Source organism: Streptomyces sp. NPDC050423, from assembly GCF_040655445.1.
In the GTDB taxonomy this organism is placed as follows: domain Bacteria; phylum Actinomycetota; class Actinomycetes; order Streptomycetales; family Streptomycetaceae; genus Streptomyces.
In genome coordinates this window covers 57,672-165,816 of sequence record NZ_JBFAJY010000010.1, presented here as the reverse complement: position 1 = coordinate 165,816, position 108,145 = coordinate 57,672, and the positions used below count along the sequence as shown (strand labels likewise).

Here is a 108,145-nt window from a genome sequence, read left to right as displayed (position 1 = left end):
GGGGCTGGGAGCTCTGGGTGCGTGGGTCCTGCGGCGGGCGTGAGGGCTGGTCTCCTGCTGCGCCGCACTCCGCGTCGGTGGCCCTGCCGCGCACCGAGCCGTAAGGTTCTCTGACGTGTTCAGACGACGTCCGCAGTTGTTGTGGTTGCTGGTTCCCTACGTGCTCTACCTGGGGGCGCTGCCGCTGGTGAACCGGGTCCGTCCCGTGGTTCTCGGGCTGCCGTTCCTCTTCCTCTGGCTGCTCGGGGCGACGGTGCTGACCCCCGTCGCCGTGTGGCTGACCCGGCGGGGGGACCGCCGGTGAACGCCGCCGTCGCGACCTCCGTCTTCGGGGTCTTCATGGTCGCCACCGTGGCCCTCGGACTGTTCGCCGTGCGCGGGCGGCGCGGCAGGGGCGGGGGAGAGGGCGGCGGACTCGCCGAATGGTCGGTGGGCGGGCGCAGTCTGGGGACCGTCTTCATCTGGGTGCTGATGGCCGGCGAGGGCTACACCAGCTTCAGCTATCTCGGCGCCGCCGGTTGGGGCTACAACTACGGGGCACCGGTGCTCTACGTGGTGGCGTACATGTCCTGCGGCTACGCCGTCGGCTATGTCGTCGGGCCCATGCTCTGGGCGTACGCGCGCAAGCACGGCCTCGTCGGGATCACCGACATGGTGGCCCACCGCTTCGCACGGCCCTGGCTCGGGGCGCTCGTCGCCGTCCTCGCGACCGTCTTCCTCCTCCCGTACATCCAGCTCCAGATCACCGGCATGGGCGTGGTCGTCTCGACGATCTCCTACGGCGCGATCAGTCTGAACTGGGCCTACTTCATCGCCTTCGCCGTCACCACCGGCTTCGTCGTCGTGAGCGGGCTGCGTGGCAGCGCGTGGGTGTCCGTGCTGAAGGACGTGATGGTGATCGCCACGCTGGGCTTCCTAGCCGTCTACGTACCGACGCACTACTTCGACGGTTACGGGCCCTTCCTCGACCGGCTCGTCACCGAGAAGAGCGAGTGGCTGACCTTCCCCGGGCACGGGGACAGCGGGCTCGGGCAGGCCTGGTTCATCACCACCTCGTTCCTCAACTCCCTCACCGTCGTGATCTTCCCGACGACCGTCGCCGGCTACCTCGGCGCGAGGAACGCGGACGTGCTGCGGCGCAACGCGATGTGGCTGCCCGCCTACAACGTCCTGCTGTTCGTGCCGATGCTGCTCGGCATGGCGGCCCTGTTCGTCGTGCCGGGGCTGGTCGGGGCCGAGTCCAACCTGGCCCTCTTCAAGCTGGTCGTGGACTCGCTGCCGGCTTGGTCGGTCGGGGTCATCGGCGTCGCGGCCGCCCTCTCCTCGATCGTGCCGATGGCCGTCTTCATGCTGGTCATCGGCACGATGTGGGGACGCAGCGTGCTCTCGCTCGTGCCGCGCTGGGAGCGGCGGCAGAAGGGCGCGGCCCAGGTGGTCGTCGTGATCGCGGGGGGCCTGGCCCTGCTGCTCACCTACACCGCCCCGAACACCCTCGTGCGGCTCTCGCTGATCTCGTACGAGGGGATGGCGCAGCTGCTCCCCATGGTGCTGCTCGGGCTGATGTGGCGGCGGTTGACGCTGCTCGGGGCGATGAGCGGGCTGGTCGTCGGGGTGGGTGTGGTGTGCGGGTTCGTCTTCACGGAGAACGATCCGGTGTGGGGCGTGAACGCGGGCATCGTCGCGCTCGGCGCGAATCTGGCCGTCGCGCTGGCGGTGACGTACGCGGGGCCGCGCGAGCACGACGAGCGGCCGGACGAGGAGGTGCTCGCCCGGGACGAGATCGATGGGGCCGGGGACGAGGAGCGCGCGGTGGCGGCGGGATGAGGGGGGCTGTGCGAGTGCCCGGTCCGCGCCGTGCCCGTACCGCCCGAGGACGTCGAGATGCGGCCCGGTGACGGGCAGGACCTGGATCCGGACAATCCGGTCTGCCGCGCGCCGCTCCGGCCCCGTCGGCTCCTGCTGCCCATCGGGGCCGATCGGGACTGATCGCGCATGAAGCCGGTTGACGGCGATCGTGTATAACGGTTAAAGGCTGAAGTGCCGCTTCACAGCGCGGCCGAGGGAGCGCGAGAGGGGGAGGATCCGTGGACGCAGGTGCCATGAACCGCCTGCGCGGCGTCCTCGCCCGGCTGCTCCGTCCCGCCGGACTCCTGCTCTTCTTCCTCACCGAGGTCCTGCTCGCCGAGGGCGGCAGCCTCTCCGCCGCGGTCGCGCTCGCCGCCACCGCGGCCGCCGGTACCGCACTCGTCGCCTGCTCGGTCATCAGCGCACGCTGCGCCGTCCCGGTGCCCCGCACCCGGGTCCGTACCGCCATGCGCGACCGGGAGAAACGCACCGCGTTCCTGCCGCAACGAGACCCCGACGCCAAGGGGCGCAGGCGCCCCCGAGCCCCCGGCCGTGTCCTCCTGACGGCCGCGTAGGGCTCCCCTCTCCTTTTCTTCCCTCCTTCGTCCAGGTGCGTACGCCGTGTGCGCGTACGCGTGGGCGCCCCGCGCGGATCGTCATGCCGAAGCTGATCCACTTCCCGGCACGACGAGACCCCCGGAGGGCTCATCCATGTCCGCCTTCATGTCCGCTTTCGCCAGCCTGGTCGGCGCCTTCGCCGATCTGCTCCACCCGTTCTTCCAGACCGCGTCCACCGCTGCCGCGATCGTGCTCTTCACCGCGCTCGTACGGCTCGCCGTGCACCCCCTGTCGCGGGCCGCGGCACGCGGGCAGAAGGCGCAGCGCCGGCTCCAGCCGCAGATCGCCGAACTGCGCAAGAAGCACCGCAAGAACCCCGAGCGGATGCAGAAGGCGCTCATGGAGCTGCACAAGGAGGAGAAGGTCTCGCCGCTCTCCGGCTGCCTGCCCAGCCTGCTCCAGATGCCGGCCTTCTTCCTGCTCTACCACCTCTTCTCCAGCCAGAAGATCGGCAACGACCCCAACGAACTCCTCGGCCACCAGCTCTTCGGCGCCCCGCTGGGCGAGCGCTGGCACGACGCGCTGGCGCACGGTGGGATGTTCGGGGCGCAGGGCCTCGTGTACGTGGGGCTGTTCGTGATCGTCGCCGCGGTCGCCACCTTCAACTACGGGCGTACGAAGCGACAGATGGCCGTCAATCCCGTCACCCCGACCGCCGGGCCCGACGGACAGCCGGTCCCGGGCATGGGGGCGATGACGAAGGTGATGCCGCTGATGTCCTTCTTCACCCTGTTCACCGTGGCCTTCGTGCCGCTGGCCGCCGCCCTGTACGTCGTCACCAGCACCACCTGGACCGCGGTCGAACGGGCCTGCCTCTACCGCGACATGCCGGCCGCGGGCGCCGCCCTGGCCACCGCCGCCTAGGGGCACGCCGGTCCAGTGTGTGAACAGGGTCTTGCGGAGTGATCGGATGTCTTGGACGATCGGACAAGCCTGCGATGGCCGCAACCCATCCGACGGGCCCGATCTCGACCAAGGGGAGACAGACCGTTGAAGCTGCTTCGTGTGGGTACGGCAGGCGCGGAACGACCGGCACTGCTGGATGAGGACGGAACCCTGCGTGACCTGTCGGGAGTCGTCCCCGACATCGACAGCGCGCTGCTCGCCGACGAGGGTGCGCTGGCCCGGGTCCGGGCCGCCGCGGCCGCGCCCGGCGAGCTGCCGGTGCTCGACGCCGGGGGGTTGCGGGTGGGTCCGCCGCTCGCCCGGATCGGCAAGATCGTGTGCATCGGGCTGAACTACCACGACCACGCCACGGAGACCGGTGCGCAGATCCCGGGCGAGCCGATCCTGTTCTTCAAGGCGCCGGACACCGTCGTCGGGCCCGAGGACACGGTGCTCGTGCCGCGCGGCAGCGAGAAGACCGACTGGGAGGTCGAGCTCGCGGTCGTCATCGGGCGCACCGCCCGCTACCTGGACTCCGCCGAGGACGGGCTCGCGCACGTCGCCGGATACGCGGTCGCGCACGATGTCTCCGAGCGCGAGTTCCAGATCGAGCGCGGCGGCACCTGGGACAAGGGCAAGAACTGCGAGACGTTCAACCCGCTGGGGCCGTGGCTGGTGACGGCCGACGAGGTGGCCGACCCGCAGGCGCTGTCGCTGAAGCTCTGGGTCAACGGTGAGCTGAAGCAGGACGGCACGACGGCCGAGCAGATCTTCCCGGTCGGCGAGGTGGTGCGCTACCTGAGCCACTTCATGACGCTTTACCCGGGCGACGTGATCAACACCGGTACGCCGGCGGGGGTGGCGATGGGGCAGCCCGAGCCGAAGCCGTATCTGCGGGCCGGGGATGTCGTGGAGCTGGAGATCGCGGGGCTGGGGCGGCAGCGGCAGGAGCTGAAGGGGGCGTAGGGGGCCAGTTCTGCCCGGGTGCGCCCGGGGGTCGCTCTGTCCTCAATCGCCGGACGGGCTTGAGGGGGCTGGGCTCAGGCTTGATGTGCCGGGCTCGGGTTTGATTCGTTGAAACATCGGAGGGGTGGGCGCTGTCGGTGACAGTGGGCCCGCCCCTTCGGTGCGTCAGCCGGTGATCGTCGTCGCGAACTGCTCCAGGGCCTCGACCACCAGCGCGTGGTCCTCCGCCTGGGGCAGGCCCGAGACCGTGACCGAGCCGATGACGCCCGCGCCCTCGACCGAGATCGGGAACGAGCCGCCGTGCGCGGCGTACGTGCCCGGGTTCAGGCGGGAGGCGTCGTCGAACGTCGTCCCCTTGGCCCGGAACCGGGTTCCGACCAGGTAGGAGCTCTCTCCGTACCGTTCGACGACCCTGCGCTTGCGGTCGATCCAGGCGTCGTTGTCCGCACTCGAACCCGGCAGCGCGGCGTGGAACAGCTGCTGCGCCCCGCGCCGGATGTCGATCGCGACCGGTGCGTGCCGTTCCCGGGCCAGGGAGACGAGCAGGCCGCCGAGCGCGTACGCGTCGTCGTAGCCGAAGTGCGGCAGTGTCAGCCGGCGCTCCTGCGCGATCAGCTCGGAGATGGTCGGAGCGGTGGGGTTCATGCGGACTGCTCCTCGGTGAGGGATCCGGGGGTCGCGGGCAGGGTGACGGTGACGCCCTCGCGGGCCGAGCGGCGGGCGGCCTCCAGGACGTCCAGGGCCGCGGCCGCCTGGAGGGCGGTCACCGGATTCTCGCCCTTTCCGCGCAGCGCGTCGGTGACCGCCGCGTAGTACGCGGGGTAGTCGCCCGGCAGCGTACGGACCGGGGTGCCGCCGCCCGTGAGCGGGGACTCGCCCGAGCCGAGCCGGCCCCACAGCTCCTCGGCCTCCTCGCCCCACGGCCCGTCCGCCGACGGGCGTGCGCCCTCGCGCAGGGCGGCCTCCTGAGGGTCGAGGCCGTACTTCACATAGCCGGCGGTGGAGCCGAGCACCCGGAAACGCGGGCCGAGCTGGGCCGTCGTCGCGCTGACGTACAGGTGCGAGCGGACCCCGCTCGCGTGGGTGATCGCCAGGAACGTGTCGTCGTCGGCCGCCGCGCCCGGCCGGCGTACGTCCGACTCCGCGTACACCCGCACCGCCGGACCGAACAGGACCAGCGCCTGGTCGACGACATGGCTGCCCAGGTCGAACAGCAGCCCGCCGATCTCCTGCGGGTCGCCCGACTCGCGCCAGCCGCCCTTCGGCTGCGGGCGCCACCGCTCGAAGCGGGACTCGAAGCGCTGCACCTCGCCCAGCTCACCGTCCGCGATCAGCGCGCGCAGGGTCAGGAAGTCGTTGTCCCAGCGGCGGTTCTGGAAGACCGAGAGCAGCACCCCGTGCTCCTCGGCCAGGCCCGCCAGCTCCCGCGCCTCCGCGGCCGTACCGGCGATCGGCTTGTCCACGACCACCGGCAGGCCGGCCCTGATCGCGGCGGCGGCGATCGGGACATGGGTCCTGTTCGGCGACGCGATCACGATCAGGTCGAGTTCGTCCGCCCGCTGCCACAGCTCGTCCGGCGAGGCGGCGAACCGTACGCCGGGGAACTCGGCGCGGGCCTGCTCCCGCCGGTCCTCGTTCGACGTGACGACCGTGTCCAGGACGAGACCGTCGGTCGCGGCGATCAGCGGGGCGTGGAACACGGAACCCGCCAGGCCGTAGCCGACGAGTCCGACGCGCAGGGGGGCCGGGGCCGTTCCGGAGGGCTCGTGAGTCGCGTGGGCAGTCATGCGTCCCACTTTCGCAACGCTGTTGCCAAAGTGCAAGCGGCAGCGACAATGGGTCGGTGAACAGGAGTAATAGCGGCGCCAACCTGCCGACGCTGCGCAGCCACAACGGGGCGCTCGTGCTGGACCTGCTGCGGGTCGCGGGCGAGCGCGGGATCAGCCGGCTCGAACTCGCCGAGCGGACGGGGCTCACCCCGCAGGCCGTCAGCAAGATCACCGCCCGGCTGCGGGCCGAGGGGCTGGCGGCCGGGGCGGGCCACCGCGCCTCCACGGGCGGCAAGCCCAGGACCGTGCTGCGGCTGGTGCCGGACGCCGGGCACGCGGTGGGGCTGCATCTGGACCGCGACGGGCTGACCGTGGTGCTCGTCGACCTCGCGGGCACGGTGGTCGCGAGCCGTACGGCCCCACTGGACTTCGGCGCCCCGGCCGACGAGGTGGTCGCGGCGGCGGCCGGCGCGGTCGCCGCCGTGCGCGGCGACGGCACGCGGCCGGTGCTCGGCGTGGGGGCCGCGGTACCGGGGCCGCTCGACCACCGGGGCGGGGTTCTGCACCGCGTCACCGGATTCCCGCAGTGGGACGGCTACCGGCTCGGGGACGCCCTCGCCGCGCGGACCGGGCTGCCCGTCGTCATCGACAAGGACACCAACGCCGCGGCCCTCGGGCTCGCCCTCCAGGCGGCGGGTCCGGGCGACTTCGCCTACCTCCACCTCGGGACCGGGCTCGGCGCGGGGCTGGTGCTCGGCGGGGCGCTGCACCGCGGGGCCCGTACCGGGGCCGGTGAGTTCGGCCACCAGACGGTTCAGCTGGACGGGGTGCGGTGCGGCTGCGGCGGACGTGGCTGCATCGAGGCGCTCTGCCTGGCCGCCGTCGCCCGCGGCGATGTCGCCGAGGCCGCGCGGGTGCTCGGCACCGGCGCCGCCAACCTGGTCGGGCTGCTCGGCATCGACCGGGTGGTGCTGGGCGGACGCACGGTCGCCGCCGACCCCGACGCGTACGTCCGGGGAGTGCGCGCCGTGCTCGACGAGCGGGCCCGGCGCGAGGGCGTCGGCGGGGTGCCGGTTCCGGACGTCACCGCCGGGGGAGGCGACCGGCCGGTCGCGGAAGGGGCGGCGCAACTGGTCCTCGCCCCGCTGTTCGGCCGCGTCGGCGGCAGCGACGACCCGGAGCGGGACGGCCACCCGCAGGGGGACGGGGAGGGTGATCCCGAGCCGCCCCGGCTCGGCTGATCGAGGGGTTCGCCGCCGCCGGCCGGGCGGCCTCGCGGCATGTCTGCGCGGGGGCGGCCCCCTGGGCGTGGCAGCGTCGCGGGTCCATACCGGTGAACTCCGGGTCCGGGGCGAGCCGACCGTTTCCGCGAGCAGCGAAGGCCGCCCCTCATGCCCTCCGTGCCCCCCACCCCGCCCCCGCCCGCCACACCCCCGGAACACCCCGCGCCGGCGTACCCGCCCGCATCCGCCGGGCGGCCCCGGCACGGGCTCGCGCTCGGGCTGGCCGCCGCCAGTGTCGTTCCCGCCGTCGTGCTCGGCGGGGCGGGGAACGCGTCCGCCGCCCCGCCGAGCAATCCGGCCTCCACCCCGGCAACCCCGCTGACCTCGGCACCGGCGGCTGCCGCGGCTGCGGCGGCGGGCGCAGTCACCGCCGACCAGCAGCCCGCCTGCGGTGATCCGGAGGCGGCCGAGTTCCCCATCGACACCCGGATCCACGGCGGCCCCGACACCTACGCCTCCGGCGGCGGCTACGGCACCTGGTTCCTGGACCTGACCAACACCACTACGCGGGCCTGCCGCTCCATCCACCCGGTCCTGGTCCTCACCGACGCCGACCGCAAGCTGACCTCGGACCAGATCCAGCTGAAGTTCTCCGAGCGCGCGCATCCGGACGTGGAACACCGCGTCACCTGGGAGACGACCGACCGGGACGAACACATCGGCGTCTTCGGCGGCGTCGGCGACGACGCCTTCGGGGGCTTCACCGTGCCCGCCGGCCACACCGTCACCGTCCAGGTCAGGCTCGCGTTCACCTCCGACACCAGCGCCGGCCGGATCACCGCCAACGCCGCGATCGTCCAGCGCAGGCACCCGGCGAGCGGCACGAGCGACAGCGGCGGGACCGACAGCGGCACAGCGCCGACGGGCGGTGACGGGGAGTGGGTCGGAGAGTCGGGGGACTATCCGTTCACCGTGGTCGAGGACGGCGGGGGAGAGAGCGTGGACAGCAACGGGACCGGCAACGAGCAGGACGGCACCGGCGAGGTCGGCAAGGGCCACGAGACCGGTGGCACCGGCAGGGAGAGCGACGGTACGGGCGAGGAGCCCGGCCGCCTCCCCGACGGCGCCCGGCCCAGCGGAACCACCACCGGCACCCCGCGCCCCGTCGCACCGGGCCGGGACCCCGCCGGGGTCCCGGAGCTGGCCAGGACCGGTATCCCCGTGCCGTTGCCGCGGCCCGGTCTCACCGTCTCCGGTTTTCTGATCGGCGGCGGAGCCATGGTGGTCTGGTCCCGCCGGACGCGCCGCGCCCGCCGCTGACTTCGAGCCGATCCAGCCTGATCCAAACGAAAGACCCTGGACGTCCACCGGTGTTCATGTCCGTCTGCCACCATCGGGGCGTGGACTACCCGCACGACCAGGCACCTGGCGCACCGATCCGCTCCGGCATCCCGGAGCACGGCCGTATTCCCAAGTACTACGCGGTGAAGGCCCACGTCTCCGTCCTCGTCGAGGAGCTGGGCGAGGGCGGCATGCTGCCGCCGGAACGGGACCTCGCCCTGCGCTACGGGGTGTCGCGCGAGACCGTGCGCCAGGCGCTGCGCGAACTGCTCCTGGAGGGGCGGCTCGCCCGGCAGGGCCGCGGCACGGTCGTCGCGGGCCCCAAGCTGGAGCAGCCGCTCTCCCTCGCGAGCTACACGGAGGGCGTACGCCGCCAGGGGCGCACCCCGGGCCGCCACCTCATCGGGCTGGAGCGGTTCCCCTGCCCCGAGGCGCTCGCCGCCGAGATCGGGGCGGAGCACGGGGAACCGGTCTGGCACCTGGAGCGGGTGCTGCTCGCCGACGACGACCGGGTCGGCCTGGAGAGCACGTACGTCAGCGTGGCCCGGGTACCGGACCTGGCGGAGAAGTTCGACCCCGACTCCTCGTTCTACGCCTACCTCCACGACCGGCTCGGGATCTCCTTCGGTGACGCGGACGAGCGGATCGAGACCGTGCTCGCCACCCCGCGTGAGGCGCTGCTCATCGGCACGCCGCCCGCGCTGCCCATGCTGCTGATCCACCGGGTCTCGCGCGACGCGGGCGGCCGGCCGCTGGAGCGGGTGCGGACCCTGTACCGCGGCGACCGGTTCTCCTTCACCGCCCACCTGAGCGGACGCGGCTGAGCCGTAACGCGGTTCGACGGCAGACCGACGCACGTGGATAACGTAAAGGTAACGGGTCTAGGCCAAGTTTGGGGCTCGGTTCACCCTCCCGTCGCCGTACCGATCCGTACGGGTCACCCGTCCCGAGGAGCGTTGCCGTCGTGAGAGTCATCGTCGTAGGAGCCGGCGTGGTGGGAACCATGCACGCCTGGCACGCAGTGAACCGCGGCCACGAGGTCGTACAGATCGAGCGCGAGAGCGAGGCACGCGGGGCATCGCTCCGCAATTTCGGACAGATATGGGTCAGCGGCCGGGCCGGCGGCGAGGAGCTGGAGACCGCGCTCCGTGCCCGTGAGCTGTGGGAGTCCATCGGTGAGCGGGTGCCGGACCTGGGCTTCAGGGCCTGCGGTTCGCTCACCCCGCTGCGGACCGAACGGGAGACCGCCGTCGCCGAGGCGGCCGTCGCCCGCCCCGACGCGGCGGCCCGCGGCTACAAGCTGCTCACCGCCGACGAGGCCCGCGCGGTCAACCCGGCGCTGCGCGGCGATTTCCGCGCCGCCCTGTGGTGCGAGCGGGACGCGGCCGTGGAGCCGCGCATCGCCCAGCTCGCGCTGAAGCGGGAGCTGCAGGCCTCCGGCCGGTACACCTACCTCGGGGGCCGCGAGGTGCGCGAGGTCGTCGGCGCCGCGTCCGTCCGCGACGACCACGGCGACGTGCACACCGGCGACGCGGTCGTCCTGGCCACCGGCGCCTGGCTCGGCGGCCTCGTCCGCGAACTGGCCGGTCCCGGCCTGCCGGTGCGGCGGGTCCGCCTCCAGATGATGCAGACCGACGCACTGGGCGAGAAGCTCACCACGTCCGTCGCCGACGCCGACAGCTTCCGCTACTACCCCGCCTACCGCGGCGAGGCGCTCGACGCCCTCAACGCCGGACAGCCCCAGACCGCCACCGCCGCCGAACACCGGATGCAACTCCTGATGGTGCAGCGCCGCGACGGCGGACTGACCATCGGGGACACCCACGAGTACGAGCACCCCTTCTCCTTCGACACCGTCGAGGAGCCGTACGAGCACCTCACCGGCGTCGTCGAGTCCTTCCTCGGCCGCCCGCTGCCGCGCATCCGCCACCGCTGGGCCGGGGTCTACGCCCAGTGCACCGACACCGGCCGCGTCGTCCACCGCCAGCAGGTACGGGACGGCGTCTGGCTGGTCACCGGACCGGGCGGACGCGGCATGACCTGCTCGCCCGCCATCGCGGAGACGACCGCCAACGAACTGGGCTGGTGACGAAGTTGACCACGAACGACCCCCGCGCCACGAACAACACCCACGCCACGAACAACACCACCCACAACTCCCGCACCACGGACGGCCCCCGCGACCTGGTCGTCCTCGACATGGCCGGCACCACCGTCTGTGACGGCGGCCTCGTCGAGCAGGCCTTCTCCGCCGCCGCCGAACGGCTCGGGGTACGCCCCGGCTCCGCCGACCACGCCGAGAAGCTCGACCACGTCCGCGCCACCATGGGCGAGTCCAAGATCACCGTCTTCCGTCACCTCTTCGGCGAGGAAACCCTGGCCCAGCGGGCCAACGCCGCCTTCGAGGAGGCGTACGGGGAACTGGTCGACGCCGGCCGCATCGCCCCGGTCCCCGGCGCCCGCGAGGCCGTCGAGCGGCTCCGGGCCGAGGGCCGGACCGTGGTCCTGTCCACCGGGTTCGCCCGCACCACCCAGGACGCGATCCTCGCCGCGCTCGGCTGGCAGGACCTCGTCGAGCTGACGCTCTGCCCCGCCGACGCGGGCGGCCGCGGCCGCCCCTACCCGGACATGGTCCTCGCCGCGCTCCTGCGCACCGGGGCGGTGGACGACGTCCGCCGGATCGTCGTCGCCGGGGACACCTCGTACGACATGCTCAGCGGCGTACGCTCCGGGGCCGGAATCGTCGCGGGCGTCCTCACCGGCGCCCACGACAAGGACCGGCTCACCCGCAGCGGCGCCACCCACGTGCTCGGCTCCGTCGCGGAACTGCCCGGCCTGATCGCGCGGGCCGAGGCATGACGGGCGGGGCCGCGGCCGTCCGCGGCGGCATCAGGTTCGACGGGGTCAGCGTCGCGTACGGCGGGAACATCGTCCTCGACCGGTTCGATCTCACCGTCGAACCGGGCGAGGTCATGGCCCTGCTCGGGCCCTCCGGATCCGGCAAGACGACCGCCCTGCGCGCCGTCGCCGGATTCGTCCGGCCCGCCTCCGGGCGGGTGTACATCGGCGACCGCGACGTCACCGCCCTGCCGCCGCACAAGCGCGGCATCGGCATGGTCGTCCAGAGTTACGCCCTCTTCCCGCACCTGCGGGTCCAGGACAACGTCGCCTTCGGCCTGAAGGCGCAGAAGGCCGACAGGTCCGAGATCCCGGGGCGGGTCACCGAGGCACTCGAACTCGTCGGCATGGCCGCGTACGCCCGGCGCTACCCGCGCGAACTCTCCGGCGGCCAGCAGCAGCGCGTCGCCATCGCCCGCGCCCTCGCCATCCGCCCCGGCGTCCTGCTGCTCGACGAACCGCTCTCCGCACTCGACGCCCAGCTGCGCTCCGGGATGCTCGCCGAACTGGCCCGGCTGCACCGGGAACTGCCCGACGTCTCCATCCTCTACGTCACCCACGACCAGATCGAGGCGCTGACCCTCGCCGACCGGATCGCCGTCATGGACAGGGCCCGGCTCCGGGACTGCGGCACCCCGCAGGAGCTGTACCGGCGCCCGCGTACGGAGTTCACCGCCTCGTTCGTCGGCAACGCCAACCTCCTCCCGGTCACCGTCGCGAAGTCCGCCGGCACCGTGGACTTCGCCGGGCACGCACTCGCCGTACCGACCGGCGAGGTGGCCGCGGGTGTCACCGCCACACTCTGCGTGCGACCGCACCTGGTCGGGCTCGGTGCCGGACCCAACGCGCTGACCGGCACGATCTGCGAGGTCCAGTGGCGCGGCTCCACCCACCGGCTGTACGTCGACGTCGACGGGCACCGGATCAAGGCCGACCTGCGCGAACTGCGCGAGACGCCCGCGCTGGGCGACGCGGCGACGGTGCACTTCGCGGCGGACGACGCGGTGCTGCTGCCCGCGGGGGCCGGTTCGGCCCGCCCGGCGCTCGAAGGCGAAACGGTGAGCGGAGGGGCCCGTGGCTAGCGTGGTGACCGCGGACGTGCGCCCGGCCGCGTCCGGCGGCGGGTCCGTCCTCAAACGCCGGACGGGCCGGAATCTCTGGGCCCTGCCCCCCGTGGCCGTGCTCGCGGTCGTCTTCCTCTACCCGCTGCTCCTCGTCGTCCAGCAGTCCTTCAGCCCCGACGAGGGCGGCACGTCCGTCGCCCCGTACACCGAGGTCTTCGCCTCCGCCTCGTTCCGCTCCGCGCTCACCACCACCGTCTGGCTCGCGGCCGGTGCGACGGCCGGATGTCTCGTCCTCGGCTTCGTCCTCGCCATGGTCATCGCCTTCGTACCGTTCCCCGGCGGCAGGGCCGTCGCCCGGTTCGTCGACGTCTTCCTCTCCTTCCCGTCCTTCCTGATCACGCTCGCCCTGCTGTTCATCTACGGCAACGCCGGTATGGCCAACGGGGTCTGGACCGGGGTCACCGGGGCGGCCGACGGGCCCTTCCACTTCCTCACCACGCCGTGGGGCGTCCTCCTCGCCGAGATCACCTACTTCACCCCGTTCGTGATGCGCCCGCTGCTCGCCGCCTTCTCCCAGCTCGACACCGCGCAACTGGAGGTGGCGTCCTCACTGGGCGCCGGACCGGCCCGGATCGTGCGGCAGGTGATCCTCCCCGAGGCGCTCCCGGCGCTCGCGGCGGGCGGCAGCCTCGTCCTGGTGATGTGCCTCAACGAGTTCGGCATCGTGCTGTTCACCGGCGCGAAAGGGGTCACCACCCTGCCGATGCTCGTCTACAGCAAGGCGATCCTGGAGTCCGACTACCCGGCCGCCTGTGTCGTGGCCGTCGTCAACATCGCGATCTCCGTCGGCCTCTACAGCCTGTACCGGACGGTGAGCCGCCGTGCTGGTGCATAGCCGAACCGGGAAGTGGGCCACCTGGGCCGTCTTCCTGCTGCTCTTCGTCCCGCTGTTCGCGGTGCCGCTGCTGGTCATCCTCGCCGCCTCGTTCACCACGAACTGGTCCGGCGCGTTCCCCTCCGGGCCGACCCTGAAGCACTATGACGCGGCCACCGCCGGCGACTCCCTCCAGGCACTCACCACCAGTCTGGTCACCGCCGGCACCGCCAGTGTGCTGGCCCTGGTCACCGGCTCCTGGGCGGCACTGGCCGCCGCCTCGCTGGGTCGTCGCGGCAAACGGATCCTCGACGCGCTGTTCATGCTGCCGGTCGCCGTGCCGTCCGTCGTCGTCGGGCTCGCCGTGCTCGTCGCGTTCAGCCGGCCGCCGGTGCTGCTCAACGGAACGCCCTGGATCGTGATCCTCGCGCACACCGTTCTTGTCACCGCGTTCGCCTACACGTCGGTTTCGGCCGCGACAGTACGTCTCGACCCGATGTACGAACAGGCCGCCGCCAGCCTCGGCGCCCGGCCCTCGTACATCCTGTGGCGCGTCAGGCTGCCGCTCCTGCTGCCGTCGCTCACCGCGGCCGCGGGGCTCTGCTTCGCCCTCTCCATGGGGGAGCTGAGCGCCACGATGATGCTCTACCCGCCGGACTGGACGCCCCTCCCGGTGCAGATCTTCGCGGCCACCGACCGCGGTTCGCTCTTCACCGGAGCGGCCGTCGCGGTGGTCCTGATGGCGGCGACGCTGCTCGTGCTGTTCGGGGTCTCCCGCATCCGCACCAGGGCCTCCTACCGCTGACCCGCCTCGCTCCACCTCCCGTTTCTACTCAGGCCGGCATCCGGCCGACTTCCAGGAGATACGAACCCCCATGCGCAAGAACCACCTCAGGCCCATGGCCGCCGTCACCGGCGCGCTCGCCCTCGCCGCGTCCCTCACCGCCTGCGGCGGCTCCTCGGCCGCCTCCGACGAGAAGGTCGTCACCGTCTACAGTGCCGACGGCCTCAAGGGCGAGAACGGCGACGGCTGGTACGACAAGGTCTTCGAGGACTTCGAGAAGAAGACCGGCATCAAGGTCGAGTACGTCGAGGGCGGCTCCGGCGAGATGGTGCAGCGCGCCGTCCGCGAGAAGACCAACACCCAGGCCGACGTACTGGTCACCCTCCCGCCGTTCATCCAGCAGGCCGACTCCAAGGGGCTCCTCCAGGCGTACGAGCCGGCCGGCTCCGACCAGGTGGAGAGCGCCGGCAAGGCGGCCGACGCCAAGTGGACCTCGGTCGTCAACAACTACTTCGGCTTCGTCCACAACACGAAGGAGCTGAAGACCCCGCCCGCCACCTGGGAGGAACTGCTCGACGGGAAGTACAAGGAGAAGATCCAGTACTCCACGCCCGGGGTCGCCGGTGACGGCACCGCCGTACTGATCAAGGCCATGCACGACTTCGGCGGCCAGGAGCCGGCGATGGCGTACCTGAAGAAGCTCCAGGCCAACAACGTCGGCCCGTCCGCCTCCACCGGCAAGCTCGCGCCCAAGGTCGACAAGGGCGAACTCCTCGCCGCCAACGGCGACGTCCAGATGAACCACGCCCAGTCCAAGGACATGCCGAACCTCGGCATCTGGTTCCCCGCGAAGGCCGGCGGAAAGCCCACCACCTTCGCCCTGCCGTACGCCGCCGGCCTGGTCACCGAGGCCCCGCACAGCGCCAACGGCAGGAAGCTGCTCGACTTCATGCTCGCCGAGCAGGCCCAGAAGGACGTCAGCGCGGTCGGCGGCGGCTTCCCGGCCCGCAGGGACATCGAGGCGACCGACGCCAACGCCGTCGCGCTGACGAAGCTGATGGACGGCGTCGAGGTCTTCGAGCCGGACTGGCCGGACATCGCGGCCAACCTCGACTCGTACGTGGACGCCTGGAAGACGGCCACCGGCAGCTGACCGTTGGGGTCTGGACCTCCGGTGGAGTGTCGCGAAAAGATAACGGGTCTGGTCCAGTGCTGGCGGCACGACGGTCGCGGTGAGGACGGTACTGGTGAGCAGGCAGTACCCGCCGGTCGAACGGGCAGCCTAAAATCGAGGACGTCGGCGCTGCACAGCGCGGTGCCGCCGGCGTCCCCGCACCCGGCGTACGGCAAATCAGGAGTCCCGCATGGCAGAGCGCAAGCCGATCTCGTCCTGGCTCACCGACATGGACGGAGTCCTCATCCACGAGGGGACCCCGATCCCCGGCGCGGACGCCTTCATCAAGCGGCTGCGGGAGTCCGGGATGCCCTTCCTGGTCCTCACGAACAACTCGATCTACACCGCCCGCGACCTGCACGCCCGGCTCAACCGGATGGGCCTCGACGTGCCCGTCGAGAACATCTGGACCTCCGCCCTCGCCACCGCCCAGTTCCTGGACGACCAGCGGCCCGGCGGCACGGCGTACGTCATCGGTGAGGCCGGGCTGACCACCGCACTGCACGACATCGGCTACGTCCTCACCGACCACGAGCCCGACTACGTCGTACTCGGGGAGACCCGTACGTACTCCTTCGAGGCGCTCACCAAGGCGATCCGGCTGATCAACGGCGGCGCCCGCTTCATCTGCACCAACCCGGACGAGACCGGCCCGTCCGCCGAGGGCCCGCTGCCCGCGACCGGGTCCGTCGCCGCCCTCATCACCAAGGCCACCGGCAAGGCCCCGTACTTCGCGGGCAAGCCCAACCCGCTGATGATGCGCACCGGGCTCAACGCGATCGGCGCCCACTCCGAGTCCAGCGCCATGATCGGCGACCGGATGGACACCGACGTGCTGGCCGGCCTGGAGGCGGGCATGCAGACGTTCCTGGTGCTCACCGGGCTCACCACGGTGGCGGACATCGACAAGTACCCGTTCCGGCCGTCCACGGTCGTCGACTCCATCGCCGACCTCGTGAACCTCGTCGACCTGGGCTGACGCCCGTCCGGGGGCGGGGGGTGCGGACGCACCCCCGCACTCCACCGGCCCAGTGCCGCGGCCCCTGCGGATGCGGAAAGTCGCCGCACGCGTGAACCTTCCATAAGGAGGTTCACGATGCGTTCAATACCCCTCACGTTCTGTGCCGCCGCGGTGGCCGCGGCGACCCTGATGCCCGCTTCCGTCGCACTGGCCAGTTCCGGTTCCGACCACGACCGGGACTCGCGGTCCCGGGCCACCCTCTCGGTCTCCCCGTCCTCCGTCGCCCCGGGCGGTGAGGTCGACCTTGAGGTCGACGGCTGCAAGGGCAAGGAGGCCAAGGGGAACTCCGACGCCTTCGTCTCCGAGGCGCGCTTCTCGCCCGGTGACGGCAAGACGCTCTTCGCCGAGGCCCGGATCCGCTCCGACGCCGAAGCCGGCGACTACGACGTCCAGGCGGTGTGCAAGGACGACAAGCACACCAAGGTGTCCGCCGTCGTCACCGTCGTCCACCGCAGCCGGCCCATGCCCGTCGCCCCGGTCCGCGCGGGCGGCGGCGGCACCGCCGTGCTCGCGGACCAGGCCGCCCAGCAGGAGGGCCCCGGCACCGCCCACGCGCTGATCGGACTCGCCCTGGCCGCCGTCGCCGCCGTCGCGGTCGCCTTCCGCAGCGTGCGCCGCCGCCGCCCGGCCACCGACTGACATGTCCTCCTCGGACCGCTCGACGGGGCACGGCAGGCTGCTCACCGGAGTGGCCTGGGCCGTGCTCCTGCTGGGCCTGTGGCTCTGGGGGCGCGGCATCACCGACGGCTCCGGCATCGGCTCCGCCCCGACCACCGGGGACGTCGCCGCGGTCGGACGCCCCCTCGGCGTACCGCTGCCCCCGGCACACGACCCGATCAAGGGCGTGGCGCCGCGGAGCGTGGAGATTCCGTCGATCGGCATCCGGGCCCCCGTCGTGTCCCGGGGCCTGGACGAGGAGGGGGCGATCACACCGCCGTCCTTCGACACGCCCCAGACGGTCGGCTGGTACGGCAGCGGCACCGAGCCCGGGGCCGAGGGGCCGGCGCTGTTCGTCGGCCACGTCGACACCGAGACCAAGCCGGCCGTCTTCTACGGGCTCAGCGCCGCCCGCCCCGGCGCCAAGGTCGAGGTGACCCGGACCGACGGCACGACCGCCGAGTTCACCATCGACGACGTCCAGGTCTTCACCCGCGAACGCTTCGACGCCCAGAAGGCGTACGGCCCCCGCAAGGACGGCCGGGCGGAGCTCCGGCTGATCACCTGCGGCGGTACGTACGACCGTGCCTCGCACGAGTACACCGCGAACGTGGTCGTCTCGGCGTACCTGACCGGCGAGAAATCGGCGGAGAGGACGAGCGGGAAGGCGGGCGCCGGGAGCGGCGGCTGATCCCGGCGGTACGCGGCCCGGCCGGCCGCCCGGTTTCTCCGGGCGGCGGCCGGGCCGGTCCTCGACCGCGGGGCGCGGGCCGCGGGAGTGGCCCGGCGCGGACACACGGGAGGTCGGTGGCGTCCGGGTCCGCCGCACGCCACTGTAGGACGCCGAACCGCCCACGCCCACCTGATGTCTGACGGTACGTCGATAACCAGTCACGCTCCGCACGCGGCCGGGCCGGGTAGAGCGTGGTGAACCCGTCGTAACGGCTCTTTCTGTGAACTCGTGAGGGCCGGGCCGCTCCCGGGCCCTGTGCCAGGATGGGCGGCGATGCGACAGCGCACCGCCGTCGCGTCCGAGGGGGAGTGGATGTACGGCAGCCACAACGGCCGGTTCGGCAAGCGGGGAGCGGGCGTGGCCGTGATCGGCGCCGCGCTCCTGCTCGCGGGATGTTCCTCTTCCGACGGCGACAAGGACTCCGGCGGTGCGGGGAAGAACCCCGCGGCCATCGGCCAGCAGCCCAAGGGCACCGATCCGTACTGGGTCAACCCCGACGGGAACGCCGCCCGGCAGGTCGCCCGGTACACCGAGGACGGCGACGCGGAGAACGCCGCCCTGGTCAGGAAGATCGCGCGGCAGCCGGTCGGTGAATGGATCGGCCCGGACAATCCGGAGGCCGAGGCGAAGGGCTTCACGGAGGCCGCCGCGAAGGCCGGCCGCGAGGCGCTGCTGGTCCTCTACAACATCCCGCACCGCGACTGCGGACAGTTCTCCAAGGGCGGCGCGGCCGACGGCGACGCGTACCGTGCCTGGCTGGACGGCGTGGCCAAGGGCATCGGTGACCGCGGCGCCACGGTGGTCCTGGAGCCGGACGCGGTGCTGCACCTGGTCGACGGATGCACCCCGCAGGAGTTCCACGAGGAGCGCTACGACCTGCTCAAGGGTGCGGTGGAGCGGCTCAAGCGGGTGCCGGGCACCCGGGTCTACCTGGACGCGGGCAACGCGGGCTGGCACACCCCGGACGCGCTCTTCCAGCCGCTGCGGCAGGCGGGCATCGACGCGGCCGACGGCTTCGCGGTGAACGTCTCCAACTTCCAGACCACCGAGGTCAGCGAGGACTTCGGCAAGCGGCTGTCGGCGAAGGTGGGCGGCAAGCCGTTCGTCATCGACACCAGCCGCAACGGCAACGGCCCGTACACCGGCGGCGACCCGGGCACGAGCTGGTGCAATCCGCCCGGACGGGCCCTCGGCGCGACACCGACGACGTCCACGGGCGACGAACTGGTCGACGCGTACCTCTGGATCAAGCGCCCGGGGGAGTCCGACGGCGACTGCCGGGGCGGACCGAAGGCCGGCGACTGGTGGCCCGATTACGCCCTCGGCCTGGCCCGCGGCACCGGATAGGACGGGTCCTGTCCGGTGCCGCGTGAGGCGGCTACGGCACCTCCACCCAGGTCCCCTCGGACGGTGTGCCCTTGTCGTCGGTGACGAAGAGCATGTACCAGCCCGACGGCACCAGCGCCCGGTTCTTCGGCACCGTCACCGAGATCCCGCCGTCCGTCTTCTTCAGGTCCAGCGCCACCGACCGCTGGTCCGTGTCCGTGACATGGGTGACCGCGCTCGGCCGCATCAGCTTCGCCGACTTGATCGCTGAGGCCTGGTTGGTCGTGAACATCGCGGTGCCGCCGCGCTTCACGCTCTTCGGCCCGGCGGTCAGCTCGGGCCGCGAGTCGCGGTACAGGTACGGCGGGGTGTAGATCTCGACACGCTGCTCGAAGACGCCCGGCCGGGTGTTCGCCTTGTCGGAGTAGAGCGAGTCCGAGCCGAAGATCATGACCCGGCCGTCGGGCAGGAGCACCGACCCCGAGTGGTAGTTGCGGCCCACCGCCGGGTCGGCGACCCGCTTGTACGTGTCCGAGGCGGCGTCGTACAGCCGGGCCTGGAGGACGTTGGAGCCGCCGCGGCCCCGGTAGTCCTCGGAGCCGCCGGTGACCAGCAGGGAGTCGTCGGGGAGCAGGGACGCGCTCGGGTAGCGGGTGCCCTCGTCCAGGGAAGCGCCGTCCTTGAACCTCGGATCGGCGTCCTTGAGGTCGACCAGCCGGGACTTCTCGCTGGACTTGTCGGACTCGCCGACCCCGCCGCCGCCGATCACCATGAACTTCTCGTCCTGCGCCGGGGGGAGCCGTACCGTCGCCGAGGTCTCCATCCGGTCCGGGTCGCTCAGGCCGGGGATCTTGGTGAACTTGTTCGTCGCCAGGTCCCAGACGCCGGGGGCGCGGCCGACGTCGGCGGGGCCGTAGCCCGCGTTCGAGCCGGAGTAGAAGAGCTTGCCGTCGTTGAGGAGGAAGACCGCCGGGTAGGTGGGGAACTTCCGGATGATGCCGGTGTACTCCCACTTCTTGGTCTTCGGGTCGTAGACCTCGTCCTTGCCGGGCACGATCTGCCCGATCTCGTCCAGGCCGGAGAGGGCGAGGACCTTGCCGTCCTTGAGCGTGGTCAGCGTCGGGTACCAGCGGGCCTCGTTCATCGGGTCGACGGTGATGTACTTCTCCGCCACCGGATCGAACTCGAAGGCCTCCCGGATGCCCTGGAAGTCCTTCTTGTCGAGGGCGAGCTTCTGCGCGATCCCGTACACGTTGCGGGTGTCGGAGCCGGAGAGGCCCGCTATGCGGTAGTTGTCCTCGGCGCCCGTCTCGTACTTCGTGCCGGACTTCTGCGCCTCGACGTAGATCCGGCCGAGTCCGGGGTCGTTGCGCAGGAACGCGCCGGTGTTCTTGTCGAAGACCTTCTTTGCCTTCTCCACCAGCACGGGGTCCTTGGTGACGAAGGTCTTGCCGTTGCCCTTGCCGGTGAACCTGGTGCCCGCCGGAAGCGTGATCGGCTTGTCCGGGTCCTCGTTGTGGACGATCATCAGGCCGCCCGCCTTGGTGACGTCGCCCTTGAGCTTCTCGTACTGCTTCGTACCGCCGGCTATGAGCAGCTTCCCGTCGGGCAGCTGGGTGTGACCGGCGCAGAACATGTCCTTGGGCGTGGGTATGTTCTTGAACCCGCTGGTCTTCGGATCCCACAGTACCGACCGGAAGCTCTTCGCGTCGAAGTTCTTCTGGTTGTTGCCCGAGCCCGCGACGAGCAGCACCTTGCCGGTGTGCAGCAGCGCCGCGTGGATCGTGTTGATCCTGAACTCGGACGGGATATCCAGGAAGTCCCAGTGACCGTTGGCGGCCTTGTAGTCGGACTTGTTGATCTCGTAGTCGTGGTAGCGCTCGGTGCTGAAGCGGTACAGCCACGGCCCGTTCGCTCCCGCGAGCGCGAGAACCACCGCCGTACTGATCGCCATGCGGCGGGTACGGCGGCTCGGACGGTACTTCATGGTTTACGTCCCCCAAGGGCGATCTGCATGGTCTGTTCGTTGCCGTCCCAGCCGGGGTTCTCCTGCCGGGCGTGGGCGGGCGGGCCGCTCGGCGGCGGTGGTCCCGCGCGCCGCTTCTTCTTCTCCGCCCGCACGGTGTACCGCCAGCCGAAGATCGGTGCCGCGGTGATCAGCAGCGCCAGCGCCGCCCAGGTGAGCATCGCCGGGTGGCTGTGGCCGAGAACGAACGAGGCCACGATCGAGCCGCCGAAGACCAGGATGAAGAAGAGATGGATGCGGAAGGTCCCGAAGAGGGTGTCCGGGCTGGAGGAGTCGCCCTTGGGCGTGACCACGAACGAGCTCTTGCGGCGCAGCACGGCGTCCATCAGCGAGCGCGCGTAGATCGGCGCGGAGAGCGCGGACATCATCATGCCGGCCAGACCGCCGGAGCCCTCGGGCTCGTGCGGCGAGACGTTGTGCCGGCGGTTCCAGACGTACAGGCCGATCTGGAGCGCGGACGCGTTGCCGTACAGCATCATCCAGACGACCGGGTCGATCTGCACACCCGAGGCGCCCATCCCCAGGAACAGCGCGCAACTGAGTGCCGCGAGGATCCAGTTCATGGCGGACATCGGGTAGAAGATGATCATCATGGTGTAGTTGAAGAGCTTGCCCACGGGCAGTGAGTAGACGCCCTTCCAGTACTGCTTGAGGATCGTCTCGTACGTCCCGCGCGACCAGCGCAGCTGCTGGGTGAAGAAGTCGGTCCACGCGGTAGGGCCCTCGCCCACGGCCAGTACGTCCGGGGTGTACACGGAGCGCCACTTGTTGCCGGTGCGCGGGTTGCGGGCGCGGTGCATCTCGAAACCGGTCGCCATGTCCTCGGTGATCGAGTCGTACAGGCCGCCGATCTGCTTGAGGGCCGAGATCCGTACCGCGTTGCTGGTGCCGACGAACATCGGGGCGCCGTAGCGGTTGCCCGCGCGCTGGATCAGCGCGTGGAAGAGGAACTGCTGCGACTCGGCGGCCTTGGTGACGAAGGTGTCGTAGTTGCCGTACACCTGCGGGCCGATGACGAAGCCGACGTCCGGGTCGCGGAAGTAGCCGAGCATCCGCTCCAGATAGTTGGGCATCGGGACGTGGTCGGTGTCGACCGATGCGAAGAAGTCGTACGTGTCGCCGTGCGCGTCGAGCCAGGCGTTGTAGTTGCCGTGCTTGGTCTTCGCGCGGTGCGGGCCCTTGGCCTGGTTCCAGTGCGCCACGCCCTTGCGGGAGAAGTGGTGCACCCCGAGCCGTTGGCAGACCTCCTTGACGGCGGGGTCGTCGCCCTCGTCGAGCAGCCAGACGTGCATCAGTCCGCGGTGGCGGATGCGGACGGCGGCCTCCAGGGTCTTCGTCACCATCTCCAGGGGCTCCTTGCCCGGGACGAAGGAGGTGAGGAAGGCGACCCTGGTGCCGTTCTCCGGCACGACCGGCACCGGATCACGTGCGACAAGTGTGGCGTGCGCGTTGGAGAGGACGTTCAGGGTACGGAAGAGCTCGATGAGACCGATCGACACCAGCATCACGATGTCGAGGATCAGCAGCGTGTCGTTCTTGAGGTTCGGGTCGCGCTGTGTCCAGTGCTCGGGCTGCATCAGCCAGGCGAACAGGCCGAGGGAGACGAGCGGCGCGGCGCCCAGCAGGAGTGCCGCGCGTATCCGGTGGGGCTCCTGGGAGAGGAGCGAGCGGTACCGCACGGTGTACGGCTTGGCCGGATCGGGCTGGGTCAGTGGCCCGGCGAGCCGGCTGTAGTGCTCGTAGTCGTAGCGCGGCAGCTCCTTCTTCGGGCGCCGCCGGTGGCCCCCGGGCCGGAGCTGCGGGGGTATCCGGAGCTGCGTGGTCCGGGAAGGGTCGTTGTTCTGCCGGGCGCCTGGCGGCGTCGACGTCATGGGTCATCCCCCTGCACACAGGCGGGCTGCGTGGTCGGTCGATCCTTTCGCCTGCCGCGTGCCCCCCTGGAACGCGACCGACGGCTCAGTGTCGGGCCACCGTTCCTGAGACACGGAACGACGCCCTTCCGGTTGCATGATGCCTGCTCGGCATTTGCTCATGCGCGAGGCCCCCACCTCATCACGCACACAACCGGAACATCTCCCTCACATGTCGCCAACTGCTCAGGTCAACACTCTGGTTGGCGCCGATGGTCTCCAGACAGATTGGCCGCCCCGGGCCGTGATCGCAAGGGCGAAACGGGCGGTTAACCGCTCATACGCACGATTTGCGGGGCCCTTGCGGCGAGGGGGTGCCGGGGCGTAGGGGGAGGCGATCGGGGTGACCGCGAAGCACTCTCGCACCGCGGGGTGACCGATTGGTGACTGTCCGTCGGGTTGAGTGAGCTGTGCGTGAGCAAAGTATTCACTGTGAGGCGTCTGAGCGAGATGTCGGAGAACGGACAAGGCCCCCTCGCGCGTGGTGAGGGGGCCTTGACTTTGCGTGCGCCGCCAGGGACTCGAACCCCGGACCCGCTGATTAAGAGTCAGCTGCTCTAACCAACTGAGCTAGCGGCGCCTGCTGGCCTGGAGAACTCTACCCGATCCGGGGCGATGGTCCCGACCATTTCCCCTCTGCCCCGGCCTGTCGGATGGTCGTTTTTTCTCTTCTATCCGTCAAAATGCGATATGTCAGGAGAGTTGAGACACTGGCGCCCGTACAGATGCGCCCAAAGATCTTGACGACTGCGGAGGGAATCGCATGACTGTGCCGGCCTTCGAGGAGTACGTACCCGCCATCGACTGCACCTGTGCGGGGTGCGCCGTACAACGGCGAACCGCAGCCGCGGCACTGCCGGCGCGGCAGGGAGGACATCCGGCCGCGCGCGGCGCGCGGCGCGCGCTGGTGCTGGTCACCGCTGCCGGAGTGGTGCTGAGCGCCGGTCTCGCGGAAGCGGCGACCGCGGCGGCCGATCCGGCCCCGGTGACCGATCCGGCCCCGGTGACCGATCCGGATCCGGTGACCGCTCCCGCTCCGGCCGCCGGGGCGGTGCCGGCGGACCTGGTCACGCCGGCCGAACCGGAGGACGCGGCCGATCCGGCCGACCCGGGACCGGAGAGCCCGCAGGGCGGACCGGGCCCGTTGCAGGGCGCGGGGGCGTCCGGCCCGCCGGCCTCGCAGGCGAGTACGCCCGCACTGCGCACGACCACCCGGGCCGACATCATCAACCGCGCGAAGAAGTGGGTCACCGCGCAGGTCCCGTACAGCATGAGCAAGTACTGGTCGGACGGGTACCGCCAGGACTGCTCCGGCTATGTGTCGATGGCCTGGAACCTGGCCGGCAACGAGTGGACCGGCAGCCTCGCCTCGTACGGCACGCGGATCGCCCGGGAGGATCTCCAGCCCGGCGACATCCTGCTCTTCCACAACCCGGCCGACCCCGCGAAGGGCTCGCACGTCACGATCTTCGGCGGCTGGACGGACTCCACGCACACCCACTACACGGCGTACGAGCAGACCACGCCGCACACCCGCAAGCAGACGACGCCCATGGCGTACTGGTCCAACTCGGGCAGCTACGTCGCCTACCGCTACAAGGGGCTGAGCACCGGAACCGGCGGCAGCGGCTCGACGACGACGTTCCCGGGGGCCGGGAAGTTCGGTCCGGGTGCGGACAACGCCCACGTCACCCAGCTCGGCAAGCTGCTCGTCGCGCGGGGCGGCAAGCGCTTCTACAAGGTCGGCCCCGGCCCCGCCTGGGGCAGCGCCGACCGGCAGGCGACCGAGGCGTTCCAGAAGGCCCAGGGCTGGAAGGGCAAGGAGGCCGACGGCATCCCCGGCCCCGACACCTGGCGCCTGCTGACCACCGGAACCGGCCACGACATCCCCGCAGCGGGCGGAACCGGCCAGGGCGGCTCGACCGCCGTGCCGGCCTTCCCGGGACGGGGCTATTTCCGGTCGGGTCAGTCCAACAGCCATGTCGACAGGCTCGGGAAACAGTTGGTGAAGAAGGGATACGGCAAGTACTACGCGTCGGGCCCCGGACCCCGGTGGACCGAGGCGGACCGGCGCAATGTCGAGGCCTTCCAGAAGGCCCAGGGCTGGCGGGGTGCGGAGGCCGACGGCTATCCGGGTCCGGAGACCTGGCGGCGACTCTTCGCGTGACACGACGCACATGACGGAGGCGGGAATGCGATCCACGGTGTCGGACAGCTCCGGGAACCCGGAGAACGGGGAGCCCTCGGAGAACGGGGCGAACCCGGAGTACGGCGAGGAGAGGTACGGGGCGCTCCCGGTGCGGGAGTGGGCCGTACCGGACCGGCCGGGGCGCGACGCGGAGGCGTCGGCCCGCGCGGACGCCCCGCCGGGTCCGGACGGGCCGGGGCGTCCGGGCGCGTTGACCGGGCGTCCTTACGACTGGTCGGCGTCGGGACCCGGTTCGGGGTCCGTGGTCGATCTGGTGCTCGACCTGATGCCGGGCGAGGGCGAGCGCGGGGGCTCCGCGTTCGGCGCGACCTCGGCATCGGTGTCGGTTCCGGGCGCGGTTCCGGCCCCGGCCGTTGATGCGGCCACCGATCCGGACGTGCGTGAGGACGTACATGAGGAGGTGCGCGGGGACGTGCGCGATCTGGAGCCACTGGAGCCACTGGAACCACTGGGGCATCCGGGGCAACCCGTCCTGGCGGGTCCTCCGTTCCTCCCCGGGCCGGAGCTCTCCCCGGCCCGCCGGGACGCCGCGCCCTCGCTCTCGCTGTCCTTCGGTGGCGCCGACACCGGCGAGCTCCGCACCGACGTGCGGGTGGACACCGGCCGGCACCACTCGGTCATCGCCAACGAGCGCACCGCTTCCATCCCGGTGCACCTGCTCTTCCGCGACGATCCCGAGGTCGCCGCGGACGCCGCCGCGCTGCCCGCCACCGTCGTGCGGAGGGCGGCCGGGATCGAGCAGACGGCCGGTGTCCGGCGGCCGCCGGTGCCGCGGTCGCCGCAGGTGCGGCCCTCCACCCGGCCCGCGCCGGCCGCCGACCCGCGGCTGCGCGAGCGGACCGGCCCCGCGCTGCCCGGCTGGGCCGCACTGCTCGCCGGTCTCGGCGGACTCGCCGCCGCGGGCGGGGTCCTGTGGTGGACGGGTGCGCTGCCGGGCGGGGTGCAGGCCCGGCTCGGGCTCGGCCCGCGGCCGTACGACGGCATCGGCCTCGGCGCCTGGGCGGCCCTCGCCCTGCTGCTGACCACGGTGCTGTTCGCGCTCGGCGGCCTGACCCGGGGCCGGGTCGGGTACGCCTGGGTGCTCACCCTCTTCGGCCAGTACCGCGGCAGCGTGCGGCGCACCGGTCTCATGTGGGTCAGCCCGCTGCTGCTGCGTCACCGGGTCGACGTACGGCTGCGGCACTGGCGCAGCGAACCCCTGCCCGCGGTGGACGCGAACGGCGCGGCGCTGCGGGTCGTCGTCCTCGTCGTGTGGCGGGTCGAGGACACCGTGCGGGCGACGCTGGGGATCGCGGACCACGAGGAGTATCTGCGGGAGCAGGTGGAGGCGGCGATGGCGCGGGTCCTCTCCCAGCTGCCCGCCGACGCCTTCCACGAGGACGCCCACACCCTGCGCAACGCCGAGGCCGTCGGCGACGCGCTGACCCGGATGCTGAAGGCGGACTGCGAGCCGGTCGGCATCGAGGTGTACTCCGCGCAGCCGACCGGAATCGAGTACGCGCCGGAGGTGGCCGCGGCGATGCAGCGGCGCCGGATCGCGGCCATCGACGCCAAACACCGGGACAGCGTGCTGACTTCGGTGGTGGACGCCGTGGACGACACGGTCAACCGGTTGACCGCCCGAGGGCTCGTGGCGCTCGACGACTACGAACGGAAGTCTCTGGTGAAGGACTTGACGGTGGCCTTCTACACCGGACGCGGAGGCGGGGACGGTGTCTGAGACGGCTCGGCGGGCTCTTCCGGTGGCGACCGGAATCCAACTCCCATTGGTCTGGACATGTTCATGATCCGTCAATAATCTAGGCCTTGGTCTAGACCGCACGGCACACGCGCAGCAGTGCTCATGGAACCTCCCCCACGAATCCGAGGAGCTTCAGCAATGCGTAAGAAGACAGGCGCGGCCCTGGTGGGCCTTGCGGTAGCGGGCGTCTCGATGTTCGCTACCAGCAGCGCCAGCAGCCACGGCTACACCGACAACCCCATCAGTCGCCAGAAGCTCTGTGCCAACGGCACGGTGACCGGCTGCGGCAACATCCAGTGGGAGCCGCAGAGCGTCGAGGGCCCCAAGGGCTTCCCGGCGGCCGGCCCCGCCGACGGCGCGATCTGTTCCGGCGGACACGGCGAGTTCGCGCAGCTCGACGACCCGCGTGGCGGCAACTGGCCCGCCACCCACGTCACCGCGGGTCAGGGCTTCGGCTTCCGCTGGCAGTTCACCGCCCGGCACGCCACGACGGACTTCCGCTACTACATCACCAAGAACGGCTGGGACCCCACCAAGCCGCTCAAGCGCTCCGACCTGGAATCGCAGCCGTTCATGACGGTGCCGTACGGCGGTCAGCAGCCCCCGGCCACGCTGACCCAGCAGGGCACCATCCCCACCCAGAAGACCGGGAAGCACATCATCCTGAGCGTCTGGAACATCGCGGACACGGCCAACGCGTTCTACTCGTGCTCCGATGTTCAGTTCTGACGCGTAGTCAGTTACCGTGCGGCGCCATGAGGAGCGCAGGCACCGTCGCGGAGCTCGTACAGCGCCAATGGGGCGACCACCGGCCCGGACTGAGGCACGAGGACCTCGTCCTCAGCCACCACCAGGTCGCCTCGGGCGCTGCCGCACGGGCCGCGCTCCTGGCGGATCTGCTGCCGGCGGGCGGCGAACCGCACCTCGGGGTGCTGCTCGACAACACCCCGGAATTTCCACTGTGGCTGAGCGCGGCGGCCCTGGCCGGGGCCGCCGTCGCCGGCATCAACCCCACCCGCCGCGGCGCCGAACTGGCCCGCGACATCCTGCACACCGAATGCCGGATGCTGATCACCGAGCGCGCTCATCTGCCGCTGCTCGACGGCCTGGAGCTGCCGGGTGTCCGGGTGCTGGTCACCGACACCGAGGCGTACGCCGCACTGCTCGCCCCCTACGCCGGGGCGGAGCCGGGCGACACCGTCCTTCGCCGCCCCGGGCCCGGAACGCGGATGCTCCTCTACTTCACCTCGGGCTCCACCGGCGCACCCAAGGCCGCCGTCTGTACCCAGGGGCGGCTCGCCGCGGCCGGACAGTCGCTCGTCGAACACTTCGGCACCGGGCGCGAGGACGTCCACTACATCTGCATGCCGATGTTCCACGGCAACGCGGTGATCGCCGACTGGGCGCCCGCACTGGCCGGCGGCGCCGCCGTCGCCCTGCGCCGCCGCTTCTCGGCCTCGGGCTTCCTGGACGACGTACGCGCCCACGGGGCCACCTACTTCACCTATGTCGGCCGCGCCGTGCAGTACCTGCTGGCCACCCCCGAGCGCCCCGACGACCGGGAGCACCCGCTGCGCATCGGTTTCGGCACCGAGGCGGGCGCCGTGGACGCGGCCCGCTTCCGCGAGCGGTTCGGGGTGCGGCTGGTCGAGGGCTACGGCTCGTCGGAGGGGGGTGCGGCGATCCAGCGGACCCCGGACACCCCGGCGGGCGCGATCGGCCGGGCCCCGGACCGTGACGACCTCGCCGTCGTCGACCCGGAGACGGGCCGCGAGCGGGTCGCCGCGGTCTTCGACGAGGGCGGAAGACTGCTCAACGGCGCGGCCGCGATAGGGGAGTTGGTCAACCGCGGCCGGACCCCGTTCGAGGGCTACTGGCGCAACGAGGAGGCGGACGCGGCCCGGGTGCGCGGCGGCTGGTACTGGACCGGTGACCTCTTCTTCCGCGACCCCGACGGCTTCCTCTACTTCGCGGGCCGTACGGAGGACCGGCTGCGGGTCGACAGCGAGAACCTGGCGGCCGCGATGATCGAGAACATCCTCGCCCGCTGGGCGGACGCGGCGGCCGTGGCGGTCTACGCGGTGCCCGACCCGGTCGCGGGGGACCAGGTGATGGCGGCGCTGGCGCTGCGCGACGGGGCCGGCTTCGACCCGGCCGCGTTCGCCGCGTTCCTGAGGGACCAGCCCGACCTGGGTACGAAGATGGCGCCCCGGTTCGTACGGATCGTGCGCGCGATGCCGGTGACGGCGACGAACAAGGTCCGCCGGGCCGGGCTGCGCCTGGAGGGATTCTGGTCCGGGTCCGCTGTGTGGTGCCGGGACCCGGAGGGCACGTACGTACCGTTCGGGGAGGAACACCTGGCCGCCCTCACCGAGGAGTTCGAGGAGCACGGGCGCACCGGGCTGCTCTCCTCAGACGCCGAACGGGCGTGAGAGGACCGCCCGCCGCAGCTGCGTCACCGCCAGGACGGCGCCCGCGAGCAGGAGCAGTGAACCCGCGACCGACGCGAACTGCATGCTGTGCACGAAGGCCTCCCTGCCGACCGAGATCAGCGAACCGTCGCCGGTGGACAGCGCGCCCGGCAGCGTCTTGCGGGCCACCTCCGGCGCGGAGTCCGGCATCTCGGCGGTGTAGACCGCGGTGGCCACCGCGCCCAGGAGCGCCATCCCCATCGCGCCGCCGAACTCCTGCCCCGTCTCCAGCAGCGAGGCGGCCGAACTCGCCTTCTCCGGCGGGCTGCTGGACAGCGCCAGGTCCGAGACGAGCGCCATCACGGTCACGATGCCACTGCTCATCACGGCCGATCCGACGAGCAGCAGCCACAGCGAGTCGGTGCCCGACAGGGCGAGGATCCCGAATCCGGCCGCCGCGATGACGAATCCGGCGCAGACGACATGGCCGCGTTCGGTCCGCTGGGCGACGGCGGTGGCCGCTGGCGCTGCCGCACCGACCGCCAGCGAGGGTGCCAGGCTCCACAGCGAGGCCTCCATCGTGCCCATGCCGAGCACCGACTGGAGGTACTGGGTGGTGAAGAAGGCGGAGCCCATCATCGCGAAGGAGGCCAGTGCGTTGAGGCCGATCCCGGCGGCGAAGCCGCGGCCGCGGAACAGCTCCCGGCTGATCATCGCGTCGCCGCGGCCGCGCTGCCGGCGGACGAAGACCCAGCCGACGGCGAGCCCGGCGAGGATGATCAGCCCGTTGCGCGCGTCCATGCCGTGGGCGGCGCTCTCCTTGACCCCGTAGACGACCGGCAGCACCGAACCCATCGACAGGGGCACGCTGAGGAAGTCGAACCGCCCGGGGTGCGGGTCCTTGAACTCCGGCACCAGCACCGGCACCAGGACCAGCAGCAGCACCATCGCCGGCACATTGATCAGGAAGACCGAACCCCACCAGAAGTGCTCCAGCATGACGCCGCTGAGCACCGAGCCGAGCGCGATCCCGCCCGCCATGGCACCGGACCAGATTCCGACCGCCCGGCTGCGCTGCCGCTCGTCGCGGAACATGTTGCGCACCAGGCCCATCGTCGACGGCATCAGCGTCGCACCGCCGATCCCCAGCAGGGCGCGGGCCGCGATGAGCATCTCGGGGCTGGAGGCGTAGGCGGCGCCGACCGAGGCCGCGCTGAAGGCGAGGGCACCGGCCATCAGCAGCTTGCGGCGGCCGATCCGGTCGCCGAGCGAGCCCATCGTGATGAGCAGGCCGGAGAGGGCGAAGCCGTACACGTCGAAGATCCAGAGCTGCTGGGTGGCGCTGGGTGCGAGGTCCCGGTCGATGGACGGGATCGCGAAGAAGAGGACGGACACGTCCATCGAGACCAGGAGGAGGGGGAGCAGCAGGACCACGAAGGCGGTCCACTCCCTGCGGCCGGCGCGCTCGCCGGGTGCGGTGGCGGTGCTCGTAGGTGTTGTCATGCCAGGGAATATACGAGCGTTTAAAACATGCGTCTAGTACACGTGTGTAAAACATCTGTATATCTTCGTCGTCGGTCCTCGGCTCCTGGTGAACGGTTCCTGCGGTTCCTGCGCCCGGAGGCCGCACAGGTGGGCCACCGCCTCGGGCACGGATGTGCCGCCGCGTGCGGGGGGAACGGATCACATGCCGGGAACGCACCGCGAGCACGCCGAGAACATGCCGAAAACGCACGAGGCGGCCCCGTGGAACGGAGACCGCCTCATGCGTTGTCTGTGCGCCGCCAGGGACTCGAACCCCGGACCCGCTGATTAAGAGTCAGCTGCTCTAACCAACTGAGCTAGCGGCGCCTGCTGACTCGAAAATAATACCTGGTCCTCAGGGGTGCCTCTGACACGTGTCCGGAACACGCCTTAGAGGGCCAGGGACAGCAGCACCGGTGCCGCGCGCCGGTTCAGGGTGTCCGCCGCCTCGCGCAGCCGGTGCGCGTCCTCGACCGGCAGCGAAAGTGCCAGGCATCCCGCCGACGCCCCGGCGGTCAGCGGCACCGCCGCGCACACCGTGCCGACCGCGTACTCCTGGAGGTCGAGCACCGGGACCGTCGCCGGCTGGCTGTCCAGCTTGGAGAAGAGGACCTTCTCGCTCGTGATGGTCCGCGACGTCAGCCGCGCGGTCTTGTGCCGCGAGATGTGGTCGCGGCGCCCGTTCTGGTCCAGCTGGGTCAGCAGGCACTTGCCGATCGCCGAGGCGTGCGCCGAGGACCGGAAGTCCACCCACTCGTTGACCGCCGGGGTGCCCGGACCGTCGGCGCACTGGGTGACGCGGATCTCGCCGTCCACGTACCGGCTGAGGTAGACCGCCGCACCGACCGAGTCGCGCAGCTGGGCCAGCGCCTGCTGGAGCCGGGCCTCCACGGCCTGTCTGCGCGCCGCGCCGGATCCGAGCAGCAAGAGCGAGGCGCCGGTCACGTACGCGCCGTCGGTGATCTGCTCGACGTACCCCTCGCGGCGCAGCATCAGCAGGAGGGAGGCGAGATGCCCGACGGGCAGTCCCGTCTCCCGGGCGATCTGGTCGTCCGCCACGCCGTTGCCGTGCTTGGAGACCGTTTCGAGAACACGAAGGGCGTACTGCACCGAATGGAACGGCGCGGTCGGTTCGGGCTTCAACGCCACGGTTTCCCCCCACCAGGTTGTGACCGCAAGCTCTGCCCTCACGATAGCCGCCAAAGGCCTGTTCAGGGGCGGGTGTTGACGACTCGTTGGTGCGCCCCGGCTCTGCGAGCTGGGGCGCACCCGTCCGGCATATGCCAGAGTCATTGGCGATCGACGGATGCCGAGGTCACAGCACCGCGTTAAGGAATTCGCGCGTACGTTCGTGCTCCGGATCGGTGAAGATTTTTTCGGGCGAACCCGACTCCACGACCCGCCCGGCGTCGAACATCAGCACCTTCTCCGAGACGTCCCGGGCGAAGTTCATCTCGTGGGTCACACAGAGCATGGTGATGTCGGTGTTCCGGGCGATGTCGCCCAGCAGCTCCAGTACGCCCGCCACCAGCTCCGGGTCGAGCGCGGACGTCACCTCGTCCAGGAGCAGGATCTCCGGTTCCATCGCCAGCGCCCGTGCGATCGCGACCCGCTGCTGCTGGCCGCCGGAGAGCTGGGAGGGATGGGCGTCGATCTTCGCCGAGAGGCCGACCAGGTCGAGGAGCTCCTTGGCCCGGGTCTCCGCCTTGTCGCGGTCCATGCCCAGGACGTTGACCGGCGCCTCGGTGATGTTCTGGAGCACCTTCATGTTGGGGAAGAGGTTGAACTGCTGGAAGACCATGCCGATCTTCTTCCGCGCCTCACGCAGATGCTTCTCGGACGCCGGCTTCAGCGAGCCGTCCGCCGCCACCATGTGCGTCAGCGGGTCGCCGTTGATCCGGATCACGCCGTCGCTGACCTTCTCCAGCGTCATCAGCAGCCGCAGGATCGTGGTCTTGCCCGAGCCGCTGGGCCCGATCAGGGTGACGTGCTCGCCGCGCTCGACCGAGAAGTCCAGCTGGTCGAGGACGACATGGTCGCCGTACTGCTTGACCACCTTGTCGAAGCGGACCAGCGGATGCCCGCCGTCCTCGGAGCCGGGGGCCGCCGCGACGTCCTCGGGCGCCGTGGCCGCGGTCTTCTGCAGGGGGAGAGGTTCAGTGGCCAAGGCGCTTCTCCAGCTTTCTCATCAACAGCGAGGTCGGGTAGCTCGCGACCAGGAAGATCAGCCCGGCGAGTGTGAACACCTCGGTGTACACGAAGTGTTTGGTGCCGTAGTCGCGGGCCTGGAACACCATCTCCTGCACCGTGATCACGGCGAGGAACGGCGTCTCCTTGAACATCGAGATCGCGTAGTTGCCGAGGGCGGGCAGTACGTTGCGCACCGCCTGCGGCAGGATCACGGCCTGCCAGGTCCGCCGGGGCGACATGGACAGCGCCCGACAGGCCTCCCACTGGCCCTTCGGCACACCGTCGATCCCGGCGCGGTACACCTCGGAGGTGTACGTGGCGTAGTGGACGCCCAGCACCGCGATGCCGATGTACAGCGGCTCCACCGAGCTGAACACGGCGGCCGCGCCGACGAGTTGGATCAGCAGCGGGGTGGAGCGGATGAACTCCATCACGACCCGCACCGGCACGGTCACGAACCGGCTCGGGGCCCGTCCGGCGACCGCGATCATCAGCCCGAGCACCGCGGCGACCAGCGTGCCCAGCAGCGTGGCCAGCAAGGTGACCTTGAACCCCTGGAGGAGCAGGGGCAGGGCCTCGCCGACGGCGTCCCACTTGAATCCCTCGTTCACCGGGCACCTCCCGTGGCCGAGGCGGTCACGGCGCTGCGGGACTTCAGCAGGCTGCGCCCGCCGGTCTCCAGGCCGAGCCGCCGTTTGGCGGACCGCTCCAGCAGGTTCATCAGCAGGGTCAGCGCGTACGCCAGCACGAAGTAGCAGACCAGCAGGGTCACGTACGCGGTGAGGGTCTCACCCGTACGGCTGCGCAGTTTCTCGACCGCGGTCATCAGGTCGGCCGCCGAGATGAGCCACAGCAGCGGCGTGCACTTCAGCAGCTGGATCAGCAGGTTGGTCAGGGAGGGCAGCATCTGCACCCAGGCCTGCGGGAGGATCACCTTGCGCATCCGGTGCAGCGGCGTCATGTTCAGCGCGATCGTCGCCTCGTACTGGGCGCGCGGCACGGAGTTGATCGCCCCGCGCACCACCTCGGCGCCGTACGCACCGTAGTTGAGGCCGAAGGCGAGGACGCCGCAGAGCAGCGGCGACAGTTCGTACCCCGTGAGCGGCGGCATCGCGTAGTAGAACCAGAACAGCTGGACGTACAGCGAGGTGCCGCGGAAGAACTCCACGACCACCCGGGAGACGCCGCGCGACAGCAGCAGCCGGCTGATCGACATCAGCCCGAGGACGAACGACAGCACCAGGGCCAGCAGCGCACCCAGGACCGTGGCTTCCAGGGTCACCCACAGGCCCGAGCGCACCTGTGGGAGATCGTCCATGAAGGCGGAGAAGAAATCACTCATGCGGTGGGTTCCGTCCCTGTCAGCCCTTGCACAGATCGGCCGTCTTCAGGGTGGCCGGCGGGATCTCGGTGGCCCCGAAGCCGTAGTCCTGGAGCAGGCTCACATAGCGCGACTTGTCGGAGACGATCTTCTTCAGCTCGCGGTTGAAGGCGTCGCGCAGTTCCTCGTTGCCCTTGCGGAAGACGGCGCCGCCGGGGCTGTACTGCTTCTCGCCCTTGAGCTCCGGCAGGAAGGCCTCGGTGACCTCGGTGCCCGCGTTGGTCTTGGCGAGCCAGCGCAGCGAGATACCGGTCAGCAGGAACGCGTCGACCCGGCCGCCCTTGACCGCGTCCGCGCCGTCCTGCGGCTTCTGCAGCGTCTTGATCCTGCCCTTGGAGATGCCGGCGCCCTCGGCGTACGAGCCCTCGACCGCACCCGCCATCACACCGATCGTGACCCCGGCCGCCTTCGCGGACGCCAGGTCGGTGATGTTCTTCGGGTTGCCCTTCTTCACCATCATCGCGGTCGGCGAGATGAACTCGGGCTCGGAGAACAGCGCGTTGGCGCAGCGCTCGGGGGTGATCGCCATTCCGGCGCTGACCACGTCGTACTTGCTGGCCTGCAGGCCCGGGATCAGCCCGTCCCACTCGGAGAGGGTGGGCCGCAGCTCGTCGACACCCAGCGCCTTGAAGATCTCCCGGTGCAGGGCGGGCGCCTCGCCCTTGAGCTGCTTGCCCTCCATGTAGCCGTACGGGGCCTCGTCGGCGTACGCGACCCGGACGAAACCCTGCTTGCGGAGCTTGGCGAGGGCTCCCTCGCCGTCCGCGGAGTCGGTGCCGGTCTTGCTGCAAGCGGTGAGCAGGCCGGGGACGACGAGCAGACCGCCCACGGCTGCCGATCGGTTGAGAAAGCCCCGGCGGGACAGGTTCGGGAAGTCAGCCATGGTTCGCAGTCTCCTGGAAGGGTCGAACAGTCCGGACAGGGTGAACGCCTGCCCGCTCCCGTACGTCTATTCAGGAAGAGCTCGCATGTAACCGAACGGTGGCCGGAGGGTGACCTTCCCGTGTCTGATGCTGGGCGGAGCGTGACGGGATGTGCGCGGGCCGTATTTCCTTGTGGGGTGCGGCAGATGACGGGGTGTTATCGGTGGATGTCCGTAATGGTGTGGTGAAGTCGGCATCGAACGGGCCGGGTTGGGATCACTCGTCCAGGTCCGTCCCCGGGATGTAGCCGAGCCGCTTGTCCACCACGTTCGGCAACGGCTCTCCGGCCGCCCATCGTTCGTACATCGCGACGAACTGCTCACCCAGCCGGTCCCGCCAGCCCACCGTGTCACCGCTCATGTGGGGCGACACGATCAGACCGGGCGCGTCCCAGAGCGGGCTCCGCGGACCGAGCGGTTCCCGCTCGAACACGTCGAGTGCCGCTCCCGCGATCCACCGCTTGCGCAGCGCGTCCACCAGATCGCCCTCGACGACCATCGCTCCGCGCCCCACGTTGACGAACCGGGCCGACGGCTGCATCAGCCCGAAGAACCGGGTGTCGAACATCCCGTACGTCCGCGGGGTCAGCGGCGCCGCGCAGATCACCCAGTCGGCCAGCGCCGCCAGCCGGTCCAGATCGCCCGCTCCGTGGATCGTGCGCCGGGCCGTGCGTCCCACCAGCGCCACCTCGACGCCCAGTGCCATCAGCAGCCGGGTGATGGCGCGCCCGACCGGCCCGGCGCCGACGACCACGGCGCGCGAGCCCGCGACCGGGGTGCTCTCGCGGTGGCGCCACCGCCGCCGGTGCTGGAGCTCCAGCGTGCCGGGGAGGTCCTTCGCGAACGCCAGCACCAGCCCCGCCACGTACTCGGCGACCGGCTGCTCGAAGACACCCCGGGCATTGGTCACCACGGTGTCGCACTCCACCAGCTCCGGGCAGAGCAGCCGGTCCACGCCCGCGCTCGCCGTATGCACCCAGGCCGGACGCGGCCCGTCACCCGGCCAGGCCTCCCGCACCGCGTCGGAGGTGAAGTCCCAGACCAGCAGGACATCGGCCCCGGGGAGCTGCGCGGCCAGACCGGCCCCGTCGACATGGCGGACCCGGACCCGTCCGGCCAGCCGGCCGAGCCGGGGCGGCGGATCGGCGTCCAGGACGAGCAGAACGGGCTCCGGCATGGGGGACCCTCCCGCGTCGGCCGAGGTGGGCGCAGGCACCACGCTCGCAGCCGCCCCCGCCCCCGTCAACCGGTCAGGGCGATGACCGGGGCGGATGGGGGAATACTTGAACAGAGGCGGGGGGATCCGGACCACAGGAAGGGTGGACATGACGACCGTCGGTTTCCTCTACCCGGGCCATTTCGCGGAGGACGACTTCCCGCGGATGGAGATCCTGCTCGACAGCACCATCAGACTCGTCGTCAACCACACCGAGTGCCCCGACGACGCCTACCGCGAGGACGCCCTGCGGGCCCTGGGTACCCCCGGCCGGCTCGCGGCCGGCGCCGAGGAGCTGCAGCGCTCCGGGGTCGAGTCCGTCGTCTGGGCCTGCGACGGCGGCAGCTTCCTGTACGGCCCGCAGGGCGCCCGCGCCCAGGCCGCGGCCGTCGCACGCGCGCTGGGCGTGCCCGTCTCCAGCACCTCCATCGGCTTCGTCCACGCGGTACGGAAGCTGGGCGCCGCCCGGGTCGCGGTGGCCGCGACGTACCCCGAGGGGATCGCCGCGGCTTTCACCGCGTTCCTGGAGGACGAGGGCATCGAGGTGCTCGCCACCCACGCGGCCGGCGCCGCCACGGCGGCCGAGGCCGCGGCGTGGGGCCCGGACCGGCTGAAGGAGCTGGTCACCGCGGCCGACCGCCCGGACGCGGACGCGGTACTGCTGCCGGACACGGCCCTGCACACGGTCAGCCACCTCACGGCACTGGAGGAGGTGCTCGGCAAACCGGTCCTCACCGCGAACCAGGTGGCCGCCCGGGAGGCCCTGCGCCTGGCCGACCGCCACGCCTGGGCCGAGCGGATGGGCACGCTCTTCGCGGCCCGGGAGGCGCCGCCGGCCCCGGCCGCGCCGCCGGCCCGGGGGATCTGGGGGAGCGGACGCAAGTACGCCCACGGCCAGAACGCCTACGGCCGCGGTTCCGGACCCTCGGGGCGGTAGGTCCCGGGGGACGGGCCCGGAGCCGCCCCGGAATAAACGGAGTTAACCTCCTGTTTGAGTCCTCCGGACGTACGAGGCAGGTACGACGGACTACGAGCACCATCGGAGAGGTCAGGACGTGGACGAGATTCGAGGCGACGAGATCCGTGGCAAGGCGGAGGGGACGGCACCCGTTCCGCTGTCCGTGCTCGATCTGGTGACCGTGGGCCAGGGCCGCACCGCGAGCCAGGCCCTGCGGACCGGGGTAGAGATCGCGCGGCTCGCCGAGCGGCGCGGCTTCCACCGCTACTGGGTCGCCGAACACCACTCCATGCCCGGCGTCGCCTCCTCCTCGCCGGCCGTGATCCTGGCCCACACCGCGGCCCACACCGAACGGATCCGGCTCGGCTCCGGCGGCGTCATGCTGCCCAACCACGCCCCGCTCGTCATCGCCGAGCAGTTCGGCACCCTGGAGGCCATGGCCCCCGGCCGCGTCGACCTCGGCCTCGGCCGCGCCCCAGGCACCGACGGCGCCACCGCCGCCGCCCTGCGCCGCACCGACCGGCTCAACGAGGGCGCGGAAGATTTCCCGCAGCAGCTCGCCGAGCTCACGCGCTTCCTGGACGACGACTTCCCCGACGGCCACCCCTACGCCCGCATCCACGCGGTCCCCGGCCCCGTCCAGGCGACCTCCGAGGGCGGCGTCCAGTCCCCGGCCCGCCCGCCCCTGTGGCTGCTCGGCTCCTCCGGCTTCAGCGCCCGGCTGGCCGGCATGCTCGGCCTGCCCTTCGCCTTCGCCCACCACTTCTCGGCCCAGAACACCGTGCCGGCCCTGGAGCTGTACCGGGAGTCCTTCAAGCCGTCCGCGGTCCTGGACGCCCCGTACGCCCTGATCGGCGTCGCGGCCCTGGCCGCCGACGACGAGCGCGAGGCCCGCCGCCAGGTCCTCACCGGCGCCCTGTCGATGCTCCGCCTGCGCTCCGGCCGCCCCGGACTGGTCCCGACGCCCGAGGAGGCGGAGGCGTACGCCTTCACCCCGATGGAGCGCGAGTTCGTCGACAGCTGGCTCGTCAACATCGTCCACGGCACCCCGGACGAGGTCCGCACCGGCCTCGACGACCTGGCCAAGCGCACCGGCGCCGACGAGCTGATGATCACCGCCAACGCCCACGGCGGAGATGCCCGCCTGCACAGCTACGGACTCATCGCGGACGCGTACGGGCTGCCGGGGGCCTGACCGGACCGCCGGCTGACCGTGCCGCCTCAGGCCTCCAGTGCGCGGGCGCCGAGCAGTTCGGCGATCCGCTCCGGGGCGACCGCGCGGGAGTAGAGCCAGCCCTGCCCGGTGTCGCAGCCGATCCGGCGCAGCCGCTCCGCCTGGCCGGCCGTCTCCACGCACTCCGCGGTGACGGTCAGGCCCAGCCGGTGCGCCAGCTGGACCATGGCCTCGACGATCGTCTCGTCGGCGGGGCTGGGGTGCGTGCCGTCCTCGTAGCGGAAGCCGCGTACGAAGGCGCCGTCCAGCTTCAGTACGGAGACCGGCAGGCGGCTCAGGTAGGCGAGGTTGGAGTAGCCGGTCCCGAAGTCGTCGATGGCGATCCGGACGCCCATGTCGCTGAGCGACTGGAGGGCCTGGAGCGGGCGGCCCGCCGATCCCATCACCGCGGACTCGGTCAGCTCCAGCTGCAACAGCGCCGGGTCGAGCCCGGTCTCCGCGAGGATCTCCGCCACATCGGTGACCAGGTCGGAGTCCCAGACCTGGCGGACCGCGACATTGACGCTGATGAACAGCGGCGGCTCGGCCGGGTGGTCGAGCTGCCAGCGCCTGGCCTGACGGCACGCCGCCCGCAGCACCCAGCGGCCGAGCTGCACGATCGAGCCGTCCTCCTCGGCGATCGCGACGAACCGGTTCGGCGAGAGCATGCCGAACTGCGGGTGGTTCCAGCGGACCAGCGCCTCCACACCGAGCACGACCCCGTCGGCCATGCCGACCAGCGGCTGGTACTCGATGGTGAACTCGCCGCGTTCGACGGCCGGCCGGAGGTTGGACGAGAGGGCCTGGCGGGTCATCCGGTGGGCGTTGCGCTCCGGGTCGAAGACGGTCCAGCGCCCCTTCCCGTCGGCCTTCGCCCAGTACAGCGTCGTATCGGCCGCCTGCATCAGGCCCGTGGCCGAGGTGCCGGCGACCGGCCGCTCCACCACGCCGATCGACGCCGAGACGGAGAGCCGCTGCCCGGCCAGGTCGAAGGGCTTCTGGAGCGCGGCGAGCACGCTGCGGGCGAGGTCGGTCAGCTGCTGCGTACCGGTGGACTCCTCGACCAGGATCGCGAACTCGTCCCCGCCGAGGCGCGCCACCAGAGGGGCACTTGTGGGGTGCGGGCCCTCCCGCTCGGCGCAGTCGGTGAGCCGGGCGGCGACGGCGGCGAGCAGCCGGTCGCCGATCCGGTGGCCCAGGGTGTCGTTGACGGCCTTGAAGCCGTCCAGGTCGAGGTAGCAGAGCCCGATCCGGCCGCGTCCGGGGTGGGTGTCGTCCTGGTACGGAGGGGTCTCCAGGACGGCCGAGAGCCGCTCGAAGAACAGCGTGCGGTTGGGCAGCCGGGTCACCGGGTCGTGCATCTGGAGATGGCGCAGCCGCTTCTGGAGCTCGCGCCGGTCGCTGACGTCCGCGACGGAGAGCAGCACCTGGCCGGGCGGGCGGTTCCCGCCGTCCGTGTCCCGTGCGCCGTCGTCGCGGTCGCTGTCACCTTCGTCGTCGCGGTCCGCCTCCGCCTCCGTCGCGGGCATCGGTACGACGGTGATCTCGGCCCACATCGAGCGCCCGTCGGGGTGCTTGAGCCGGCGGGTGCAGCGGAAGCGGGAGCGCCGGCCGTGCAGCACCTCGCGGTACGCGTGCCAGGTGCGGCCGTCCGCCGCGAGGTCGACCAGATCGGAGGCGGACTGGGCGGTGAGTGCCGGGGCGGCGATGCCGACCAGCGCGGACAGGGCCTCGTTCGCGGTGACGATCAGGCCCTCGTGGTCGACGACGGCCATCGGGACCGTGGCGGCCCGGAAGGCCGCCCGGTAGTCGTGCGCCCCGGAGGCGGCCGACTCCGGGGCGGCGTCCGAAGCGGCGTCCGGGGCGAGTTCCCCGGTGACGCCCTCGGGGGCCCCCTCGGCGGGCCATGACTGATGACGCTCCGTGACCGATGGTCGTGGGGAAGAGGCTGCTGTGCCTGCCGGGGGCCTCGGCCCATCGGAGGTTGCGCTCACCGTTCGCTCCCGCCATGCAGTTCTGTCCTGGACAGGTCTGGTCGGACTGGCCCGCCGCGTGGAGCGCCGTTGTCAGGGGCGGAAAGCGCGGAGGAAAGCGAGGTGAAGCATAGAGGCTGGCGGCTCGGCCGTTCCAGCGCCCCGACGGTTCCGGACGTCGCGCCCGATGTGCATGGGCCATTCGCGCGCAGATCCGGTTTGCCCATGACTGATCGTTTCTGTGCGGCTCTGTTCTCTCGCGTTGTATCGGTGATCGATTGTGACTGTCTGTGATAGGAGGCGCGCAGGTGGGCCGCTGACCCGACTGGGGCAGCCCAACAGGACGTAACGCCTGAATCGCCACAGGGTGGTCGGGAGGGTGCTGAAGGTCCCAGGCGTCCGCACCCCGCACCCGGAGGTAGATGTGCCGCGTCAGCACGGACCCGGAGGAGTGGTGAGACCGAGTCCGCGCGCCGTGACGGCCGGGCTGATCTCCCTCCTGGCGGTCGCCGCGACCTCGCTCGTCGCGGGACCCGCCGTGGCCGCCACCGGTGCGGCCGACGCCTGTGCGCTGCCCCGGACCCAGGCCCACCACTCGCTGGGCCTGGACGAGTGGAACAGCGCCTACCCGCGCCCCGACCATCCGCTCGACGCGGTCATGGTCTTCCTCTCGTTCCCGGACGCCCGGCCCGTCACCACCCCCGCCGAACTCACCTCCGACTACTTCCCCGCCACCACCAGGTTCTTCCAGCGCGCCTCGTACGGAAAGTTCACCCTGCGCCCGCACCCGCAGAAGCAGTGGATCCAGATGCCCAGGCCGTCGGTCTGGTACGGCATAAAGCGCGACTGGTCCAACGACAGGCGCAGCGCCTACCTGCACGACGCGATCGACGCGGCCGACCCCGAGGTGGACTTCTCGAAGTACGACATCGTCTACCTCGTCGCCGACCCGGACGCCCCGGGCGTCGACTCGGACGCCACCAAGGTCGTCAACTTCGACCGGCCGCTGCACGCCGACGGTACGGACATCAGGCGCGTCGTCACCGTCTTCGAGCAGCACCCGCCGGACCACAACGTGCTGGCCCACGAGACCGGACACGTCTTCGACCTGCCCGACCTCTACCACCGGCCCTCGGACGGCAAGGGCGACTGGGACACCTACGTGGGCGACTGGGACGTGATGGGCAGCCAGTTCGGGCTCTCGCCCGATCTCTTCGGCTGGCACAAGTGGAAGCTGGGCTGGCTGGACGACCGGCAGGTGACCTGCATCCAGAGCGACCGGGTCGTCACCCTGGAGTCGATGGCGGCAGTGCCCGTGCCCGGCGCCTCCATCGGGACCCGGCTCGCGGTGATCAGGACGGGCGAGGGCAGCGCCGTGGCGATCGAGGCCCGCAGCGCCACCGGCAACGACCGCTCGACCTGTAGCGAAGGAGTGCTGCTCTACCGGATCCGGAACGAGACCCCGTCGGGCGGCGGGCCGGTCGATGTCATCGACACCCACCCCGGCACCGACGCCTGCTGGGACCGGTCGGTCTATGCGCCGCTCGCGGACGCCCCGCTGCGGGTCGGTGAGACGTTCTCCGTCCCCGGCGGACACACCACGATCGAGGTCGCCGACCGGACCCCCTCGGGCGCCTGGACGGTCCGGATCACCACCGGGACGTAGCGCCGGGCCGGCCACGACGAAGAAGCCCCCTCGCTCTCGCGAGGGGGCTTCCTGTGTCTGTGCGCCGCCAGGGACTCGAACCCCGGACCCGCTGATTAAGAGTCAGCTGCTCTAACCAACTGAGCTAGCGGCGCCTGCTGACGTCGTAGACCTTAGCACCCAGATCGGCGGGAGGAAAAATCGAAATACGAGGCCCCGAGGAGGGCACCGACCGGGCCACCCGCACACACGCCCAGAGCAGTACGTCGGGCCCCGGCAGCCAGGGGCTGCGGGTGTCGGGGGCGACCACCCAGCGGGGTCCGGATGCATTCGGTTCGCAGGTCAGGGGCGGCACGGTCACCGCGTCACCGGTGCCGTGACAGAGCAGTGGGGGCACCTTCCGGCCGCTCTCGTCCTGCCCCGCCGCGTCCCCTGCGGACCGGGACGCGGCACCCGCCCCCCACTCCTCCCAGTCCAGCAGCGAGGGCAGCCGCTGAGCGGTCCCGGGGGAGGCGAACAGCAGCATCCGGCCGCGGTGCGTGGCGACCGGCCCGGAGCCGGGTCCGTCCGACCAGAGGTGTTCGAGCATCCGGCGTCCGAAGAGTGTGGGCACGTTCACCACGTCGAAGGACGAACCGCACGGCAGGACCCCGGGAGCGGACGGGTGCGACTCCCACTGGGTCAGGGCGCTGCGCGGATACGCCGCGGCGCCGGCCAGCCAGGCGGCGCCGGCCGCCGTCACCTGAGCCGTCTGGTTACCGGCCTGCCGGCGCAGGACGGCGAAGACGTCGGCTTCCCGGTAGGGGCCGTCGCCGTGATGCAGGGTCGTTTCGTCTGGCAGCCATGCGGTCATGCACACAGGTCTACCGGGAGTGACGATCCGGATTCCGAGAGTTGTTGGAAACCGGGACAGCTTGGGGTGCCGAGGAGTATCTTGCCCCCAGGCATATGCCAGTGGTTCTACCCACAGTCAGCGCCGGCCGGTACGAGCCGGCGCCGGACCCGGGAGCGGGGGAGCCGGTCCGCGGTCGGGAAGCCGGGACGGCGGGGCCCGTCAGGGCGTGGGAGCGTTCAGCAGGCTCCGGCCGAACTCGATCATCTTCGCCGCGTAGTCCTCGGTCCACTCCGCCCGCCGCGCGATGTCCGCCGTCGTGAGCCGGTCGAACCGGCGCGGGTCGGCCAGCTGGGCGGCCGCGATCGCCTGGAACTCGACCGCCCGGTCGGTCGCGGCGCGGAACGCCAGGGCCAGTTCGGTGGAACGGCTCAGCAGCTCCTTCGGATCCTCCATCGACTCCAGGTCGAAGAAGTGCTCGGGATCGGCGACCGCCGCCGACGGCTCGAAGAGCAGGGGCGCGGGGCGCAGCCGCTGCCGCTCGTTCCGCTCGGGTTGTGCCATGTGGTTGTTCCTCCTCGGATGGGCCCGACGGCCACCCTCCATTGTCCAACCCGCCGCAAGGGCGCTTACGACCTGGTGCGCGATAGTGAGCGGGCTCCCTATCGCGCACCAGGTCGTTGCGGGGGCGTGCGCCGATCCGCTCGCGGCACCCGCGCCCCGACGCGCCCCCGGACTCAACGCCCCCATCGCACGCGGTGTTCCGCCAGGTGCGCCAGCACCCGGTGGTTCGCCTCCCAGCCGTCCGGGAACTTCACCGTGACGCCCAGCTGGACCGGCTCCGTCGACGGGTGCTCGTCCAGCAGTTCGGCGACGCCCGCGCGGCAGACCACGACGCAGGCGTGGCGGTGGCGGGAGGCCAGCACGCACAGGCGGCCCGTCTCCAGGTGGAACGCGGTGGCGTCCGGCCGGCCGGAGAGCGGGTGCAGGACCACCGTCACGTCGAACTCGCGGCCCTGGAGCCGGTTCGCCGTGTCCACCGCCACGCCCGTCACCCCCAGCTCCGCGAGCGCCGCCCGCACCGCCGCGGCCTGGTCGCGGTGGGCCGTGCCGACCGCGACCCGGTCCGCCGTGACCGGGACCGGGTCCGGGGAACGCTCGCTGGTGGCCGCGCCGCCCCGGTCCAGGAGCCGGCGCACCACCGCGGCCACCGCACGGACCGCCTCGGGGTCCGTGCGCGGGGTGTGCCGGGCGGGAAGCTCCAGCAGGCCCCAGCCGGACTCCGCGGCCTCGTCCAGCACCCGGTCGGCCGCCGAGCCGTCGGACCCGACGCCGAACGACAGCAGCCGGTCCCCGTGGTCCGTACCGCTGCGGAACGGGGTGTACGGGTAGAACGCGTCCGAGACCAGTTGCGCGGCCGAAGCGGGCAGCCGCCAGGAGACCGGCAGCCGGCGCTGCGGCAGCTCCGGATTGTGCGCCAGCAGGGTGGAGACCGCGCTCGCCGACGGGTCGTAACTCAGCCCCGCCCACTGGTCCGCGCCCACGATCGAGAACGGGTCCAGCTGGCCCGGATCGCCCACGAACAGGGCCCGCTCGAAGAGTCCGGCGACGGCCAGCAGCGCGTCCGAGCGCATCTGGTAGGCCTCGTCGACGATCGCGTGCCCCCACGGCTCGACGTTCTTCACATGGGCCCACTTGGCCGCCGTCGAGATGACGATGTCGAGCCCCGCCAGATCCGCCGCCTTCGCCGACTTCCGTACGTTGGCCAGCCCGTCCAGCACCTTGTCGTACGGGTCGGAGTCGCTGCTGTGCAGCCGGCCGACCGGCAGCCCGGGGTCCTTCTCGGCCAGCCGCAGCACCAGGTCGTCGACCTGGGCGTTCGTCTGCGCGACGACCATCAGCGGGCGCCCGGCCGCGGCGAGTTCGAGCGCGGCGCGGACCACCAGCGTCGACTTGCCCGCACCGGGCGGGGAGTCCACCACGATGCCGCGGGCCGTGCCGTTCAGCGTGTCGTCCAGGATCTGGGCGGTGGCCCGGCCCGCCGCGGCACCCGGGTCGAATCCGTCGGTCACAGCAGGTCCTCCGGGGTCACGGGGTCAGGGCTCTCGACAGCCGCACCGGAGCCGGGCGGACCGCCGTGGGTCCACGGGGTCTCCTCCGCCTCCGGCAGCTTCGGGCCGCCGCGCTGGTCGTGCTCGAACAGGGTCCAGGCGATCCGGTCACCGGGCTCCGGCACCGAACCGGGTGCCGGTTCCCTGCCGCGGCCCATCCGGTCGGTGATCCGCAGCACCAGCGCGGGCGCGGCGCCCTCCTCCTGCGGCCCGTAACCGGCGAACTCGGCGGTCTGCGGCTTGCCGTCCAGCGAGCGGTAGACCTTGACGCGGTCGGCCAGGTGCGGCTGCTCGCCGGTGCGGACGGTGACCAGCGGGCGCGGCGAGGGGCGCTTCGACTCGGTGTACGTCATCTCCACCCCGGTCACCTCCCCGATGAACGCCTCGCCCGCCAGCCGGCGGCCGGCCAGCACCAGCGGATCGTCCAGCGCCTCCTGGGCCTCCAGCTGGGCCTGGGCGGTCTCCCGCGAGGCGAGCTTGCGGGCCGCCGTCACCGCGTCGTCCCGGCGCGGCTGCGGCGGCTCCCCGGACCGCACCCGGTCGCGGTGGCCGGTGAACGACCAGCGGTCCCTGGTCCAGCGGTCCTCGGCCCTCGCCCCCTCGGGCAGCTCCCGCAGCAGGTCGAGGCCCCGCCACACGGCGTCCCAGGTGGGCCGCAGCACACCCGCCAGCAGCGCTCTGATCCCCCGCTCGGCCGCGGTCAGCTCGGCGAGCCGGGCATCGGCCGCCAGCCCGTCCTCGGCGGCGGCCAGCGAGGTCCGCGCGCGGTCGTACTTCTCGATCGCGGGGGCCAGCAGCCGGTTGTCGAAGTCCGGGTCGGTGGCCGGTCCGGCGGGCGGGCACAGCAGCTGTCCCTCGCGGTCCCGGGCCAGCTCGGCGCGGAACGCGGCCTCGGCCCCGGACTCGCCGGCCGGCGGGTCGACCCAGGCCAGCAGGGCGCCCAGGTGCTGGTCCTCCAGGGTGGACTGGCCGGTCGCCCAGTGCCGCCCGAGCAGATCGGTGCCGGCCAGCAGCAGCGAGGAGCCCGGCACCCGGGCACGCTCGCCGTAGTGCGTGAGCCAGCGGCCCAGCAGGGGGACCCGGGCGGGCGCCGGATACGGGGTGTCGGGGTCGTCCTCGGCGGTGCGCCGGAACCGCATGGAGCGGCCGAGCAGCCGGACGAACTCGATGCCCGCCCGGCTCGGCACGATCAGCTGCGCGGCGTCCGTGCACAGCTCGGTCTCGACCTTGACCTTCTTGCCGGTCGCGGGGTCGGTCTCGCTGCGTTCGGCGGGCTCGATCACATCGGCGTACGACTCGATGTGCGGCAGGACCGCCTCGGCCAGCTCCGCGAGGAACGCGAACCGCAGATCCCGGTCGCGCGGCTGGGCCACGACCAGCAGCCGCGGCGCGTCCCGGTCGGTGCCCACGAGGGCGCCGAGCGGGGCGCCCGCCTCACCCGCGGTGGTGAGCGGCACCAGGACCAGCGGCCGGTCGGTGAGCCGGCGGTGGCGGACCGTGGCCAGCGGCTGCGCGCGGCCGCTCTCCACGGCCTCCAGCCGGGCCAGCGTGGAGATCAGTGACATGCGGGGCCGCCTTCCAGCGCCTCGGCGCGCAGGGCCGCCGCGCGGCGCAGCGCTGAGACCGTCGGATCCGCCGGATCGCCCTCCTTGCCCGCGGCCGCGGCCAGCACCGCGCCGACCGTGGTCAGCCCGCCGAGCTCGCCCCGCACGCTGCGCCCCAGCGCCTCCACCGCGCCCTGCGCGCGGGCCCTGCCCCGGCAGTGGAAGGCGAGTTCGCAGGCGGCCAGGCACTCCGGCGCGTACGCCGCCGCGACCGACTCGACGGCGCTGTCCAGCTCCTCGGGGGCGCGCTCGGGGTCGAACGTGGTGCCCTCGGGCAGGGCCGCCGCGATGTCCTCGATCCGGGTGAGCCGGGTCAGCTGGCGGCGGGTGACCGCACGCTGCTTGCGCACGTCGACGACGGACGCGGCCGGCAGGTTGGAGAAGTCCTTCGGGCAGACCAGCAGCACCCGGTGGCCGACCTCCGCCCCGTCGGTGACCTCGGCGATCCGCTCCAGCGCCAGTACGTAGACAGCCGACTGGCGGGCGGCCGCGCCGACCTTCGCCGCGTCGGCGGAACCGTCGATCATGGGGAAGGACTTGATCTCGACGACGGTCCAGGTGCCGTCGGGGTGCACCACCACCGCGTCCGGCTCCAGATACGCGGGCGATCCCGCCACCTCCAGGGCCAGCATCGGGTGGTCCAGCAACGCCCAGCCGCCCGCCCCCGTCGCCTCCCGCAGGGCCAGCGCGGTGCGCGCGGCGCGGCCCTCGGGGCCGGCGGCCGTCAGATCGGGCACCGCGACGTCGTGCGGCGGCTCACCGGGTCCGCCGAGCCGCTCGTGGAGCAGGCGCATCAGCTCCGTACCGCCGTCGGCCTTGACCTTGGCCTCGAAGGCGTTGCCCCGCATGAAGGCGAACTGGGACTGGCCGAAAGCGGCCGGTGAACCGAGGGCGGTGGCGAGGGCGGCCTTGTCGACGCCTGCCCCGTCGAGCAGGGCGCGCCGCTTGCAGCCGGGGTTCGCGGCGAGGGCGGCCAGTGCGCGGGCGTCCAGCGGACGCGGTGCGACGGCCGGGCCCCTCAGCTCAGCGAGCCGCTGCCGCAGCGTCACCGCCCGCGGCTCTTCCCGCGGAGGCGGGGACGTCGGCCGGGGCAGGTGGACCGGCCGGTGCCGCGGCATCGGTGGGATCTGCGGAGGAGGTCCGCTGGCCGGGGATTCGCTCACCCGCGGAAGTCTTGCATCCGGCACTGACATCCGGGGACTTCGTGGCCGCGCTCACCCGTACGAAGCGGGTCAGGACCGCGTCGGCGACCCGGTTGGCGAGCCGCGTCACGGGCCGGGCCACCAGGGCGCCGAACCCCATCACGGCGGCGCCGGCGACGGCGTCGAGGAAGTAGTGGTTGGCCGTGCCCATCACCACGAAGAGGGTGATCAGGGGGTACGCGATACCGGCCGCGCGTATGAGCGGGTGCCGCCCGTGGCGCCATATGAGGATCCCGCACCACAGTGCCCAGCCGACGTGCAGACTCGGCATCGCCGCGTACTGGTTGGTCATTCCGCCCATACCGCGCGGGGCGCTCGCCTCCGTGCCCCACCAGCCGTACGAGCTGTACTGCGCCATCGTGTCGACGAAGCCGTGCCCGGCGGCCAGCAGCCGCGGCGGGCAGGTCGGCATCAGCGTGAAGCCGATCAGGCCGAGCATGGTGGAGGTCATCAGCCAGGTGCGGGCCCTGCGGTAGGCCTCCGAGTGTCTCCGGAACATCCATATGAGGACGGCCGGGGTGACCAGGTAGTGCAGCGACGCGTACGCGAAGTCGGCGGGTATCCCTATCGAGGAGTGCGCGGTGAGCAGCCGGTTGAGGGGGTGTTCGAAGTTGATGAGGAGCGACTGTTCCAGGTGCAGGATGCGCAGTCCGTGGTCGACGGCCGTCGACACGTCGCCGCGCACCAGCAGTCTGCCGCCCGAGTACGCCGCGTACACCAGGGCGAGCAGCGGCAGCTCGGTCCACCAGCGGGGCCGGGGGCGCGGCGCGGGCGCGGTGGTGGCATGCGGCATCCGGAAGTTCTCCATCATGTGTTCATGCGGCCGACGGCGGACGTTCAACCGTACGGTGCGGGTCGGCCGCGATTCCCCCAGGGGTGCCCTTCGGCGTCCCTCAGCTGTTCGAATTTGTCTGCGATGGGTGGGACGCCGGTACGGGCCCCCGGGTTGCCTCACGGGCGGGTGCGCGATGATGGAAATCCGGACGATCCGTTCCCGCCGTTCCCCCGTAGCGTGCCGGACGGTTCCGTCCCCGTCGATGTCCAAGATCTCAGATTCAGGATCAGAGGTCTCAGTTTCAGGGAGAGCCGTCACATGGCACCGCGAATCCTGCTTGCCCGGCACGGCCGGACGCAATGGTCCGTCAACGGCAATCACACGGGCAGGACGGACATCCCGCTGCTCGACACCGGGCGCGCGGGCGCCAAGCTGCTCGGCGAGCGGCTGCACCGGGGGCCGTGGGCGGACCTGCCCGGTCTCGAGGTCCGGACCAGCCCGCTCGTGCGGGCCGCCGAGACGTGCGAGCTCGCGGGGTTCGGCGAGCGGGCCGAGCGGTGGGACGCGCTGATGGAGTGGGATTACGGGGCGTACGAGGGGATGACCCCGGCCGCGATCAAGGCGATCCGCCCGGACTGGTTCATCTGGCGCGACGGGGTGCCGGAGGGGGAGACCCTGGCCGAGCTGTCGGCCCGTGCCGACGCGATCGTCGAGTGGGCCCGCTCGGCCGACCGCGACGTCCTGGTCTTCGCCCACGGCCACATCCTGCGGGCGCTCGGGGCGCGCTGGCTGGGCGAGGACGTGTCGTTCGCGGCGCGCGTCCGGCTGGATCCGACGTCGCTGTCGGTGCTGGGGTGGGCGTACGGGGCGCCGGCCCTGGAGCGCTGGAACGACACGGGGCACCTGGAGCGGTAGCCCTGACGGGGTTCCCGGCTCCGGATGCGGCCCCGGATGCCCCGGTCATCCCCAGCCCGTCCGGCGATTGAGGACGGAACCCCGGGCCTGGCGGTCGGGGTAACGATTCCAGCCCGTCCGGCGTTTGAGGACGGAACCCCGCGCCCCGGTCCGGGGGCAGCCACCTTTGCCCTCAAGCGCCGGGCGGGCTGGTTTTCGCGCCCGGGTCCGGCCGGAGGGTTCCGTCCTCAAACGCCGGACGGGCTGGGTGGGCCCGGGTGAGCGGGTCCCGCACGCGCGCCCCGGGCGCCCCGCGCGACCCAGCCCCAGGCCCTACGTCTTGGTGCCGGAAGCCGTGTGGCGGTCGAGGAAGTCCGTGATGTCGACCGATCCCCGGCCCTGCGGCCGCAGCACCGCCACCGCTCCGGCCAGCATCGCCCTGATCCGGGAGGACCGGACCTGGTCCAGCAGGTCCAGCACCTGGTGGCCCGTGGCCGCCGCCTCCTCCGCGAGGCCCGCCCGTGCCAGGTCCGTGGTCAGCTCGGCCCGGTACAGCGCCAGGTTCCGGGTGAAGTGCGGATCCTGCAGCCGCGTCGCGCGCCGGGCGTGCCGCGCCGCCCGCGACCAGTCGCCCAGCGCCGACCAGCACTGCGCCTCCAGCATCTCCAGCTCCGCCTCCCGGAAGAAGCTCATCCACTCCGGGTCCGCGGCGGACGGCCCCTGCCCGAACGCGGTGTGCGCCCGGCCGAGCGCCCGCTCGCAGCCGGTGCGGTCCCCGAGCCCCGCCCGGCCCCCCGCCTCCCGCAGCGAGAGGAGCGCCATCAGCCGCGGTGAGCCCAGCGGCCGGGCGGCGCGCTGTCCCGCCTCCGCGGCGCGCACGGACTCGCGCGAGCGCCCGGTGTCCCGGGCCAGGAACGACGCGTTGCAGAACGCGTGCGCCTCCAGCGCGTGGTCCCCGGCCACCCGCGCCGTCGCCAGCGCCTCCGCGTAGTGCGAACGGGCGTCCTCGAACCGGCCCGAGTCATGGGCCAGCCAGCCCACCGAGATGGCCAGCTCACCGGCCCCGCTGTGCAGCCGGTCCGCCGTGGAGCGCCGGGGCGCGGTCCCGGAGTCGAGCAGCGCGTACGCCGCGCGCAGCGGCTGCGAGGCCCGCCGGTAGAGGCCGTCACCGCCGTGCCGGTCGTCCAGCAGACGGATCTGCCGCACCGCCTTCTCGACGGCGTGCACCTCCGCCTCGCCGACCCGGCGCTGCGTGGGCAGGGACACGGAGGCGGTCATGCCACCGAGGCCCAGGCCCAGGGACGCGGCCGCCATCGTGGTGGAGCCGCTCGTCATGAATACGCGACGCAGCACGTCGCACTCCTCGTCGGTGTCGCTGCCGAACAGCGGGGAAGTCGGGGGCGAAGGGGCGTCCGCCGCGGGCCGGGCTCCCCGGCCGCGTACCGATTCACGCGGTGAGAAGCCCAGGTCCGCCAGGTCCGCCCCGGGGAACATGTGCAGGAAGACCCGCTCGTACGCGTAGTTCGGGCAGCGGATCTCGCCGGACTCCACGCGTCCGATGTACCGGGCGTCGCACGCGACCTGCTCGCCGATCTCGCGGGCGGACCTGCGTACCGCGGCAGCGAACTCCCCGGCGGAGCGCTGTCCGCGCAGCCGCCGGAAGGCGAGGTTGGGAACAGCCCGTGTCGACACCATGGCGGGCCCTCTCTGGCGCGAGCCGGGCGTTTTTCTCCGGTGTCCCGGCGGAGCAAGAACGTACCTGTTGTGACAACGCACACACACTGCGTTTGCTGACGAATCGGGCATCTCGCCCGCGATCTGCCATGAACTGCCACCCTTTGCAGCGGTGTGGGGCCGTAGCCCTTGACGCGGTCGGCGCGTTGGTCCATGTGGCGACGGAGTCCAGCTCCGCCCGGCGATGAGAGGAGAGGTCCCTTGTTGCATTTCGACCTGGCGACCGGCTCGCGGACAACCGCGACGACGGCCGCGACGACCGCGACGACCGGCCCCGTGGCACCGGCCGAGGGGCCCGCCGCGCCGGGCCCGCCTCCCGGCGCGGAACCCTGCGACCTGGTGACCGTCCCCGCCCGGCAGGGCCTGGAGGCTGTGGACATCCTGCGCCGCGGCGCCGACCAGGAGGCCGTCGGCCCGGTCCTCCACGACGGCCTCTGCGCCACCCTCGGCTTCCTGGTGCCGCCCGGCACCGCCGAGGCCTGGGACGTACCGGGCAGCGCCTGTACGCAGACCGACGGCCGCGGGCTGCGCATCCCCGCCGAGCCGCCCGTCTCCGGCAGCGGCTGGCTGCTGCCCCCCGGCGACGACACCTCGGTCACCGACCCCGCCGTGCTGCGGGCCGCACTCGACCAGGCCGCCCGGATGATCGAGGCGGCCGACAACTGCCGCTGAGCCCATAATGGCCGCAGGGCGGGTGAGCGGAACCCGCCCGTCACGGCCGGTTCCGGCCGGTCCCGGACCCGATGAGCAGTGAGCAGGTACGAGCGGCAGTGGCACGTCGAGGAGCGGCCGGCGGAGCGGGCGACCGCAAGCAGCGCGCGGACCGCAGGACCGACCGCAAGGCGGCACGCGGCGCCGAGCGCCCCGGCGGCAACGTCTCCGAGCCGGTGGACGGCGGCCTCGCCGAGCTGGTGCCCGACCGGGAGCGCAGGCACGCCTGGACGCTGACCATCGACGGCGCGCCGCAGTCCCACGTCGACCTCGACGACCCGGCGTACCTCTCCTTCGAGTACCAGCGCAGGATCGGCCACATCGCCGATCTGGCCGCGCCCGCCGGGCAGCCCCTGCACGTCGTGCACCTGGGCGGCGGGGCGTTCACGCTCGCCCGCTACATCGCCGCGACCCGCCCCCGCTCCACCCAGCAGATCGTCGAGGTGGACGCGGCCCTCGTCCAGCTGGTGCGCCGGGAACTGCCACTGGACCCGCAGGCCAGGATCAGGGTCCGCGCCACCGACGCCCGCGCCGGGCTCGGGAAGATCCAGGACGACTGGGCCGACCTGGTCATCGCCGACGTCTTCAGCGGGGCCCGGACCCCCGCCCACCTCACCAGCACCGAGTTCCTCGCCGAGGTGCGCCGCGTCCTGAAGCCCGGCGGGACCTACGTGGCCAACCTCGCGGACGGCCCCCCGCTGGCCCATCTGCGCGGCCAGATCGCCACCGCCGCCACCGTCTTCCCCGAACTCGCGCTCGCCGCCGACCCGACCGTGTTCCGCGGCCGCCGCTTCGGCAACGCCGTACTGCTCGCCTCGGACGTGAAGCCGAAGGTCGCGGAGCTGACCCGCCGGGTGGCGACCGATCCGCACCCGGGGCGCGTCGAACACGGGCGTGCGCTCGCGGACTTCACCGGCGGCGCGGCCGCGGTGCACGACGCCGGCGCCCGGCCCTCACCGCCGCCGCCCGCCTCGGCCTTCGACTGAGAGGCTGCCGGGAAGCCGCCGGGTGACCTCCGGGCGGACCGCCGCTCCACGTCACTTCACGATCTCGACGTCCGGGCGGACCGCCGCTCCACCGTCACTTCACGATCTCGACCTGCGGCGGATGGTCGTTCCAGGTGCAGAACACCGAGACCGTCGTGCCGTCGTCCTGGGCGAAGTTCACCCGGATCCAGGTCGAGTTCGTCCAGACCCGCATCGACCAGCCCGGCTCCGGCGTCGCCGACACCAGCTTCGCGCTGTCCGCGCCCAGCTCGAAGACGATCCGGCCGCCGTCCGTCGAGTAGCCCTTCGCCGTGCCCGCCGGAGTGGCCGACGGCGCGGGCGGGGACGTGCTCGCGGGGGCGTACGACCGCGCGGAGGAGGAGATCACGGACGGCTTCGGAGTGGCGGGCGGCGTGCTGCTGGGCGACGGGGACGGTTCCGGGCGGTGCGTCGAGGACGACAGCGTCTCCGTGCCCGCAAGGTCGCCCCGGTCGCTCCGGGCGCTCGCGGAGATCGGCACCGCGCGCGGCGGGTCGTACGCCGTCCCCGCCATCACGGTGTGCACCCCCCACCACGACAGCGTGACCGCCGCGCCGGTGGCGAGCGACCACGCGAGCGCGTGTACGAGTCCTCGTTGCATCCGGCACATCCTGCACCACCCGCCCGCCCGGTGTCCCACTACCGCCACCGGCCGGACCCGGGGATGCAGGATGGCGTACGGTGCCGCCCATGCCAAGTGTGCTCGTGGTCGAGGACGACCAGTTCGTACGTTCCGCCCTCATCCGGCACCTGACCGAGGCCTCCCACACGGTACGGAGTGTCGGCACCGCGCTCGAAGCGCTGCGCGAGGTCGCCCACTTCCGGTTCGACGTGGTCATCCTCGATCTCGGGCTGCCCGATCTCGACGGGTCGGAGGCGCTGAAGATGCTGCGCGGCATCACCGACGTGCCCGTCATCATCGCGACCGCCCGCGACGACGAGAGCGAGATCGTCCGGCTGCTCAACGACGGCGCGGACGACTACCTGACCAAACCCTTCTCCGTGGAGCACCTCTCCGCGCGGATGGCCGCCGTGCTGCGCCGCTCGCGGGCCGCGGAGGGCCGGGCGGCCTCCCCGCGCGTCATCCGGGTCGGCGGGCTCTCCATAGACCCGCTGCGGCGCCGGGCCGAACTCGACGGCACGGATCTCGACCTCACCCGGCGGGAGTTCGACCTGCTGACCTTCCTCGCAGGCCGGCCCGGCGTCGTCGTCCCGCGCAAGGAACTCCTCGCCGAGGTCTGGCAGCAGTCCTACGGGGACGACCAGACCATCGACGTCCATCTCTCCTGGCTCCGGCGGAAACTGGGCGAAACGGCCGCCCGGCCGCGCTATCTGCACACCCTGCGCGGCGTCGGCGTGAAACTGCAGCCGCCCGCCGCGCCCCCGGAGCGGCCCGCATGAGATGGGCGCTGGTCAAGGTCTGCCTGGCCGTCACCGTGATGGTCGTGGTCGCCTTCGCCGTACCCCTCGGCCTCGTCGTCAAGGAGATGGCCCGCGACCGCGCCTTCTCCGACGCCGAACGGCAGGCCGCGATGATCGGCCCCACCCTCTCCATCACCACCGACCGCGCCGAACTCGAAACGGCCGTGCTCACCACCGAACCCGGCGCCGCCGGCCGGATGGCCGTCCACGTACCCGCGGCCGGCGAGGCCGACAGCCGGGCGGTGGAGATCGGCAGCCGGCGCTCCACCCGCAAGGACCTGGAGACCGTACGGGAGTCGGGGCGCGCCTCCATCACCGAGGTGTCCGGCGGCTCCGCGCTGCTCCAGCCCACCGCACTCGGCTCCGGGGGCATCGCCGTCGTCGAGGTGTTCGTGCCCGATGACGAGGTCTCCAACGGCGTCGCCACCGCCTGGCTGATGCTGGCGGGCGTCGGCATCGCGCTGATCGTCGGCTCGGTCGCCGTGGCCGACCGGCTCGGCGTACGCATGGTGGAACCCGCCCGGCGGCTCGCGGGGGCCGCGCAGGACCTGGGGGAGGGGCGGCTCGGGACCCGGGTGCCGGAGGAGGGGCCGACCGAACTGCACTCCGCCGCCGTCGCGTTCAACTCCATGGCCGACCAGGTCGTCCAGCTCCTCGCCAACGAACGGGAGCTGGCCGCCGACCTCTCGCACCGGCTGCGCACCCCGCTCACCGTCCTCCGGCTCAACGCCGCCTCGCTCGGCGAGGGCCCGGCGGCCGAGCAGACCCGGGCGGCCGTCGAACAGTTGGAGCGCGAGGTCGACACGATCATCAGGACCGCCAGGGAGCAGCGCCCGCAGACCCAGGGGCAGGGCGGCGGTCCTGGAGCCGGCTGCGACGCCTCCGAGGTGATCCGCGCACGCATGGACTTCTGGTCGGCGCTGGCCGAGGACGAGGGCCGCGAGGTGCGCCTCGCGGGAGTGGACCGTACGGTACGCATTCCGGTGGCACGCCCCGAACTAGCCGCCGCACTCGACGCGTTGCTGGGCAACGTCTTCCGGCACACCCCCGAGGGCACCGCCTTCGCCGTGGACGTGCACCACAGCGGCGACGCGGTGATCGTGCTGGTCTCGGACGCCGGCAACGGCATCGCGGACCCCAGGGCCGCCCTGGCGCGCGGCGGCAGCGGCCGGAGCGGTACGAAGGGCGCGGTGGGCTCGACCGGGCTGGGCCTCGATATCGTCCGCCGGGTCGCGGAGTCCACCGGCGGCGACGTGCGGATCGGGCGCTCGGTGCTCGGCGGCACGGAGGTACGCGTCTGGATCGCGCTCGACGGGCAGCGGCCGAAGGGGCGCGGGCACCGGGTCGGGCGGCAGCGGCGCGCGGTGACCCGGCGGGCGGGGCCCCGGTTCCGCTCCGGAGCGGGCCCGAACCTTTAGAGCGGCCGATGCGCTCCTTAAGCCCACCCTAAGAACACCGACCCGGGCCCCAATTGCGGCATGTGCCGGATTCGGTGTCGCTAGCGTGCTCTCGCATCCCCCACTTCCGTATGACGAGGCAGGAACGCGATGGGCACCAGCACGCACCGGCGCACGGCGAGCACCAGGACCAAGGCGATCGGCGCGGTCGTCGCCGCGGCCGTGATCGGCGGGACGGTCTTCGCCCTCACCGGCACGGCCCAGGCGTCATCGGTCGGCGCCGCCTACACCAGGACCAGCGGCTGGACGAGCGGTTACACCGGGCAGTACGTCGTCACCAACGACACCGACAGGGCGAAGTCCGGCTGGACCCTGGAGTTCGACCTGCCCGCCGGCACGAAGCTGAGCTCGCTGTGGAACGGCGAGCACACCGTCAGCGGCAGCCACGTCACCGTCACGCCGGCGAGCTGGGACAAGGAGCTGGCCCCCGGCAAGTCCGTCACCGTCGGCTTCGTCACCAGCTCGGACGACAAGGCGGCCGACCCCACCGGCTGCCTCATCGACGACGCCACCTGCTCCGTCGACCCCGGAGCCACCCCGGAGCCCAGCGGCCGCCCCACCGGGACCGCGACCCCCACCCCCACCGGCTCGGCCACCCCCACGGCCCCGCCGACCGGCACACCGGCCCCCACGCCGGCACCCACCAGGACCGACGCGGGCAGCGGCGGCACCGCGAGCGGGGCGGGCTTCGCCCCGTACGTCGACACCTCGCTCTACCCCGCCTTCGACCTGGCCGGCACCGCCACCAAGACCGGCGTCAAGCAGTTCAGCCTCGCCTTCATCACCTCCGGCGGCAGCTGCGCCCCGCTCTGGGGCGGTGTCACCGGCCTCGGCGACGACCGGGTCGCCTCCCAGATCGACGGCCTGCGCGCGGCGGGCGGCGACGTCCGGGTCTCCTTCGGCGGCGCCTCCGGCTCCGAGCTGGCGCTGAACTGCACCTCGGCCGACGACCTGGCCACGGCCTACGGCAAGGTCGTGGACACGTACGAGCTGACCAAGGTCGACTTCGACATCGAGGGCGGCGCGCTGCCCGACACCGCGGCCAACTCCCGCCGCTCCCAGGCCATCGCCCAGCTCCAGAAGTCCCACCCCGGCCTGGACGTCTCCTTCACCCTGCCGGTGATGCCCGAGGGCCTGACCCAGCCCGGTGTGGACCTGGTCGCCGACGCGAAGAAGAACGGCGTGGACGTCGGGGCGGTCAACATCATGGCGATGGACTACGGCGCCTCGTACAGCGGCGACATGGGCACGTACGCGATCCAGGCGGCCACCGCCACCCAGGCCCAGGTCAAGGGCGTGCTCGGGCTCTCCGACGCGGACGCCTGGAAGGCCGTCGCGGTCACCCCGATGATCGGTGTGAACGACGTCAGCACCGAGATCTTCAAGGTCGAGGACGCCACCCAACTGGTCGAGTTCGCCCAGGACAAGGGTCTTGCCTGGCTCGCGATGTGGTCGGGCACCCGGGACAAGGAGTGCGAGGGCGGCGCGAAGCCGTCCGCCGACGCCTCGTGCAGCTCGATCGCGCAGGAGCCGCTCGCCTTCACGAAGGCGTTCGGCGCCTACAAGTAGCCACCACCCCCCGCGCATCCCGGCCGGTCCCCACGCCCCCCACATCCGGCCGGGGTGCGCCCCCATTCCCGCGGGCGGAAGTCGCGGCAGCCGGGCTACCGCGCCCGGTTCACCGCGGACAGCACCGCCGCCACCGATGACGCGAGGGCGGAGGCGTCCTGGCTCGCCCCCCCAGCGCACCTCACCGCCGCCCCACAAGACGCTGGGCGTGGGCCGCTCCACCGTCCGCGAGACGGTGCGCACACTCGCCGCGCTCGGCCTGCTCCAGTCCCGCCAGGGGGCCGGAGCCTTCGTCATCGCCGGCCACCCGGCGCAGGACTGGCCGGTCCGGCTGCGCCGGGCCGCGGTGGCGGCCGCCCACAACGGCGGTGGCGGCCGCCCGCAACCCCCTACTCACCGATCTCGTCGGTGAGTACGTCCCCGTGGTGCGGCAGGCGCTCATCGCCGCCCGCCGCCCGCCGCCCGCCGCCCGCCTCACGGCAGGATCCAGGCCCTCGGGTTCGGGGAAAGAACGCGGGAGCGCTCCCCGGTACCCCTGTGGCGCGGTCTCCCGTTCACCTTCCGGCGGGCGGTCCGGGGGGAACGGGGGGTGGCGAAGGGTGTTTCGGGAGGTCGGCGGAAATCCGGGGAGATCACTGCGACTTCCCGCCGACGGCGTCGTATTCCTGCTCCAACAAGCCTGTCACCTGCAGGAATTCAGGAATGAAGGGTTCCGCATCCCCTGTCCACGGGCTTTGGCAAGCCCTTGGCCGGACACGGTCTCGTGACTTGCAGGACACGCTCGCGCAACGGAAGCGTCTTCAACTCTTGACACCCACCCCTCCCAGGCAGCAACCTTCCGACATCGACGCATGGGAGCGCTCCCACATCGCAAGAGGATTTTTCGCGCGAACGGCACTGCCCGTGTCCTCCCCCCTGAACCATCCGGCACCCGCACTCACCAGCGCGTATGCCACGCAGTGAGCCAGTCCCACCCTGGAACAAGGAGTAGTGGAATGCGTATCACCCGCACCGCCGCCGGTCGGAGCCGCAGAGTCGCGGTTCTGGCCACCACGGGCCTGACAGCCACGGCCCTGTTGCTGACCGGCTGCAGCAGCGACTCGGACTCGTCGGACAACACGTCCTCCGATGCGAACGGGAAGATCACGCTGACCGTCGCGGACTTCGGGCAGTTCGGCTACAAGGAAGCCGGTCTCTTCGCGAAGTACCACGAGCTGCACCCGAACATCACGGTGAAGGAAGAGACCACCGCCAAGGAGGAGGACTACTACCCCAAGCTGCTCCAGCAGCTGAACGCGGGCAGTGGTCTGGCCGACGTCCAGGGCCTTGAGGTCGGGCGCATCAAGGAGCTCGTCGACACCAAGGCGGACCAGTTCGCCGACCTGAGCAAGGTCATCGACGTCAACGAGTGGGTGTCCTGGAAGGAGAAGCAGGCCACCGCCAAGGACGGCAAGGTGATCGGCGCGGGTACCGACATCGGCCCGATGTCGCTCTGCTACAACACCGAGCTCTTCAAGAAGGCCGGCCTGCCGACCGACCGCAAGGACGTCGCCGCGAAGATCTCCGGTGGCTGGGAGGACTACCTCAAGCTGGGTGAGGAGTTCAAGAAGAAGGCGCCCAAGGACACCTACTTCATGGACTCCGCCAGCGCGATGTTCAACGCCGTCGTCAGCTCGAACGCGAAGCAGTACTACGACGAGAACGGCGAGGCGATCTACAAGGACAGCCCCAGCGTCAAGCAGGGCTGGAACCTGTCGGCCGAGGCCGCGGACAAGGGCCTGACCCAGGGCCTCGCCCAGTTCGGCGACCCGTGGAAGGCCGCTCTGCGCAAGAGCACGATGGCCACCGTCGTCTGCCCCGCCTGGATGGCCGCCCAGATCTCGCTCGCAGCCGGTGACGACAACAAGGGCAAGTGGGACATCACCACCGCCCCCGGTTCGTCCGCCGCCAACTGGGGCGGATCGTTCCTCGGTGTGCCCAAGTCGGGCAAGAACGTCGAGGAGGCCGGCAAGCTCGTGAAGTGGCTGACCGCCCCCGAGCAGCAGGCCGCCGTCTTCAAGGCCGTCGGTCTCTTCCCGTCCAACAAGGGCGCGTACGAGCTGGCCGACGTGAAGACCGGCAAGCTCCCCTACTTCAACGACGCACCGATCGGTGAGATCTACGCCGATGAGGCCAAGTCCATCCCTGAGGCCATCATCGGCCCGAAGGACGCCGCCATCAAGGAAGCCATCTCCACCCAGATCAACAACATGGAGCAGCGCGGAACCGAGCCTGACAAGGCGTGGGACGCGGCGACGGAGAAGATCGACAAGGTGATCGGCTGACGTTCGCAGCGGCGGGCGGCCCCCGGGCCGCCCGCACCTGCACGTCACCGTCACGCAGGTGCGGAGCCGTGCGGGACGCGTCTTCCGGCGGGCTTGCACGGGGCGACCGGGTACCTCCCCGGCCGCCCCGTGGAAGCCCACCGCACGCGTCCTGGGCCCTGCCTCGTACCCGGGTAACTCAAGCACTCCAGGGAAGGAATCCCGCCCGTGGCCACCTCGTCTCCCACCCGGGACGCATACGCCCCGCCCCCCCCGAAGAAGCCGGTGGACACCCGCCGCCAGACGTGGCGGAGCCGCCTCTGGCGGTTCGACGACAAGGCGTCGCCGTACGCCTACGTAGCCCCGTTCTTCCTCATCTTCGGCGCCTTCGGGCTCTATCCGCTGATCTACACCGGCTGGATCGCGCTGCACCGGGTCGAGATGACCGGCATGGACCAGATGACATGGGTCGGCTGGGAGAACTTCGACAAGATCCTGCACGACTCGGAGTTCTGGACCGCCGTCACCAACACCTTCCTGATCGGTGTCATGTCGACGGTCCCGCAGCTGCTCGTGGCCCTGGGCCTGGCACACCTGCTGAACTACAAGCTCCGTGCCAGCACCTTCTGGCGCACGGTGATCCTCACCCCGTACGCCACCTCGGTGGCCTCCGCGGCGCTCGTCTTCGCCCTGGTCTTCCGGGCCGACGGCGGTCTGCTGAACTGGGCGCTGGAGTTCGTCGGCTTCGGCGACACCAACTGGGCCAACGGCGACTGGACGTCCAAGATCGCCATCTCGATCATCGTGATCTGGCGCTGGACCGGCTACAACACCCTGATCTACCTCGCCGCGATGCAGGCCGTACCGTCCGATCTGTACGAGGCCGCCTCGCTCGACGGCGCCTCGCGCTGGCAGCAGTTCCTCAAGGTGACCATTCCCTCGCTGCGGCCCACGATCCTGTTCACGATCGTCATCTCGACCATCGGCTCGATGCAGCTGTTCGGCGAGCCCCTGCTGCTGGAGGGGGGCAAGCTCGGCGCGACCGGCGGCAGCGAGAACCAGTACGAAACCCTCAGCATCTACCTCTTCAACTACGGCTGGAACCTGGGGCATCTCGGTCCGGCCGCCGCAGTGGCCTGGGCGATGCTCGCCCTCCTGCTGCTCATCGCCGCGGTCAACTGGCTCATCGGCCGCTTCGTACGCAAATCCGCGGTCTGACCGGGAGCGATATCCATGACCATCACCAGCCCCACCAAAGTTCCCGGGTCCGTCCGCCCGGTGCGCACCGCGCACCGCGCGCAGAAGCGCCCCAGCCGCTTCAAGCCCGGTGCCGGACAGCAGCTGAAGGGCGGTCCCTTCGCCTACATCGCGCTGACCGTCGTCGGCATCGGCTCGCTGCTGCCGCTGTACTGGACCCTCGTGGCCGCGTCCCACACCCAGGACGAAGTTCTGGCCACCACCCCGCCCTTCCTGCCCGGTGGACGGCTGTTCCACAACCTCGAAGCCGCCTGGGAGCAGGCCCACCTGGGCAAGGCGATCGTCAACAGCTTCATCGTCTCCGGCTGCATCACGCTGGCGACGCTCTTCTTCTGCACCCTGGCCGGCTACGCCTTCGCCAAGATGCGCTTCCGCGGCCGCGGGGCGCTGATGGCCGGGGTCATCGCGACCCTGACGATCCCGCCGCAGCTCAGCGTCGTCCCGCTGTTCATGATGATGTCCGACCTCGGCTGGAGCGGAAGCCTGGAGTCGGTGATCTTCCCGACCCTGGTCAGTGCGTTCGGCGTGTTCTTCATGCGGCAGTACCTGATCGAGGCGCTGCCGTACGAGCTGATCGAGGCCGCCAAGATCGACGGCGCGAGCAACTTCCGTATCGTGCGAAGCGTCGTGATTCCGGTGGCCCGCCCCGCGATGATGGTGCTGGGCATGCTCACCTTCGTCCAGTCGTGGAACGACTTCTTCTGGCCTTACCTCGCGCTGAACCAGCAGAACCCCACCCTCCAGGTGGCCCTCGGCCAGCTGAAAGCCTCGTACACCCCCGACGAGAGCATCGTGATGGCCGGCGCGCTGATCAGCACGCTGCCACTGCTCGTGGTGTTCGTGATCTTCGGCAAGCAGATCGTCGGCGGGATCATGTCGGGCGCCGTCAAGGGCTGACACCTCGTCAACGTCCGTTTCCCGCGAGCCCCGTACGGCCCGTACCTGACCGCGGGCCGTACGGGTTCCGGAGTTCCACCTCCCCCTGCCCCTGTCCGTCCACTCCTGGGAGCGCTCCCGCATGACTGCTGTACGACCCGACATCGCCCCGAAGCAGGCGCCCGAGGCAACGAGATTTCCGACAGACTTCGTCTGGGGGGCGGCCACCGCCGCCTACCAGGTCGAGGGCGCCGCGGCCGAGGACGGCCGCACCCCCTCCATCTGGGACACCTTCAGCCGTACGCCGGGCAAGGTCCGCAACGGCGACACCGGAGACATCGCCGCCGATCACTACCACCTGTACCGCGACGACGTCGCGCTGATGAAGCGGCTCGGGCTGAAGGCGTACCGTTTCTCCATCTCCTGGTCCCGGGTGCAGCCCACCGGGCGCGGCCCCGCCGTCGAACGCGGTCTGGACTTCTACCGCAAGCTCGTCGACGAGCTGCTCGAAGCCGGCATCGCCCCGGTCGCCACCCTCTACCACTGGGACCTGCCCCAGGAGCTGGAGGACGCCGGCGGCTGGCCGCAGCGCGTGACCGCGGACCGGTTCACCGACTACGCCGCGATCATGGCGGGCGCGCTCGGCGACCGCGTCGCGACCTGGACCACCTTCAACGAGCCGTGGTGCTCGGCCTTCCTCGGATACGGCTCCGGTGTGCACGCTCCCGGCCGCACCGAGCCCGCCTCCGCCCTGCGGGCGGCCCATCACCTCAACCTCGCCCATGGCCGGGCGATCGAGGTTCTGCGCGGTCAACTCCCCGCTGCCGCGCAGACCTCGGTCACCCTCAACCTCCACCAGGTCCGCCCGCTCACCGCGAGCGCGGCCGACGCCGACGCGGCCCGCCGGATCGACGCGGTGGGCAACCGGATCTTCACCGGGCCGATGCTGCGCGGCGAGTACCCCGAGGACTTGATCGCCGACACCGGGCACCTGGTGGACTGGTCGAAGCTGGTCCAGGACGGCGACCTGGCGGCCATCTCCCGCCCGGTCGACGTGCTCGGCGTCAACTACTACACGCCGACGCTGGTCTCCACGCCCGAGGCGGGCTCCGGTGACACGCGCAACGACGGTCACGGCGCCAGCGACCACTCCCCGTGGCCCGGCTCCGAGCACGTCGCCTTCCACCTCGCCGAGGGGAAGGAGCGCACCGCGATGAACTGGTCGATCGACCCCGACGGGCTCTACAACCTCCTCATGGATGTCACCCGGGACCACCCGGGGCTGCCCCTGATGGTCACCGAGAACGGCGCGGCGTTCGACGACTACGTATCGCCCGAGGGCCGGGTGGAGGACCCCGAGCGGATCGCGTACCTGCACGGGCACCTCGACGCCGTGCAGCGCGCGGTGGCCGACGGCGCCGACGTCCGCGGCTACTTCCTGTGGTCGCTGATGGACAACTTCGAGTGGGCGTACGGCTATTCGAAGCGCTTCGGCACCGTGTACGTCGACTACGCCTCCCAGCGCCGCATCCCCAAGGCGAGCGCCCACTGGTACGCCGACGTGATCCGCCGCCACGCCCTGCCGCCGACCGGCCCTTCCTGAGGCGGTCCCGGTCAACGCCCCCTAATCCGCGCGGTGTTGACCGGGACCGTCCGACCAGATGTCACCCCTGAGACCCGGCCCCGTGCCGGGTCTCGGTCATGTCCGGACACCGGCCGCGCGAGGCCGCGCCCCCGACCCGTGCGAGCCGCTTGACCACGCGCGTAGAGTGGGAGCGCTCCCACGACGGGGGCGGGGGAGCGGCCGACCGGTCCCGTCGAGTGTCAAGAGAGCCAACACCAGGACTTGGTTTGGTTATCCGACTGTGAGAAATTGACCGCGAACGGGAGGCAGCCATGACGGCAGCGCGAGTACGGAGCGGGGGCCGGCCCACGCTAGAGGAAGTCGCGGCACGGGCGGGAGTGGGCCGCGGCACGGCCTCACGGGTCATCAACGGCTCACCGCGGGTCAGCGCGCACACCCGGGAGGCGGTGGAGGCGGCCGTCGCCGAACTGGGCTACGTACCCAACCGCGCCGCCCGCGCCCTGGCCGGGAACCGTACGGACGCCATCGCGCTCGTGGTGCCGGAGTCCGAGAGCCGCTTCTTCGCGGAGCCCTACTTCTCCGACATCGTCCGCGGGGTCGGCGCGGCGCTGGCCGACACCGAGATGCAGCTGCTGCTCACCCTCGTCGGCAGCGACCGCGAACGCCGCAGGCTGGCCCAGTACCTGACCGCGCACCGTGTGGACGGCGTGCTGCTGGTCTCGGTGCACGCCGACGACCCGCTGCCCGACCTGCTGGAGCAGCTGGGCATGCCCGCGGTGATGAACGGCCGCCGGTCCGCCACCGAGCCGCTGCCCTCGGTCGACTCCGACAACTTCGAGGGCGCCCGCGGTGCCGTCGAGCACCTCGCCTCCCGGGGCCGCCGCTCGATCGCCACCATCACCGGCCGGCTGGACGTCTACGCCTCCCAGCGGCGCCTGGACGGGTACCGCCAGGCGGTCTCCGAAGCCGGTCTCGAACCGGACGAGCGGCTGATCGCCCTCGCCGACTTCTCCGAGGAGGGCGGCGTGCGGGCCATGCGCGAGCTCCTCGACCGCCGCCCGGACGTGGACGCGGTCTTCGCCGCGTCCGACCTGATGGCCGCGGGCGCCCGCCAGGTGCTCCGCGAGGCCAGCCGGCGCATCCCGGACGACGTGGCCCTCATCGGCTTCGACGACTCGGCCGTGGCCCGCCACATGGACCCGGCGCTGACGAGCGTGCGGCAGCCGATCGAGGAGATGGGGCGCACGATGACCCGGGTGCTCCTGGACATGATCGCGGGCGAGAGCGACGATCGGCCGCAGATCGTGCTCCCGACGGAACTGGTGGTTCGCGACTCGTCGTGAGGCGGGGGCGGCGGCGCGGCCGGGGCGAGGCGATCAAGGCGCGTCCCGCCGCGACGCGTCGCGGCGTCCAACCCCGCACCCGGACAAAACCGCGAGCGGTCGCCCTTGCAGTCCCAAGCCCGGCCCCTAACGGTGCCGGCAGGGAATTGAGAGCGAAGTGGGCGTGAAGAGGGGCGTCTCGGGCGCGCATATGCGTCCAGATCGCTCTCAACTCCGTGGCGAGCGTGCGCCGACTCCTCGGACTGCTGGAGTTCGAACGCGGCGAACTCCGGACCACGTTCCGATGGCGCGACAGCGCGACCCAGACGTCACTGACACAGGGCCTGCGCCTTGGGGAGAGCACGATCCTCCCCGAGGGAACGGCGAAAGACGTCAATGTCGTGCTCGCGCGAAAGTGGCAGTCGCTGTGGGACTGCGACCCTCGGGTCCTCCCCTTGGCCACTGCCAAGTGGAGGATGGGGCCGCTCCAGAAAGCCTTGTGCACCTTGCTTCTGAACGAACTCACCCAGACAACCCTCGGCCTGTCGGCCTTGTTCCTCCCAGAAGCCTGGACCGCCCTGGGCATCAAAGAGGCCGAAACGTTCGAGGAGCTGCGTCCGAACCTGCAAAGCACACTCCAACGCCTGGCGGGCCAGGACAGTCTTGCCGAGATCTGGACCGCCTTGGTGCGCACCGTGGTTGCTACAGGGCACGTCGAGCCGCCGGAAGGGTACAAGCAGACAACACCGCGAAAGGCTCTCGGTCACCTGCGTACGCGCCTGAACGTCGAGCACGATTGCCTGGTACTCGGGCTGACCTGTCACCAGGCGAAGGGCAGGGAATGGGACAGGGTCGGAGTGCGGCTGGAGGAGACCGACGTGGCCGCCCTCCGCGAGGGCCTCGACTCTGGCGACGAGACCCACCGCGCGCTCTACGTCGCACTCACCAGAGCACGACACCTCAGTGTCAAAGTGTGAGGTTTCTTGAGCCTCGGGCTGGCCCCTGTTCGTTCGCCTCTTTGATCTGCGCGGGTGTACAGCCGATGGCACAACCCATCGGCGGACGGCAGGGCAGCAGGCGGCATCCCGTGATGTGGCTGAGGGTGTCGCCTGCCATGAACTGCGGGATTGATGCCGAGGGGTACGTGCTGACAGTGATCGTCACCAGTACGCCAGCCCTTGTAATTCATAGGCTCTTGAAGGGGCATCAGGTGTCGCTCAAGCGCTGATCAACTGTAGACCGCGATGGGACGGAGAGCGGCCTCTCATGGCCGCCTGCACGGCGGCACTGATGTCCGAGTCGAGCGACCGGGCCAGGTGACCGTAGCGGTCGATCGTCGTCTGGATCGACTCGTGGCCCAGCCGGGCCTGGATCGCCGGTAGAGGGATGTTCGCGGCCACCAGCCAGGCGACGTGGCTGTGCCGCAGGTCGTGGATCCGAGGTCGGCGGGGGAGGCCGGTCTCCATCGCGGCAGCGACGGCGGGTATCCATTTCCGGTTGTAGAAGTTGGAATGCCTCCACGCCTTGCCCGTCGGTGTGCGGAAGAGGAATGCCTCCGGTGACATCCCCTGCGTCAGCCTGTGGGCAAGGTCCACCTGCGTCGGGGCCGACCAAACGGTGGGCCTTCCTCGTCTTCGGGGGCCCGAGGAAGAACGAGGTTTGCGCGCCCCTGGGCGACCTCTTCCAGGCCCTCTGGACGTTGACTGTCGGCCCGGGGCCGCCCAGCCGGAGATCTTGTACCTGGAGGGCCGTAGCTTCACCCCACCGCATGCCGGTACCGATCAGCCAGTCGGCGAGGTCTCGCGCAGCAGTTCTTGGTGCGCAGCGGGGGATCCGCATCGATCGCCGCCTGCACGATGCACCACAGCAGGCCGTGTCGATTGGCCGTGGACTTCGGCGAGGCCGGTCGACGGACCCACCGCCCTGGCTTCGCGTCCGGCTGGCCTGCTTCCTGAAGCCGAACCCAGTCCCGGACGTCGTCGGCGGTGATGTTCCCGATCGTGGCCGGCATCACGAGTCCCGATCGGGTGGTGTGCACCATGAGGGAGATGTGGCGATCCACCTCGCGCCGGTAGTCGTCCCGGGTCCGCGGGTCGATACCGGTGAGCCGGTCGACGTAGCGCCGGGCCCGGTCGGTCAGGGGTACGTCGTCGGGGTCCTGCTCGGGCTCGACGAAGCCCTGACCGGGAATCCACCCATAGGGCCACTGCTGCTTGTGGGCGTCGACGAGCTTCCTGAACGTGTCCGCCTGCTCGGGGTCCTCGAACCTCTCGGCTTCCCAGGTGCCGCCGCGCCCTCCCTGGAGCCAGCGGACCTGGAAACTCGCCGTACCGTTCTTGCGGACCCGCTTCCTGATCGTTGCCATGGCGCAGACGGTAGGTCGAAAATCCGGCCGCGTTTGGCCGTGGTTTGGCCAGCCCACGACACGAAGAAGCCCCTGACCTGCGTTTCCGCAGATCAGGGGCTTCCCCTTCAAGGGTGAGTAACGGGACTCGAACCCGCGACATCCTGGACCACAACCAGGTGCTCTACCGTCTGAGCTATACCCACCATGTCCGGGCGTTTCCGACCGGCCGAGAAAAAGTGTACAGGGTCTGAGAGGGTGCTCGCGCCCCCATTGTTCTGCCGCCGGTCCTGGCCCCCGAAAGGGCCGTGACCAGCGGCTTTCCCAAGGACCTAGGCCGAGGGCTGCGACACGCGCGCAGCGATCGACTTCGCGCGCTCGGAGTCCGGCCCCGGCTGGGGGACGAAGACCGCCTCGCGGTAGTACCGCATCTCCGTGATGGAGTCACGGATGTCGGCGAGTGCGCGGTGGTTGCCGTTCTTCTCCGGACTGTTGAAATACGCCCTCGGGAACCAGCGGCGGGCCAGCTCCTTGACCGAGGAGACATCGACGATCCGGTAGTGGAGGTAGCCCTCCAGGGACGGCATGTCCCGCAGCAGGAAGCCGCGGTCGGTGCCGACCGTGTTCCCGCAGAGCGGGGCCTTGCCGGGCTCCTTCACGTGCTCGCGGACATAGGCCAGGACCTTCTCCTCGGCGTCGGCCAGGGTGGTGCCCCCGGCCAGCTCGTCGAGCAGGCCCGAGGCGGTGTGCATCTGCCGCACCACCTCGGGCATGGTCTCCAGTGCCGCGTCCGGCGGGCGGATCACGATGTCCACCCCTTCGCCGAGCACGTTCAACTCCGAGTCGGTGACCAGTGCGGCCACCTCGATGAGTGCGTCTTCCGTCAACGAGAGCCCGGTCATCTCGCAGTCGATCCACACCATGCGGTCGTTCATGCGCCCCACCCTACGGGGCGCTCCGCTGTCCCGGCAGGGCCGGGCGGCCCGAGACGTACGCCTCGGAGCCCGGATTCCCGTGCTCCCCGCGGCCCGGTTCGGCCGTGGACGGACCCGCCGGAGCGGGAACCGGGGCCCGACGGCTCGTGGGGCTGCCCTGGGCGGGTACCACGGCCTCGGTGACCGGGGCGACCGGCTCCGGACCTCCGCCCTGCGGACGACGGGCCCGGTAGGCGGCCCGGTACGCGGCGGGGGAGGAGCCCAGCTGGCGCCGGAAGTGTCCGCGCAGCGCGACCGGCGAGCGGAAGCCGCAGCGGCCCGCGACCTCGTCGACCGAGTAGTCGGACGTCTCCAGCAGTCGCTGCGCCTGCAGCACCCGCTGGGTGATGAGCCACTGGAGCGGTGCGCTGCCGGTGAGCGAACGGAACCTCCGGTCGAAGGTCCGTCGGCTCATGTAGGCGCGCGCGGCGAGCGTCTCCACGTCGAATTGCTCGTGCAGATGCTCCAGCGCCCAGGCCACGACCTCGGCTAGCGGGTCGGAGCCGATCTCCTCAGGTAAAGACCTGTCGAGGTAGCGCTCCTGACCGCCACTGCGCCGCGGCGGCACGACGAGCCGGCGGGCGAGTGCCCCGGCGGCCTCCGTGCCGTGGTCCGAGCGCACTATATGCAGGCAGAGATCGATGCCGGCCGCTGTGCCCGCGGAGGTGAGTACATCGCCGTCGTCGACGAACAGTTCGCGCGGATCGACGTGGACCGACGGATAGCGCTTGGCCAGCGTCGGTGCGTACATCCAGTGCGTGGTCGCCGGGCGGCCGTCGAGCAGTCCGGCCGCGGCGAGGACGAACGCCCCGGTGCACAGCCCGACGATTCTGGCGCCCTCTTCATGGGCGCGGCGCAGCGCGTCCAGTGCCTCCACGGGCGGCGGCGAGGTGATGGAGCGCCAGGCGGGCACCACGACGGTGCCGGCCCTGCTGATCGCCTCCAGCCCGTAGGGCGCGGTGAGTTCGAGTCCCCCTGTGGTGCGCAGCGGTCCTTCTTCGCCGCTGCACACGAGTAGCCGGTAGCGCGGAACTCCCGCGTCCTGGCGGTCGATACCGAATACGGAGAGCGGAATGGAGCTCTCGAAGATGGGGCCACCGCTGAACAGCAGTACGGCCACGACCTCTCGGCGCCGGCGCCCGCTCAGCTTCCGTACAGCCTCCGTTGCGGTGGCGGAGTCCTGGCTCATGACGCTAAGCCCCCCTCGGTGTTCGCGTCTTCCTGGTCCTTACGGGCCTGTCGCACCTGCACATGTCCCCTCGGTCGTGCACGAGTCCCCAGCCTTCGACACCCAAGATCGAATCTACTGCGTCCCGTGGTGCCCTCGTGACAAGTTCACCAACCGGCTTTATGTCGACAAGGCAACCTGGCGGGAAGCATTCGATCACGAAGCGTTTCACTCGTGAGTCGCGCAGGGAAGTACGCCTGGCGTTCATGGCCCGTCCCCGTTGGGTGGAAGCGTACCGCGCGGTCTCTTCCTGCCTGCTGGCAAGGGGGTTGATCGGCCAATTCGACAAGGAATCAACTGACGACCGAAGTTGGCTGAAAACATACGGTCGCGTGTGCGGAAATCATTCATTCAACCGGCGCACGCCCCGAAGGGGCGGCCGCCTCCATACGCCCCCTCGGCCGGTCCGGAGTTGGGGCGATCGGGGCCGAAGGGTGGCCGGACGCCGATCGCCGGCCGCGTCGGCGCCCGATCGCGCGGCGGGTTCCGGACGGGTGGGCGGGGTGCGTCCGGGGGCGGGAACGCCCTCCGGAGCCGTCCGGCGTCGCCGAGCTCGGTGCCGAACGGTCGGGGAACCCGATCAAGGGCCCGTGGACGGTGCGCCGCGGGGCGGCGGAGCCGGCCGGCCGCCCCGGCCCCCGCCGGCCTCCGATCGCGGCCGCACGGCTCCTGTGACGTCGGTGTACGGCGCATCCGGCATTGCCATACGGGGCGGTCTCGGGCATGCTCCGTGAAACGTCGCACGCGCTTTGCGCGCGTCTGGGCTGTGGAGGAGTGGCGCCGTACCCTTGGGGGTAAGGGGTTGGGAAGATGATTCCCGGACACCACACCGCCCACTGACGCAGCTCCCCAAGTCGCTCTCCTCACGAGGACTCTCTTCGCCGAGACACCGATGGCCGGTCACGAAATCCCCGAACCCGCGGACCGCAAGCAGGTAGCCGACCCCGAGTCGGGCCCGCAGACGGCCGAAGAAACACGTCATTCCTGCGATCCCGCGTTCCGGCACGGGGTCGTCGTCGGCTTCGACGGCTCGACCTCCAGTGAGCGAGCCCTCGCCTACGCCATCGGCATGGCCCGAAGATCGGGCTCCGGTCTGATCATCGTCCATGTCGCCAACCGGCTGCCGACCACCGTCTGGGCAGGCTGCGAGCCGCCCGTGTTCGTCGATGTGCCCGATCACCGCACCGAGGTGCTCGGCCTGGAGCTCGCCTGCGCGGACTACCTCACCGAGGTGCCGTGGGTGCTCGTCGAGCGCGGCGGGGACATCTGCCACGAGCTGGAGGAGGTCGGCCGGGAGTACTCGGCCGACGCGATCGTGGTGGGTTCCACGCAGGGAATCGTCGGCCGGATCTTCGGCTCGGTGGCGGGCCGGCTGGCGCGGCGCGCGCAGCGTCCGGTCGTCGTCATCCCGTAGCCCGTTCCTCCCGCACTCTTTCGAGGCACTGTCCGCCCGCCGTCCGGAACATCCGGGGCGGGCGGGCTCGTTCCGGCCGTCGCTCCGGAGCCGGGTGGCGTCAACTCGACTACGAAAACAGCGGGATGAAAGAGACTTCCGATCCGAAGACGCGGATTGTGCGCTTGTGAAGGTCGCATAAAAGTCACGGAGGAACAGCGCGATCGCGCGACTGCATGTGAAGGGTCCGCGACGGAGAGCGGCCACGCACCCACCTGACGTGGGTGCGGGGCCGCTCTCCGCCGGCCACGGGCGGGCCGCTACTCGACGGTGACGGACTTCGCCAGGTTGCGCGGCTTGTCGATGTCCCGGCCCATGGCGAGCGCCGTGTGGTACGCGAAGAGCTGGAGCGGGATGCCCATCAGGATCGGGTCCAGCTCGTTCTCGTTCTTCGGTACGACGATGGTGTGGTCGGCCTTCTCCTGCACCTGGTGGGCGACGGCGAGGATGCGGCCGCTGCGGGCCTTGATCTCCTCCATCGCGGCGCGGTTCTTCTCCAGCAGGTCGTCGTCCGGCACGATCGCCACCGTCGGCATCGCGGGCTCGATCAGCGCGAGCGGTCCGTGCTTCAGCTCGGAGGCCGGGTAGGCCTCGGCGTGGATGTACGAGACCTCCTTGAGCTTCAGCGAGGCCTCCCGGGCGACGGGGTAGCCGCGCACCCGGCCGATGAACATCATCGACTTGGCGTCCGCGTACTGAGCGGCGAGCTTCTTGATCTCGTCCTCGTTGTCGAGGATCTCGCTGATCTGGGCGGGCAGCCGGCGCAGCCCCGCGATGATCCGCTTGCCGTCGGCGACCGACAGGTCCCGGATCCGGCCCAGGTGCAGGGCGAGCAGCGCGAACGCGACGACGGTGTTGGTGAAGCATTTGGTGGAGACGACACACACCTCGGGGCCGGCGTGCACGTACGTACCGCCGTCGGCCTCCCGGGCGATCGCGGAACCGACCACGTTGACCACACCGAGCACCCGCGCGCCCTTGCGCTTGAGTTCCTGGACGGCGGCCAGCACGTCGTACGTCTCACCGGACTGGGAGACCGCGACGTACAGCGTGTCGGGGTCCACCACGGGGTTGCGGTAGCGGAACTCGGAGGCGGGCTCGGCGTCCGCGGGGATGCGGGCGAGCTCCTCGATCAGCTGGGCGCCGATCTGGCCCGCGTGGTACGAGGTGCCGCAGCCCAGGATCTTGATCCGGCGGACCCCGCGCGCCTCGCGGGCGTCCAGGTTGAGGCCGCCCAGATGGACGGTGGCGAAGCGGTCGTCGATCCGGCCGCGCAGCACCCGGTCGACGGCCTCGGCCTGCTCCGAGATCTCCTTGTGCATGTACGTGTCGTGGCCGCCCATGTCGTACGACTCGGCCTCCCACTCCACGGTGGTCGGCGTGGCCGTCGTGGTCGAGCCCTCCGTCGTGTACGTACGGAAGTCGTCGGCCTTGAGGGTGGCCATCTCGCCGTCGTCGAGGGTGACGACCTGGCGCGTGTGGGTGACCAGGGCGGCGACGTCCGAGGCGACGAACATCTCCTTCTCGCCGATGCCGAGGACGACCGGGGAGCCGTTGCGGGCCACGACGATGCGGTCGTTGAAGTCGGCGTGCATCACAGCGATGCCGTACGTGCCCTCGACCGAGCGCAGGGCCTCGCGGACCTTCTCCTCCAGGGTGTCGGCCTCCGAGCGGGCGATCAGGTGGACCAGCACCTCGGTGTCGGTCTCGGAGAGGAAGACGACGCCGTCGGCCTCCAGCCGGGTGCGCAGCTCGGAGGCGTTGTCGATGATCCCGTTGTGGACGACGGCGACCTTGTTGCCGGCGTCCAGGTGCGGGTGGGCGTTCTCGTCGCTCGGGGCGCCGTGGGTGGCCCAGCGGGTGTGGGCGATGCCGGTGGTGCCGCTGAACCGCTTGGGGACCCGGGCCTCCAGCTCGCGGACCCGGCCCTTGGCCTTGACCATCTTCAGCGCGGCGGGCTTCCCGGCCGCCGGCTTGCCGGTGATCACGATGCCCGCGGAGTCGTAACCCCGGTACTCCAGCCGCTGCAGCCCTTCCAGCAGCAGCGGAGCCACATCACGCTTTCCGATATAACCGACGATTCCGCACATAGCGTCTCTGCCCCTCCGTGAATCCGACGACGTACAAGCAAGTGGACGTACAAGTGAGTGGGTGCCCGGCCGCGGACCGGTCTCAGCCGTAGACGATGCGGCGCAGCTGCCGGAGCGAGAGCTCCGGCGGTGCGACCGCCCGGTGCGGCAGTTCGGCCGCGATCCGTTCGAAGATCTCCGCGTTGACCAGGCCGCCGGACTGCAGTTCGCGGTGGCGGCGGCGGACGAAGTCCTCGGTCGTCTCGTCGAAGTACGCCAGCACGTCGAGGATCACCCGGGAGGCCTCGCCGCGCTGGAGCGCGGTGCTGCGCACCAGGTGATCAATGAGGTCGTCGTACGACGAGCGGCGTTCGAGCACTCGTCGATACTGCGGCGGAAGGGGCCGTAGCGCAACAATCCTGCCCGATATCGGGCAGGACTGGAGGCAAGTGGCCCTCTTTCTGTGTTCTGCGACGGTTTCGAGGCCCCTGAGTCGTCCCCGGACTGTCTCTCGGCCTGTCCCCCGAGTCATCCCCCAGGTCGTGCCCCGAGTCGTTCCCGTGTCGCTCGCCGGTCCGCGGGGCCGACGGGGCCGCCGGGATGAATTCGGCCATACGACCCGGATCGTCGGCCACGTTCGGGCAGGGGCAACGCGGGGAAGTGGTCTACACCTTGACCATCCATTGGGTAAGCGGTACGCATGGCGACGGTTCGGTTGGTCAGGAGATCCGCAGATGTGAACCCGTAGAAAGGGACCCGGCTTGTGAGACTGCACACCGCGCGGCGCCGTGCACTTCCCCGTGCTCTGCCCCGTCTTCTCGGCTCGCTGCTCCTCATCACGGCGGCCGGTGTCTCCACCGCGTGCGCGGCGCCCACGGCGTCCGCGGCCGGCAGTGACTCCGCGGCCTGGGCGCCGCGGCCGCTCGGCCAGATCGTGCCCGTCCCCGCCTCGGTGAGACCGGGCGGCTCCCCGTACTCCCTCAACGACGGAACCAGGATCCGGGTCGACGGCTCGTCCGGCGAGGCCCGCAAGATCGGCGAGTACCTGGCGGGCGTGCTGCGCCCCTCCACCGGATACGCCCTGCCGGTCACGGACAAGGACGGCGCCGACGGCATCCGGCTCCGGCTCGGCTCCCGCGACAGCGAGCTGGGCGCGGAGGGGTACACCCTGACGTCCGGACGCGGTTCCGTCACCATCACCGCGCGCAAGCCGGCAGGGCTCTTCCACGGCGTCCAGACGCTGCGTCAGCTGCTGCCGGCCCAGATCGAGGCGGACAGCCGTCAGAAGGGGCCGTGGAGCGTCGCGGGCGGCAGCCTCACCGACGCGCCGCGCTACGCCTACCGGGGCGCGATGCTCGATGTCTCGCGGCACTTCTTCTCGGTCACCGAGGTCAAGCGCTACATCGACCAGATCGCGCTGTACAAGATCAACACGTTCCACCTGCACCTCTCCGACGACCAGGGCTGGCGGATCGCCATCGACTCCTGGCCGAAGCTGGCCACGTACGGCGGCTCGACGGAGGTCGGCGGCGGGACCGGCGGGTACTACACCAAGAGCCAGTACAGGGAGATCGTGAACTACGCGGCCTCCCGCTACCTGGAGGTGGTGCCGGAGATCGACATGCCCAGCCACACCAACGCCGCCCTCGCCTCGTACGCGGAGCTGAACTGCGACGGCGTCGCGCCGCCGCTCTACACCGGCATCGAGGTCGGATTCAGCTCGCTGTGCGCGGGCAAGGACGTCACGTACGACTTCATCGACGACGTCATCCGTGAAGTCGCCGCGCTGACCCCCGGCAGGTACCTCCACATCGGCGGTGACGAGGCGCACTCCACCAGCCACGAGGACTACGCGAAGATCATGAACAAGGCGCAGGCCGTCGTCGGTAAGTACGGCAAGACCGTGATGGGCTGGCACCAGATCACCGGGGCCACGCCGGTCAAGGGTGCGGTCGCCCAGTACTGGGGCTACGACAGGACGAGCGCCGCCGACCGTCAGCAGGTGGCGGACGCCGCGAAGAACGGCACCAGGCTGGTGCTGTCGCCGGCCGACCGGGTGTACCTGGACATGAAGTACACGGACAAGACCGAGCTGGGCCTGAAGTGGGCCGGTCTGGTCGAGGTACAGCGCTCCTACGACTGGGACCCGGCGACGTATCTCTCCGGTGCTCCGGCGGACGCGGTCCTGGGTGTCGAGGCGCCGATCTGGGCGGAGACGCTGACGGACAGCGACGACATCGACGCGATGGCGTTCCCGCGGCTGCCCGGGGCGGCGGAGCTGGGCTGGTCCCCGGCGGCGACGCACGACTGGGACACGTACAAGCTGCGGCTGGCCGCGCTCGGACCGCGGTTCACGGCGATGGGGATCGACTACTACCGCTCGCCGCAGGTGCCGTGGCCGGCGGAGCCGGCTGCGGCGGGGTGACATGAGGTGATCGGCCGTCCGGCGGTCGGGGGGTCTTGCCCTCAGCCGCCGGACGGGCTCGAACCGCCGTCCTCAATCGCCGGACGGGCTCGAACCGCCGTCCTCAATCGCCGGACGGGCTTGATTCTGCTCCCGTTGTCGACCGGAGCGACTGATTCCGGCGTCAGGCGGCCTTCTTGGCGTCCTCGATGGCCTTCGCGAGGTCTTCGAGGATCGGCGCGCACTTGTCGTAGCTGAAGATCGGCTCGGTGGTACGGGGGACGACCTGGCCGGCCTTGACCGCGGGAAGCTGCGTCCAGGTCGGCTTGGACGTCAGGGCGCCGGGCTGGAGGGCGGAGGACCGGTTGTCCATCATGATGATGTCGGCCTGGTACTTGTCGACGTTCTCCCAGCTCAGCTCCTCGAAGAAGCCGGCCGCGCTCACCTTCGGCTCGACGAACCTCACCCCCAGCTCCTGGAAGTACAGGGTGTCCGCGGCGGTCTTCGCGAGCGTGACGTAGAAGAGGTCCTGGCTGGCCGAGCCGATCAGGACCTTGATGTCCGGCTTGGACTTCGCGGCGGCGCGCAGCCGGGCCGCGGCCTTCTCGAACCGGGCCTTGGCGTCCGTGACCGCCTTGGCCTTCACGTCGGCGCCGAGCGAGGCGGCGAGGTCCTCGTGGCGCTGGATGGCCTTGGGGATCGTGGTCTGCGCCGCCCACAGGGCGACGCTCGGGGCCAGCTTGAGGATCTTGTCCTTGGACTGGTCCGGCACGTACCAGAGGGCGTCCTTCTCCCACATCGCGGTGACCAGCAGGTCCGGGCCGAGCGCCGCGTACTTCTCTACGTTGAACTCGCCCCAGACGTTGCCGAGGATCTCGACCTTGCTGATGTCCAGGTCGCCGGCCTGCACATCGGCCTTGCCGTCCTTGGTCTTCGTCGGGCCGAAGACGGCCTTGACCTCGATGCCGTAGTCGTGGAGCGCGGCGGCGGCACCGGTGAAGGCGACGATGTTCTTCGGGACGGACTTGGCCTCGGCACTCGTGCCGCGGTCGTCCTTGAAGCTCCACGGTCCGGAGTCGGCGTTCTTGGAGCCGGCGGAACCGGAGTCCTTCGAGTCGCTGTCCCCACAGGCCGCGAGCACGGCACCGAGACCTACGGCGCCGCCCATGGCCAACAGGCCACGGCGGGTGGGGCGGGACGCTCGGGCAGTGCGCATGACGGGTTCCGCTTTCGTACGAGCCGTAGACCGGCCTTGAGCCGGTCCGGAGAAAGGTTAGCCTAACCTTCTGTGCGACCGGCCCGGCCGGCTGCCCGCCTCGGCCGGCCCCCCAGCGGACTCACCCGCCGAACTCCGCGCGGCAGTCGTCGAGCCCCTCCATTGTGACCTCGACCGTGCGGTGCTCCTCCCAGCGGGCGCGCTCCAGGCGCAGCCGCTGGAGCGTGACGGGAGCGCCCCTTCGAGCGGCTACCTCCAGTCCGTCCGGGAGGTAGCCGAGCCGGCGCGAGACACCCAGTGAGCGCGGGTTGTCGGTCATCGCCGCCGAGACGGCCGCCTCGGCGCCGAGGCCGGCGAAGGCGAGGTGAAGGGCGGCGGCACGCATCTCGGTGCCGATCCCCCGGCCCTGGTGCGCGAGGCCCAGCCAGGAGCCCGTGCTCACCTCACCGGTCACCCCGAAGTCCTTCGCCATGACGTCCTGACGCCCGACCACCCGGCCCTCGTGCAGCACCGCGAGGCTCAACGACCAGTCGTGCGCCGACCAGTTGGCGACGGAGGCCAGCACGTGCTGGAACACCGCCCTCCCGCGTCCGGCGGGCGGGCCGTCGGTCCAGGGGACGGTGAACGGCATGGTGTCAGGGGCGTGCACCCCGTCGGCGGCGACCGAGGCCAGCTCGTCGAGCAACTCAAGGTCCGGGAGGCGGAGTTCCAGCCGGGGGGGGCGGATGCGGACCCCGTACAGGGGCCAGTGCTGCGACTTCATGGACGAACACCGCCGGGGCGGGGCGGCCGGTGTCGAACGAATTGCGGGGCGAGCGGGAGCCGCTGTGCCGACCGGTGCGGCCTCAGCGGTTGGCGCCGGTCCCGTCCGCGACGAGCCGGCTCGTGAAGCCCGCCCGGCACAGTCGTTCATAGGCGGCGGCCACCTCGCCGGGAACCGGATCGGCGGCCATGAAGCCCTGAGCCGGATAGATCAGCAGGCGCTGCAATGCGCCGACCAGCATGTCGATGACCAGGCGGTCGTCCTGGATGGAGGCCAGGTACTCCTCGAACGTGATCGGGTCCGATGTGCTCACGAACTCGACGCCCGGCCACAGCTTGCGCGCTGTGGCGTGGGCGCGCCGTTCCTCGTACGGCTTGCTGATCAGCAGCACGGACGAGACGACCACGCCGGCCTCTTCGAGCAGTGCCCGGGAGAAGCGGATGTTCTCGCCCGTGTTGCGAGCGCGCGGTTCGACGAGTACGGCGCTGCCGGGGACGCCGAGTTCGAGTGCCCGCTCCTGGTAGTGCACGGCCTCACCGCGCGGCATACGCGCACGTGTGGTGCGGCTGGTGGCGCCGGTGAAGACGATGAGGGGCATCATGCCGCGCCGATAGAGGCTCACGGCCGCATCGGCGACCCCGAGGTCATGACTCCCGAGACCGATTGCCACCGAGCAGGGGCGCGGATCGTGGTGCATCAGGTGGTGGTCCCACAGGAGTCGGGCGTCCGACCAGGACCGATGGGAGATCATCGAGGGTCGCCTTTGTCGTGTGCCGAGTCCGGAACGTCGAAGTCGTACGACCATCTGAAACGTGAGGCCGCGTGCACGCCTATCGCGAACTCGACGACGGTTCCGTCGGCCGTATACGCGGTCCTGTGCAGTTCGACCACCGGTTCGCCGCTGGGCAGCATGAGCAGTTTCGTCTCCTCGGGAGTCGAGGGGCGCGCGGACAGCTCCTCCCGCATGTGGTCGATCTCGTAACCCGCGTCGTACAGCACACGGAAGCCGCCACCGCGGCCTGCGGGGCCCGGGGGCGGGTCGACGATGCGCGTGCCCTCGACATGCTCGGGGCGGTAGTAGCTGGTCAGCGCATGGGTCGGCTGCCCGGCCTCCTTCACGAGTCGTGCGCGGGCGTACACGAGGGAACCGGGGGCCAGTCCGTGCGCGGCAGCGGCGGCGGGTGGCGCCTCGACGCGGTTTACCGTCTGCGTCTGATCGTCGCGGGTGTGGCTGCGCCCGGAAGCCACGCGGTCGGCGATGAAGGCCACCTCGTCGCCGTCGCGCCACTTGGCCTTGTCGTACCGATCGACACCGAGGCGCTTGAGAGGCGGGCTTTGCCGTACGACGGTGCCGTGCCCGCGCGACGACGTGACCAGCCCTTCCGCCTCCAGGGCCTTGTACGCCGCGTGGACCGTGGACTTGGAACCCTCACCTGCCTCGACCAGGTCCCTGATGTGCGGCAGTTGCTCCCCCGGCGAGTAGGCGCCGATCCGGATCTGGTCGGCCAGTTTGTCCGCCAACTCTCGCCACTTGGGTGCCATGCACAACTCCTCCCGCCCTGCCTCAAGGAGCAGTCAAGCACAGTCCCGAGACTGTCAACAGTCCTAGGAATGTGCCCCATTATCGGGTTCGAGGGTACGCAATCCCAGGACTGCGGGTCTCGCTATGCAGCTTCGTGCGGGTGACCTGAGAGGTGTCGTGGAATGACGGGTAGGAGCAAGGCGCGGCAGGGCCTGTCCCGGTTGACGGAGCGATGGGGAACGGATGGTGTCCTCATCGTCCCGAAAGCCGGCTCCGGAGCGGAGGGCGCCGACCTCGTTCCCGGCGCTGCCCTTCGCTGGCCGCCATGTGAGTGCGGGCACTCGCTGTGCCCCGACTTTGTCGTTCCGGAGGGCGAGGAGCTGAGTGAACTCGAGGCGGAGGTGGCCCGGTTGGAGGCCGCCGAGGTGGTGTTCGGGCAGTGGGTCGAGGCCACTGACGCTGGACGGCGACCGCCGGGCCTCGTGTCGCCGGAGCCGGAGCCGGAGCCGGTCGCTGTGAGGTTGGGGTCACCCGGTTCCGGGCCGCCGGGCCGCGGATCTGGTCGAGCAGTGCAGCGTTGTCGCGCACTGTGCGGCTGACGCTGCCTTGCACGGCCAGGCCGTTGAAGGCCTCGTCGACGGTGGGGATGTGCAGCGAGCCGGCGGCGTGTGCGATCGGTACCACCCCGGTGGATCAGGTTCATCGCGGTACGAGGGGCAGCGCGGCACCGTCGGCGTCGGTCTTGATCTCCAGCCAGGGGGTCTTCTCCTCCAGGTAGGAGTTGCCCGCGGACCACAGCGCACGCAGGGCAGCGGCGGCCTTCAGGGATCCGGGGTCAGCGGTCACGCCCCGGTCCAGTCGGCTGACCGGTGCGTATTCCGGCCGGTGCGAGCGCAGGCACCGCCCACGTCAGACGATCCACCAGAACGAAGACCAAGGAGAGGGAATCCCGCACATGGGTCACGGGAAAATACCCGATGTGCTCCCAGGACACCGGGAGCACATCGGGTGGGCCGGACACCGGCGCGCGCAGTTCGTGTCCACCGCGATCGCGCTGGACACGAGCCCCCGTTACGCCGAGGAGTCGGCAGGCCAGCAGGTCAGCAGTCCGGGATGCCCGCGATCTTCGCGTTGTTGCTCCCGCCGGACACATAGACCGCGGTGACCCAGCCGCCGTTGCCCTTGCCCGGCGTGGTCTCGGGCAGCCAGACCCACCAGGTGTTGGTCCACTGGCCGACGGTCACCCGGTCACCCTTCCGCTGGCAGTTCGCGTTGTGCTTACCGATGTTGACCGTCCGCACCACCTTACTGGTGGTGGTGTTCCTGCCCGTGCGGACCTTGACGCCGTTCTCCCAGATGTGCACTTGGTTGACCTTGGTTCGAACCTCCTGTCCCGACACGTCCGACTGCCCCGCCGCGGCGCTCGGCGCCGCGAACGCAGTCACCAGGGCGGCGGACGCGATGAGCACGGTCCCCAACTTCTTTCCCAGCATGGGATGTCCCCTCCCGCACCGCCCGGCAGCCCCTCCCCGGGACTTCTCACCGTGCCGTGCAAACCCGAGTACAGCGCCCCGCGAAGGCCGGGGGAAGGGCGAGCAACTGTGCACGCCGCCCAGTTCTCCCGCCCGGCCTGTGCACGGTGCGCACCCGGCCCCCTCAACCGTGCGCCGTGCACAGGCCGGGCGGCGGGCGGCTGGTCACGGTGCCCCGTCGAGCCGGATCTCGTTGGAGTGGTGGAAGGCGTACAACAGCTCATGCACGCCGGGCTCCGCCGCCAACAGGTCCTGGTTCAGCAGGCGTTCGGCGATCCGTAGCCGTGCGGTGACCGTGGTACGGCTGTTGCCGAGCCGGCGGGCGGCGTGCCGCGCGTCGGCGCCGGCCTCCAGCCAGGCGCGCACGGTGAAACGGAGCTGAGGCCGGGCCGGGTCGTCGAGCGGCTGGAGCGCGGACTCGGCCCAGGACGCCACGGACGGGCTCTTGAACAGATCGTCCAGCGTGGCGGCCGGCAGGGGCCGCGCCATCACGGTGTCCCGGTGACGTCCCTGGATGGCCAGCGCCAGCGCCACCACCGCCCGGGTACGGATGTCCCCCAGGTCCACACCGAGCGCGGTTTCCACCCGGTGCAGGTGCGCGGTGACGGTGTTGCGGCTGATCCCGAGCAGCCGGGCTACCCCGGCCCGGGGGAAGCGCATGGCTAGCCGGGTGATCTCCACCGTCATCGCCGGTGCCGAGCCGATCGGCCGCAGGAAGGCGTCGGCCCATCCCATCGCCACATCGGGCGGCAGCAGCCGGTCCAGCGGCTCCCGGCCCTGGTAACCGGCCACCCGGTCGGGGGCGGTGCGGGCCACCGCCAGGGCGTGCCGGGCCTGTTCGTAAGCCTCGGCGGTGGCGGCGGGCGGCAGCAGAGCGCTGATCCCCAGCGCGTACCTCCGGTTCTCGCCGACCAGAGCGCGCAGTTCGCCTGCCAGGCCCTCGCCGTCAGGGATGAGACAGATCAGATGCTCGTCGTACACGGGGCAGCGCACCATGAGGGCCCGCCCGCGGAAGCCGGAGGTGTCCTGGTAGGCCCGGAGCAGCCGGTCCTGGTCACCCGGCACACACCGCAGCAGATGAACACGCAGCCGCTCGCAGTCCAGCAGCGGTGGCGGGGCGCCACCCGACATCCGCCGGGCCAGCATGGCGTCCCCCGCCATCAGGGCCATGAACAGCCCGAGCCCCACCTGCCGGGCCTTGCGTTCGTAGTCCCGGCGCGCGGTATCCGTCTCCCCGGCCCGGTGCAGCAGATCCAGCAGCGTGCAGACCCCGGAGGCGGCGACGGCCTCCTCCTTCACCAGCGGGCGGTGGCCGGCCGCCACCAGCACCCGGTACGGCGGCCGGCCACCGATCCGCTCCAGCCGCACCGACCACGCCCCGCTGACGGTGACGGCGGAGGCCAACCGCCCAGCGGCCACCCGGCGAGCGAGCGCCGTCACGTCGTCCCCGAGCACCTCATCCGGAAAGGCGGCGGTGCCGGACTCCACACCCATATTGGCCCCGAGCACGGCGACTTCGCCCCCGACCCGCTCCCGCAACCAGCCGAGCACCCCGTCGACGGCACCGGCCGGGCGCGCGATGACCCGTAACAACTCATCCACGGCAGTTCCTTTCCCGTTCCGGGCTCACCGCACCGTACGGGGCCGCGACGCCAGACAGCCCTGACTCTTGTGCCGGATACGACGTAGACACTCGCATCCTTGCAGGGTCAACGTTCTCGGTTGCCCGCGGCAGACGTTCTGCGAGCAGGTTCCCGGCGTCGTGGAGCGCTACCAGCGCCACACCAACCGCCTGACCAGCCAACCTAACTCCGTTGTCAAGGAGTTAGCGGGCCGGGCGGGCGCCCGCCTCTGCCGCGTTCCGGCCTGCGCAATCTCCCGCTCGACCGCCCTGCGCATGCTCATGCGCCAGGTAGTGACGCCGCTGCGCGTCCCGCGCATGCTCGGCGTCGACGACTTCGCACTCAAACGCCGGCATCGCTACGCCACCGTGATCATCGACGCCGAGACCGGCGAGCGGATCGACGTCCTGCCCGACCGCACCGCCCAGACCCTGACCACGTGGCTGCGCGAGCACCCCGGGGCCCAGTACGTCCGCCGCGACGGCTCCGCCACCTACGCCGAAGCGATCCGCCAAGCCCTCCCCGAAGCAGTGCAGGTCAGCGACAGGTGGCATCTCTAGTCCAACCTGTGCGGCAAGGTCCTGGCCGAAGTCCGCTCCCACGCCGCCTGCTGGGCCAGTGCTGTGAACCCCACCCGACCTGGGGGCGTGCGCGAGCAGACCACCGCGAGCGCTGGCAGCGGGTCCATCGTCTGCTCGACCAAGGCGTCGGCCTCCTCGAATGCGCCCGCCGCCTCGATGTCGCCCTGAACACCGTCAAGCGGTACGCCCGCATGAAAAAGCCCACCGGCGACCGCCGCGCATCCCGCTACAAGCCCACACTCGTCGACCCCTACCGCGAGCATCTGCGCCGGCGCCGAAGCGAAGACCCCGCGGTACCCGTCACTCACCTCCTGCGCGAGATCAAGGAACTGGGCTGCACCGGCAGCGCCAACCTCCTGGTCCGTTACCTCACTCAGGGCCGCGCCGAGGGTAACGGCGCCGCCGGGAATCCGGATCGGGATGGTCGTCTTCGACCGGGCTCACGACATGGTGGGTGTCGTTGACCAACTCAGCGGTTCGGTTGTCACGTTGTCGCGCCCCACCGGTCTCACCTGGCAGAGCCGTTCGGCGTCCGTGCGGGCCGGTACGGCGTACGAATGTCGGCAGTTGCAGGCGATCGCCGCGCTGCACAGGCAGCGGCACAAAGGCCTGAACCGGTGACGGTCCCGAGAGAGCGGATGGGGCGGCCCGGCACCCGGACCCGCCCCATCCGCGCGTCATCCCCGGGCTCAGGCCGGCAGCCCCAGTTCCCGCGCGATCAGCATCCGCTGCACCTCGCTCGTGCCCTCGCCGATCTCCAGGATCTTGGAGTCGCGCCACATCCGGGCCACCGGGTACTCGTTCATGAAGCCGTAGCCGCCGTGGATCTGGGTCGCCTCGCGGGCGTTGTCCACCGCCACGGTCGAGGAGTACAGCTTGGCGATCGCCGCCTCCTTCTTGAACGGCTCGTCCGCCAGCAGCCGCGAAGCCGCGTCGCGCCAGCCGATGCGGGCCATGTGCGCCCGCATCTCCATGTCCGCGATCTTGAACTGGATCGCCTGGTTGGCGCCGATCGGCTTGCCGAAGGCGTGGCGCTCGGCGGCGTACTTCACCGACTCGTCCACGCAGCCCTGCGCGAGGCCCGTCGCCAGTGCGGCGATGGCGATGCGGCCCTCGTCCAGGATCCGCAGGAACTGCGCGTAGCCGCGGCCCTCCTCGCCCAGCAGGTTCTCCAGCGGGACCCGTACGTCGGTGAAGGACAGCTCGCGGGTGTCCGAGGCGTTCCAGCCGACCTTGGAGTACGGGGCGGCGACCGTGAAGCCGGGGGTGCCGGAGGGCACGATGATCGAGGAGATGCGCGGGGCGCCGCTCTCCTTGCGGCCGGTCACCGCCGTGACCGTCACCAACTCGGTGATATCAGTACCGGAGTTGGTGATGAAGCACTTGGATCCGTTGATCACCCACTCGCCGGTCGCCTCGTCGCGCACGGCCGTCGTCCGGGTGCCGCCCGCGTCCGAACCGGCGTCCGGCTCGGTCAGGCCGAACGCGCCGAGCGCCTCGCCCGAGCAGAGCCTCGGCAGCCACCGCCGCTTCTGCTCCTCGGTGCCGAAGCGGAACACCGGCATCGCGCCGAGCGAGACCCCGGCCTCCAGGGTGATCGCCACCGACGAGTCGACCCGGGCCAGCTCCTCCAGCGCGATGCCGAGGGCGAGGTAGTCGCCGCCCATCCCGCCGTACTCCTCCGGGAACGGCAGCCCGAACAGGCCCATCCGCCCCATCTCCCGCACGATCTCGTACGGGAACTCATGGTGCTCGTAGAAGTCGCCGATCTTCGGTGCGACCACGTCGTGCGCGAACTCCTCGACGGTGCGTCGCAGTTCCTCGTGCTCGGCGGTCAGCCGGTGGTCCAGGGACATCGGGGGATCACTGCTCCTTGTGGGAGAGGGCGCGGACGGTGCGGGACGGGCTGGGCCGGCCCAGTTGTTCGGCGAGCCACACGCTGGTGGCGGTGAGCACGTCGAGGTCGACCCCGGTTTCGATGCCGAGGCCGTCGAGCATCCACACGAGATCCTCGGTGGCGAGATTTCCGGTCGCGCTCTTCGCGTACGGGCAGCCGCCGAGGCCGCCCGCGGAGGCGTCCACGGTGGTGACGCCGTGCTGGAGGGCGGCCAGGGTGTTGGACAGGGCCTGTCCGTACGTGTCGTGGAAATGCACCCCGATCGTGTCGGTGGGCACCCCCGCCTCGTTCAGCGCGGACAGCAGCGCCCGGACGTGGCCCGGCGTGGCGACGCCGATGGTGTCGCCGAGCGAGAGCTCGTCGCAGCCGAGGTCCATCAGAGACCTGGCCACCCGGACGACCTGGGCGACCGGGACGGGCCCTTCCCACGGGTCGCCGAAGCACATCGACAGGTAGCCGCGCACATGCACCTTGTCCGCCTTGGCGCGGGCCACGACGGGCTCGAACATGGCGAGCGACTCGTCGACGGTGCGGTTGAGATTGCGTGCGGCGAACGTCTCCGTGGCGGAGCCGAAGACGGCGATCCGGCGGGCCCCGAGTGCCAGGGCCCGGTCGAGGCCGCGTTCGTTCGGCACCAGGACCGGGAGGGCCACGTCGCCCACGTCCCCTATGTCGCCGAGCAGCGGGAACAGCTGCTCGGCGTCGGCGAGTTGGGGTACCCACTTGGGGTGGACGAAGCTCGTCGCCTCGATCGTGGAGAGCCCGGCGACCGCGAGCCGGCGGATGAACTCCGCCTTCACCCCGGTCGGCACGACCGTCTTCTCGTTCTGGAGTCCGTCGCGGGCGCCGACCTCGTGGATCCGGATGCGAGCCGGCAGGTCCGGCGCGGGCACGGTCATCGGCAGGGTGCGGGTGGTCGTCATGCTTCCTCCCCGGCGGCGGCCACGGGGGTGACCACGGCCAGTACCTGGTCCATGGCGACCGTGGTCCCGGCGGTGACGTCGAGTTCGGTGACGGTGCCGGCGTGCGGGGCGGAGATGACGTGCTCCATCTTCATCGCCTCCACCACCAGCAGGCTCTGCCCGGCCACGACCTCGTCCCCGACGGCCACCTTCACCACCGTGACGGTGCCGGGCATGGGTGCGGCGAGGGTGTCCGCCCCGGAGCGGGCGGCGCCGGTCAGCGACGCCTCCACCGGGTCGTGGTCCCGGACGTGCCAGGTGTCGCCGTCCCGGCCGAGCCAGCGGCCCTCCGGGGACGCGGCGTGGGCGAATGTGTGGGTGACACCGGCCAGTTCGAGGGTGACGCGCCGTTCGCCGGCCGTGATGAGCCTGGCCGTCTCGGCGCTGCCCGGCAGCGGGCCCAGCGGTCCGCAGGTGCCCGAGTCGGGGGCCGGCGGGCGCGCGCCCTCGCCGATGTGGCCGAAGGTCAGCTCGGTGGCCGCGCCGCACGGACGCAGGCCCACCTGCACCGGGTCGTGGCCGGGGATGTGGAAGTGCCGCAGCGTCCGGGCCGGGGTACCGCCCAGGCGCCAGCCGTCACCGGCCGAGAACGGGTCGGTCCAGGTCCGCGGACCGGCCGCGGCGGGGGAGTGCTGCCGCAGCAGCGCGGCGGCCGCGTACACCTCCTCCGGCACCCCGTCCGGCACCAGCGCGTCCACCTCGCGCTCCACCAGGCCGGTGTCGAGATCGCCCGCCACCACGGCCGGGTGGCCCAGGAGCCGGCGCAGGAAGCCCGCGTTCGTCGGGACGCCCAGGACCACCGTGTCCGCGAGCGCCGCCCGCAGCCGGCGCAGGGCCGTCGCCCGGTCGGGGCCGTACGCGATCACCTTCGACAGCATCGGGTCGTAGAGGCTGCCGACCTCGCCGCCCTCACCGAGCCCCGAGTCCGTCCGCACCCCGCCGCCCTGCGGTTCGTGCAGCGCCAGCACGGTGCCGCCCGAGGGCAGGAAGCCGCGCGCCGGGTCCTCGGCGCAGATCCGGGCCTCGACGGCGTGCCCGGTGAGCGTGATGTCGCTCTGTTCGTACGGGAGTTGTTCGCCGGACGCGACGCGCAGCTGCCACTCGACCAGGTCGAGGCCGGTGACCAGCTCGGTCACCGGGTGCTCCACCTGGAGGCGGGTGTTCATCTCCATGAAGCAGTACGCGGCGGGGTCGCCGCCCGGCACGATGAACTCCACCGTGCCCGCGCCGACGTAGCCGCAGGAGCGGGCCGCCCGGACGGCGGCCTCGCCCATCGCCGCCCGGGTCCGCTCGTCGAGCAGGACGGACGGCGCCTCCTCGATGATCTTCTGGTGGCGGCGCTGGAGCGAGCACTCGCGCTCGCCGAGGTGCACCACGTTTCCGTGCGCGTCCGCCAGCACCTGGATCTCGATGTGGCGCGGCCGGTCGATCCACCGCTCCACGAGCAGGGTGTCGTCGCCGAAGGAGGCGCGCGCCTCGCGCCGGGCCGCGGCGATCTCGTCCGCGAGCAGCGCCGCGTCGTGGACCAGCCGCATGCCCTTGCCGCCGCCGCCCGCCGAGGGCTTCAGCAGCACCGGCATGCCGATCTCGTTGGCCGCGTCGGCCAGTTGGCCGTCGGTCAGGTCGCTTCCGGTGGAGCCGGGTACGACCGGGACGCCGGCCGCGGCGACCGTCTCCTTGGCCCGGATCTTGTCGCCCATCAGCGCGATGGCGGCGGCGGGCGGGCCGATGAAGACCAGACCCGCGTCCGCGCACGCCTGGGCGAAGCCCGCGTTCTCGGCGAGGAAGCCGTAGCCGGGGTGGACGGCCTGCGCGCCCGTGCGGCGGGCCGCCTCCAGCAGCCGGTCCGCCGAGAGATAGCTCTCGGACGCCGGGGCGGGGCCGATCCGTACTGCCGTGTCGGCCTCCCGGACGTGCCGGGCGTCCGCGTCCGCGTCGCTGAAGACGGCGACCGAGCGCACCCCCAGCTCCCGCAGGGTCCGGATGACCCGGACCGCGATCTCGCCGCGGTTGGCGACGAGAACGGTGTCGAACATCGTCATCTGATTCCTCACATCCGGAAGACGCCGAAACCGGCATCGCCCAACGGGGCGTTGGCGCAGGCGGTCAGGGCGAGCCCCAGCACCTGCCGGGTCTCCATCGGGTCGATCACGCCGTCGTCCCAGAGCCGGGCGGTGGCGTAGTACGCGTTGCCCTGGGTCTCGTACTGCTCGCGGATCGGGGCCTTGAAGGACTCCTCGTCCTCGGCGCTCCAGTCGTCGCCCAGCTGGTCGCGCTTGACCGTGGCGAGGACGGACGCGGCCTGCTCGCCGCCCATGACGGAGATCTTGGCGTTGGGCCACATCCACAGGAAGCGGGGGCTGTAGGCCCGGCCGCACATCGAGTAGTTGCCCGCGCCGTAGGACCCGCCGACCACCACGGTCAGCTTCGGCACCCGGGTGCAGGCGACGGCGGTGACCATCTTGGCGCCGTGCTTGGCGATGCCGCCGGCCTCGTAGTCGCGGCCCACCATGAATCCGGAGATGTTCTGGAGGAAGATCAGCGGGATGCCCCGCTGGTCGCACAGCTCGATGAAGTGCGCGCCCTTCTGGGCGGACTCGGAGAACAGGATGCCGTTGTTGGCGACGATCCCGACCGGGTGGCCGTGGATGTGCGCGAAGCCGGTGATCAGCGTCGTCCCGTACTCGGCCTTGAACTCCGCGAAGCGCGAACCGTCGACGACCCGGGCGATCACCTCCCGTACGTCGTACGGGGTGCGGGAGTCGACGGGCACGGCCCCGTACAGACCGGCGGGATCGACCGCCGGCTCGTCGGCCGGGCGCACGGACCAGGGGAGCGCGCCCCGGTCCGGCAGGGTGGCCACGATGTCGCGCACGATCCGCAGCGCGTGCGCGTCGTCCTCGGCGAGGTGGTCGGTGACCCCGGACGTACGGGAGTGGACCTCGCCGCCGCCCAGCTCCTCGGCCGTCACGACCTCGCCGGTCGCGGCCTTCACCAGCGGCGGCCCGCCCAGGAAGATCGTCCCCTGGTTCCGGACGATCACGGCCTCGTCGCTCATCGCGGGGACGTACGCCCCGCCGGCCGTGCAGGACCCGAGCACCGCCGCGATCTGCGGGATGCCGGCCCCGGACATCCGGGCCTGGTTGTAGAAGATCCGCCCGAAGTGCTCCCGGTCGGGGAACACCTCGTCCTGCATCGGCAGGAAGGCGCCGCCCGAGTCCACCAGGTACAGGCAGGGGAGGCGGTTCTCCAGCGCCACCTCCTGGGCCCGCAGGTGCTTCTTCACGGTCATCGGGTAGTACGTGCCGCCCTTGACGGTCGCGTCATTGGCGACGATCACGCACTCCCGGCCGCTGACCCGCCCGATGCCGGCGATCACCCCGGCGGCCGGTGCGGCGCCCCCGTACAGCCCCTCGGCCGCCAGCGGGGCCAGCTCCAGGAAGGGGGAGCCCGGATCGAGCAGGGTGTCCACCCGCTCCCTGGGCAGCAGCTTGCCGCGCGCCACATGCCGGGCGCGGGCCTTCTCACCCCCGCCGAGCCTGGCCGTGGCGAGCCGCTTGCGCAGCTCGTCGGTGAGCGCGTGATGCGCCGCCTCGTTGGCCTGCCAGGCCTCGGAGGCGGGATCGGCCGCGCTCGCCAGCACCGGTGCCTGCTGCATCCTGTCGAGCCCCCTTGCCCGTACTGCGGTGTTAGTGAGCGTTAACGTCAACCACAGGTTAACGATCGCTAACCCCCCTGTCTAGAATGACTGGTCATGAGCACCCATGCCGCCGCCCGCGTCGCGGCTCCCACCCGCCGTGAGCAGATCCTCAAGGAGGCCGCGCGCCTCTTCGCCGAGCGCGGTTTCCACGGCGTCGGCGTCGACGAGATAGGTGCCGCCGTCGGCATCAGCGGCCCCGGCCTCTACCGCCACTTCCCCGGCAAGGACGCGATGCTCGCCGAGCTGCTGGTCGGCATCAGCGAGCGGCTGCTGGCCGGCGGGGAGCTGCGCGTGTCCCAGGACGCGGCCTCCCGCGACGGGTCACGGGGAGCACTCCTGGACGCGCTCATCGCGGGGCACATCGACTTCGCCCTCGACGACCGCCCCCTGATCACCCTGCACGACCGGGAGCTGGACCGCCTGCGGGACACCGACCGCAAGCGGGTGCGCCGGCTCCAGCGGCAGTACGTCGAGGTGTGGGTCGGCGTCGTCCGCGACCTCTACCCGGACCTCCCCGAGCACGAGGCGCGCGCCGCGGTGCACGCCGTCTTCGGCCTGCTGAACTCCACCCCGCACCTGGGTCCCGTCCGGAGTCCCGGCGCGGGAGAAGGGGCGGCACCGGACGTCGCGACGCCGCGGGGGGACTCCGGACAGGACCTGAGCCGCCCCGGCGCCCTGCCCGACCGCACGGACACGGCGGCGCTGCTGCACCGGCTGGCCCGGGGCGCGTTCGACGCGGCGGGCGGAGCGCGGCCGTCGCCGGACGGTATTCCGGAATAGGCCGCCGGAAAGCACGCCACGGACCACCTGGTGCGAATCCGTGCAGACTTTTCCCCGCGACTCCCTTTCGCCTGAGTTGTTTCGGCAGGGTGCGGACATAGGCTTCGGGACGGTCGCGTCCGCGCCTGATGGGGAATTGAATGAAAAGCTGCCAGGTATCGATCGTCGTCCCTTGTTTCAACGAGGACGAGGCCGTCAAGGTGTTTCACCGCACTCTGGTCGCCGCCCTCGAACCCACCGGGAAGAGCTTCGAGGTCTGCTATGTCGACGACGGCAGCGAAGATCGCACCCGTGCCGAACTGATCCACCTGTCCGCCGTCGACGAAAGGGTCCGGTACACCGCCTTCAGCCGCAATTTCGGCAAGGAGGCCGCCATGCTCGCCGGACTCCGTATGGCCCGCGGGGATTCCGTGGTGCTGATGGACGCCGATCTCCAGCACCCGCCCGAACTCCTGCCCCGCATGATGGAGTTGAGCGGGCACGGATACGACCAGGTGATCGCCCGGCGCGACCGCGAGGGCGAGGGCGCCCTGCGCTCGTTCGCCAGCCGCTCCTACTACCGCACCATGGGGCACTTCATGGACGTGTCGGTGGTCGACGGCGAGGGCGACTTCCGGCTGCTGTCCCGCCGCGCGGTGGACAGTGTGCTCGCGCTCCCCGAGTCCAACCGGTTCTCCAAGGGGATCTTCTCCTGGATCGGCTTCGACACCACCAGCTTCACCTACCACAACGCCGAGCGGGTGGCGGGGCGCTCCAAGTGGGGCGGCAGGCGGCTGCTCAACTACGGCATCGACGGGCTGATCTCCTTCAACAACCGCCCCCTGCGGCTGGCCGTCTACGCCGGCCTCCTGCTGGCCCTGGCGGCGATGGGGTACGCCCTGTGGATCATCGTGGACGTGGCGCGCCACGGAGTGGGGGTGCCCGGCTACACCACCCTGCTCACCGCCGTCGTGGCGCTCGGCGGGATCCAGCTGGCCACGCTCGGAATCGTCGGTGAATACGTCGGCCGCATCTACTGCGAGACGAAGAACCGCCCCCACTACCTGATCCGGGAAACCAGCGAGCAGCCCGCTCCCGCCGCTCCCGCCGCACCCGACATGCCGTTACGGGTGAGGGGTGGCGGCGCGAGTGCCCTAGGGTCGGGCCGTTTCCGGACCGTGCGCCAATTCATCACCTTCGCCATGATCGGGGTCGTCAATACGGCGGTCTACCTGTCCGTGTACGCGACGCTCAACCACTGGATTCCGTATCTGACCGCCCACGTCATCGGCTACTGCGTCAGTATCGTCGGCTCCTTCCTGCTCAATTCCTACATCACCTGCCGGACCAGTCCGACCTGGCGGGCCTTCGTCCGCTTTCCGCTGTCGAGCGTCGTCAATCTCGTCCTGTCCGGGGCCCTGCTCTACGTCGGAGTGAGTCATCTGGGCATGGGAAAGAACATCGCCGCGCTCATCGCCGGAATTCTCGCCACCCCGTTCTCCTTCCTGCTCGCCCGGTGGGCGATCACCTCCGGCGCGGCCGTGTCCCCGCGACCGGAACCGCTGGCCGGCTCCCGGGCCGGCCGCTCCGGCGACTGACCTCCCACGGCACCGGCACGGCACACGTACGCAAGGGCACCGCACGAAGGGCACCGGCACCTCCATGACCGCGGAAGCATCGGGAACAGCGGACACCCCGCCCAGGACGGGGCACGAGCCCCACCGGCAGGACCGCGTGCGGGCCCCGAGATCCCGCATCCCGCTCTGGGCGGCCGTCCTCACCGTGTTCCCGCTGGCCCTGCTGGGCACGTCCTTCTGGATCGGGCGGCTGGTGCGGCCGGGCGGCGACGACTGGTGCTTCCTGCCCGTACTGCGGGACGAGGGCGTCTTTGGCATGATCGGGAAGTTCTACCTGCACGACAACGGGCGCATCGCCAACGCGCTGATGGTCGCGCTCTACGGGGCCGGGGGCGTGGCGGGCCACCAGTGGTACGCCACGGTCAGCGGGCTGCTGATCCTGGCCGTGGTGTGGGCGTTGGTCCCGGCCGCGCTGCGCGGCGCCGGGCGGACCGCGCCGCGCGGAGTGCCGCTGCTCGTCGCGTCGATGACCGTGGTGGTGTTCTTCTTCGCCACCCCCAACACGTACAAGACGTTCTACTGGCCGGCCTCCTCCGTCTCGCACACCGTCGCCCCGGCGCTGGCCGCCGCCGCGGTGATCCCGCTGCTGCGGGCCCGGTCGCGGCGCGGGCGGATCCTCGCGCTGTGCGTCGCCGTCGTGGCCGGGCTCTTCGTCGGGACCCTCTCGGAAGGGACCGCGATCGTCTCGGCCGTCCTGCTCTGCACAGCCCTGCTGCTCAGTCTCCGGTCGCTGCCGGGCCCCGCCCGCGACCGCACCCGCCTGTGGTGCGGCGTCGCGCTGGCCGCCGTGGTGGCGGGGATGATCATCATCTATACGTCGCCGGGGTCCCGTGTCCGCCGTGGGCGGTTCGGCGCCGGCGCCACGTCCATGGTCGACACCGGATCGCTGGCCGACGCGCTGGGGACCTTCGGCGACATCCTGGGGACCGTCCTCACCACCTGGGCCTACCTCGGCGCACTCGCCGTCGGCGTGCTGCTCGGTCTGCTGCTGCGCGCGGGCGACCCGGCCGGCGACGGACCGCTGCGCGGCCGGCCGCTCCTCCCGGCCCTGGCGGCGGTGGGGGCGTTCCTGGTGTCCGGATACCTCTGCACCCTCGTCACCCTCCCCGCCTTCGAGCACAACATGATGACGTATGGCACCCGCACCTGGAACGACTTCCTCTTCCTGCTCGTGCTGCTGCTCGTCGCACTCGGCGCCCTGCTCGGTGATGCCCTGCGCGTCCGGGGGCGGGGCACCGCCGCCGCGACGGGAACGGCGGCGGTGCTCTGCGCGGCGGTCTGCGTGGGGCTGGCCGTGCCGCTGACCGGCCTCGCGCACGACATGGGCGTACGCGCCCGGCACTGGGACCGCCAGGACCGGCTGCTGCGCAAGGAGGTGGCCCGGGGTGCCGAGGTCCTGCCGTACGTACCGGCCTCGGTGGGGCAGATGCGCGACCCGTTCGGCCACCACGGCCGCAGTATCTGGCCGGCCCCCTGCACGGCGCAGTACTACCACCTGAAGCGGATCACCTACGCGACCCGGCCCGCTCCCGGGCCGACACGCTGACCTCGGCCACCCGCATCGGGTGACCGGGCTCCGTCGCGGGCCCCGGCGTGGCGCCGTCGGCGGCCGGCAGCGCGCCGCCCACCGCGACGTTCAGGATCAGGAACTGGCCCTGCTTCACCGCCCGGTCCCAGGTGGCCGCGTCCATGCCGGACGCCTTCACCCGGTGGAACACCCGGCCGTCCAGATACCAGCGGACCTCCTCGGCACCGGGTGCGGTGTCGACCTCCACGGCGTACGAGTGGAACGCGCCGCGACAGCCGGAGCACTTCTGCCGGGGCGAGGTGAGCCCCACCGGCTCCTCGCAGGGACCGCCGTCCAGGGTGCCGCAGTGCATGGTGCCGAAGACGGCGTCCCGGCCGTTGACGGACTCCATCACGTCGAGTTCACCGGTGGCCGGCCACCCCGTGTACCCGACGCGCAGCTCGGCGCCCATGGTCCAGAAGGCCGGCCAGTAGCCGGCCGCCGCCGCACCCGTGACGTCCGGCAGGGCGATCGACGCCTCGATCCGCAGGACGCCGCCGGGCGGCGGGGCGAAGTCGGAGCGCCGGGACTCGATGCGGCCCGAGTACCATCGCCCCTCGCGCCGGGTGGGCACGATCTCCAGCGCACCCTTCCCGTCGAGGCGGACGTTGTCCGTGGAGTCCGTCATCGTCTCGATCTCCCCGGTGCCCCATTGCGGGGCCGGGCAGCCCGGATAACAGCTGCCGCGGTCGTACTGCCACCGGGAGGCGGCCGGGCGGCTGCCCGCGGGCCCGTCGAAGTCCTCGTGCAGCAGCCGGGTCCAGCCGTCCGCCGCCGGCGCGCCGGTCCGCATGAGCAGCCGTTCGAGCCGCGGCGCCAGCACCACGGCCGCGACGTCGGTCAGATGGGCGTCGTCCCGGTAGAGCAGGACCCGGTCCAGGACCGCCGGGCAGGTGGTCCCGGCGGCCGGGCACAGCACCGAGTTCACCTCCACGGTCCGCACCCCGGGCAGCGCGCCGGCTGCCGCCTTCCGCGCCAGCGGATCGGGCCACCGCGCCTCTTCCCGGCCGAAGGCGCAGGCCTCCGGGTCCGTCAGGTGACCGGAGACGCACGCCGGGACGTCGGTCCCCGGCACCGGGGTGTCCTCGATGTAGACCACCGGCACCCCGAGCGCGCGCAGCGGCGTCAGGGTCTTCTCCCAGCCCCTGAGCAGCAGTTCCTGGTCATCGGTGTAGCGGTTCAGGGAGCCGATCACGATCAGCTCGGGCTTCGGCCCCTTGCGCAGCCGGGCCAGACTGTCGGCCCGCCAGCTGTCGCACTCGCGGTACGTGCGCCCCAACTGCGGGTTCACCACCGACAGTTCGGGGAGGGGGCAGCCCTGCTTCACCAGCTCCTGGAGGGCCCAGCCGCGTTTGGCGGCGAGGCTGAGCAATGGTGAGAACCACTGCCCGGCGTGCGAGTCGCCGAGCAGGACGATCCGGTGCGGACTGTCCACCGCCCCGAACAGGCACGGCGGGCTGCTCGTCACCGGTGGCGCCACCTCGCACGCCCCGTCCGGCGGGAAGCTCTTGCGGGCCTGCACCGGGCTCGGCACCACGGGGCCATCGGCGGGCGCACCGGTCCGCGTCAGCAGCGAGGGTCCGTCGGCCGCTCCCGGCGGCAGCCCCTTCGCGTCCACCGGGGCGGCCGGGCCCAGCAGATGCAGCGTGGTGGTGCCCACCACCAGCGCCAGAGTCACCGGCACGACCACCGCCGCGAGCCCCAACGACAGCCCGCGCCGGGGCAGTTCGGAGAGCGTACGGCTGTGCCGCAGTGGCCGTTCGACCCAGCGCGTGGTCGCCAGGGCGGGCAGCGCCGAGGCGAGCGTCAGCGCCGTCCTGGCGGGCCAGCCGAGGGCACCGAAGCGGGCCTCGGCCAGGACGAGCACCGGCCAGTGCCAGAGGTACAGGGTGTACGAGAGCCGGCCGACCGCCCCGGGAGCCCGCATGGACAGCAGCCGCCCGACCCCGGCCCCCGCCCCGTACCCAGCCGGTCCGTCCGGGCTCCGTCCGGGTGTCCCGGCCAGGATGACCGCGGCCGTGGCCAGGGTCGGGACGAGCGCCGCGTATCCGGGGTACGGCGTCGAGGCGTCGTAGCGCAGTACGCACCACACGAGCGCCGCCGCCCCCGCCCAGCCGCACAGCAGCCGCAGCGGGCGCGGCCCGCGCAGCAGATGCCACGGCAGCAGGGCCAGCAGCGCGCCGACACCGAACTGCCAGACCCGCGACGGCGTTCCGAGGTACGCCAGCGAGACGGAGTCGCCCGTCCAGCGCAGCGAGAGGGCGAAGGTGCCGAGCGTCAGCAGGGCGGTGAGGGCGAGCGCCGCCGGCCGCAGCGCCCGCCCCCGGCGCGCCGAGCGTGCGACGAGGACCGCGAGGACGGCGAGCAGCGGGGCCCAGCACAGATAGAACTGTTCCTCCACCGCCAGCGACCAGAAGTGCAGCAGCGGGCTCTCGTCCTGCCCGGCGGCCAGGTAGTCGGTCTGCTGCTGGACGAAACGCCAGTTGGCGACGGACAGGGCCGACGCCACGACGTCGTTCTCCAGATCCGTGCGGCGCAGCGGGACGGTCAGCCAGGCCCCGGCCACCGCGACCGCGACCAGCACCACGGCGGCCGAGGGCAGCAGCCGGCGGGCCCGGCGGGCGAAGAACTCGCCCAGCCGGATCCGGCCGGTGGTGACGGCCTCCCGCACCAGCAGCCCGGTGATCAGGTAGCCGGAAATGACGAAGAAGACGTCCACGCCGACGAACCCGCCGGCCAGTGCGGGTACGGACGCGTGGAAGGCGAGGACCGAGAGGACCGCGAACGCGCGCAGCCCCTCGATGTCGGGGCGGAACGCGGACCGGCGGGAACCCGAGGCACCGGGTCCGGCGCCACCGGGTGGTGATCCGGGGGCGGCGCTGCTCCCGGGCCGCGGAGCGGAAGGGGCGAGGGTGGGCATCGTACGAGGGCCTTTCAGCTCAGCCAGGGCAGCATCGGATCGACCCAGCCGGAAGCGAGCAGAGCGGTGAGCAGGAGCGTGACCGTCACGGCGAGCGTTTCGGGCCAGCGTCGGGGCAGCACGGAGCGGGTGCGCCGCCGGGCCGGTGCGGGCCGGCGCGGGGCGGCGGCCGGGCGCAGCCCGGTCAACAGGTCCCTGATCAGGGGGACGTTGATCTGGAGCTGCACCAGCAGGTAGAGGCCGAGCCCCCAGTTGGGCTCCCAGCCGTTGCGGGCGACGGCCAGGGCGAGGCCGGCCGCCGCCGCTCCGGTGGAGCAGCACAGCCAGCCGAGCGAGACGAGCACCACGCGCCGCGCCATCGTGCCCGGCTTCCCGCCGCCGGCCCCGGTGGGCACCCACGCCGCACTGTGGCCGCGCAGGGTGTGCAGGAAGGCGGCTCCGGCGGCCACGCTCATCAGGACGTTGGCCCGGATCACCTCGATCCGCCAGCGGGTCCGGCTGATCCGCGGCAGCAGCACGTGCCACAGCCACAGTGGCGCGAGCAGCGGCAGCACGTGCCAGGGCCGGATCTGATCCGGGTACCAGAACATCATCACCAGCGGCGGCAGCGGGGCCGCGAAGGTGTTCACCACCGTCGTCAGGTAGCCGACGACGCCCTCGTGGAAGCAGAGCCGCATCCGCCACGGGGCACCCGTCCGCTTGAGGACCGGGGTCCCGATGAGATGCAGATTGCCCATCGCCCAGCGGTACTGCTGGTTGAGGAAGGACGCGAGGTTGTCCGGCGAGGTGCCCTTGGCCACCAGCACCGGCACGTACAGGGTCCGGAACCCCTGCTCGTACAGGGCGAGTCCGGTGTACAGGTCCTCGCTGTGGTCGAGCCGGGCGAAGCCGCCCGCCAGATCGATGGCGCTGCGCCGGTAGACCGCGTTGCTGCCGCAGCAGATCGCCGCGTCGCTCGCGTCCCGGGACGGCTGGATCCAGCGGAAGAACCACTCCTGGGCCGATCCGGCGGCGCGCTGGATCCACTCCATCGTCTCGTCGGTGTCGAAGCACTGCGGGCTCTGCACGATGCCGACGCCCGGGTCGGCCAGGTACGGCACGAGATGGCGCAGGAAGTCGGGCCGGGGCGCGAAGTCCGCGTCCAGGATGGCGATGTACTGAGCGCTGCTCAGGGTGAGCGCGTGATTGAGGTTGCCCGCCTTCTTCAGATGGCCGCGGTCGGGCCGTACGACATAGCGGTAGCCGAACTCGGCGGCGAGGGCGGCCACTTCGGGGCTGTCCGCGTCGTCCAGCACCCAGACGGTCAGCGCGCCGGGCCAGTCCAGGTCCGCGACCGCCCGGTAGGCGTTGTCCAGGACCGGCAGGGGTTCCCCGCAGGTCGGCAGGTAGAGGTCGACGCTCGGCAGCTCGGCCGGGTCCCAGGCGTGCACGAGCACTTCGTGCGAGCGCCTGGTGAGCCGGCGCTGGCGCAGGCTGTTGACCGACGAGAGCGCGAGGGCGACGACGTTCAGGCAGAGCACCGCGAGAAAGGCCCACAGGGCCGGGGTGCGCAGGGCGAAGGTGAACATGGCCGCCGCCGTGAGCACGAAGGCGAGCGAGGAGCTGATCAGCACCCAGCGGCGCTGTGGCCCGAAGTACCAGTAGAGCTCTTGGTCGGACGGAGGTTGAGGTAAGTGATGCACGGTCATAAAGCCCCCCACGGCTGTGCATGTCCCGGTATCTACGGACCCACCCTAGCGCCAAAGGTATAGACCATTCGCCCGTGATCGGGGAGTGAGACGTCGGCCGGGCGTGCGGGGGTGGTCCGGAATTCCGCCGGGAGTGGTCTGGACCTATTCCATGATCCGGTCCGGATGGAGCGGGAAGTTCCAGGTCACACGTGGGTTAACAGTCACCCAACATCCCGAGGAGGCCGTCCCGCGGCTCCGGACCCGTGCCACCGGCGGCCTCCGGCCGCCGCCGCTGCGGCATCCGCCCCGCGTTCCCGGGCCCGGAACCGCCGGCCGCTTCATACGAACGGCACACAGCGCACACCTGACGGCACAATGGGTTCATGCCGATACCCAGCCGCGCCGCCCTCGTCGAACACCTCGTCCGTACGCGTATAGCCGGAGACGTCGCGACCCCGCGCGACAACAACCTCTCCCACTACCGCAAGCTCGCCAACGGCGACCGCCACTTCTGGCTGGGCCTGGAGCTCGGCGACCGGTGGCGCGACGAGCAGGACGTGCTGGCCGTGATGGCCGAGCGGTGCGGGGTCAGCGACGACCCGGAGCACCGGTTCGGCCAGGACACCATCGACCCCGAGCTGACTGTCGCCGCCCTGGACCGCGCGGCGGCCCGGCTGCGCAAGGCGGCCGACGGCTCCGAGCGGGTGCTGTTCGCCACCGGCCACCCGGGCGGTCTGCTGGACGTCCACCGCCGGACGGCGACCGCCCTGGGGGCGGCCGGCTGCGAGATCGTCCGGATCCCGTCCGGGTTGATGGCGGACGAGGGCATGGTCTTCCAGTTCGCGGACGTCGCCGTGCAGGAGCGCGGCGCGACCCTCTGGCACACCCACTCCCCGGCCCCGATGGCGGCGATCCTGGACGGCCTGGAGCGGGAGGGGCGCCCCATGCCCGACCTGGTCGTCGCCGACCACGGCTGGGCCGGGTGCGCGGCGCAGCGCGGCCTCGACGCCATCGGATACGCGGACTGCAACGACCCCGCGCTGTTCCTGGGGGAGTCCGAGGGCACCCTCCAGGTGGCCGTCCCGCTGGACGACCACGTGCTGGACCCGCGGTTCTACGACCCGATGACGGACTACCTGCTGGGCGCGGCCGGACTGCTCTGAGCGGGGGGCGCCGCGACGCCCCGCGCGGGAAGGACGGGGCCGGGCTGCCTCCTGCGACGCCTCAGGGGTTCCGTCCGGCGGCACGGGCCCGGCGCCGCTGCTCCAGCCCCGGCGTCGGGTCCAGATAGACCCGCCGGATCGACGGATACCGCTCCCGCAACTGCTGCTCGGCCTCCTCGCAGGCCCACTCGACCTGCTCGGCACTGGCCACGTCCCGGAAGTCGATCTTGGCGGCGATCAGGATCTCGGCCGGCCCCTGGATGAGCGTGGTCAGCTCCAGTACGTCGATGATGTGCGGCACGGTCAGCAGCTCCTCCCGCACCCCCTCCCGCATCGACGGCGACACCGGCCGGCCGATCAGCAGCTGGGCGTTGGACCGGCCGAGCACCCAGGCCACGTACACGAGCAGCGCGCCGATCAGGATCGACGCGACACCGTCCCAGACCCCGGAGCCCGACAACTGGCCCCCGAGCAGCCCGCCCGCGGCCAGCAGCAGACCCACCAGCGCCGCCGAGTCCTCCATGACGACAGCCTTGACCGCGGTGTCCGGGGTGAGCCGGAAGTAGCGGGTGGCGGGGGTGTCCAGCCGGACGGCCTCCCGGCGCACCTGCCGCAGCCCGGTGCGCAGCGAGTAGCCCTCCAGCAGGAAGGCCACGCCCAGCACGATGTACGAGACGAGCGGATCACCGAGGTTCTCGCCCTCGACCAGGGTGTGGATGCCGTCGTAGACCGAGAAGACCGCGCCGCCGACGAAGGTGGCGACGGAGGCGAGCATCGCCCAGATGTACCGCTCGGGGCCGTACCCCAGCGGGTGTTCCTCGTCGGCGGGCTTCTCGCTGCGCTTGAGCGCGGTGAGCAGCAGCAGTTCGGTGACGGTGTCGGCGACCGAGTGGGCCGCCTCGGAGAGCATCGCGCTCGATCCGCTGATCAGCCCCGCGACGGCCTTCGCCACGGCGATCCCCAGATTGGCGGCCGCGGCGACGACGACGGTGAACGTGGACTCGTCGCCGGCTGATTTCTCGTCACTCATGGTGGCGAGTATGTCGGACTTGCGTAATATGCCGGAGCTGCCGCACAGTGTCCTGCGTTGCCGCACGGTGTCCTGTTCAGTGTCCGCGGGGGACCCGGACGACGCCCTCCTGGATGACGGTGATCGCCAGCCGGCCGTCCTGCGTGTAGATACGGGCCTGGCCCAGCCCGCGCCCGCCGGACGCGGACGGCGACTCCTGGTCGTACAGCAGCCACTCGTCGGCCCGGAACGGCCGGTGGAACCACATCGCGTGGTCCAGGCTCGCGCCCACCACGTCACCGACCGCCCAGCCGCCGCGCCCGTGGGCGAGGAGCACCGAGTCGAGCAGTGTCATGTCGGACACGTACGTCGCCATGCAGACGTGCAGCAGCGGGTCGTCCGCCAGCTTGCCGTTGGTACGGAACCACACCTGCGAACGCGGCTCGCGCGGCTCCCCGACGGTGCCGAACGGCGGGACGTCCACGTACCGCAGATCGACCGCGGCCCGTGCCTCGATCAGCCGGTCCACGACACCCGGATCGCTGAACCGGTGCGCGTGGCGCGGCAGCATCTCGGCGGCCGTGGGCAGCGTCTCCGGGTCGGGTGCGGCCGGCATGTCCGCCTGGTGCTCCAGGCCCTCCTCGTACGTCTGGAAGGACGCGGAGAGGTGGAAGATCGGCTGCCCGTGCTGGACGGCGACGACCCGCCGGGTGGTGAAGGAGCGCCCGTCCCGGATCCGGTCGACGCTGTAGACGATCGGCGCGCCCGGGTCGCCCGCGCGCAGGAAGTACGAGTGCAGCGAGTGGGCGGTCCGGTCGGCCGGGACGGTGCGGCCCGCGGCGACCAGCGCCTGGGCCGCGACCTGCCCGCCGAAGACACGGGGCACGAGCGCCGAACGGCTCGTGCCCCGGAAGATGTCCCGCTCGATCTGCTCCAGGTCGAGCAGCTGGAGCAGATCGAGCAGGGGATCGTGTGCTGTGCTCATGGAGAAGAACGTAGCCGCTCTAAAGGCCCATGGACTTGGCGATGATCGACTTCATGACCTCGCTGGTGCCGCCGTAGATGCGGTTGACCCGGTTGTCCGCGTACAGGCGGGCGATCGGGTACTCGTTCATGAAGCCGTAGCCGCCGTGCAGCTGGAGGCAGCGGTCGATGACGCGGTGCGCGACCTCGGTGCAGAACAGCTTCGCGGAGGCGGCCTCGGCGGCGGTCAGCTCGCCCTGGTCCAGTGCTTCGAGCGCGCGGTCGGCGACGGCCTGGGCCGCGTCGACCTCGGCCTGGCAGGCGGCCAGCTCGAACTTGGTGTTCTGGAACGAGGCGACGGTCTTGCCGAAGACGGTGCGGTCCAGCACGTACTCCTTGGCGAACCGGACGGCGGCCGCGGCCTGCGCGTACGCGCCGAAGGCGATGCCCCAGCGCTCGGAGGCCAGGTTGGTGCCGAGGTAGCCGAAGCCCTTGTTCTCCTCGCCGAGCAGGTCCTCGGCCGGGACCTTGACATCGACGAACGCCAGCTCGGCGGTGTCGGAGGTGCGCAGGCCGAGCTTGTCGAGCTTGCGGCCCACCGAGTAGCCCGCGGACTTGGTGTCGACGGCGAAGAGCGAGATGCCGAAGCGGCGGTCGTCCTCGCGGGGGGCGGAGGTGCGGGCGCAGACGATGACGCGGTCGGCGTGCACGCCGCCGGTGATGAAGGTCTTGGCGCCGTTGAGGACGTAGTGCGTGCCGTCCTCGGAGAGCTTGGCGGTGGTCTTCATGCCCGCGACGTCGGAGCCGGTGCCCGGCTCGGTCATCGCCAGGGCCCACATCTCCTCGCCGGTGGTGAACTTCGGCAGCCAGCGCTTCTTCTGCTCGTCGGTGGCGAGCATCTTGATGTAGGGCAGGCCGAGCAGGGTGTGCACCCCGGAGCCGCCGAAGGAGACGCCCGCGCGGGCGGTCTCCTCATAGATGACGGCCTCGTACTTGTGCGAGTCGATACCCGCGCCGTCGTACTCCTCGTCCACCGTGATGCCGAAGACACCCAGCTCGCCGAGCTTGCCGTAGAACTCGCGCGGCACCACGCCGGCGGCGAACCACTCGTCGTACACCGGCACGACCTCGGCCGCGATGAAGGCGCGGATGGTCTCCCGGAACGCCTCGTGGTCCTCGTTGAATACCGTACGGCGCACGGGGTGCCTCCCTGGTCGGCTTCGCTCGGCTCGGCTAAGCGCTTGCTCAGCCTTGGTTAAAAGTTACCCGGCAGTCACTGGAGCTGTCCAGGGTGATGCTGAGCACGCCCTCCTGTGCACCCTTCCCGGCGGCGGTACGGGAGAGGGCTCCGGAATGATCAGCCGTTCGGCAAACCCGGTGGAGCCGGCCGACGGGTCTGTCTCCCGTACAGAGCCCTGCCTCTGGCTCTGACAGTCCCCCTCTCGAGTCCGCACAGCAGGACCGCATTCGGGTAGATGATCGATCGCGGCGGACCTGATGCGGTGTTCGAGATGACGCCGTGGCCGATCATCTGGGCATTTCCGACGGAAGCGTCCGGGACCGGTCTACGGTGGGTGGTGGCGGTCGTGCGTGGGCGCGGCGCCGCGAAGGGGGACGTGTGGAAGCCGAGTTGGCCGCGTTGGCGGCTTCGGGGGCGACGACGCTGGTCGGGTTGATGGTCTCGGATGTCTGGGCGCAGGCGCGTGACAGGGTGGCGGGGCTCTTCGCTCGCGGCGGTGACCGGTCGGCCGGTGAGCCGGCACAGATCGAGCGGTCGCAGGCCGAGCAGTTGCAGGCATCCCGGGAGGCGCTGGTGATCGCTCGTGCGTCTCAGGACGAGGCGACCGCGGCCGACATCACGCAGGAGTGGGAGGCGCGATTGCGCCGACTGCTGCGCGGTGATCCGTCGACGGCCGACGAACTGCGCCGGCTGCTCGACGAACTGCGGCCGCAGGTGCCGCAGCAGCCTGCGGTGAGCGTGCACAACACCATCTCCGACGGGGAGTTCCACGCGCCGCTCTTTCAGGCGGCGCGTATCTCCGGGGTGCGTTTCGGCGCCTCGGGGTCTTCGGCCCAGGCCGGGGAGGAGAGTGCGTAGGCGGCGTCCCCACGCCGGGTAGTCACCCGGCGGGTGCGGTGGCTAACGGAATTCCGGCTTGTTCTTGCTGGTGCCGTCGGGGCCTGCGCGGCGTGGCAAGTAGCGTGCGCGCTAAGGGAGTTCGAGGTACCGGGTTCTGTTGCCGGTGACGGTGGTGTCTGCCCGGCCGGTGCGCGTGTAGTCGAACCCGCGACGAGTGTTGGGCGCCTGCGGTGGCTGTCAGGGCCGCGGTCTGCGACGGGGGTAGGAATGCGTGACGAGGCGGAGTCCGCGGCGGTGGACGGGGGGACTGTCCGTAATGCGGTGAGCGGCGGTTCGCAGGGCGCCCTGTACCAGGGCCGGGACTTCACGTGGATCGAAGGGGGCTCCCACATCCATGTGCGGTCCGGGGAGGAGCTGGTCCGGGAGGGGGCCTGGTCGGACTGCCCGTATCTGGGACTGGCACCGTTCCTCCAACGGCACGAGCGGGTGTTCTACGGCCGCGACGCGGTGGCCGAGCGGCTGGTCGAACGGCTGATGACGCGACTGCCCCAAGGCATGCTGGTCGTGGTGGGAGCCTCGGGAGCGGGCAAATCGTCGCTGCTGCAGGCCGGGATGTTACCGCTCCTGGCACGGGGTGAGCTGGGGCGATGGCCGGTGCTGAGTATGACTCCCACAGGACAGCCGCTGCGGGAACTGGCACACGGGCTGGCCCGAATGGCCGGGGTGGACGTGGTATCGGTGGACCGCTCGCTGCGGGACGCCCCCCAGGCTGTGCCGCAACTGATCGAGCAGGTGATCCGCACAACCCGCACCCACACAGACCTGGCTGCGGGTGTCGACACGGATTCCAGTGTGGGTGGGCGGGCGCCCCGGCTGGTGCTGGTGGTCGATCAGCTGGAGGAGTTGTTCACCCTCGCCCAGGAGAGCGAGCAGGGCCGGGAGGAGCGGGCCGCGTTCTTCGCGGCACTGCGGGCGGCGACGACTCCGGCCGAGCCGGGCGGAGCACCGGCCGCGATGGTGGTGGCAGCGGTCCGGGGTGACTTCCTGGACCAGGCGCTGCGCTTCCCGCTGCTGGCCGAGGCGATCGACGCCGAGGTGTTCGCGATCACACCAATGAGCGAGGCGGAGCTGCGGTCCGCGGTCACCGGCCCGGCCGCCGAAGCGGGCCTTGGCGTCGACGAAGCGGTCGTCGACGCGGTAGTGGATGAGGTGCGCTCCGGCGACCCGGCTGCGGAAGGCTTCGGAGCGGGAGTGCTGCCCCTGGTCTCCCAGGCGATGTACGCCGCGTGGGAGCACCGCGAACCCGGAGGGGAACTGGACCTGCGTGCCTACCGGCGCGGCGGCGGGACCACTGACGCGGTCAACCGCAGCGCCCAGACCCTCTACGACGACCTGCCCCCCGAACGGCAGACGATCGCGAGCGTGGTGTTCACGCTGCTGACGATCGTGGCCCCGGACGGGCGTCTGGCCCGCCGCCGCCTGAGCGTCGCGCAGCTCCGCGCGGCGTGCACCGCAGACCCGGCCGAGGTGGACGCGGTGGTCGCGGCGTTCGCCGCGCGCCGGCTCCTGGTCACCGACGGCACCGGCGTCGAGATCGCCCACGACGTGCTGCTCACCTCCTGGCACCAGCTCACCACGTGGCTGGAGGGCGACCGCCTCGACCGGGCCCTGCACAGCCAACTGCTGACCGACACCACCACCTGGATCGACCACCAGAAGCACAAGGCGTACCTGTACCCGGCCGCCCGGCTGGCCGAAGCCCGCGCCGCGGCCGACCGCTGGACAGCCGACCCCGAGCGCTACCCACAGCCCACCGCCGACGCGGCCGAGTTCCTCCTGACCGGCCACCGCGCAGCCCGCCGCGGCACCCGTATCCGCCGCACCCTCATCGCCGTCCTGGCCGTCCTGGGCGGCCTGGGCAGCCTGCGCAGCATGGGTGGCCTGGAAGGCCTGCGTAGCCTGGAAGGCCTGGTCGGCCTGGTCGGCCTGGTCGTCCTGGCCGTCCTGGCCGTCCTGCGCAGCCTGGGCGGCCTGCGCAGCCTGGGCGGCCTGGTCGTCCTGCGCGGCCTGGGCGGCCTGGTCGGCCTGGTTGTCCTGGTCGGCCTGGTCGACCAGGTCGGCCTGGGCGGACTGGGCGGCCTGGTCGTCCTGGTCGGTCTGGGCGGCTTGGTCGTCCTGGCCGTCCTGGCCGTCCAGGGCTAGCCGTTCTGACCTGACCGCCGCCATCACATCAGTACCGGGGAATTCGTTACCGCCTGCCGCCTCGCCGCCGCAGCCTGGCACGCCTCCCCCACGAACCAAGCACGCCATGCCATGGGCCATCTCCTCAACAAGCAGCAGCGAAACGGCATGCTGTGCTGCCCGAATCCCCCGGCAAGATGAACGGCGTGGTGTTCAGTCCTGACGGGAGCCTCCTCGCCACCGCCAACGACGATGGCACGGTCTACCTCGCCAAGATGCGGTTGTTCACAAACATGTATGCCGCGCTGTGCTCAGGCGTAGGAGCACCCACACCAGAAGAGTGGGAGGAATACGCGTCCGACGAACCGCTAATCGACGCCTGTACATCCTGAACAACCCGTCCCACGGATGGCCTTCCCGATATCCACGCCGCCCCAAGAGCTCAGCAACGGCATTCCGCTGCGAGCGCATCACTCAAGGCGGCTCCAACTCCACGGCCCGAAAAGCCTACGGTCCCGTTCGGCGACCTGTCGCAGGCCGGCATCGACGATCTGTGTGAGCTGGCTCGTCACGTGTGGCCGATCCAGAGCCGCTCGCTGGCGGAGAAACGCATGGCCGGCGTCCGGAGGCTGTTCGGGCACCTGAAGGCGCTGTCGGGAAAGACCTGGCAGGAGCGCTGAGAGGCCAGCGGGTTCAAGGAGGAGAACGCCCCCTGGTCAATGTCCTGGGCCGGCCAGGGGTCGGCTACGACGGCAACTTGGTCTTGGCGCTGATGGCGTTCACCGTCCCGATCACCCGGCCGTCGCTTCTCCGGGTTCCGGGCGGCCAACTTCTCCGACTGCGCCGACTCCCGGTTCAGCTCACGAAGACGATGGCCAAGAATCTCGGTCAGGCCACACGCCCGGTGCTTCCCGCCCGATGTAGAGGCAGCCGGGGTTGACCCTGACCGTGACCGGCTGCTCCCGGAGTATCTCGTCGAGTGGTTGATGCACCCGTTGGTCCGTCAGCGCGTCCGGGTCGATTTCGACAGGCGCCGTCCAGCAGGTCAACGTCAATCCGACCCGTCTGCGTGAGCTGGAGATTGACATGCCGGCCGATCTGGCAGAGCAGCGAAGGATCGTCGATCTGCTTCATTCCTGCGACGCGCAGATCGAGAACGAACAGGCCGAGCCGGCCAAGCTGCACGCCCTCAAGGCGGGGCTTGTGGATGATCTGCTGGGTGGCAGGGTCTGATCGGGCTGGGATGTGACAAGGCCCCTGTCGCGCGACAGGGGCCGGTTGTACGTCGGGTCAGACGTGGAAGGCGCCAGCTTTGACAGCCGTGACGAACGACGACCAACCGGCTGTCGGGATCACCAGTGCGGGGCCGTGCGGGACCTTGGAGTCTCGGACGGGGACCCTCGACGGGTACCCGTCCGCCACCTCGACGCAGCTCCCGCCTTCGGACCCGCTGTAGGACGACTTGCGCCAGCCGTGAAGGGTGGCGGCGTCGAGGACGGTGGGGTCAGTCATGATGTCCGTATTCCTTCGCTGTCGCCCTTATCAGGGCAAGTGACTCCGTCAGTGGCAGTGCGTCGCTCATTGCGAGATCGTAGGCGCTGCGCAGCCGCTCGACCACAGCCGGAGAGTCGTGCACCTTGCCGATGGACAGGCCTTCGCTGTAAGCCACCGGAGGCTGGTCCTCGAACCACATCAGTGTCAACATGCTCTGCATGAGCGGGTGAGCGCCCGCGCTCCGTGGCAACAGGTGTGCACGTACGCGCCCGCTTTCGCCGAGGCCGACGACGTGCATGAGCTGTTCCGCCATGACACCCGCGCTGCCGATCGGGCGGTGCAGGACCGCCTCATCCAGTAGCGCCCACACTACGGGCGTCACGGGATCGGTGAGGATCTTTGAGCGTTCAATCCGTGTGACGACGAGCCTGTCACGTTCCTCTTCACCCCTCGGGGGGAAGTCCGCGTTCAGAACCGCACGTGCGTACCGTTCCGTCTGAAGGATGCCAGGCACGTAGGACAACCCGAACTCGCGGATCATCGTGGCTTGCTGCTCAAGCTGCCAGGCCGCCTCGAAGTAGTCGGCCACCGCCGAGTCGTCCTCCGGCAGGAAGCTGCTCAGCACATTCCCCGTGCCCAGCGCCCTGTCCAGCCGCCGCGCGTCCTCCTTCGAAGGGATGCGGCGTCCCGCCTCGATGTGCGCGATGTGCGAACGGGTCATGACCGCCGCGTCGGCCAGCTCCTGTTGCGTCATTCCCGCTGCCAGGCGCTGTTCCTTGAGCCAGTCCCCATAGCAATTACGCATCTTCAACTCCCGTGTGACAGATCATTCGTCACCAAGTAACCCCTGGCGAGCCTAGCCCGCACCGTCTCACTCTGTGAGTGGATCGCTACACAGAGCTGCCCTTCCTGTTGCCCGCTACGGCGAAGGAGGGGTGTGCCCTGTGCCGGCCCGCACACGCAGGACCCCCGCGACCGCTGTACACGGCCCGGGGGCATGGCCATCAACCGAACCTGACGGAGTTGACGACGTGTTGGACTGTATCGCCCGAATCTTCGAGCCTCTGCTACGGCTCCTGGCGCCCGCCCCGGGCCCTCGTCGCTCCACCGAGGCGGATCTCTACCCGCCACCCCTGCGCGCGCCCGCCGCTCCGCGGCCACGGCACACGTACATGCTGCGGGGCGAGGACACCGCACTGGTCCGCCCGTACCTCCTCGTCCATGAACGAAACGAGGAAATGCGCCGGCAGTGCGCACGG

General features: G+C 71.3%; 91 protein-coding genes, 4 tRNA genes and 4 pseudogenes (1 of these 99 running past the window's edge). 50 read left to right on the top strand and 49 right to left on the bottom strand.

The features are described 5' to 3' along the window. Positions 1 to 115: 115 nt before the first annotated feature. From AB0I52_RS10745 to AB0I52_RS10725, 5 genes are all read left to right on the top strand, one after another. Positions 116 to 304 carry a DUF3311 domain-containing protein gene (locus AB0I52_RS10745; protein ID WP_363070986.1) on the top strand — a complete coding sequence of 63 codons (189 nt, stop codon included), beginning with the start codon at positions 116 to 118 and terminating at the stop codon, positions 302 to 304. Then, complete coding sequence (locus AB0I52_RS10740; protein WP_363070984.1) at positions 301 to 1,824, top strand: sodium:solute symporter family protein; 1,524 nt, start codon at positions 301 to 303, stop codon at positions 1,822 to 1,824. Before AB0I52_RS10745 ends, AB0I52_RS10740 begins: the two co-directional genes overlap by 4 nt. 275 nt (positions 1,825 to 2,099) lie before the next feature. Then, positions 2,100 to 2,420 (top strand): DUF6412 domain-containing protein, encoded by a 321-nt coding sequence (locus AB0I52_RS10735; protein WP_363071014.1) that lies wholly within the window; start codon positions 2,100 to 2,102, stop codon positions 2,418 to 2,420. Positions 2,421 to 2,556: 136 nt separating this feature from the next. Further along, positions 2,557 to 3,327: a YidC/Oxa1 family membrane protein insertase gene (locus AB0I52_RS10730; protein WP_363070982.1), complete on the top strand. Its 771-nt coding sequence runs from the start codon at positions 2,557 to 2,559 to the stop codon at positions 3,325 to 3,327. 126 nt (positions 3,328 to 3,453) lie between these two features. After that, a complete protein-coding gene (locus AB0I52_RS10725) occupies positions 3,454 to 4,314 on the top strand; it encodes a fumarylacetoacetate hydrolase family protein (RefSeq protein WP_363070980.1) in 861 nt (286 codons plus the stop codon). 165 nt (positions 4,315 to 4,479) lie between these two features. On the opposite strand, the gene AB0I52_RS10720 is transcribed toward AB0I52_RS10725, so the two are convergent. Both AB0I52_RS10720 and AB0I52_RS10715 read right to left on the bottom strand, forming a co-directional pair. Beyond that, complete coding sequence (locus AB0I52_RS10720) at positions 4,480 to 4,959, bottom strand: heme-degrading domain-containing protein (protein WP_363070978.1); 480 nt, start codon at positions 4,957 to 4,959, stop codon at positions 4,480 to 4,482. Next, the gene (locus AB0I52_RS10715) at positions 4,956 to 6,101 is read right to left on the bottom strand and encodes a Gfo/Idh/MocA family oxidoreductase (protein ID WP_363070976.1); all 1,146 of its coding nucleotides are present in this window, start codon (positions 6,099 to 6,101) and stop codon (positions 4,956 to 4,958) included. The genes AB0I52_RS10720 and AB0I52_RS10715 overlap by 4 nt, the downstream gene beginning before the upstream one ends. A gap of 56 nt (positions 6,102 to 6,157) precedes the next feature. Here AB0I52_RS10715 and AB0I52_RS10710 point away from each other — a divergent pair, with 56 nt between their 5' ends. From AB0I52_RS10710 to AB0I52_RS10650, 13 genes are all read left to right on the top strand, one after another. Then, positions 6,158 to 7,324, top strand: coding sequence for an ROK family transcriptional regulator (locus AB0I52_RS10710; protein ID WP_363070974.1), 1,167 nt, complete (start codon positions 6,158 to 6,160; stop codon positions 7,322 to 7,324). Between the two features lie 150 nt (positions 7,325 to 7,474). After that, the gene (locus AB0I52_RS10705) at positions 7,475 to 8,626 is read left to right on the top strand and encodes a hypothetical protein (protein ID WP_363070972.1); all 1,152 of its coding nucleotides are present in this window, start codon (positions 7,475 to 7,477) and stop codon (positions 8,624 to 8,626) included. Between the two features lie 80 nt (positions 8,627 to 8,706). After that, positions 8,707 to 9,471, top strand: a complete 765-nt coding sequence (locus AB0I52_RS10700) for a GntR family transcriptional regulator (RefSeq protein WP_363070970.1) — start codon at positions 8,707 to 8,709, stop codon at positions 9,469 to 9,471. 140 nt (positions 9,472 to 9,611) lie between these two features. Further along, the gene (locus AB0I52_RS10695; RefSeq protein WP_363070968.1) at positions 9,612 to 10,736 is read left to right on the top strand and encodes a TIGR03364 family FAD-dependent oxidoreductase; all 1,125 of its coding nucleotides are present in this window, start codon (positions 9,612 to 9,614) and stop codon (positions 10,734 to 10,736) included. Positions 10,737 to 10,846: 110 nt separating this feature from the next. After that, positions 10,847 to 11,506 (top strand): phosphonatase-like hydrolase, encoded by a 660-nt coding sequence (locus tag AB0I52_RS10690; RefSeq protein WP_363071012.1) that lies wholly within the window; start codon positions 10,847 to 10,849, stop codon positions 11,504 to 11,506. Beyond that, positions 11,503 to 12,627 (top strand): ABC transporter ATP-binding protein, encoded by a 1,125-nt coding sequence (locus AB0I52_RS10685; RefSeq protein WP_363070966.1) that lies wholly within the window; start codon positions 11,503 to 11,505, stop codon positions 12,625 to 12,627. Before AB0I52_RS10690 ends, AB0I52_RS10685 begins: the two co-directional genes overlap by 4 nt. A gap of 16 nt (positions 12,628 to 12,643) precedes the next feature. Further along, positions 12,644 to 13,504 (top strand): 2-aminoethylphosphonate ABC transporter permease subunit, encoded by an 861-nt coding sequence (locus AB0I52_RS10680; protein WP_363071010.1) that lies wholly within the window; start codon positions 12,644 to 12,646, stop codon positions 13,502 to 13,504. Next, entirely contained in the window at positions 13,491 to 14,288 is a 798-nt protein-coding gene (locus AB0I52_RS10675; RefSeq protein WP_363070964.1) for an ABC transporter permease subunit, read from the top strand. Before AB0I52_RS10680 ends, AB0I52_RS10675 begins: the two co-directional genes overlap by 14 nt. Positions 14,289 to 14,358: 70 nt before the next feature. Continuing rightward, complete coding sequence (locus AB0I52_RS10670) at positions 14,359 to 15,420, top strand: 2-aminoethylphosphonate ABC transporter substrate-binding protein (protein ID WP_363070962.1); 1,062 nt, start codon at positions 14,359 to 14,361, stop codon at positions 15,418 to 15,420. Between the two features lie 211 nt (positions 15,421 to 15,631). Then, on the top strand, positions 15,632 to 16,420 hold the full coding sequence (locus AB0I52_RS10665; RefSeq protein WP_363070960.1) for an HAD-IIA family hydrolase: 789 nt from the start codon (positions 15,632 to 15,634) through the stop codon (positions 16,418 to 16,420). A 117-nt stretch (positions 16,421 to 16,537) separates the two neighbouring features. Then, entirely contained in the window at positions 16,538 to 17,101 is a 564-nt protein-coding gene (locus tag AB0I52_RS10660; RefSeq protein ID WP_363070958.1) for a hypothetical protein, read from the top strand. 1 nt (position 17,102) lies between these two features. Next, a complete protein-coding gene (locus tag AB0I52_RS10655) occupies positions 17,103 to 17,810 on the top strand; it encodes a class F sortase (RefSeq protein ID WP_363070956.1) in 708 nt (235 codons plus the stop codon). A gap of 354 nt (positions 17,811 to 18,164) precedes the next feature. Further along, positions 18,165 to 19,199: a glycoside hydrolase family 6 protein gene (locus AB0I52_RS10650; protein WP_363071008.1), complete on the top strand. Its 1,035-nt coding sequence runs from the start codon at positions 18,165 to 18,167 to the stop codon at positions 19,197 to 19,199. 31 nt (positions 19,200 to 19,230) lie between these two features. On the opposite strand, the gene AB0I52_RS10645 is transcribed toward AB0I52_RS10650, so the two are convergent. The 3 genes from AB0I52_RS10645 to AB0I52_RS10635 form a co-directional block, all read right to left on the bottom strand. Next, the gene (locus tag AB0I52_RS10645) at positions 19,231 to 21,165 is read right to left on the bottom strand and encodes a kelch motif-containing protein (RefSeq protein WP_363070954.1); all 1,935 of its coding nucleotides are present in this window, start codon (positions 21,163 to 21,165) and stop codon (positions 19,231 to 19,233) included. After that, on the bottom strand, positions 21,162 to 23,075 hold the full coding sequence (locus tag AB0I52_RS10640) for a cellulose synthase catalytic subunit (protein ID WP_363070952.1): 1,914 nt from the start codon (positions 23,073 to 23,075) through the stop codon (positions 21,162 to 21,164). The genes AB0I52_RS10645 and AB0I52_RS10640 overlap by 4 nt, the downstream gene beginning before the upstream one ends. 545 nt (positions 23,076 to 23,620) lie before the next feature. Next, positions 23,621 to 23,694 (bottom strand) — tRNA-Lys (locus AB0I52_RS10635). A 183-nt stretch (positions 23,695 to 23,877) separates the two neighbouring features. Between AB0I52_RS10635 and AB0I52_RS10630 the strand changes: the two genes are divergently transcribed. The 4 genes from AB0I52_RS10630 (at position 23,878) to AB0I52_RS10615 (ending at position 29,496) form a co-directional block, all read left to right on the top strand. Beyond that, complete coding sequence (locus tag AB0I52_RS10630) at positions 23,878 to 25,281, top strand: peptidoglycan-binding protein (RefSeq protein ID WP_363070950.1); 1,404 nt, start codon at positions 23,878 to 23,880, stop codon at positions 25,279 to 25,281. A 25-nt stretch (positions 25,282 to 25,306) separates the two neighbouring features. Then, the gene (locus tag AB0I52_RS10625; RefSeq protein ID WP_363070948.1) at positions 25,307 to 27,043 is read left to right on the top strand and encodes an SPFH domain-containing protein; all 1,737 of its coding nucleotides are present in this window, start codon (positions 25,307 to 25,309) and stop codon (positions 27,041 to 27,043) included. A 159-nt stretch (positions 27,044 to 27,202) separates the two neighbouring features. After that, positions 27,203 to 27,793 carry a lytic polysaccharide monooxygenase auxiliary activity family 9 protein gene (locus AB0I52_RS10620; protein ID WP_363070946.1) on the top strand — a complete coding sequence of 197 codons (591 nt, stop codon included), beginning with the start codon at positions 27,203 to 27,205 and terminating at the stop codon, positions 27,791 to 27,793. Between the two features lie 26 nt (positions 27,794 to 27,819). Continuing rightward, complete coding sequence (locus AB0I52_RS10615; protein WP_363070944.1) at positions 27,820 to 29,496, top strand: AMP-binding protein; 1,677 nt, start codon at positions 27,820 to 27,822, stop codon at positions 29,494 to 29,496. Here AB0I52_RS10615 and AB0I52_RS10610 read toward each other — a convergent pair. From AB0I52_RS10610 to AB0I52_RS10575, 8 genes are all read right to left on the bottom strand, one after another. Next, positions 29,476 to 30,978, bottom strand: a complete 1,503-nt coding sequence (locus tag AB0I52_RS10610; protein ID WP_363070942.1) for an MFS transporter — start codon at positions 30,976 to 30,978, stop codon at positions 29,476 to 29,478. The two genes, AB0I52_RS10615 and AB0I52_RS10610, sit on opposite strands and share 21 nt — an antisense overlap. Positions 30,979 to 31,252: 274 nt before the next feature. Then, positions 31,253 to 31,326: transfer RNA gene (locus tag AB0I52_RS10605), tRNA-Lys, on the bottom strand. Positions 31,327 to 31,389: 63 nt separating this feature from the next. Then, on the bottom strand, positions 31,390 to 32,148 hold the full coding sequence (locus tag AB0I52_RS10600; RefSeq protein WP_363070940.1) for an IclR family transcriptional regulator C-terminal domain-containing protein: 759 nt from the start codon (positions 32,146 to 32,148) through the stop codon (positions 31,390 to 31,392). Between the two features lie 166 nt (positions 32,149 to 32,314). Continuing rightward, positions 32,315 to 33,166, bottom strand: a complete 852-nt coding sequence (gene ehuA / locus AB0I52_RS10595) for an ectoine/hydroxyectoine ABC transporter ATP-binding protein EhuA (protein WP_363070938.1) — start codon at positions 33,164 to 33,166, stop codon at positions 32,315 to 32,317. Continuing rightward, the gene (ehuD, locus tag AB0I52_RS10590) at positions 33,156 to 33,800 is read right to left on the bottom strand and encodes an ectoine/hydroxyectoine ABC transporter permease subunit EhuD (RefSeq protein WP_363070936.1); all 645 of its coding nucleotides are present in this window, start codon (positions 33,798 to 33,800) and stop codon (positions 33,156 to 33,158) included. The genes ehuA and ehuD overlap by 11 nt, the downstream gene beginning before the upstream one ends. Continuing rightward, positions 33,797 to 34,531, bottom strand: a complete 735-nt coding sequence (gene ehuC, locus AB0I52_RS10585) for an ectoine/hydroxyectoine ABC transporter permease subunit EhuC (RefSeq protein WP_363070934.1) — start codon at positions 34,529 to 34,531, stop codon at positions 33,797 to 33,799. Before ehuC ends, ehuD begins: the two co-directional genes overlap by 4 nt. A gap of 19 nt (positions 34,532 to 34,550) precedes the next feature. After that, positions 34,551 to 35,453: an ectoine/hydroxyectoine ABC transporter substrate-binding protein EhuB gene (gene ehuB / locus AB0I52_RS10580; protein WP_363070932.1), complete on the bottom strand. Its 903-nt coding sequence runs from the start codon at positions 35,451 to 35,453 to the stop codon at positions 34,551 to 34,553. A 256-nt stretch (positions 35,454 to 35,709) separates the two neighbouring features. After that, positions 35,710 to 36,669 (bottom strand): D-2-hydroxyacid dehydrogenase, encoded by a 960-nt coding sequence (locus AB0I52_RS10575; protein ID WP_363070930.1) that lies wholly within the window; start codon positions 36,667 to 36,669, stop codon positions 35,710 to 35,712. Between the two features lie 148 nt (positions 36,670 to 36,817). Here AB0I52_RS10575 and AB0I52_RS10570 point away from each other — a divergent pair, with 148 nt between their 5' ends. Both AB0I52_RS10570 and AB0I52_RS10565 read left to right on the top strand, forming a co-directional pair. Next, positions 36,818 to 37,645, top strand: coding sequence for a decarboxylase (locus tag AB0I52_RS10570; RefSeq protein ID WP_363070929.1), 828 nt, complete (start codon positions 36,818 to 36,820; stop codon positions 37,643 to 37,645). Positions 37,646 to 37,763: 118 nt separating this feature from the next. After that, entirely contained in the window at positions 37,764 to 38,861 is a 1,098-nt protein-coding gene (locus AB0I52_RS10565) for an LLM class flavin-dependent oxidoreductase (protein ID WP_363070927.1), read from the top strand. A gap of 26 nt (positions 38,862 to 38,887) precedes the next feature. Here AB0I52_RS10565 and AB0I52_RS10560 read toward each other — a convergent pair whose 3' ends face one another. Continuing rightward, positions 38,888 to 40,873 (bottom strand): EAL domain-containing protein, encoded by a 1,986-nt coding sequence (locus AB0I52_RS10560; protein WP_363070925.1) that lies wholly within the window; start codon positions 40,871 to 40,873, stop codon positions 38,888 to 38,890. Positions 40,874 to 41,276: 403 nt separating this feature from the next. Between AB0I52_RS10560 and AB0I52_RS10555 the strand changes: the two genes are divergently transcribed. Further along, on the top strand, positions 41,277 to 42,518 hold the full coding sequence (locus AB0I52_RS10555) for a M6 family metalloprotease domain-containing protein (RefSeq protein WP_363071006.1): 1,242 nt from the start codon (positions 41,277 to 41,279) through the stop codon (positions 42,516 to 42,518). Positions 42,519 to 42,578: 60 nt separating this feature from the next. On the opposite strand, the gene AB0I52_RS10550 is transcribed toward AB0I52_RS10555, so the two are convergent. From AB0I52_RS10550 to AB0I52_RS10520, 7 genes are all read right to left on the bottom strand, one after another. After that, a tRNA-Lys gene (locus tag AB0I52_RS10550) sits at positions 42,579 to 42,652 on the bottom strand. Then, the gene (locus AB0I52_RS10545) at positions 42,643 to 43,350 is read right to left on the bottom strand and encodes a bifunctional DNA primase/polymerase (RefSeq protein ID WP_363070923.1); all 708 of its coding nucleotides are present in this window, start codon (positions 43,348 to 43,350) and stop codon (positions 42,643 to 42,645) included. The genes AB0I52_RS10550 and AB0I52_RS10545 overlap by 10 nt, the downstream gene beginning before the upstream one ends. A gap of 201 nt (positions 43,351 to 43,551) precedes the next feature. Then, positions 43,552 to 43,893: a hypothetical protein gene (locus AB0I52_RS10540; protein WP_363070921.1), complete on the bottom strand. Its 342-nt coding sequence runs from the start codon at positions 43,891 to 43,893 to the stop codon at positions 43,552 to 43,554. Positions 43,894 to 44,066: 173 nt separating this feature from the next. Next, on the bottom strand, positions 44,067 to 45,401 hold the full coding sequence (locus AB0I52_RS10535; protein WP_363070919.1) for an AAA domain-containing protein: 1,335 nt from the start codon (positions 45,399 to 45,401) through the stop codon (positions 44,067 to 44,069). Beyond that, positions 45,398 to 47,005, bottom strand: coding sequence for a hypothetical protein (locus tag AB0I52_RS10530; RefSeq protein WP_363070917.1), 1,608 nt, complete (start codon positions 47,003 to 47,005; stop codon positions 45,398 to 45,400). The genes AB0I52_RS10535 and AB0I52_RS10530 overlap by 4 nt, the downstream gene beginning before the upstream one ends. Then, entirely contained in the window at positions 46,996 to 48,162 is a 1,167-nt protein-coding gene (locus tag AB0I52_RS10525; RefSeq protein ID WP_363070915.1) for a hypothetical protein, read from the bottom strand. The genes AB0I52_RS10530 and AB0I52_RS10525 overlap by 10 nt, the downstream gene beginning before the upstream one ends. Beyond that, positions 48,068 to 49,039, bottom strand: a complete 972-nt coding sequence (locus AB0I52_RS10520; protein ID WP_363071004.1) for a phosphatase PAP2 family protein — start codon at positions 49,037 to 49,039, stop codon at positions 48,068 to 48,070. The genes AB0I52_RS10525 and AB0I52_RS10520 overlap by 95 nt, the downstream gene beginning before the upstream one ends. A gap of 300 nt (positions 49,040 to 49,339) precedes the next feature. Here AB0I52_RS10520 and AB0I52_RS10515 point away from each other — a divergent pair, with 300 nt between their 5' ends. After that, positions 49,340 to 49,936, top strand: coding sequence for a histidine phosphatase family protein (locus tag AB0I52_RS10515; RefSeq protein WP_363070913.1), 597 nt, complete (start codon positions 49,340 to 49,342; stop codon positions 49,934 to 49,936). Between the two features lie 312 nt (positions 49,937 to 50,248). On the opposite strand, the gene AB0I52_RS10510 is transcribed toward AB0I52_RS10515, so the two are convergent. Beyond that, the gene (locus AB0I52_RS10510; RefSeq protein WP_363070911.1) at positions 50,249 to 51,610 is read right to left on the bottom strand and encodes a tetratricopeptide repeat protein; all 1,362 of its coding nucleotides are present in this window, start codon (positions 51,608 to 51,610) and stop codon (positions 50,249 to 50,251) included. A 315-nt stretch (positions 51,611 to 51,925) separates the two neighbouring features. On the opposite strand from AB0I52_RS10510, the gene AB0I52_RS10505 reads away from it, so the two are divergent. Then, on the top strand, positions 51,926 to 52,321 hold the full coding sequence (locus AB0I52_RS10505; RefSeq protein WP_363071002.1) for a hypothetical protein: 396 nt from the start codon (positions 51,926 to 51,928) through the stop codon (positions 52,319 to 52,321). A gap of 215 nt (positions 52,322 to 52,536) precedes the next feature. Next, complete coding sequence (locus AB0I52_RS10500) at positions 52,537 to 53,346, top strand: fused MFS/spermidine synthase (RefSeq protein WP_362957887.1); 810 nt, start codon at positions 52,537 to 52,539, stop codon at positions 53,344 to 53,346. Between the two features lie 94 nt (positions 53,347 to 53,440). Here the strand turns inward: AB0I52_RS10500 and AB0I52_RS10495 are convergent, their stop codons facing one another. Then, complete coding sequence (locus tag AB0I52_RS10495) at positions 53,441 to 53,986, bottom strand: hypothetical protein (protein ID WP_363070909.1); 546 nt, start codon at positions 53,984 to 53,986, stop codon at positions 53,441 to 53,443. 89 nt (positions 53,987 to 54,075) lie between these two features. Between AB0I52_RS10495 and AB0I52_RS10490 the strand changes: the two genes are divergently transcribed. From AB0I52_RS10490 to AB0I52_RS10445, 10 genes and pseudogenes are all read left to right on the top strand, one after another. Continuing rightward, complete coding sequence (locus AB0I52_RS10490) at positions 54,076 to 54,786, top strand: response regulator transcription factor (protein WP_363070907.1); 711 nt, start codon at positions 54,076 to 54,078, stop codon at positions 54,784 to 54,786. After that, positions 54,783 to 56,225, top strand: coding sequence for a HAMP domain-containing sensor histidine kinase (locus AB0I52_RS10485; RefSeq protein WP_363070905.1), 1,443 nt, complete (start codon positions 54,783 to 54,785; stop codon positions 56,223 to 56,225). The genes AB0I52_RS10490 and AB0I52_RS10485 overlap by 4 nt, the downstream gene beginning before the upstream one ends. A gap of 129 nt (positions 56,226 to 56,354) precedes the next feature. Further along, complete coding sequence (locus tag AB0I52_RS10480; RefSeq protein ID WP_363070903.1) at positions 56,355 to 57,833, top strand: cellulose binding domain-containing protein; 1,479 nt, start codon at positions 56,355 to 56,357, stop codon at positions 57,831 to 57,833. A 202-nt stretch (positions 57,834 to 58,035) separates the two neighbouring features. Beyond that, positions 58,036 to 58,276 (top strand): annotated as a pseudogene (locus AB0I52_RS10475) (GntR family transcriptional regulator); the annotation flags it as partial. A gap of 552 nt (positions 58,277 to 58,828) precedes the next feature. Continuing rightward, on the top strand, positions 58,829 to 60,157 hold the full coding sequence (locus tag AB0I52_RS10470; protein ID WP_363070901.1) for an extracellular solute-binding protein: 1,329 nt from the start codon (positions 58,829 to 58,831) through the stop codon (positions 60,155 to 60,157). 207 nt (positions 60,158 to 60,364) lie between these two features. After that, entirely contained in the window at positions 60,365 to 61,354 is a 990-nt protein-coding gene (locus tag AB0I52_RS10465) for a sugar ABC transporter permease (RefSeq protein WP_363070899.1), read from the top strand. A gap of 15 nt (positions 61,355 to 61,369) precedes the next feature. Next, positions 61,370 to 62,290 carry a carbohydrate ABC transporter permease gene (locus tag AB0I52_RS10460; protein ID WP_363070897.1) on the top strand — a complete coding sequence of 307 codons (921 nt, stop codon included), beginning with the start codon at positions 61,370 to 61,372 and terminating at the stop codon, positions 62,288 to 62,290. Positions 62,291 to 62,411: 121 nt separating this feature from the next. Further along, positions 62,412 to 63,872 (top strand): GH1 family beta-glucosidase, encoded by a 1,461-nt coding sequence (locus tag AB0I52_RS10455; protein ID WP_363070895.1) that lies wholly within the window; start codon positions 62,412 to 62,414, stop codon positions 63,870 to 63,872. Between the two features lie 293 nt (positions 63,873 to 64,165). Beyond that, positions 64,166 to 65,197, top strand: a complete 1,032-nt coding sequence (locus AB0I52_RS10450; RefSeq protein ID WP_363070893.1) for a LacI family DNA-binding transcriptional regulator — start codon at positions 64,166 to 64,168, stop codon at positions 65,195 to 65,197. Between the two features lie 215 nt (positions 65,198 to 65,412). Next, entirely contained in the window at positions 65,413 to 66,153 is a 741-nt protein-coding gene (locus AB0I52_RS10445; RefSeq protein ID WP_363070891.1) for an ATP-binding domain-containing protein, read from the top strand. Between the two features lie 240 nt (positions 66,154 to 66,393). Here the strand turns inward: AB0I52_RS10445 and AB0I52_RS10440 are convergent, their stop codons facing one another. The 5 genes from AB0I52_RS10440 to AB0I52_RS10420 all read right to left on the bottom strand — a co-directional run bounded on the left by AB0I52_RS10440 (position 66,394) and on the right by AB0I52_RS10420 (position 69,683). Then, positions 66,394 to 66,741 carry a tyrosine-type recombinase/integrase gene (locus tag AB0I52_RS10440; protein ID WP_363070889.1) on the bottom strand — a complete coding sequence of 116 codons (348 nt, stop codon included), beginning with the start codon at positions 66,739 to 66,741 and terminating at the stop codon, positions 66,394 to 66,396. A gap of 191 nt (positions 66,742 to 66,932) precedes the next feature. Continuing rightward, the gene (locus AB0I52_RS10435; RefSeq protein ID WP_363070887.1) at positions 66,933 to 67,541 is read right to left on the bottom strand and encodes a hypothetical protein; all 609 of its coding nucleotides are present in this window, start codon (positions 67,539 to 67,541) and stop codon (positions 66,933 to 66,935) included. Between the two features lie 112 nt (positions 67,542 to 67,653). Beyond that, positions 67,654 to 67,726: transfer RNA gene (locus AB0I52_RS10430), tRNA-His, on the bottom strand. 126 nt (positions 67,727 to 67,852) lie between these two features. Next, complete coding sequence (orn, locus tag AB0I52_RS10425; RefSeq protein ID WP_362957611.1) at positions 67,853 to 68,455, bottom strand: oligoribonuclease; 603 nt, start codon at positions 68,453 to 68,455, stop codon at positions 67,853 to 67,855. 10 nt (positions 68,456 to 68,465) lie between these two features. Further along, a complete protein-coding gene (locus tag AB0I52_RS10420; protein WP_363070885.1) occupies positions 68,466 to 69,683 on the bottom strand; it encodes a helix-turn-helix domain-containing protein in 1,218 nt (405 codons plus the stop codon). A 931-nt stretch (positions 69,684 to 70,614) separates the two neighbouring features. On the opposite strand from AB0I52_RS10420, the gene AB0I52_RS10415 reads away from it, so the two are divergent. Then, on the top strand, positions 70,615 to 71,136 hold the full coding sequence (locus AB0I52_RS10415) for a universal stress protein (protein ID WP_363070883.1): 522 nt from the start codon (positions 70,615 to 70,617) through the stop codon (positions 71,134 to 71,136). 299 nt (positions 71,137 to 71,435) lie between these two features. On the opposite strand, the gene glmS is transcribed toward AB0I52_RS10415, so the two are convergent. Together glmS and AB0I52_RS10405 are read right to left on the bottom strand one after the other, a co-directional pair. Beyond that, on the bottom strand, positions 71,436 to 73,265 hold the full coding sequence (gene glmS, locus AB0I52_RS10410) for a glutamine--fructose-6-phosphate transaminase (isomerizing) (protein ID WP_363070881.1): 1,830 nt from the start codon (positions 73,263 to 73,265) through the stop codon (positions 71,436 to 71,438). A gap of 82 nt (positions 73,266 to 73,347) precedes the next feature. Beyond that, entirely contained in the window at positions 73,348 to 73,623 is a 276-nt protein-coding gene (locus AB0I52_RS10405; RefSeq protein ID WP_024489833.1) for a hypothetical protein, read from the bottom strand. A 384-nt stretch (positions 73,624 to 74,007) separates the two neighbouring features. Between AB0I52_RS10405 and AB0I52_RS10400 the strand changes: the two genes are divergently transcribed. Further along, positions 74,008 to 75,669: a beta-N-acetylhexosaminidase gene (locus AB0I52_RS10400; protein ID WP_363070879.1), complete on the top strand. Its 1,662-nt coding sequence runs from the start codon at positions 74,008 to 74,010 to the stop codon at positions 75,667 to 75,669. A 163-nt stretch (positions 75,670 to 75,832) separates the two neighbouring features. Here the strand turns inward: AB0I52_RS10400 and AB0I52_RS10395 are convergent, their stop codons facing one another. The 8 genes and pseudogenes from AB0I52_RS10395 to AB0I52_RS10360 form a co-directional block, all read right to left on the bottom strand. Next, entirely contained in the window at positions 75,833 to 76,816 is a 984-nt protein-coding gene (locus AB0I52_RS10395; protein ID WP_363071000.1) for an ABC transporter substrate-binding protein, read from the bottom strand. A gap of 169 nt (positions 76,817 to 76,985) precedes the next feature. Then, positions 76,986 to 77,627: a GNAT family N-acetyltransferase gene (locus AB0I52_RS10390; RefSeq protein WP_363070877.1), complete on the bottom strand. Its 642-nt coding sequence runs from the start codon at positions 77,625 to 77,627 to the stop codon at positions 76,986 to 76,988. 82 nt (positions 77,628 to 77,709) lie between these two features. Beyond that, positions 77,710 to 78,378 carry a YdcF family protein gene (locus AB0I52_RS10385; RefSeq protein WP_363070875.1) on the bottom strand — a complete coding sequence of 223 codons (669 nt, stop codon included), beginning with the start codon at positions 78,376 to 78,378 and terminating at the stop codon, positions 77,710 to 77,712. Then, the gene (locus AB0I52_RS10380; RefSeq protein ID WP_363070873.1) at positions 78,375 to 79,169 is read right to left on the bottom strand and encodes a GntR family transcriptional regulator; all 795 of its coding nucleotides are present in this window, start codon (positions 79,167 to 79,169) and stop codon (positions 78,375 to 78,377) included. Before AB0I52_RS10380 ends, AB0I52_RS10385 begins: the two co-directional genes overlap by 4 nt. 526 nt (positions 79,170 to 79,695) lie before the next feature. Then, positions 79,696 to 79,842: pseudogene (locus AB0I52_RS10375) on the bottom strand (amidase); the annotation flags it as partial. Positions 79,843 to 79,860: 18 nt separating this feature from the next. Further along, a pseudogene (locus tag AB0I52_RS10370) lies at positions 79,861 to 79,971 on the bottom strand (hypothetical protein); the annotation flags it as partial. A gap of 278 nt (positions 79,972 to 80,249) precedes the next feature. Then, positions 80,250 to 80,642 carry a hypothetical protein gene (locus AB0I52_RS10365; protein WP_363070871.1) on the bottom strand — a complete coding sequence of 131 codons (393 nt, stop codon included), beginning with the start codon at positions 80,640 to 80,642 and terminating at the stop codon, positions 80,250 to 80,252. A 204-nt stretch (positions 80,643 to 80,846) separates the two neighbouring features. Continuing rightward, the gene (locus AB0I52_RS10360) at positions 80,847 to 82,283 is read right to left on the bottom strand and encodes a helix-turn-helix domain-containing protein (RefSeq protein WP_363070869.1); all 1,437 of its coding nucleotides are present in this window, start codon (positions 82,281 to 82,283) and stop codon (positions 80,847 to 80,849) included. Between the two features lie 112 nt (positions 82,284 to 82,395). On the opposite strand from AB0I52_RS10360, the pseudogene AB0I52_RS10355 reads away from it, so the two are divergent. Further along, positions 82,396 to 83,279 (top strand): annotated as a pseudogene (locus AB0I52_RS10355) (transposase); the annotation flags it as partial. 294 nt (positions 83,280 to 83,573) lie between these two features. Here AB0I52_RS10355 and AB0I52_RS10350 read toward each other — a convergent pair. Genes AB0I52_RS10350 through AB0I52_RS10335 form a run of 4 tightly spaced genes read right to left on the bottom strand, consistent with a single transcriptional unit; the run spans position 83,574 to position 89,401 of the window. Further along, entirely contained in the window at positions 83,574 to 84,740 is a 1,167-nt protein-coding gene (locus AB0I52_RS10350; protein WP_363070867.1) for an acyl-CoA dehydrogenase family protein, read from the bottom strand. 7 nt (positions 84,741 to 84,747) lie between these two features. Further along, positions 84,748 to 85,704, bottom strand: a complete 957-nt coding sequence (locus AB0I52_RS10345; RefSeq protein ID WP_363070865.1) for a hydroxymethylglutaryl-CoA lyase — start codon at positions 85,702 to 85,704, stop codon at positions 84,748 to 84,750. Then, the gene (locus AB0I52_RS10340; RefSeq protein WP_363070998.1) at positions 85,701 to 87,779 is read right to left on the bottom strand and encodes a biotin carboxylase N-terminal domain-containing protein; all 2,079 of its coding nucleotides are present in this window, start codon (positions 87,777 to 87,779) and stop codon (positions 85,701 to 85,703) included. The genes AB0I52_RS10345 and AB0I52_RS10340 overlap by 4 nt, the downstream gene beginning before the upstream one ends. A gap of 14 nt (positions 87,780 to 87,793) precedes the next feature. After that, a complete protein-coding gene (locus AB0I52_RS10335) occupies positions 87,794 to 89,401 on the bottom strand; it encodes a carboxyl transferase domain-containing protein (protein ID WP_363070863.1) in 1,608 nt (535 codons plus the stop codon). 96 nt (positions 89,402 to 89,497) lie between these two features. Here AB0I52_RS10335 and AB0I52_RS10330 point away from each other — a divergent pair, with 96 nt between their 5' ends. From AB0I52_RS10330 to AB0I52_RS10320, 3 genes are all read left to right on the top strand, one after another. Beyond that, entirely contained in the window at positions 89,498 to 90,223 is a 726-nt protein-coding gene (locus tag AB0I52_RS10330; RefSeq protein WP_363070861.1) for a TetR/AcrR family transcriptional regulator, read from the top strand. A 140-nt stretch (positions 90,224 to 90,363) separates the two neighbouring features. Next, a complete protein-coding gene (locus AB0I52_RS10325) occupies positions 90,364 to 91,800 on the top strand; it encodes a glycosyltransferase (protein WP_363070859.1) in 1,437 nt (478 codons plus the stop codon). Positions 91,801 to 91,936: 136 nt separating this feature from the next. Beyond that, positions 91,937 to 93,385, top strand: coding sequence for a DUF6056 family protein (locus tag AB0I52_RS10320; RefSeq protein ID WP_363070858.1), 1,449 nt, complete (start codon positions 91,937 to 91,939; stop codon positions 93,383 to 93,385). Here AB0I52_RS10320 and AB0I52_RS10315 read toward each other — a convergent pair. Both AB0I52_RS10315 and AB0I52_RS10310 read right to left on the bottom strand, forming a co-directional pair. Beyond that, positions 93,345 to 96,326 (bottom strand): acyltransferase family protein, encoded by a 2,982-nt coding sequence (locus AB0I52_RS10315; protein WP_363070856.1) that lies wholly within the window; start codon positions 96,324 to 96,326, stop codon positions 93,345 to 93,347. The genes AB0I52_RS10320 and AB0I52_RS10315 overlap by 41 nt on opposite strands. A gap of 14 nt (positions 96,327 to 96,340) precedes the next feature. Next, a complete protein-coding gene (locus AB0I52_RS10310; protein WP_363070854.1) occupies positions 96,341 to 98,014 on the bottom strand; it encodes a cellulose synthase catalytic subunit in 1,674 nt (557 codons plus the stop codon). 365 nt (positions 98,015 to 98,379) lie between these two features. On the opposite strand from AB0I52_RS10310, the gene AB0I52_RS10305 reads away from it, so the two are divergent. After that, a complete protein-coding gene (locus AB0I52_RS10305) occupies positions 98,380 to 99,159 on the top strand; it encodes a phosphatase (protein WP_363070852.1) in 780 nt (259 codons plus the stop codon). 61 nt (positions 99,160 to 99,220) lie between these two features. Here AB0I52_RS10305 and AB0I52_RS10300 read toward each other — a convergent pair whose 3' ends face one another. The 3 genes from AB0I52_RS10300 to AB0I52_RS10290 all read right to left on the bottom strand — a co-directional run bounded on the left by AB0I52_RS10300 (position 99,221) and on the right by AB0I52_RS10290 (position 102,330). After that, a complete protein-coding gene (locus AB0I52_RS10300; RefSeq protein WP_363070850.1) occupies positions 99,221 to 100,189 on the bottom strand; it encodes a cation diffusion facilitator family transporter in 969 nt (322 codons plus the stop codon). 76 nt (positions 100,190 to 100,265) lie between these two features. Next, positions 100,266 to 101,153 (bottom strand): acyl-CoA thioesterase II, encoded by an 888-nt coding sequence (tesB, locus tag AB0I52_RS10295; RefSeq protein WP_363070848.1) that lies wholly within the window; start codon positions 101,151 to 101,153, stop codon positions 100,266 to 100,268. A 19-nt stretch (positions 101,154 to 101,172) separates the two neighbouring features. After that, the gene (locus AB0I52_RS10290) at positions 101,173 to 102,330 is read right to left on the bottom strand and encodes an acyl-CoA dehydrogenase family protein (protein ID WP_123471245.1); all 1,158 of its coding nucleotides are present in this window, start codon (positions 102,328 to 102,330) and stop codon (positions 101,173 to 101,175) included. Positions 102,331 to 102,749: 419 nt separating this feature from the next. Here AB0I52_RS10290 and AB0I52_RS10285 point away from each other — a divergent pair, with 419 nt between their 5' ends. From AB0I52_RS10285 to AB0I52_RS10270, 4 genes are all read left to right on the top strand, one after another. Continuing rightward, entirely contained in the window at positions 102,750 to 103,229 is a 480-nt protein-coding gene (locus AB0I52_RS10285) for a hypothetical protein (protein WP_363070846.1), read from the top strand. Between the two features lie 249 nt (positions 103,230 to 103,478). Next, positions 103,479 to 105,413: a hypothetical protein gene (locus AB0I52_RS10280; protein ID WP_363070844.1), complete on the top strand. Its 1,935-nt coding sequence runs from the start codon at positions 103,479 to 103,481 to the stop codon at positions 105,411 to 105,413. Between the two features lie 152 nt (positions 105,414 to 105,565). Further along, entirely contained in the window at positions 105,566 to 105,784 is a 219-nt protein-coding gene (locus tag AB0I52_RS10275; RefSeq protein WP_363070842.1) for a WD40 repeat domain-containing protein, read from the top strand. A 628-nt stretch (positions 105,785 to 106,412) separates the two neighbouring features. Next, positions 106,413 to 106,625, top strand: a complete 213-nt coding sequence (locus AB0I52_RS10270; RefSeq protein ID WP_363070996.1) for a restriction endonuclease subunit S — start codon at positions 106,413 to 106,415, stop codon at positions 106,623 to 106,625. A gap of 57 nt (positions 106,626 to 106,682) precedes the next feature. Here AB0I52_RS10270 and AB0I52_RS10265 read toward each other — a convergent pair whose 3' ends face one another. Together AB0I52_RS10265 and AB0I52_RS10260 are read right to left on the bottom strand one after the other, a co-directional pair. Further along, the gene (locus tag AB0I52_RS10265) at positions 106,683 to 106,904 is read right to left on the bottom strand and encodes a DUF397 domain-containing protein (protein WP_362959850.1); all 222 of its coding nucleotides are present in this window, start codon (positions 106,902 to 106,904) and stop codon (positions 106,683 to 106,685) included. Next, positions 106,897 to 107,691 (bottom strand): helix-turn-helix transcriptional regulator, encoded by a 795-nt coding sequence (locus AB0I52_RS10260; protein ID WP_363070840.1) that lies wholly within the window; start codon positions 107,689 to 107,691, stop codon positions 106,897 to 106,899. Before AB0I52_RS10260 ends, AB0I52_RS10265 begins: the two co-directional genes overlap by 8 nt. A 226-nt stretch (positions 107,692 to 107,917) precedes the next feature. On the opposite strand from AB0I52_RS10260, the gene AB0I52_RS10255 reads away from it, so the two are divergent. Continuing rightward, positions 107,918 to 108,145, top strand: partial view of a hypothetical protein gene (locus tag AB0I52_RS10255; protein ID WP_363070838.1) — the 5' portion only. 78 nt of this gene lie beyond the right edge of the window; 228 of the gene's 306 nt are visible here — the first part of the coding sequence; its start codon is at positions 107,918 to 107,920; the stop codon falls past the right edge of the window.

What these genes read in the sequence shown, in the direction of transcription:
- AB0I52_RS10735 (WP_363071014.1), top strand. Translation starts at nt 2,100, where the DNA reads ATGAACCGCCTGCGCGGCGTCCTCGCCCGGCTGCTCCGTCCCGCCGGA.
- AB0I52_RS10730 (WP_363070982.1), top strand. Translation starts at nt 2,557, where the DNA reads ATGTCCGCCTTCATGTCCGCTTTCGCCAGCCTGGTCGGCGCCTTCGCC.
- AB0I52_RS10720 (WP_363070978.1), bottom strand. Translation starts at nt 4,959, where the DNA reads ATGAACCCCACCGCTCCGACCATCTCCGAGCTGATCGCGCAGGAGCGC.
- AB0I52_RS10715 (WP_363070976.1), bottom strand. Translation starts at nt 6,101, where the DNA reads ATGACTGCCCACGCGACTCACGAGCCCTCCGGAACGGCCCCGGCCCCC.
- AB0I52_RS10705 (WP_363070972.1), top strand. Translation starts at nt 7,475, where the DNA reads ATGCCCTCCGTGCCCCCCACCCCGCCCCCGCCCGCCACACCCCCGGAA.
- AB0I52_RS10690 (WP_363071012.1), top strand. Translation starts at nt 10,847, where the DNA reads ATGGCCGGCACCACCGTCTGTGACGGCGGCCTCGTCGAGCAGGCCTTC.
- AB0I52_RS10685 (WP_363070966.1), top strand. Translation starts at nt 11,503, where the DNA reads ATGACGGGCGGGGCCGCGGCCGTCCGCGGCGGCATCAGGTTCGACGGG.
- AB0I52_RS10670 (WP_363070962.1), top strand. Translation starts at nt 14,359, where the DNA reads ATGCGCAAGAACCACCTCAGGCCCATGGCCGCCGTCACCGGCGCGCTC.
- AB0I52_RS10665 (WP_363070960.1), top strand. Translation starts at nt 15,632, where the DNA reads ATGGCAGAGCGCAAGCCGATCTCGTCCTGGCTCACCGACATGGACGGA.
- AB0I52_RS10660 (WP_363070958.1), top strand. Translation starts at nt 16,538, where the DNA reads ATGCGTTCAATACCCCTCACGTTCTGTGCCGCCGCGGTGGCCGCGGCG.
- AB0I52_RS10655 (WP_363070956.1), top strand. Translation starts at nt 17,103, where the DNA reads ATGTCCTCCTCGGACCGCTCGACGGGGCACGGCAGGCTGCTCACCGGA.
- AB0I52_RS10650 (WP_363071008.1), top strand. Translation starts at nt 18,165, where the DNA reads ATGTACGGCAGCCACAACGGCCGGTTCGGCAAGCGGGGAGCGGGCGTG.
- AB0I52_RS10645 (WP_363070954.1), bottom strand. Translation starts at nt 21,165, where the DNA reads ATGAAGTACCGTCCGAGCCGCCGTACCCGCCGCATGGCGATCAGTACG.
- AB0I52_RS10640 (WP_363070952.1), bottom strand. Translation starts at nt 23,075, where the DNA reads ATGACGTCGACGCCGCCAGGCGCCCGGCAGAACAACGACCCTTCCCGG.
- AB0I52_RS10630 (WP_363070950.1), top strand. Translation starts at nt 23,878, where the DNA reads ATGACTGTGCCGGCCTTCGAGGAGTACGTACCCGCCATCGACTGCACC.
- AB0I52_RS10625 (WP_363070948.1), top strand. Translation starts at nt 25,307, where the DNA reads ATGCGATCCACGGTGTCGGACAGCTCCGGGAACCCGGAGAACGGGGAG.
- AB0I52_RS10620 (WP_363070946.1), top strand. Translation starts at nt 27,203, where the DNA reads ATGCGTAAGAAGACAGGCGCGGCCCTGGTGGGCCTTGCGGTAGCGGGC.
- AB0I52_RS10615 (WP_363070944.1), top strand. Translation starts at nt 27,820, where the DNA reads ATGAGGAGCGCAGGCACCGTCGCGGAGCTCGTACAGCGCCAATGGGGC.
- AB0I52_RS10610 (WP_363070942.1), bottom strand. Translation starts at nt 30,978, where the DNA reads ATGACAACACCTACGAGCACCGCCACCGCACCCGGCGAGCGCGCCGGC.
- ehuC (WP_363070934.1), bottom strand. Translation starts at nt 34,531, where the DNA reads ATGAGTGATTTCTTCTCCGCCTTCATGGACGATCTCCCACAGGTGCGC.
- ehuB (WP_363070932.1), bottom strand. Translation starts at nt 35,453, where the DNA reads ATGGCTGACTTCCCGAACCTGTCCCGCCGGGGCTTTCTCAACCGATCG.
- AB0I52_RS10575 (WP_363070930.1), bottom strand. Translation starts at nt 36,669, where the DNA reads ATGCCGGAGCCCGTTCTGCTCGTCCTGGACGCCGATCCGCCGCCCCGG.
- AB0I52_RS10570 (WP_363070929.1), top strand. Translation starts at nt 36,818, where the DNA reads ATGACGACCGTCGGTTTCCTCTACCCGGGCCATTTCGCGGAGGACGAC.
- AB0I52_RS10545 (WP_363070923.1), bottom strand. Translation starts at nt 43,350, where the DNA reads ATGACCGCATGGCTGCCAGACGAAACGACCCTGCATCACGGCGACGGC.
- AB0I52_RS10540 (WP_363070921.1), bottom strand. Translation starts at nt 43,893, where the DNA reads ATGGCACAACCCGAGCGGAACGAGCGGCAGCGGCTGCGCCCCGCGCCC.
- AB0I52_RS10530 (WP_363070917.1), bottom strand. Translation starts at nt 47,005, where the DNA reads ATGTCACTGATCTCCACGCTGGCCCGGCTGGAGGCCGTGGAGAGCGGC.
- AB0I52_RS10525 (WP_363070915.1), bottom strand. Translation starts at nt 48,162, where the DNA reads ATGCCGCGGCACCGGCCGGTCCACCTGCCCCGGCCGACGTCCCCGCCT.
- AB0I52_RS10520 (WP_363071004.1), bottom strand. Translation starts at nt 49,039, where the DNA reads ATGCCGCATGCCACCACCGCGCCCGCGCCGCGCCCCCGGCCCCGCTGG.
- AB0I52_RS10515 (WP_363070913.1), top strand. Translation starts at nt 49,340, where the DNA reads ATGGCACCGCGAATCCTGCTTGCCCGGCACGGCCGGACGCAATGGTCC.
- AB0I52_RS10510 (WP_363070911.1), bottom strand. Translation starts at nt 51,610, where the DNA reads ATGGTGTCGACACGGGCTGTTCCCAACCTCGCCTTCCGGCGGCTGCGC.
- AB0I52_RS10495 (WP_363070909.1), bottom strand. Translation starts at nt 53,986, where the DNA reads ATGCAACGAGGACTCGTACACGCGCTCGCGTGGTCGCTCGCCACCGGC.
- AB0I52_RS10490 (WP_363070907.1), top strand. Translation starts at nt 54,076, where the DNA reads ATGCCAAGTGTGCTCGTGGTCGAGGACGACCAGTTCGTACGTTCCGCC.
- AB0I52_RS10485 (WP_363070905.1), top strand. Translation starts at nt 54,783, where the DNA reads ATGAGATGGGCGCTGGTCAAGGTCTGCCTGGCCGTCACCGTGATGGTC.
- AB0I52_RS10480 (WP_363070903.1), top strand. Translation starts at nt 56,355, where the DNA reads ATGGGCACCAGCACGCACCGGCGCACGGCGAGCACCAGGACCAAGGCG.
- AB0I52_RS10470 (WP_363070901.1), top strand. Translation starts at nt 58,829, where the DNA reads ATGCGTATCACCCGCACCGCCGCCGGTCGGAGCCGCAGAGTCGCGGTT.
- AB0I52_RS10460 (WP_363070897.1), top strand. Translation starts at nt 61,370, where the DNA reads ATGACCATCACCAGCCCCACCAAAGTTCCCGGGTCCGTCCGCCCGGTG.
- AB0I52_RS10455 (WP_363070895.1), top strand. Translation starts at nt 62,412, where the DNA reads ATGACTGCTGTACGACCCGACATCGCCCCGAAGCAGGCGCCCGAGGCA.
- AB0I52_RS10450 (WP_363070893.1), top strand. Translation starts at nt 64,166, where the DNA reads ATGACGGCAGCGCGAGTACGGAGCGGGGGCCGGCCCACGCTAGAGGAA.
- AB0I52_RS10440 (WP_363070889.1), bottom strand. Translation starts at nt 66,741, where the DNA reads ATGTCACCGGAGGCATTCCTCTTCCGCACACCGACGGGCAAGGCGTGG.
- AB0I52_RS10435 (WP_363070887.1), bottom strand. Translation starts at nt 67,541, where the DNA reads ATGGCAACGATCAGGAAGCGGGTCCGCAAGAACGGTACGGCGAGTTTC.
- orn (WP_362957611.1), bottom strand. Translation starts at nt 68,455, where the DNA reads ATGAACGACCGCATGGTGTGGATCGACTGCGAGATGACCGGGCTCTCG.
- AB0I52_RS10420 (WP_363070885.1), bottom strand. Translation starts at nt 69,683, where the DNA reads ATGAGCCAGGACTCCGCCACCGCAACGGAGGCTGTACGGAAGCTGAGC.
- AB0I52_RS10415 (WP_363070883.1), top strand. Translation starts at nt 70,615, where the DNA reads ATGGCCGGTCACGAAATCCCCGAACCCGCGGACCGCAAGCAGGTAGCC.
- glmS (WP_363070881.1), bottom strand. Translation starts at nt 73,265, where the DNA reads ATGTGCGGAATCGTCGGTTATATCGGAAAGCGTGATGTGGCTCCGCTG.
- AB0I52_RS10395 (WP_363071000.1), bottom strand. Translation starts at nt 76,816, where the DNA reads ATGGGCGGCGCCGTAGGTCTCGGTGCCGTGCTCGCGGCCTGTGGGGAC.
- AB0I52_RS10390 (WP_363070877.1), bottom strand. Translation starts at nt 77,627, where the DNA reads ATGAAGTCGCAGCACTGGCCCCTGTACGGGGTCCGCATCCGCCCCCCC.
- AB0I52_RS10385 (WP_363070875.1), bottom strand. Translation starts at nt 78,378, where the DNA reads ATGATCTCCCATCGGTCCTGGTCGGACGCCCGACTCCTGTGGGACCAC.
- AB0I52_RS10380 (WP_363070873.1), bottom strand. Translation starts at nt 79,169, where the DNA reads ATGGCACCCAAGTGGCGAGAGTTGGCGGACAAACTGGCCGACCAGATC.
- AB0I52_RS10365 (WP_363070871.1), bottom strand. Translation starts at nt 80,642, where the DNA reads ATGCTGGGAAAGAAGTTGGGGACCGTGCTCATCGCGTCCGCCGCCCTG.
- AB0I52_RS10350 (WP_363070867.1), bottom strand. Translation starts at nt 84,740, where the DNA reads ATGTCCCTGGACCACCGGCTGACCGCCGAGCACGAGGAACTGCGACGC.
- AB0I52_RS10345 (WP_363070865.1), bottom strand. Translation starts at nt 85,704, where the DNA reads ATGACGACCACCCGCACCCTGCCGATGACCGTGCCCGCGCCGGACCTG.
- AB0I52_RS10340 (WP_363070998.1), bottom strand. Translation starts at nt 87,779, where the DNA reads ATGTTCGACACCGTTCTCGTCGCCAACCGCGGCGAGATCGCGGTCCGG.
- AB0I52_RS10335 (WP_363070863.1), bottom strand. Translation starts at nt 89,401, where the DNA reads ATGCAGCAGGCACCGGTGCTGGCGAGCGCGGCCGATCCCGCCTCCGAG.
- AB0I52_RS10330 (WP_363070861.1), top strand. Translation starts at nt 89,498, where the DNA reads ATGAGCACCCATGCCGCCGCCCGCGTCGCGGCTCCCACCCGCCGTGAG.
- AB0I52_RS10325 (WP_363070859.1), top strand. Translation starts at nt 90,364, where the DNA reads ATGAAAAGCTGCCAGGTATCGATCGTCGTCCCTTGTTTCAACGAGGAC.
- AB0I52_RS10315 (WP_363070856.1), bottom strand. Translation starts at nt 96,326, where the DNA reads ATGCCCACCCTCGCCCCTTCCGCTCCGCGGCCCGGGAGCAGCGCCGCC.
- AB0I52_RS10310 (WP_363070854.1), bottom strand. Translation starts at nt 98,014, where the DNA reads ATGACCGTGCATCACTTACCTCAACCTCCGTCCGACCAAGAGCTCTAC.
- AB0I52_RS10305 (WP_363070852.1), top strand. Translation starts at nt 98,380, where the DNA reads ATGCCGATACCCAGCCGCGCCGCCCTCGTCGAACACCTCGTCCGTACG.
- AB0I52_RS10300 (WP_363070850.1), bottom strand. Translation starts at nt 100,189, where the DNA reads ATGAGTGACGAGAAATCAGCCGGCGACGAGTCCACGTTCACCGTCGTC.
- tesB (WP_363070848.1), bottom strand. Translation starts at nt 101,153, where the DNA reads ATGAGCACAGCACACGATCCCCTGCTCGATCTGCTCCAGCTGCTCGAC.
- AB0I52_RS10280 (WP_363070844.1), top strand. Translation starts at nt 103,479, where the DNA reads ATGCGTGACGAGGCGGAGTCCGCGGCGGTGGACGGGGGGACTGTCCGT.
- AB0I52_RS10265 (WP_362959850.1), bottom strand. Translation starts at nt 106,904, where the DNA reads ATGACTGACCCCACCGTCCTCGACGCCGCCACCCTTCACGGCTGGCGC.
- AB0I52_RS10260 (WP_363070840.1), bottom strand. Translation starts at nt 107,691, where the DNA reads ATGCGTAATTGCTATGGGGACTGGCTCAAGGAACAGCGCCTGGCAGCG.